Origin of the sequence: Pseudomonas sp. NY15374 (assembly GCF_048068255.1) — a bacterium.
Lineage (GTDB): Bacteria > Pseudomonadota > Gammaproteobacteria > Pseudomonadales > Pseudomonadaceae > Aquipseudomonas > Aquipseudomonas machongensis.
This window is the reverse complement of sequence record NZ_JBLUPZ010000005.1, coordinates 228,938-343,258: the sequence shown is the minus strand read 5'-3', so window position 1 is coordinate 343,258 and position 114,321 is coordinate 228,938. Positions and strand designations below refer to the sequence as shown.

97 protein-coding genes and 3 pseudogenes (1 of these 100 running past the window's edge) are annotated in these 114,321 nt (G+C 65.1%); 45 read left to right on the top strand and 55 right to left on the bottom strand.

Annotated features, from left to right (window positions below):
- Positions 1 to 353, top strand: the 3' portion of a protein-coding gene (locus ACNFHO_RS14055; protein WP_416766689.1) for a glycosyltransferase. Its footprint begins 310 nt before the window's first position; 353 of the gene's 663 nt are visible here — the last part of the coding sequence; its start codon lies beyond the left edge, outside the window; its stop codon occupies positions 351 to 353.
- 14 nt (positions 354 to 367) lie between these two features.
- Here ACNFHO_RS14055 and ACNFHO_RS14050 read toward each other — a convergent pair whose 3' ends face one another.
- The 10 genes from ACNFHO_RS14050 to ACNFHO_RS14005 all read right to left on the bottom strand — a co-directional run bounded on the left by ACNFHO_RS14050 (position 368) and on the right by ACNFHO_RS14005 (position 8,789).
- Entirely contained in the window at positions 368 to 1,204 is an 837-nt protein-coding gene (locus ACNFHO_RS14050) for a Ku protein (RefSeq protein WP_063544596.1), read from the bottom strand.
- Positions 1,205 to 1,213: 9 nt separating this feature from the next.
- A complete protein-coding gene (locus tag ACNFHO_RS14045; RefSeq protein ID WP_172964775.1) occupies positions 1,214 to 1,351 on the bottom strand; it encodes a PSPA7_2676 family Cys-rich small protein in 138 nt (45 codons plus the stop codon).
- A gap of 80 nt (positions 1,352 to 1,431) precedes the next feature.
- A complete protein-coding gene (locus ACNFHO_RS14040; protein ID WP_416766688.1) occupies positions 1,432 to 2,337 on the bottom strand; it encodes an SDR family oxidoreductase in 906 nt (301 codons plus the stop codon).
- Positions 2,338 to 2,422: 85 nt separating this feature from the next.
- Positions 2,423 to 3,547: a carboxylate-amine ligase gene (locus ACNFHO_RS14035; protein WP_112898053.1), complete on the bottom strand. Its 1,125-nt coding sequence runs from the start codon at positions 3,545 to 3,547 to the stop codon at positions 2,423 to 2,425.
- A gap of 5 nt (positions 3,548 to 3,552) precedes the next feature.
- On the bottom strand, positions 3,553 to 4,506 hold the full coding sequence (locus ACNFHO_RS14030) for a methyltransferase (protein WP_416766687.1): 954 nt from the start codon (positions 4,504 to 4,506) through the stop codon (positions 3,553 to 3,555).
- Positions 4,506 to 5,831, bottom strand: a complete 1,326-nt coding sequence (locus ACNFHO_RS14025) for an iron-containing redox enzyme family protein (protein WP_416766686.1) — start codon at positions 5,829 to 5,831, stop codon at positions 4,506 to 4,508. The genes ACNFHO_RS14030 and ACNFHO_RS14025 overlap by 1 nt, the downstream gene beginning before the upstream one ends.
- A gap of 14 nt (positions 5,832 to 5,845) precedes the next feature.
- A complete protein-coding gene (locus ACNFHO_RS14020; RefSeq protein WP_054894166.1) occupies positions 5,846 to 6,031 on the bottom strand; it encodes a hypothetical protein in 186 nt (61 codons plus the stop codon).
- 125 nt (positions 6,032 to 6,156) lie between these two features.
- Positions 6,157 to 6,666 carry a flavin reductase family protein gene (locus ACNFHO_RS14015; protein WP_416766685.1) on the bottom strand — a complete coding sequence of 170 codons (510 nt, stop codon included), beginning with the start codon at positions 6,664 to 6,666 and terminating at the stop codon, positions 6,157 to 6,159.
- Positions 6,667 to 6,744: 78 nt separating this feature from the next.
- Positions 6,745 to 7,776 carry a methionine synthase gene (locus ACNFHO_RS14010; RefSeq protein ID WP_112898049.1) on the bottom strand — a complete coding sequence of 344 codons (1,032 nt, stop codon included), beginning with the start codon at positions 7,774 to 7,776 and terminating at the stop codon, positions 6,745 to 6,747.
- 29 nt (positions 7,777 to 7,805) lie between these two features.
- On the bottom strand, positions 7,806 to 8,789 hold the full coding sequence (locus ACNFHO_RS14005; protein ID WP_416766684.1) for a DUF1852 domain-containing protein: 984 nt from the start codon (positions 8,787 to 8,789) through the stop codon (positions 7,806 to 7,808).
- A gap of 289 nt (positions 8,790 to 9,078) precedes the next feature.
- Here ACNFHO_RS14005 and ACNFHO_RS14000 point away from each other — a divergent pair, with 289 nt between their 5' ends.
- The gene (locus ACNFHO_RS14000) at positions 9,079 to 10,215 is read left to right on the top strand and encodes an MFS transporter (protein WP_054894162.1); all 1,137 of its coding nucleotides are present in this window, start codon (positions 9,079 to 9,081) and stop codon (positions 10,213 to 10,215) included.
- A 15-nt stretch (positions 10,216 to 10,230) separates the two neighbouring features.
- On the opposite strand, the gene ACNFHO_RS13995 is transcribed toward ACNFHO_RS14000, so the two are convergent.
- Together ACNFHO_RS13995 and ACNFHO_RS13990 are read right to left on the bottom strand one after the other, a co-directional pair.
- Positions 10,231 to 11,661, bottom strand: coding sequence for an aldehyde dehydrogenase (locus ACNFHO_RS13995; protein ID WP_416766694.1), 1,431 nt, complete (start codon positions 11,659 to 11,661; stop codon positions 10,231 to 10,233).
- A gap of 104 nt (positions 11,662 to 11,765) precedes the next feature.
- A complete protein-coding gene (locus tag ACNFHO_RS13990; protein WP_125930103.1) occupies positions 11,766 to 13,148 on the bottom strand; it encodes an aspartate aminotransferase family protein in 1,383 nt (460 codons plus the stop codon).
- Positions 13,149 to 13,512: 364 nt separating this feature from the next.
- On the opposite strand from ACNFHO_RS13990, the gene ACNFHO_RS13985 reads away from it, so the two are divergent.
- Positions 13,513 to 14,883: an APC family permease gene (locus tag ACNFHO_RS13985; protein WP_153773921.1), complete on the top strand. Its 1,371-nt coding sequence runs from the start codon at positions 13,513 to 13,515 to the stop codon at positions 14,881 to 14,883.
- Positions 14,884 to 14,941: 58 nt separating this feature from the next.
- On the opposite strand, the gene ACNFHO_RS13980 is transcribed toward ACNFHO_RS13985, so the two are convergent.
- The 11 genes from ACNFHO_RS13980 to ACNFHO_RS13930 form a co-directional block, all read right to left on the bottom strand.
- The gene (locus ACNFHO_RS13980; protein ID WP_112898045.1) at positions 14,942 to 15,745 is read right to left on the bottom strand and encodes a helix-turn-helix domain-containing protein; all 804 of its coding nucleotides are present in this window, start codon (positions 15,743 to 15,745) and stop codon (positions 14,942 to 14,944) included.
- A 153-nt stretch (positions 15,746 to 15,898) separates the two neighbouring features.
- Positions 15,899 to 16,519 (bottom strand): hypothetical protein, encoded by a 621-nt coding sequence (locus ACNFHO_RS13975; RefSeq protein WP_416766683.1) that lies wholly within the window; start codon positions 16,517 to 16,519, stop codon positions 15,899 to 15,901.
- Positions 16,519 to 17,217, bottom strand: a complete 699-nt coding sequence (locus ACNFHO_RS13970) for a hypothetical protein (RefSeq protein WP_153773923.1) — start codon at positions 17,215 to 17,217, stop codon at positions 16,519 to 16,521. Before ACNFHO_RS13970 ends, ACNFHO_RS13975 begins: the two co-directional genes overlap by 1 nt.
- Before the next feature lie 97 nt (positions 17,218 to 17,314).
- Positions 17,315 to 18,076: a phosphate ABC transporter ATP-binding protein PstB gene (gene pstB, locus ACNFHO_RS13965; RefSeq protein ID WP_054894178.1), complete on the bottom strand. Its 762-nt coding sequence runs from the start codon at positions 18,074 to 18,076 to the stop codon at positions 17,315 to 17,317.
- 74 nt (positions 18,077 to 18,150) lie between these two features.
- Entirely contained in the window at positions 18,151 to 19,044 is an 894-nt protein-coding gene (pstA, locus tag ACNFHO_RS13960; protein ID WP_054894155.1) for a phosphate ABC transporter permease PstA, read from the bottom strand.
- The gene (gene pstC, locus ACNFHO_RS13955) at positions 19,044 to 20,009 is read right to left on the bottom strand and encodes a phosphate ABC transporter permease subunit PstC (protein WP_054894154.1); all 966 of its coding nucleotides are present in this window, start codon (positions 20,007 to 20,009) and stop codon (positions 19,044 to 19,046) included. Before pstC ends, pstA begins: the two co-directional genes overlap by 1 nt.
- Before the next feature lie 71 nt (positions 20,010 to 20,080).
- Positions 20,081 to 21,109: a phosphate ABC transporter substrate-binding protein PstS gene (gene pstS, locus ACNFHO_RS13950; protein WP_065863516.1), complete on the bottom strand. Its 1,029-nt coding sequence runs from the start codon at positions 21,107 to 21,109 to the stop codon at positions 20,081 to 20,083.
- Positions 21,110 to 21,288: 179 nt separating this feature from the next.
- Complete coding sequence (locus ACNFHO_RS13945) at positions 21,289 to 21,996, bottom strand: anti-sigma factor domain-containing protein (protein ID WP_416766682.1); 708 nt, start codon at positions 21,994 to 21,996, stop codon at positions 21,289 to 21,291.
- Complete coding sequence (locus ACNFHO_RS13940) at positions 21,993 to 22,532, bottom strand: sigma-70 family RNA polymerase sigma factor (RefSeq protein ID WP_416766681.1); 540 nt, start codon at positions 22,530 to 22,532, stop codon at positions 21,993 to 21,995. Before ACNFHO_RS13940 ends, ACNFHO_RS13945 begins: the two co-directional genes overlap by 4 nt.
- A gap of 100 nt (positions 22,533 to 22,632) precedes the next feature.
- Positions 22,633 to 23,154, bottom strand: coding sequence for a DUF3455 domain-containing protein (locus tag ACNFHO_RS13935; protein ID WP_112898043.1), 522 nt, complete (start codon positions 23,152 to 23,154; stop codon positions 22,633 to 22,635).
- A 119-nt stretch (positions 23,155 to 23,273) separates the two neighbouring features.
- Entirely contained in the window at positions 23,274 to 25,127 is a 1,854-nt protein-coding gene (locus ACNFHO_RS13930) for an ABC transporter ATP-binding protein (protein ID WP_112898042.1), read from the bottom strand.
- A gap of 298 nt (positions 25,128 to 25,425) precedes the next feature.
- Between ACNFHO_RS13930 and mrdA the strand changes: the two genes are divergently transcribed.
- Positions 25,426 to 27,321 carry a penicillin-binding protein 2 gene (gene mrdA / locus ACNFHO_RS13925; RefSeq protein WP_416766680.1) on the top strand — a complete coding sequence of 632 codons (1,896 nt, stop codon included), beginning with the start codon at positions 25,426 to 25,428 and terminating at the stop codon, positions 27,319 to 27,321.
- Between the two features lie 39 nt (positions 27,322 to 27,360).
- Here the strand turns inward: mrdA and ACNFHO_RS13920 are convergent, their stop codons facing one another.
- The 5 genes from ACNFHO_RS13920 to ACNFHO_RS13900 are packed head-to-tail and all read right to left on the bottom strand — an operon-like array spanning position 27,361 to position 33,125.
- Positions 27,361 to 28,062 carry an NAD(P)H-dependent oxidoreductase gene (locus ACNFHO_RS13920; protein ID WP_063544558.1) on the bottom strand — a complete coding sequence of 234 codons (702 nt, stop codon included), beginning with the start codon at positions 28,060 to 28,062 and terminating at the stop codon, positions 27,361 to 27,363.
- The gene (locus tag ACNFHO_RS13915) at positions 28,059 to 29,702 is read right to left on the bottom strand and encodes an ABC transporter ATP-binding protein (protein ID WP_416766679.1); all 1,644 of its coding nucleotides are present in this window, start codon (positions 29,700 to 29,702) and stop codon (positions 28,059 to 28,061) included. Before ACNFHO_RS13915 ends, ACNFHO_RS13920 begins: the two co-directional genes overlap by 4 nt.
- A gap of 2 nt (positions 29,703 to 29,704) precedes the next feature.
- Entirely contained in the window at positions 29,705 to 30,532 is an 828-nt protein-coding gene (locus tag ACNFHO_RS13910; RefSeq protein WP_416766678.1) for an ABC transporter permease, read from the bottom strand.
- Positions 30,533 to 30,535: 3 nt separating this feature from the next.
- Positions 30,536 to 31,495 carry an ABC transporter permease gene (locus ACNFHO_RS13905; RefSeq protein WP_416766677.1) on the bottom strand — a complete coding sequence of 320 codons (960 nt, stop codon included), beginning with the start codon at positions 31,493 to 31,495 and terminating at the stop codon, positions 30,536 to 30,538.
- A 28-nt stretch (positions 31,496 to 31,523) separates the two neighbouring features.
- Positions 31,524 to 33,125 carry an ABC transporter substrate-binding protein gene (locus tag ACNFHO_RS13900; RefSeq protein WP_416766676.1) on the bottom strand — a complete coding sequence of 534 codons (1,602 nt, stop codon included), beginning with the start codon at positions 33,123 to 33,125 and terminating at the stop codon, positions 31,524 to 31,526.
- A 162-nt stretch (positions 33,126 to 33,287) separates the two neighbouring features.
- Between ACNFHO_RS13900 and ACNFHO_RS13895 the strand changes: the two genes are divergently transcribed.
- The gene (locus ACNFHO_RS13895; protein ID WP_063544552.1) at positions 33,288 to 33,728 is read left to right on the top strand and encodes an RrF2 family transcriptional regulator; all 441 of its coding nucleotides are present in this window, start codon (positions 33,288 to 33,290) and stop codon (positions 33,726 to 33,728) included.
- 117 nt (positions 33,729 to 33,845) lie between these two features.
- On the opposite strand, the gene ACNFHO_RS13890 is transcribed toward ACNFHO_RS13895, so the two are convergent.
- From ACNFHO_RS13890 to ACNFHO_RS13845, 10 genes are all read right to left on the bottom strand, one after another.
- A complete protein-coding gene (locus tag ACNFHO_RS13890; protein WP_416766675.1) occupies positions 33,846 to 35,039 on the bottom strand; it encodes a pyridoxal phosphate-dependent aminotransferase in 1,194 nt (397 codons plus the stop codon).
- Between the two features lie 12 nt (positions 35,040 to 35,051).
- On the bottom strand, positions 35,052 to 36,659 hold the full coding sequence (locus tag ACNFHO_RS13885; protein WP_416766674.1) for a 5-guanidino-2-oxopentanoate decarboxylase: 1,608 nt from the start codon (positions 36,657 to 36,659) through the stop codon (positions 35,052 to 35,054).
- 10 nt (positions 36,660 to 36,669) lie between these two features.
- Complete coding sequence (locus tag ACNFHO_RS13880; RefSeq protein ID WP_416766673.1) at positions 36,670 to 38,769, bottom strand: acetate--CoA ligase family protein; 2,100 nt, start codon at positions 38,767 to 38,769, stop codon at positions 36,670 to 36,672.
- A gap of 18 nt (positions 38,770 to 38,787) precedes the next feature.
- Positions 38,788 to 39,948 carry an acyl-CoA dehydrogenase family protein gene (locus ACNFHO_RS13875; RefSeq protein WP_416766672.1) on the bottom strand — a complete coding sequence of 387 codons (1,161 nt, stop codon included), beginning with the start codon at positions 39,946 to 39,948 and terminating at the stop codon, positions 38,788 to 38,790.
- 43 nt (positions 39,949 to 39,991) lie between these two features.
- On the bottom strand, positions 39,992 to 40,774 hold the full coding sequence (locus ACNFHO_RS13870; protein ID WP_065863504.1) for an enoyl-CoA hydratase/isomerase family protein: 783 nt from the start codon (positions 40,772 to 40,774) through the stop codon (positions 39,992 to 39,994).
- Positions 40,775 to 40,990: 216 nt separating this feature from the next.
- Positions 40,991 to 42,403 (bottom strand): amino acid permease, encoded by a 1,413-nt coding sequence (locus tag ACNFHO_RS13865; protein ID WP_416766671.1) that lies wholly within the window; start codon positions 42,401 to 42,403, stop codon positions 40,991 to 40,993.
- A 163-nt stretch (positions 42,404 to 42,566) separates the two neighbouring features.
- A complete protein-coding gene (locus ACNFHO_RS13860; protein ID WP_416766670.1) occupies positions 42,567 to 44,819 on the bottom strand; it encodes an ATP-binding protein in 2,253 nt (750 codons plus the stop codon).
- The gene (locus ACNFHO_RS13855) at positions 44,816 to 45,589 is read right to left on the bottom strand and encodes a substrate-binding periplasmic protein (RefSeq protein WP_112898032.1); all 774 of its coding nucleotides are present in this window, start codon (positions 45,587 to 45,589) and stop codon (positions 44,816 to 44,818) included. Before ACNFHO_RS13855 ends, ACNFHO_RS13860 begins: the two co-directional genes overlap by 4 nt.
- A 4-nt stretch (positions 45,590 to 45,593) precedes the next feature.
- A complete protein-coding gene (locus tag ACNFHO_RS13850) occupies positions 45,594 to 46,310 on the bottom strand; it encodes a response regulator (protein WP_416766669.1) in 717 nt (238 codons plus the stop codon).
- A gap of 70 nt (positions 46,311 to 46,380) precedes the next feature.
- Complete coding sequence (locus ACNFHO_RS13845) at positions 46,381 to 47,025, bottom strand: TetR family transcriptional regulator C-terminal domain-containing protein (protein WP_063544536.1); 645 nt, start codon at positions 47,023 to 47,025, stop codon at positions 46,381 to 46,383.
- A gap of 97 nt (positions 47,026 to 47,122) precedes the next feature.
- On the opposite strand from ACNFHO_RS13845, the gene ACNFHO_RS13840 reads away from it, so the two are divergent.
- From ACNFHO_RS13840 to ACNFHO_RS13825, 4 genes are all read left to right on the top strand, one after another.
- Entirely contained in the window at positions 47,123 to 47,869 is a 747-nt protein-coding gene (locus ACNFHO_RS13840) for an enoyl-CoA hydratase (RefSeq protein ID WP_416766668.1), read from the top strand.
- Positions 47,870 to 48,175: 306 nt separating this feature from the next.
- A complete protein-coding gene (locus ACNFHO_RS13835; protein WP_416766667.1) occupies positions 48,176 to 50,503 on the top strand; it encodes a putative bifunctional diguanylate cyclase/phosphodiesterase in 2,328 nt (775 codons plus the stop codon).
- Positions 50,491 to 51,363 carry a phosphate/phosphite/phosphonate ABC transporter substrate-binding protein gene (locus ACNFHO_RS13830; protein ID WP_416766666.1) on the top strand — a complete coding sequence of 291 codons (873 nt, stop codon included), beginning with the start codon at positions 50,491 to 50,493 and terminating at the stop codon, positions 51,361 to 51,363. Before ACNFHO_RS13835 ends, ACNFHO_RS13830 begins: the two co-directional genes overlap by 13 nt.
- A 66-nt stretch (positions 51,364 to 51,429) precedes the next feature.
- Positions 51,430 to 51,978, top strand: coding sequence for a lipocalin family protein (locus ACNFHO_RS13825; protein WP_054894128.1), 549 nt, complete (start codon positions 51,430 to 51,432; stop codon positions 51,976 to 51,978).
- A gap of 10 nt (positions 51,979 to 51,988) precedes the next feature.
- Here ACNFHO_RS13825 and ACNFHO_RS13820 read toward each other — a convergent pair.
- The 4 genes and pseudogenes from ACNFHO_RS13820 to ACNFHO_RS13805 form a co-directional block, all read right to left on the bottom strand.
- Positions 51,989 to 52,423, bottom strand: a pseudogene (locus ACNFHO_RS13820) (methyl-accepting chemotaxis protein); the annotation flags it as partial.
- 108 nt (positions 52,424 to 52,531) lie between these two features.
- Positions 52,532 to 53,224: pseudogene (locus ACNFHO_RS13815) on the bottom strand (PAS domain-containing protein); the annotation flags it as partial.
- Between the two features lie 695 nt (positions 53,225 to 53,919).
- Positions 53,920 to 55,059: a glycerate kinase gene (locus ACNFHO_RS13810; RefSeq protein WP_414155324.1), complete on the bottom strand. Its 1,140-nt coding sequence runs from the start codon at positions 55,057 to 55,059 to the stop codon at positions 53,920 to 53,922.
- 120 nt (positions 55,060 to 55,179) lie between these two features.
- Entirely contained in the window at positions 55,180 to 56,277 is a 1,098-nt protein-coding gene (locus tag ACNFHO_RS13805; RefSeq protein ID WP_065863493.1) for a sugar diacid recognition domain-containing protein, read from the bottom strand.
- 161 nt (positions 56,278 to 56,438) lie between these two features.
- Between ACNFHO_RS13805 and ACNFHO_RS13800 the strand changes: the two genes are divergently transcribed.
- Positions 56,439 to 57,767: an MFS transporter gene (locus ACNFHO_RS13800; RefSeq protein ID WP_054893963.1), complete on the top strand. Its 1,329-nt coding sequence runs from the start codon at positions 56,439 to 56,441 to the stop codon at positions 57,765 to 57,767.
- Between the two features lie 49 nt (positions 57,768 to 57,816).
- On the opposite strand, the gene ACNFHO_RS13795 is transcribed toward ACNFHO_RS13800, so the two are convergent.
- The gene (locus tag ACNFHO_RS13795; protein ID WP_416766665.1) at positions 57,817 to 59,517 is read right to left on the bottom strand and encodes a sulfatase-like hydrolase/transferase; all 1,701 of its coding nucleotides are present in this window, start codon (positions 59,515 to 59,517) and stop codon (positions 57,817 to 57,819) included.
- A 385-nt stretch (positions 59,518 to 59,902) separates the two neighbouring features.
- Between ACNFHO_RS13795 and ACNFHO_RS13790 the strand changes: the two genes are divergently transcribed.
- The 20 genes from ACNFHO_RS13790 (at position 59,903) to ACNFHO_RS13695 (ending at position 85,712) form a co-directional block, all read left to right on the top strand.
- A complete protein-coding gene (locus tag ACNFHO_RS13790) occupies positions 59,903 to 61,267 on the top strand; it encodes a UDP-glucose dehydrogenase family protein (protein WP_416766664.1) in 1,365 nt (454 codons plus the stop codon).
- Positions 61,264 to 62,328 (top strand): NAD-dependent epimerase, encoded by a 1,065-nt coding sequence (locus tag ACNFHO_RS13785; protein WP_112898025.1) that lies wholly within the window; start codon positions 61,264 to 61,266, stop codon positions 62,326 to 62,328. Before ACNFHO_RS13790 ends, ACNFHO_RS13785 begins: the two co-directional genes overlap by 4 nt.
- Positions 62,325 to 63,071 (top strand): sugar transferase, encoded by a 747-nt coding sequence (locus ACNFHO_RS13780; protein WP_054893959.1) that lies wholly within the window; start codon positions 62,325 to 62,327, stop codon positions 63,069 to 63,071. Before ACNFHO_RS13785 ends, ACNFHO_RS13780 begins: the two co-directional genes overlap by 4 nt.
- Before the next feature lies 1 nt (position 63,072).
- Entirely contained in the window at positions 63,073 to 63,720 is a 648-nt protein-coding gene (locus tag ACNFHO_RS13775) for a CpsD/CapB family tyrosine-protein kinase (protein WP_054893958.1), read from the top strand.
- Positions 63,721 to 63,742: 22 nt separating this feature from the next.
- Complete coding sequence (locus ACNFHO_RS13770) at positions 63,743 to 64,762, top strand: polysaccharide biosynthesis/export family protein (protein ID WP_054893969.1); 1,020 nt, start codon at positions 63,743 to 63,745, stop codon at positions 64,760 to 64,762.
- A gap of 14 nt (positions 64,763 to 64,776) precedes the next feature.
- Positions 64,777 to 66,351 (top strand): GumC family protein, encoded by a 1,575-nt coding sequence (locus tag ACNFHO_RS13765; protein ID WP_416766663.1) that lies wholly within the window; start codon positions 64,777 to 64,779, stop codon positions 66,349 to 66,351.
- A complete protein-coding gene (locus ACNFHO_RS13760) occupies positions 66,312 to 67,745 on the top strand; it encodes a glycosyltransferase family 4 protein (protein WP_416766662.1) in 1,434 nt (477 codons plus the stop codon). Before ACNFHO_RS13765 ends, ACNFHO_RS13760 begins: the two co-directional genes overlap by 40 nt.
- Positions 67,742 to 69,112, top strand: a complete 1,371-nt coding sequence (locus tag ACNFHO_RS13755; protein WP_063544512.1) for an O-antigen ligase family protein — start codon at positions 67,742 to 67,744, stop codon at positions 69,110 to 69,112. The genes ACNFHO_RS13760 and ACNFHO_RS13755 overlap by 4 nt, the downstream gene beginning before the upstream one ends.
- Positions 69,109 to 70,074 (top strand): glycosyltransferase, encoded by a 966-nt coding sequence (locus tag ACNFHO_RS13750; RefSeq protein ID WP_372821043.1) that lies wholly within the window; start codon positions 69,109 to 69,111, stop codon positions 70,072 to 70,074. Before ACNFHO_RS13755 ends, ACNFHO_RS13750 begins: the two co-directional genes overlap by 4 nt.
- Positions 70,067 to 71,203: a glycosyltransferase gene (locus tag ACNFHO_RS13745; protein WP_416766661.1), complete on the top strand. Its 1,137-nt coding sequence runs from the start codon at positions 70,067 to 70,069 to the stop codon at positions 71,201 to 71,203. Before ACNFHO_RS13750 ends, ACNFHO_RS13745 begins: the two co-directional genes overlap by 8 nt.
- A 9-nt stretch (positions 71,204 to 71,212) precedes the next feature.
- Positions 71,213 to 72,223 (top strand): polysaccharide deacetylase family protein, encoded by a 1,011-nt coding sequence (locus ACNFHO_RS13740; protein ID WP_416766660.1) that lies wholly within the window; start codon positions 71,213 to 71,215, stop codon positions 72,221 to 72,223.
- Positions 72,220 to 73,524 (top strand): lipopolysaccharide biosynthesis protein, encoded by a 1,305-nt coding sequence (locus ACNFHO_RS13735; protein WP_416766659.1) that lies wholly within the window; start codon positions 72,220 to 72,222, stop codon positions 73,522 to 73,524. The genes ACNFHO_RS13740 and ACNFHO_RS13735 overlap by 4 nt, the downstream gene beginning before the upstream one ends.
- Positions 73,521 to 75,431: a hypothetical protein gene (locus ACNFHO_RS13730; protein ID WP_416766658.1), complete on the top strand. Its 1,911-nt coding sequence runs from the start codon at positions 73,521 to 73,523 to the stop codon at positions 75,429 to 75,431. The genes ACNFHO_RS13735 and ACNFHO_RS13730 overlap by 4 nt, the downstream gene beginning before the upstream one ends.
- A 34-nt stretch (positions 75,432 to 75,465) precedes the next feature.
- Complete coding sequence (locus ACNFHO_RS13725; protein ID WP_054893951.1) at positions 75,466 to 76,155, top strand: GNAT family N-acetyltransferase; 690 nt, start codon at positions 75,466 to 75,468, stop codon at positions 76,153 to 76,155.
- 4 nt (positions 76,156 to 76,159) lie between these two features.
- Positions 76,160 to 77,320: a GNAT family N-acetyltransferase gene (locus tag ACNFHO_RS13720; RefSeq protein WP_416766657.1), complete on the top strand. Its 1,161-nt coding sequence runs from the start codon at positions 76,160 to 76,162 to the stop codon at positions 77,318 to 77,320.
- A complete protein-coding gene (locus ACNFHO_RS13715) occupies positions 77,292 to 78,059 on the top strand; it encodes a ChbG/HpnK family deacetylase (RefSeq protein ID WP_416766656.1) in 768 nt (255 codons plus the stop codon). Before ACNFHO_RS13720 ends, ACNFHO_RS13715 begins: the two co-directional genes overlap by 29 nt.
- Positions 78,060 to 78,209: 150 nt before the next feature.
- Complete coding sequence (locus ACNFHO_RS13710; protein WP_416766655.1) at positions 78,210 to 82,094, top strand: dermonecrotic toxin domain-containing protein; 3,885 nt, start codon at positions 78,210 to 78,212, stop codon at positions 82,092 to 82,094.
- Between the two features lie 151 nt (positions 82,095 to 82,245).
- On the top strand, positions 82,246 to 83,865 hold the full coding sequence (locus tag ACNFHO_RS13705) for an NADP-dependent glyceraldehyde-3-phosphate dehydrogenase (RefSeq protein ID WP_416766654.1): 1,620 nt from the start codon (positions 82,246 to 82,248) through the stop codon (positions 83,863 to 83,865).
- A gap of 100 nt (positions 83,866 to 83,965) precedes the next feature.
- Positions 83,966 to 84,433, top strand: a complete 468-nt coding sequence (locus tag ACNFHO_RS13700; protein ID WP_063544492.1) for a VOC family protein — start codon at positions 83,966 to 83,968, stop codon at positions 84,431 to 84,433.
- A 91-nt stretch (positions 84,434 to 84,524) separates the two neighbouring features.
- On the top strand, positions 84,525 to 85,712 hold the full coding sequence (locus ACNFHO_RS13695) for a hypothetical protein (protein WP_063544490.1): 1,188 nt from the start codon (positions 84,525 to 84,527) through the stop codon (positions 85,710 to 85,712).
- Positions 85,713 to 85,759: 47 nt separating this feature from the next.
- On the opposite strand, the gene yiaY is transcribed toward ACNFHO_RS13695, so the two are convergent.
- The 3 genes from yiaY to ACNFHO_RS13680 all read right to left on the bottom strand — a co-directional run bounded on the left by yiaY (position 85,760) and on the right by ACNFHO_RS13680 (position 89,236).
- Positions 85,760 to 86,908, bottom strand: coding sequence for an L-threonine dehydrogenase (gene yiaY / locus ACNFHO_RS13690; RefSeq protein ID WP_063544488.1), 1,149 nt, complete (start codon positions 86,906 to 86,908; stop codon positions 85,760 to 85,762).
- Between the two features lie 135 nt (positions 86,909 to 87,043).
- Positions 87,044 to 88,606, bottom strand: coding sequence for a threonine ammonia-lyase, biosynthetic (ilvA, locus tag ACNFHO_RS13685; RefSeq protein WP_416766653.1), 1,563 nt, complete (start codon positions 88,604 to 88,606; stop codon positions 87,044 to 87,046).
- 195 nt (positions 88,607 to 88,801) lie between these two features.
- Positions 88,802 to 89,236 (bottom strand): PACE efflux transporter, encoded by a 435-nt coding sequence (locus ACNFHO_RS13680; protein ID WP_054893942.1) that lies wholly within the window; start codon positions 89,234 to 89,236, stop codon positions 88,802 to 88,804.
- 150 nt (positions 89,237 to 89,386) lie between these two features.
- Between ACNFHO_RS13680 and ACNFHO_RS13675 the strand changes: the two genes are divergently transcribed.
- Positions 89,387 to 90,577, top strand: coding sequence for an MFS transporter (locus ACNFHO_RS13675; RefSeq protein WP_063544484.1), 1,191 nt, complete (start codon positions 89,387 to 89,389; stop codon positions 90,575 to 90,577).
- Here the strand turns inward: ACNFHO_RS13675 and ACNFHO_RS13670 are convergent.
- Positions 90,527 to 91,582 carry an alpha/beta hydrolase family protein gene (locus tag ACNFHO_RS13670; RefSeq protein ID WP_054893940.1) on the bottom strand — a complete coding sequence of 352 codons (1,056 nt, stop codon included), beginning with the start codon at positions 91,580 to 91,582 and terminating at the stop codon, positions 90,527 to 90,529. The genes ACNFHO_RS13675 and ACNFHO_RS13670 overlap by 51 nt on opposite strands.
- 130 nt (positions 91,583 to 91,712) lie before the next feature.
- A complete protein-coding gene (locus tag ACNFHO_RS13665) occupies positions 91,713 to 92,324 on the bottom strand; it encodes an FMN-dependent NADH-azoreductase (RefSeq protein ID WP_054893939.1) in 612 nt (203 codons plus the stop codon).
- A 133-nt stretch (positions 92,325 to 92,457) separates the two neighbouring features.
- Here ACNFHO_RS13665 and ACNFHO_RS13660 point away from each other — a divergent pair, with 133 nt between their 5' ends.
- Together ACNFHO_RS13660 and ACNFHO_RS13655 are read left to right on the top strand one after the other, a co-directional pair.
- Complete coding sequence (locus tag ACNFHO_RS13660) at positions 92,458 to 93,360, top strand: LysR substrate-binding domain-containing protein (protein ID WP_125930160.1); 903 nt, start codon at positions 92,458 to 92,460, stop codon at positions 93,358 to 93,360.
- Complete coding sequence (locus tag ACNFHO_RS13655) at positions 93,353 to 93,715, top strand: MmcQ/YjbR family DNA-binding protein (RefSeq protein WP_054893937.1); 363 nt, start codon at positions 93,353 to 93,355, stop codon at positions 93,713 to 93,715. Before ACNFHO_RS13660 ends, ACNFHO_RS13655 begins: the two co-directional genes overlap by 8 nt.
- Positions 93,716 to 93,733: 18 nt before the next feature.
- Here ACNFHO_RS13655 and ACNFHO_RS13650 read toward each other — a convergent pair whose 3' ends face one another.
- A complete protein-coding gene (locus ACNFHO_RS13650; protein WP_054893936.1) occupies positions 93,734 to 94,168 on the bottom strand; it encodes a DUF1294 domain-containing protein in 435 nt (144 codons plus the stop codon).
- Positions 94,168 to 94,998, bottom strand: a complete 831-nt coding sequence (locus ACNFHO_RS13645; protein WP_054893935.1) for an undecaprenyl-diphosphate phosphatase — start codon at positions 94,996 to 94,998, stop codon at positions 94,168 to 94,170. Before ACNFHO_RS13645 ends, ACNFHO_RS13650 begins: the two co-directional genes overlap by 1 nt.
- Positions 94,999 to 95,199: 201 nt before the next feature.
- Between ACNFHO_RS13645 and ACNFHO_RS13640 the strand changes: the two are divergent.
- The 11 genes and pseudogenes from ACNFHO_RS13640 to ACNFHO_RS13590 all read left to right on the top strand — a co-directional run.
- Positions 95,200 to 96,069 (top strand): annotated as a pseudogene (locus tag ACNFHO_RS13640) (cache domain-containing protein); the annotation flags it as partial.
- A gap of 138 nt (positions 96,070 to 96,207) precedes the next feature.
- The gene (locus ACNFHO_RS13635; protein WP_370671098.1) at positions 96,208 to 96,942 is read left to right on the top strand and encodes a methyl-accepting chemotaxis protein; all 735 of its coding nucleotides are present in this window, start codon (positions 96,208 to 96,210) and stop codon (positions 96,940 to 96,942) included.
- Positions 96,943 to 97,037: 95 nt separating this feature from the next.
- Positions 97,038 to 97,604, top strand: a complete 567-nt coding sequence (gene pnuC / locus ACNFHO_RS13630) for a nicotinamide riboside transporter PnuC (RefSeq protein ID WP_054893933.1) — start codon at positions 97,038 to 97,040, stop codon at positions 97,602 to 97,604.
- Positions 97,601 to 98,122 carry an AAA family ATPase gene (locus ACNFHO_RS13625; protein ID WP_416766652.1) on the top strand — a complete coding sequence of 174 codons (522 nt, stop codon included), beginning with the start codon at positions 97,601 to 97,603 and terminating at the stop codon, positions 98,120 to 98,122. The genes pnuC and ACNFHO_RS13625 overlap by 4 nt, the downstream gene beginning before the upstream one ends.
- A gap of 329 nt (positions 98,123 to 98,451) precedes the next feature.
- Positions 98,452 to 98,904, top strand: a complete 453-nt coding sequence (locus tag ACNFHO_RS13620; protein WP_054893931.1) for a hypothetical protein — start codon at positions 98,452 to 98,454, stop codon at positions 98,902 to 98,904.
- A 2-nt stretch (positions 98,905 to 98,906) separates the two neighbouring features.
- A complete protein-coding gene (locus tag ACNFHO_RS13615; RefSeq protein ID WP_054893966.1) occupies positions 98,907 to 99,488 on the top strand; it encodes a hypothetical protein in 582 nt (193 codons plus the stop codon).
- 51 nt (positions 99,489 to 99,539) lie between these two features.
- On the top strand, positions 99,540 to 100,505 hold the full coding sequence (locus ACNFHO_RS13610; protein ID WP_054893930.1) for a hypothetical protein: 966 nt from the start codon (positions 99,540 to 99,542) through the stop codon (positions 100,503 to 100,505).
- Between the two features lie 60 nt (positions 100,506 to 100,565).
- A complete protein-coding gene (locus ACNFHO_RS13605) occupies positions 100,566 to 101,246 on the top strand; it encodes a C39 family peptidase (RefSeq protein WP_416766651.1) in 681 nt (226 codons plus the stop codon).
- Positions 101,247 to 101,281: 35 nt separating this feature from the next.
- Positions 101,282 to 102,028 carry a hypothetical protein gene (locus ACNFHO_RS13600; RefSeq protein WP_416766650.1) on the top strand — a complete coding sequence of 249 codons (747 nt, stop codon included), beginning with the start codon at positions 101,282 to 101,284 and terminating at the stop codon, positions 102,026 to 102,028.
- A 46-nt stretch (positions 102,029 to 102,074) separates the two neighbouring features.
- Positions 102,075 to 103,355 carry a transporter gene (locus ACNFHO_RS13595; protein ID WP_112898008.1) on the top strand — a complete coding sequence of 427 codons (1,281 nt, stop codon included), beginning with the start codon at positions 102,075 to 102,077 and terminating at the stop codon, positions 103,353 to 103,355.
- Between the two features lie 145 nt (positions 103,356 to 103,500).
- Complete coding sequence (locus ACNFHO_RS13590) at positions 103,501 to 105,696, top strand: LTA synthase family protein (protein WP_416766693.1); 2,196 nt, start codon at positions 103,501 to 103,503, stop codon at positions 105,694 to 105,696.
- Positions 105,697 to 105,782: 86 nt separating this feature from the next.
- On the opposite strand, the gene ACNFHO_RS13585 is transcribed toward ACNFHO_RS13590, so the two are convergent.
- Positions 105,783 to 107,108 (bottom strand): sigma-54 dependent transcriptional regulator, encoded by a 1,326-nt coding sequence (locus tag ACNFHO_RS13585; RefSeq protein WP_054893925.1) that lies wholly within the window; start codon positions 107,106 to 107,108, stop codon positions 105,783 to 105,785.
- A 332-nt stretch (positions 107,109 to 107,440) separates the two neighbouring features.
- Between ACNFHO_RS13585 and ACNFHO_RS13580 the strand changes: the two genes are divergently transcribed.
- Positions 107,441 to 107,710: a hypothetical protein gene (locus ACNFHO_RS13580; RefSeq protein ID WP_054893924.1), complete on the top strand. Its 270-nt coding sequence runs from the start codon at positions 107,441 to 107,443 to the stop codon at positions 107,708 to 107,710.
- Positions 107,711 to 107,812: 102 nt separating this feature from the next.
- On the opposite strand, the gene ACNFHO_RS13575 is transcribed toward ACNFHO_RS13580, so the two are convergent.
- Genes ACNFHO_RS13575 through cobW form a run of 4 tightly spaced genes read right to left on the bottom strand, consistent with a single transcriptional unit; the run spans position 107,813 to position 114,301 of the window.
- On the bottom strand, positions 107,813 to 108,427 hold the full coding sequence (locus tag ACNFHO_RS13575) for a vWA domain-containing protein (RefSeq protein ID WP_054893923.1): 615 nt from the start codon (positions 108,425 to 108,427) through the stop codon (positions 107,813 to 107,815).
- 53 nt (positions 108,428 to 108,480) lie between these two features.
- The gene (locus tag ACNFHO_RS13570; protein ID WP_063544470.1) at positions 108,481 to 109,479 is read right to left on the bottom strand and encodes an ATP-binding protein; all 999 of its coding nucleotides are present in this window, start codon (positions 109,477 to 109,479) and stop codon (positions 108,481 to 108,483) included.
- A 1-nt stretch (position 109,480) separates the two neighbouring features.
- Positions 109,481 to 113,230, bottom strand: coding sequence for a cobaltochelatase subunit CobN (cobN, locus tag ACNFHO_RS13565; protein WP_416766649.1), 3,750 nt, complete (start codon positions 113,228 to 113,230; stop codon positions 109,481 to 109,483).
- Between the two features lie 3 nt (positions 113,231 to 113,233).
- Positions 113,234 to 114,301, bottom strand: coding sequence for a cobalamin biosynthesis protein CobW (gene cobW / locus ACNFHO_RS13560; RefSeq protein ID WP_054893920.1), 1,068 nt, complete (start codon positions 114,299 to 114,301; stop codon positions 113,234 to 113,236).
- Positions 114,302 to 114,321 lie beyond the last annotated feature (20 nt).

The following is a 114,321-nucleotide window of genomic DNA, read 5'->3' as shown; positions in this document are numbered from 1 at the left end:
AGTTGCAATGGCACGCCGACGCAGTCTGCGGCACCGTGCACATCGAGCGCTGGCAGCCTTGGCAGAACGCCGCGCTGCGCCAGCTATACCGCAGCCGTTACCAGGCTCGGGACGGGCACCGGCACATCCATGGCGCGAACCTCGGCGTGTGTGCCAAGGCCTATGAGCGCGCCGGTGGATTCCAACCATTGCCAGCCGATGAAGACGTGCAACTGGTGCTGGCCTTGGAAGCCAATGGCGCGCAGATCGTCTGGACCGCAGCGCACAGCGTGGCCACCAGCAGTCGGCGGGACAGCCGGGCTCGCCAAGGCTTCGGCGATTACCTGAGCGCTCTGGAGGGACTGGTGCGGTAGGGTGCGCTCCCGCCCTAGGACGCCTTGCGCGGTCGCTTGCTCGCCGGCTTCTTCGCCTTGGTCTTGCCGCCAAGACTGCGCTTGAGCAGCTCGGTGAGGTCGATGATGTCGGCGCCCTTCTCCGCCGTTGTCCCCTCACCTTTGTCCACCGTCGCGATCTTGCCTTTACTGGCCTTCTCTTCAACCAGGTCGAGGATGGTCTGGCGGAACGCGTCGTGGTACTCGTCTGGCTTCCATGGCCCACTCATGTCCTCCACCAGTTTCTTGGCCATGTCCAGTTCGCGCTTGTCGATCTTGGTGTCGGTCACGCTCTTGTCCAGCTCCAGCGACTCCAGGCCACGGACTTCCTCGGGCCAGCGCAGGGTAATCAGCACCAGCGCATCCTCCAGCGGGCGCAACAGCGCCAGGTGCTGGCGGGTGTGCAGCACCACGGTGGCCAAGGCCACCTTGCCGGTGCTGTGCAAGGTCTCGCGCAACAAGGCATAGACCTTGCCGCCGCGACGGTCGGGGCTCAGGTAGTAAGGCGTGTCGAACTGTTGCAGCGGGATCTCACCGGCGTCGACGAAGGAAAAAATATCGATGGTCTGGGTCGCCTCGGGCCGCGCCTTGCGAATCTCCTCTTCGCTGATCACCACATAGCGGCCCTTCTCGTACTCCACACCTTTGACGATGTGTTCCTTGTCGATCTCCTTGCCAGTCACCTTGTTCACCCGCTTGTAGCCCACCGGCTCCATGCTGCGCTTGTCGAGCCAGTCGAAATCCACGCGCTCGGTGCGCACAGCGGTATTGAGAGAAACAGGGATATGCACGAGGCCGAAGCTGATCGCGCCTTTCCAGATTGCCCGGGCCATGGTCGGTTCCTACGCATCGAATGGTTGGCCGGGCTGGCTGTAGCGCAGCGCGCCGCAGCGTTCGCAGCACTGGCAGTCAAGCCCGGCGATTTCACGGATCAACAGGCTGCGCCACTGGCAGCCACGCAGCAGGCAGACGAGTTTCATCAGCCACCTCCCTGGCCCGCATGAAGGGCCTCTTACAATGACTGACTGCGCGGGGCGGCCAAGGTTTACTCGACGTTGCCCTATGGCAGTGGATCGCCGCCGGTGACGCCGAACACCTCACCGGTGATATAGCTCGACTCCTGGCTGGCAAGCAGTACGTACAAAGGGGCGCACTCGGCGGGCTGGCCCGGGCGTTTCATCGGGGTATGCCCACCGAAGTCGGGGATCTTTTCCGGTGGTTGGCCGCCACTGGGCTGCAGCACGGTCCAGATCGGGCCTGGGGCCACCGCGTTGACGCGGATGCCGCGCTCGATCACCTGCTTGGCCAGCGCCTTGGTGAAGGCCACGATGGCCGCCTTGGTGGTGGCGTAGTCCAGCAGCGTCGCCGAGGGCTGGTAGGACTGGATCGAGGCGGTGTTGATGATGGTCGCTCCGGCCGGCATCAGCGGCACTGCCGCCTGGCACAGCCAGAACAAGGCGTAGACGTTGGTCTTGAGGGTGTGATCGAACTGCTCATGGGTGATCTGGCCGATGTCCTTGCGCGCCTCCTGCTTGCCGGCAACGTTGACCAGGATATCCAGGCCGCCGAGCTGTTCGTGGGCCTGGTCCACCAACTGGCTACAGAAGCGCGGGTCCTTGAGATCACCGGGAAGCGCCACGGCCTTGCGGCCTTCGCGCTCGATCAGCTGGACCACTTCACGGGCATCTCGCTCCTCCGTGGGCAGGTAGTTGAGTGCAATGTCGGCACCCTCGCGGGCGAAGGCGATGGCCACGGCGCGTCCGATACCCGAGTCGGCGCCAGTGATCAGGGCGCGACGTCCGGCCAGGCGCCCGAAACCTTTGTAAGTGGTTTCACCGTGGTCGGGCTTGGGCCGCATGTGCGCATCCAGGCCCGGGGCGGCTTGGCCCTGGGCCGGAAAAGGCGGATGGGGGTATTGGGTCAAGGGATTTTGCAGGGTGAACTGATCCTGGGGCTTGCTGGGCATGGGTTAGACTCCTTCTGGTTTGGCTGGGTGATGCCTGATCGCGAATCACACTGCGTTCGAGGCAAACGATCTGCGGATGGTTTACTCAACCCATCCCGGGCACCGACAACTGGTGCTCCATCACCTGTTTCACCACGTTGCGCATCGCCTGTCGGTCATTCAGGCCCTGCTCGCGGGCCAGCGCATAGGTGTCACGCTGGTGGTCGGCACTGGTCCCGTCGCGCAGGATGCGCCGGGCGTGCATGAAGGCGCGGTCAGCGTCGGCGGTGTCGGGCGGACATTGCATCTGCAGTTGCGTCAGCCAGCCTTCGGCGTTCACCGCCTGTTGGTCGTGAACGCCGATGAAAGTGCCCCGACGGCCCTCACGCAGGGCGCGCCAATAGTTTTCGTGGGTGATCCAGCGCATTTCACGGCTGGCGATAGCGTCGTTGCGCTGCACTGCATGCTCGACGAGATGGCGAAACAGCGCGGCGATGGCCAAGGCATCGTCCAGCCGGGGGCAGCCATCGCAGATGCGCAGTTCGACTGTCGGAAACCGCCGCGAGGGCCTGATCGCCCACCAGAAGTCACCATCCTCGGCCAGGCTGCCAGTGCGTTGCAGCAGCGCCCGGTAACGCTCGTAGGCGCGCCAGTCCGGTAGCGGTTCGGGCAGCCCCATGTGCGGCCACTCCCCGCACACCACCCGTCGGTAGCTCATGTAGCCGGTGTCCTGTCCGCCCCAGTACGCAGAGGAGGTGCTGAGTGTCAGCAGCAGGGGTAACCAGTACAGCACCCGGTTGATCACCTGCATGCGATCGACGCCCTGCGGCACGCCGACGTGCACGTGCAGGCCGTTCAACAGGCTGCGCCGGGCCACCAGCCGATAATCGTCGAACAGCTGGCGGTAGTGGGGGGTTTCCCGCGGGAGCTGGCGCAGCCATTGGGCACTGGGGTGGCTCCCCGCGCCGTAGAAGCCGACGCCCTCGCCCGCCAATGCCTGACTCAGGCGCTGGCGCTGCTCGGTGAAAAAATCACGGGCCTGGTGCAGCGTATCGAACACCGGCGAGGCGATCTCCACCTGGCTGCGAAACATCTCCTCGGCGAACCATGGCCCCAGCGCATCGCGGCAACAGCGGGCCACGGCCGCGGGCGGCGCAGCCATGACCCGCCCCGTGGCCAAATCAACCAACAGGTATTCCTCCTCGATGCCGAACGTGCAAGGCCGCGCCATGGGCATCAGCCTCGGCGGGTGACGGTCAGGGCCACTGCAGCGATGCGTTCGACCTGCTCGTATCCTGGCTCGAGCAACTGCTCGCCGAATACGTCGGGGTCCAGTTCCCGGTAGGACCAGCCGAACGCAGGCCCGGCCAGGCGCAGGCGAACGGCTTCAAGCAGCGCGTCGCGCCCCTCGACGATGGCGACACCGGTGTACAGCAGCAACGTGCCGCCGACCGACAGCCGCTCACGGGCCTGCTCGACAATCCGTAGCGACAGTTCGGCGCCCAGCGCGCCACCCCCGTGGCGGTAGGCGCGCTCGCCGACGTCGAGCATGTAGGGTGGATTGGCGACGATCAGGTCGAACGTCCCGGAGATGCCGTCGAGCAAATCGCTGAGCTCTACCGAGACATTGGCCACCCCGGCCAGCGCGGCATTGACAGCGGTATGACGCAAGGCCACAGGGTTGATGTCCACCGCAGTGACCTGCGCATGCTGCGCGGCTCGGGCGATCAGCAACGCGCCGACGCCACTGCCGCAACCGATGTCGACGGCATGCTGCACACGCAGGGGGCTGTGCTGCAGATGATCCTGGATCACTTGGGCGAACCGGTAGCTGTCCGGGCCGAAGAACACCGCGTCGCGGCTGTCGGTTGGCCAGGCGGAGTGCACCAGCAGCAGGTCGTCCAGGGTCGACCAGCGCACCCTGCTGCGCAACAGCGCACCCTGTGGCTCCAGCACGCCAGCGATACGCAGTTGTTCCAGTTCGTCGGCGCTGAGCAGAGACGCCTCGAACGGTCGACTCCAGCCAAACACATCGCGCAGGGTTCGGGCCTGGTGCGCTTCGCTGCGAGCATTGACCCTGGCCTGGGTCGCCGGGGTCACGCAGGTGAAACGATAGCCGTCAGCGCGCAGCCGACGTCCCAGCTGGAGCAATGCCTCGTCGGCATGCCTCTGGTCTTGGTCGAGCAGCATCAGTTCGGCCCTCCGCTCATCAACCCGGTAGCCTGGATGAATGCGCGGGTGGCGCGCAGGCCCTGGGGCGTGGAATGTCGATTGCCGGCCATCGCTTCGATCAGCACAGCCATGTCCGCCGCCTGCGCTTCGCCGGGCGCCTCTTCCTCAAGTTGCAACGCCTGCTCCCACTGCCCCGGCGGCACCCGACGCATCGCAGCACCCTGCCAGGTGCCGGCGATCCAGTCGTGCCAGAGCTGCTTTTCATAGGCATCGAACACACCGAACATGGCTGCCACCGGACCGTCGATCAGCGCCCAGAAGCGGCTTTCCCTGGGATCGCTGTCGCGCTTGATCCAACCCTGGGCTTGCAGTGCATCCAGAAAACCGGGCATCGCGCCGGGTTCGGCGAGCCACTGATTGATGGTGCGCCCTTGCAGGCGGCATCTGTCCGAATGCATGCACTGCCCGTAGACACGCTTGCGTTCCAACGAGCCGAGCAACTCGGCCTGCAGGTCGAACGAAGCGATCAGCGACGGTGTGTCGATACCCAGGTCATTGAGCCGATAGCCATGCCTGACACGCTCGTAGAACGCCGGCCCCTGGTCCTGGCCAAGTTCGGCGAAGCACTCCAGGGCGCGCCGCGCATGACCGCTCGCTGCATTGTCGATGGTCACATGCAACTGGAAGTAATGAGCGTCGATGCCCAGCTCGGCCAACTCATGGGTGGTGATCAGCAGGTGCAGCGGGGGCTGCTCGTACCCCAGGTTGTAACCGATCACTTCCGGCAGGAAGCGCTCGCAGTGCTGCCCCAGGGCCAGTTGCAGCGTGCCCTGCAGGTAACGTTCAGCGGCTAGCGGTGCGCTCTGCAGGCAGCCAAGACGGCTGAGCAGGCGCTGGTAGATCAGCACGTGGTTGCGGCGCAGGTCGCCATCACCCAGCTCTTCGAGGAAGGTGCGAATCAATCCATGAAACCGTGGGTCGCGCCAGTGCCACAGGGTGCCGTGCAGCCATGCGCCATCGACCGCCTTGGTCGGGGCGACCTGCTGCAGAAACCACAAGGCCTGCGCCCGGTTCTGGAAGTACCGGCGTGGGGCCCCTTGACGCCGTTGTTCAAGATAGGCCGCGTGTTCACTGGCGACCCGCTGCGCATGGGCAGCGGCCCAGTCCGGCAGGTGCCGAGGATCATCCGGCAAGTCGTCCGCCAAGGTGCGGACATGGCTCAGTTGCTCGCTAAGCCAGGCCTCGGTCGTCGGGTCACTGCCCTCGAGCAGTGCCCGATAGCGATGTTCAAGCCCATCGGTCGCCTTGCTGGTTGCCGCCCTACCCTTTGTCAGCTCCACCATGCCCGCTACCTCGCTCATTGATTTTGCGGTTTGGTCTCGGGGGACGGATTGGTCGTGGGTGTATCGGGCTGCTGCATCTGCAGCGAAGGTTTGCTTGGATCGGCGTCCTTGGCCGGGTGGTCGTTATCACGGTCGAAACAGCCACCGAGCAAGGTAAAGCAGGCAGTTAGCAGCGCTGTGGCCAGTAGATTGGTTTTCATGGGGTTCTCGCTTTTTTGTGAGGGCCTACATAAGCGAGTTCGACACACCCAGAAGGATTCGTTTTAATTGCGGCGCAACGGATGAGCGGTGCTACGGATGCCAGCTACCCTTTCGCCGCGCGGGCTCAAAACGCGCCCTCTGCGGCGAGATTGCAATATTGCCCCTTGAAATACAGCAAAGGCGTTGCAGCGGCTGCTTCCTGGAGGTTCACCGCTTTCACTTCACCGATCACGATCAGGTGATCGCCCGCAGGATGCTCGGCGTGAATTTCGCAGTCCAGCCAGTGCAGGCTGTCGCGGATGATCGGGTTTCCCAAGGGTGAAACCTGCCATTGCACGCCGTGCCACTTGTCCGTGCCCCGTCGAGCGAACTGGTTGGAGAGGTCATGCTGCCCACACGCCAGGATATTTACCGCAAAGCGGCCAGCCTGGCGGATCTTGGGGTAGCTGGCCGAATTGGACATGACGCTGAATGACACCAGCGGCGGGCTCATCGACACGCTATAGAACGATTGGCAAGTGAACCCAACCGGCTCGTCATCGAGCCGAGAGGTGATCACCGTGATGCCGGAGGCGTAGTGCCCGAGCGCGTGGCGAAAGCGCGATGGCTCGACAGCCGTACAGGGAAGTGACATGCGTAGATCCTGGATAAGGGGCCGTTCGCAACGGTCAGGGGAGGCCTGAAAGCGCCCGCCTTCGGCCTCCCGAATTCATCATGCGTTCAACAGTTCTCGCCGAACGATGTCTGCACCCGCCGTCAGTGCCCTCAACTTCCCACTGGCAACGTGACGTGGCAAAGGCGCCATGCCGCAGTTGGTGCAGGGGTAGAGTTTGTCGGCATCTACGAACTGCAGGGCTTTGCGCAGGGTGTCGGCGACTTCCTCAGGCGTTTCGATGGTCGAGGTGGCCACATCGATGGCCCCGACCATTACTTTCTTGCCGCGAATCAGCTCGATCAGGTCCATGGGCACACGCGAGTTGTGGCATTCCAGCGAAACGATATCGATGCTGGATTTCTGCAACTTGGGGAACGCTTCCTCGTATTGCCGCCACTCCGAACCCAAGGTCTTTTTCCAATCGGTGTTGGCCTTGATGCCGTAGCCGTAGCAAATGTGCACCGCGGTTTCACATTTCAGCCCTTCGATGGCCCTCTCCAGGGTGGCCACGCCCCAGTCGTTCACCTCATCGAAGAACACATTGAATGCCGGCTCGTCGAACTGAATGATATCGACGCCTGCAGCTTCCAGCTCCCGGGCTTCCTGGTTGAGAATCCTGGCGAATTCCCATGCCAGTTTTTCGCGGCTTTTGTAGTGGCTGTCATACAACGTGTCGATCATCGTCATGGGCCCCGGCAGCGCCCACTTGATCGGCTGCTGGGTTTGCTGGCGCAGGAACTTGGCGTCCTCGACAAACACAGGCTTCTGCCGAGCCACGGCACCCACGACCGTCGGCACGCTCGCGTCGTAGCGATCACGAATCCTGACCGTTTCCCGCTTCTCGAAATCCACACCGCTCAGGTGCTCGATAAAGGTCGTGACAAAGTGCTGACGGGTTTGCTCGCCATCGCTGACGATATCGATACCGGCCTGCTGCTGCTCTTGCAGCGACAAACGCAAGGCATCTTGCTTGCCCTCGATCAACTCCGCGTCCTGCAACTTCCAGGGGGACCAAAGGGTTTCAGGCTGGGCCAGCCACGAAGGCTTGGGCAAGCTGCCTGCGGTTGAAGTGGGTAACAGCTTTTTCATGACAGATAAACCTTATGCATTTTGTTCAATCAGAGCGCGCACTGGGACGACCACTGTTCAAGCACCGCCTGGTACGGCTTGATGAAGTGTTCTTCGGCGAACTTGCCCTGCTCGATCGCCAGCCGACTGCGCTCTTCACGGTCGTAGACGATGCGCGTCAGTGAGTAATCCTGATGTTCGAGGCTTGGCCGGTAGGCTTTGCCTGCCGAAGAGTTCGCGTTGTAGATCTCCGGCCGATAGATCTTCTGGAAGGTGTCCATCGTGCTGATGGTGCTGATCAGCTCGAGCGGGCTGTAGTCCTCCAGCAGGTCGCCGGCAAAGTAGAAAGCCAAGGGCGCGACGCTGTCAGGCGGCATGAAGTAGCGGACCGTCAGGCCCATTTTCTTGAAGTATTCATCGGTCAAGGAATAGGCGTCCTGCTGGTACTCGACGCCCAATACCGGGTGCTGGTTGTCCGTGCGGCGATAGGTCCTGCTGCTCGACACGCTCAGGCAGATCACCGGTGCCTTGGCAAAATGCGCTTTATAAGCACTGGAGTTCACGAACGCCTTGAACAACTTGCCGTGCAAATCGCCGAAGTGCTCGGGAATACTGAAGTCGGGCTGGCCTTTGTTATGCCCCAGCAACAGCACGCTGAAATCATAATCGCGCACGTAGGACGAGAAGTTGTTGCCAACAATGCCCTCGATACGCGCCTTGGTTTTCTGGTCGACGATCGTCGTTTTCAGCAACTCGATCAGCGGAAGGCTGTGATCGGCCTGCGGGCCCTCCATGGTCATCTCGACTGAAATGATTTCAAGTTCAAGCCTGTAGCGGTCGCCCTCGGGATTGTCCCAGTGCGCCAAGGCATTGAACCGGTTGTCGATCATGCTCAAGGTGTTGCGCAGGTTTTCCTGGCGATTGCGCCCACGGGCCAGGTTGGCAAAGTTTGTCGTGGTACGCGTGTTTTCCGCGGGGCAATAGTCTTCATCGAAACGCGTGCGTTTGATGGCAAAGGTAAATTCGTTGTTCATCGGTCTCTGACATCCTGTTGGGCGGTGATGGCCTGCATCACCTCACCGGGGCAGCGAACGGCTGCCTACCCTGGGAGAAAATTCGATGGGGGGATTGTCAGGATCATCGCACCTTGAGACAAACTCATTTTTTTCGAGATGATCTGCAATTTTATTCATGATCGTTCTGGGCGCTTGCTAAATACGAGGTCTGGACGGCGGCCAACCTCCCCGACGCCATGACACGGGTGTTACCGGCATGACCCTTGAAGTTATGCTGCGTACCCCCGCCCTTTGCCACGAGACTGTCATGTCGTCCGCTGCCGTACCGGCGCAAACCCTGCGCGCCGACCGAGATTCGCGCAACGCCGCCCAGGTACTCGGCCTGTGCCTGCCCAGTGACGTACTGCTCTATCTGCTACTGCCCATGTACGCTTCGGACTTCGGCGTGACCCTGGTCGAGGCGGGTGTATTGCTGGCGGCCAATCGCCTGGTACGGATCATCGGCTATGGCTGGGTGGTGCGGTTCTATGCACGCCATGGCGATCGCGCGGCGTGCAGCCTGGCGGCCTTTGCCGCAGCGGTGTGTGCACTGGGTAACGCCACCCTTGGCGGATTCGCCGCACTGCTGGTGCTGCGCCTGGTCTGGGGGCTGTGCTTTGCGACCTTCAACCTCAGTACCCAGACGCTCGCCACTGCCGAAGCACAAGGTGCAGCCCGCCGCGCCGGGCGCTCGCGGGCGACCCTGGCCATCGGCCCCATGCTGGCCTTGCCGCTGGGGGCGCTGATGGCCCAGGCCTACGGCCCGCGCGCTGTGTTCTACGTACTGTGCATCAGTGCCCTGTGCGGACTGTGGCGTGCCCGCGCCTTGCCTTGCGGCGGCCATGACATTGCCGCGCGCAGTGGTCGGCGTCTGCGCCTGCCAGACAGCATCGCCACCTGGTCCTTCATCGAAGGGGTGACGCTGGACGGCCTGTTCATATTCGGCCTCTCGCTGTATGCGCAAGTCCATATGGGCGAGTCGGGGGTACTGGTGGCCGGTGTATTGATGGCGGTGCGCTATCTGAGCGAGATGCTCTTCAGCCCCTTTGGCGGACGCCTGGCAGACCGCTTCGGCGCACTGCGCATGTTGGTGGTGCTGTCGCTGGCCACTTCACTGGCGCTGCTGGTATTCGCCAGCCATTGGCTGTTCATCGGCGCCTTCTTCGTGTTGGTGCTGCGCGCCTTGCAGTTGCCGCTGGTGATGACCCTCGTCGCGCTGCGCAATCCGCACGCGCGCATTCAGGCGCTGGCCAGCAATGCCGTGTGGCGCGACATCGGTGCCGGGCTCGGGCCGATGCTGGCCGGTGTGCTGCTGCCGCAGGTGCCAGCGATCTGGGCTTACGCCGGGGCGGCGCTGGCGGTCGCCGTGGCGGCACTGAACTGTGCCAGGCCGCCACGGCATTGAACGCTGCGCCCGAGATCAGCGCAGCTGGATCCAGGTGGTCTTCAACTGGGTGTACTTGTCGAACGCATGCAGTGACAGGTCACGCCCAAAGCCCGACTGCTTGTAGCCGCCGAACGGGGCGACCACATCGAGCGCATCGACGGTGTTGACCGAAACGCTGCCGGCCCTGAGCTGCCTGGCAACCCGATGCACGCGGTTCAGGTCGTCGCTCCAGACCGACGCGGCCAACCCATAGAGGCTGTCGTTAGCCAGGCGGATAGCCTCCTCTTCAGTGTCGAAGGCCGTCACTGCGAGTACCGGGCCGAAGACCTCGTCACGCGAAAGCGACGACTGCGGGTCGACATGGGTGAAAATCGTCGGTTCGATGAAGTTGCTGGAGCCGTTGTGGCTGAGTTGACGCCCACCGGCCACCAGAGACGCCCCCTCCTCGTGTGCACGGCCGATTGCGGCCATGATCTGCGAAGTCTGCTGCGCATCGACGATAGCGCCGGCGCGGCTGGCCGGATCGAGCGGATCACCGGGTTGCCACTCGCGCGCCTTGGCGATCAGACGCTCGATGAACGCGTCATGGATCGAGCGCTGCACGTAAAGTCGCGAGTTGGCCGAGCAGACCTCACCCTGGTTGAAGAAGATGCCGAATGCGGCTTTCTCTGCGGCCAGGTCCAGGTCCTTGCAGTCATCGAACACCAGGTTCGGGCTTTTTCCACCGCACTCCAACCACACCTGTTTCAGGTTCGACTGCGCCGAGTACTGCATGAAGTACTTGCCCACCTGGGTGGAGCCGGTGAATACCAGGCAATCGACGTCGGGGTGCAGGCCCAGTGCCTTGCCGGCGATCTCGCCCAGCCCCGGCACGACGTTCAACACCCCTGCGGGAATGCCCGCCTCCAGTGCAAGCTCGGCCAGGCGCAGCGCCGAAAGCGGCGACTGTTCGGCGGGCTTGAGCACGACGCTGTTGCCCGCTGCCAAGGCCGGGGCCAGTTTCCAGGCCGCCATGTCCAGCGGGAAGTTCCACGGCACCACGGCTGCGACCACACCGATCGGTTCGCGGGTGATGGTGACCACGGCATCGGCCGCAGTGGGCGCAACCTGGTCGTACAGTTTGTCGAGCGACTCGCCATACCAGGCGAAGACATGGGCGGCGCCCGGCACATCGATGTTGTAGGCGTCGAGCACCGGCTTGCCCATGTTCAGCGACTCGAGCAGCGCCAGTTCCTCGCGGTGAACCAGCATCAACTCGGCCAGGCGCAGCATCACACGCTTGCGCTGGGTCGGCGCCATCCGGGCCCACGGGCCTTGCTCGAACGCCTGCCGAGCACTGGCCACGGCACGGTCTACGTCCTCATCGGAACAGGCGGCGACCCGCGCCAGCAGCTGGTTGTTGGCAGGGTTGATCGCATCGAACGTTGCGCCACCTGTGGCGGCCACGAAGCGGCCGCCGATCATGGCTTGATCGCGAAAAGTCAGGTTGGCGGCTCGATGCCGCCAGTAGGTTGAATCGTGCACGTTGTGCTCCCGGAACCGTGGGTAGGAAAGGTAGCGCAGCCGCTTCAGAGCTTGCCCAGGGCCTGCGCGGTGCGGTCGACCGCTTTGCGGGTCTTCTCCACCAGCTCGTCCAGCTCGCTGTGGTTGGCCACCAGCGCAGGCGCCATGATCATCCGCCCCAAGGTCGAACGAATGATCACCCCCTCTTCGAAGCCAAAGGTCCGGCACTGCCAGGCCAGCTCGTTCTCATTGGCGTAGCGCTTGCGGCTGGCCTTGTCTTCGGCGAACTGCAGTGCCGCCACCAGCCCGGCGCCCTGTACCTGGCCAATCAGGGGATGGTTGGCGAACACCTCGCGCAGGATGCGCTGCAGGTAGGGCCCGGTGTCGTCTTTCACCTGGCGGACGATGCCTTCGTCACGCAGGGCCTTGAGGTTGGCAATCGCCACCGCAGCGGCCACCGGGTGCCCGGAATAGGTCAGGCCGTGAGCGAATACCCCGCCGCGCTCGACCAGTGCTTCGGCGATGCGCTTGCTCAGCACCAGCCCGCCCATCGGCACGTAGCCCGAGGTGAGGCCCTTGGCGATCGACAGGGTGTCGGGCTCGAAACCGAAGTACTCATGGGCGAACCATTCGCCGGTACGACCGAACCCGCCGATCACCTCGTCGGCGCACAGCAGCACGTCGTACTGGCGGCAGATGCGCTGGATCTCCGGCCAGTAGCTTTCTGGCGGGAAGATCATGCCGCCGGCGCCCTGGAACGGCTCGGCGATGAAGCCGGCGACATTCTCGGCCCCAAGCTCAAGGATTTTTTCTTCCAGCTGCAAGGCGCAGCGGCGACCGAACTCGGCCGGACTCAGCTCGCCACCGGCGGCATACCAGTAGGGCTCATCGATGTGCGCCACATCCGGAATCAGCCCGCCCATCTCGTGCATGAACTTCATTCCGCCCAGCGCCGTGGCCGCCAGGGTCGAGCCGTGGTAGCCGTTCCAGCGACCGATCATGACCTTCTTGTTCGGCTGGCCAAGCACCTGCCAGTAGCGGCGCACGGTACGGATCAGCACCTCGTTGGCCTCGGAGCCGGAGTTGGTGTAGATCGCGTGGCTGTAGTGCCCCGGCAGCAAGCTGAACAGCAGCTCGGACAACTCGATCACCGCCGGGTGAGTGGTGTGGAAGAACATGTTGTAGTAGGCCAGCTGGTCCATCTGCGCCGCCGCGGCCGCGGTCAGGTCCTTGCGCCCGTAGCCGAGCTGGGTGCACCACAGGCCCGACATACCGTCCAGGTAGCGCTTGCCGTCGCTGTCCCACAGATGCAGCCGCTCACCGCCGACGATTACCCGGGGGCCTTCGGCGTTGAGCGCCTTCTGGTCGAGGAAGGCATGGATATGGTGTGCAGCATCGGCGGCCTGGTAGTCACGGGTCTGGCGTTGGGGTACGAAAGGCGCGTTCATGGGCGGTTTTCCTTGTTGGTATGGAGACGCCACTGAAGCTTGCAGCAGCCAGCAACCGTGTGAAATCACCCGTTGGGGTGAGGTCTCCAGCCCCGTCACCGGCTCACCCCAACGGGTGATTTCGAAGGCGAATCGGCTATGGGAGCATGCGCCAAGGCCCCCAGATGCGGCCTTACCTTTCGTGCCAGGTCAATAAAGAGAACAACGCCATGAACGCACGCTTCATCACCTCACGTCGCACCCGCTCCCGCCCTCGAGATAGCCACAGCGCCTGAACGAAGGTCCGCCTTCAGCCCAATCGCCCTCTCCCTCGACAGTATCGAGCTCGCTCGCATACTGCGGCGTCCTGCACCCGGAGTCAGCCATGCATACAACAACCACAACCGCTGCGCATTCCACGGCACATACGAGCGCTGCCAGTACCCGCTTTCGCAAATCCATGGGCATGACCGCCCTGGTGCTCTTCGGCCTCGCCTACATGGTGCCGCTGGCAGTGTTCTCCGCCTACGGACTGGTTGCCCAGATCACCAAGGGCCACCTGCCAACCGCCTACCTGCTGACCCTGGGCGCCATGCTCTTCACCGCCTACAGCTACGGCCGCATGGTCCAGGCGCATCCCTACTCGGGCTCGGTCTATACCTACACGCGCAAAGCCTTCGGCGCCCACGCAGGGTTCATGGCGGGGTGGACGCTGCTGCTCGACTACATTTTCCTGCCACTGCTCAGCTACCTGCTGATCGGCATCTACATGTCGGAATACTTCCCGACGGTCCACGCCTGGGTGTGGGTACTGGGCGCCATCGGCGCGGTGACCTTCCTCAACCTGATCGGCATCGAGTCGGTGACCCGGGTCAACGGCATTCTGGTGGTCGCGCAACTGGTATTCATCGTGGTGTTCGTGGCCTTGTCCATCAACAGCCTGTCTACCCAAGTGCAGCCGATATCGCTGACCGCGCCCTTCTACCATGAAGGTTTCAGCGCCTCGGCGATCATGGCCGGCGCTGCCGTGCTGTGCCTGTCGTTCGTGGGCTTCGACGCAGTCTCGACCATGGCCGAGGAAACCAGCGACCCGACCCGGCGCATCCCGCGGGCAATCATGGCGGTGTCGCTGATCGGCGGCCTGCTGTTTCTGGTGGTGTCCTACTTCGCGCAACTGGTGCACCCGGACTGGAGCAGCTTCGCCAACCCGGACTCCGCCCCGGTAGAGGTGATGAACAGCGCAGGCGGGCGCCTGCTGGCCAGCGCCTTTACCGCCACCTATGTGGCAGGCTGCTTCGCCTCGGCAATGGCCTCCCAGGCCAGTGTGTCGCGGGTGCTGTTCGCCATGGGCCGTGACGGCGCCCTGCCCCGTGCCTTCGGCCAACTGGTGACGAAAAAACGCGTCCCGGCCTTCGCAATCCTGGTGGTTGGCCTGGTCTCGCTGAGTGCGCTGTTCATCAGCCTGGACACCGTCGCCAACATGATCAGCTTCGGCGCGCTGTTCGCCTTCTCGGCGGTCAACCTGGCGGTGGTCAAGCACTACCTGGCCGACCAGAAACTGCGCGGTACGGCAAACTGCATGCGTTACGGCCTGATCCCGGGGTTGGGTTTTCTCAGCACGCTGTGGCTGTGGACCAGCCTGTCGAGCATGTCCTTCACCATCGGCCTGTGCTGGATGGCGCTGGGCCTGGTGTTGCTGATCGGCCTTACTCGCGCGTTCCGGGTGAAGCTGCCTGAGTTGCAGATGGCCGATTGACCAGCGTCAGGCTGACCTTGAATGACAACGCCGACGATGACTCGTCGGCGTTTTCGCGTCAGCGCGGCTTGCTCATGTAGCTTTCCAGCGGATCACGCTCCAGCACCCCATGGGCATTGGCCAGCGCATCGATGAACAGGGAAAACAGCTCGGACTGCGTGCCAATGTCGAGCTTGGCGTAGACATGCTTGCGGTGGGACTTGATGGTGTCTTCGGAAACCTTGAGACGCTCGGCCAGCGACTTAGTCGAATGCCCGCGCAGGATGAGCTGGGCAATCCGGCACTCGCGCTCGGTCAGCAAGGACGAACCGAAATTGCTCAAGGCTGCATGTACACGCTGCTCCCAGACCTTCTCCTCGCGCCCGCCACGGCCCTGGTACCCCTCGAAATGCTTGGTCAGCACCGCCAGCACCCACGGGCTGATGCACTTGAAACGTGACTTTGCCGCCTCGTCGAGCTCGTCGGTGAAGGCCAACGACACCGCCAGGCTCAGGCTCTCGTCCAGCTGCAGGAGGTAGTTGATCTCGTCCTCCAGGTGCGAGTGCCGGTAGAACGCCAGGTAGTACTCGCTGAGCTTGAAGTGATCAGGTGCAACATCGGCCAGCGTATAGCAGCCTGAGTCGGACCTTTCCATGCACTGGTCGTAGAACGGATCGAGCAGGTAGAAACCGGACAGGTATCGCCGTACGTTGCCTTCCGGCCGCCATGGGCCGGGTCCATCGCATTCCGACCAGGCCGATGGCAAGCCCTCGCGCGGATAGAGGTAGACCGTGCTGGCCTTGACCGGGCCGACCAAGGCCAGCGCGTCGAACAGCGCCGTGGCGAAACCCTGGGCGCCGATGGCGGCGGTGACTTTCGCCATCGCCTCGAACCATGGGACTGATGAGAGCTGATCGATTTGCACGTCTGTGACCCCTGGAATTCCGCTGGTCGGATGGTGCCATGGGCTTGTGCGTCGGGGAATCACCCGTTGGGGTGAGCGGGTCGGGATCGCCGGCCAGACGCTGGCGCACTGTCAGGACAACAGTGCCTCGGAGGATGACTGGACTGGCACCTGGTGCCTGAGCGGCTGCTGCCAGGCCAGGGTTGCCTGGACTTCGACGGCAGCGTCCATGACCTTCTGCGCCCAGTTCTTGTCCTTGGGACAGACCACGACAACGCGAAAACCATGGTCGTCGCCTTCGATGCGCACGCCTTCGGAATCATCGACGTGCAGATCGATGTCGAATGCCGGCGGGAATTTCGAGGGAGGGTTTTCAAGACCGTTGACGTTCAGCACGTGCTGGTGCCGATCGCTGTTGACCACGCCATCGACGCGGATGCCGTAGAGCAACAGCCAACGACGGATGTAGGAAGGTGTACGGCCGGACGAGGTATAGATCCAGACGCTATAGCCATGGCGGCGCAGATCGCGAATCAGCGCGCGGGTGCCGATGCGCAGCGGCTCGCCCAGCCAACGGTGAACGAAGCCCGGCAGCTTGCTGTGCTCTTCGGGGCTGTGGTGCGGCAGGCAAGCCAGCGTGTCGTCGATGTCGAACGAGATACGCACCCGCGGGCGCCTGAAGGCCCGGGTAACGCCTTGCCAGGCCTGGCGGCTGCCGGCGCGCCATTGCTTGAGCATCGGGTAGCGACCCATCAGCGAACCTCCCGGCAGGCAGGCGTTGCGGCTTCGCCCAGGAAGAATTTTTCCGGATCGGGCGACTGCGCTTCCAGGAACGCCGCATACTTTTTCTTGATCTTGGGCAATTCGTACAAGGCCTTTACACCATGCTTGGCAGAGTTGCGTATGACCGAGGATGGGTTGAAATAGCCCTCGGCGTTGTCCAGCGTCAGCACGAACGGCGGTAGCCCTGCGCGCATCAGCAGATAACTGACGATGAGCGACCCCGTGCGGTTGTTGCCTTCAATGAACAGCTGCGGCTTGCTCAGGATGCGAACATACACGCCTGCTGCGCGTTTCCACACCGAATCGCTGCCATACGAGCAATACCAGTTGTACAGGTCCTTGATGCCGCCTTCGACGTTGTTGAAGAAGTGTTCTTCGGTGGCGATCAGGTGCTGGGCGAACTCCACTCGACGTTCAGGATCGCTACCACACAGCACCGTGGCGTTGATCTCCAGCATCAGGTTCAACTGCTGCAGGTCGAACAGGTCGATACCCCGCGCGACATAGTCGTCAATCAGGGCATAGCCTTCAAGCACATTTTGCAGCACCTCATCGGTGAACGGGTCACGCGGTTCGGTAAAGTGCTTGCTGAGCTCGGTGAAACGCCGCTGCACATCCCGCAGTGCACGTTCTACCGCTGACAGGTCAAGACGACGCGTCGCACGCATAAGTAATCTCTGGAAACACTAAAACAGTAAAAACGGTCGGACTGTCGCAGCGGCCATCCTGGCCTGCGACATCCAACCGCTTCGGTCGAGTGAACGATCAGCTGAACTTGCCGCTGATGTAGTCACTGGTCAGTTGTTCGCGCGGGTTCTGGAAGATCTGGGTGGTTGGACCCATCTCGACCAGGTAGCCGGTGCGCGAGCCTTGCGAGATGTCCACCGAGAAGAACGCGGTGGTGTCGGCAACACGGATCGCCTGCTGCATGTTGTGGGTCACCAAGGCGATGGTGTAGTCCTTCTTGAGCTCCACCATCAGCTCTTCGACGCGCCGGGTCGCGATCGGGTCGAGTGCCGAGCAGGGTTCGTCGAGCAGCAGCACTTCCGGCTCTGTGGCAATGGCACGGGCGATGCACAGGCGCTGCTGCTGCCCGCCGGACAGCGACAGGCCGCTGACCTTGAGCTTGTCCTTCACTTCGTCCCACAGCGCTGCACCTTGCAGGGCATGCTTGACGCGGTCGCCCAGGTCGCCCTTGTAGCGGTTCAGGCGCAGGCCGAACGCGACGTTGTCGAAGATGCTCATCGAGAACGGGTTCGGTTGCTGGAACACCATGCCGATGTAGCGGCGCACGACCACAGGGTCCACACCCTTGCCATAGACATCCTGGCCGAGGAAGTGCACGTGGCCTTCGAAACGGAACCCCTTCACCAGGTCGTTCATGCGGTTGAGGCTACGCAGCACGGTACTCTTGCCGCAGCCGGACGGGCCGATGAAACCGGTGATCTTGTTCTTTTCGATCGGTACATGGCTGTCGCGGACCGCCATGAAGTTGCCGTAGAAAATCTTGTCCAGTTTGCAGTCCATGACCACTGGTGCCTGGTTGACCAACGGAGCGGCTCTTTGCGCAGTCGATACGTTCAAGTTGGATGCTCCCGTTCTCAATACTTAGGCTTGCCGAAAACACGGCTGAGAATATTCACGACCAGCACGATCATCACCAGTACCAGCGAGGCCGCCCAGGCGAGCTCCAGCTGGTTGTCGAAAGGCATGCCGGAGAAGTTGTAGATCAGTACCGCCAGCGAGGCCGTGGGGTTCATCACCGCCAGGCTGCCATCGTGGTAGATCCAGTAGTTGCTGAACAATGCGGTGAACAGCAGCGGCGCGGTTTCGCCTGCGGCGCGGGCCACGGCGAGCATGACGCCCGTAAGGATGGCCGGCATGCCGGTCGGCAGGATGATCTTCCAGATCACCTGGGCGCGGGTACAGCCCATGCCGTAGGCGGCGTCCTTCATGATCTTGGGCACCATCTTCATCGCCTCTTCGGCGGTCAGCACGACGATCGGCAGCATCAGTACCGCCAGCGCCACACCACCGGCCGGTGCGGAATACGTGCCGGTGGTCATGACCACCAGGGCATAGGCGAACACGCCAGCCAGGATCGACGGCAGGCCGGTCAGCATCTTGGCGGCAAAGCGCGACGCATTGGCAAGCTTGCTGTCCGGACCGAGCTCGGCGAGGAAGATCGCCGCCAGGATGCCGACCGGCACCGCGATGGCAGCGGCGATACCGACCATGACGAAGGTACCGGCCATGGCGTTGCCGAAACCACCGCCCATCTCGAAGCCGGTGGGCGGCAGCTCGGTGAACACCTCCAGGCTCAGGCGTGCACCGCCGCGGGTGATCAGCATGTAGAGCACGGAAATCAGCGGCACGCTGGCCAGCAGGGCCACGCACCAGACCATCGTGGTCAGGGTCAGGCTGCGCAGGGCGCGGCCCTCGAACCGGCGCTGCAGGCTGGGCAATGCAGTTGCAGGGGTCGTGAGGTCGGTCATTATTTATTACCCCGCTGGGCGTAGAGCATGATCAGCGATCCGATGACGTTCACCAGCAGGGTGATGAACATCAGTACCAGCGCCGCGTACATCAGCACCTCGACCTCGTTCGGCCCGGCTTCAGGGAAGTTCAGGGCCAGCAAGGCCGCCAGCGTGTTGGCCGGGGCGAACAGGGAAAGCGTGATGGTGTTGGCGTTGCCCACCAGCATGGCCAGCGCCATGGTCTCGCCAAGGGCACGGCCCAGGCCGAGCACCAGGGAGCCGAAGATGCCAGTGGCGGCAGACGGCACCATCACCTTGAGGATGGCTTCCCAGTGGGTGGTGCCCATGCCGTAGGCTGCCTGCTTGGTCTTCATCGGCACGCTGGTCAGCGCATCCTGGGACACGGCGGCCACGGTGGGCAGAATCATGATGGCGAGCACCAGTGCTGCTGGCAGCAACCCGGGCCCACTCAAGGAGGAACCGAAGAACGGAATCCAGCCCAGTTCGCTGTTCAACCATGCGGTCAGCGGACGGATCGCCGGGATCACCACATAGATGCCCCACAGGCCGTAGACGACGCTGGGGATGGCGGCGAGCAGCTCGACGATGGTGCGGAACACCGCAGCGAGTTTTGCGGGCAGGAAATCCTGGGTGAGGAAAATCGCCATGCTGACACCGAAGAAACCGGCGATCAGCAATGCAATCAGGGCGCTGTAGAGCGTGCCCCAGATCGCCGGCAGAATGCCGTATTTGCCTTGGTTAACGTCCCACACGCTGCCGAAGAGCACATCGAATCCGTGCTTCTCCATACCCGGCAGCGCCTTGCGCCCTACTTCGTAGACCAGCGCAAAGACCAGTGCCAGCACCAGCACCACGCCGATACGTGCAAGTGCACGGAACGTACGGTCGACCAGGAAATCCTTGGTTGACGGCGGCTGGCATGCAGAGTCGGGGTTATCCGGAATGGCAAAAGGTGTGTTCATGGATTATTTCCGGGACAGGGGCAGAGGCGCCCGGCATGCCTGCAAGGCAGGCCGGGCGCAACCTGGCAGTCTTACTGGATGTTCTGGGCCGCTTTGCGCACCTGGTCGACAACCGACTGCGGCAGCGGGATGTAGCCCATCGAGTCGGCGATCTTCTGACCTTCGGTCAGGCTGTACTCGATCATGTCGCGCATGGCCTTGGCCTTGGCGGGGTTGCCGTTGTCCTTGCGGAAGATCATCCAGGTGTACGAGGTGATCGGGTAGGACTTGGCACCGTCCGGATCAGGCAGCCAGGCCACCAGGTTTTCCGGCATCTTCACTGCAGCCAGTGCTTCGGCACCGCTTTCGGCGTTTGGTACGACATACTGGCCGGCCTTGTTCTGCAGGGCAGCGAAGTCGACCTTGGCCAGCTTGGCGAAGCCGTATTCGATGTAGCCGATGGCGCCCGGGGTCTGGCGTACGGTGGCGGTCACGCCGTCGTTCTTCGGCGACTTGATGAACTTGTCGGTCGCCGGCCAGTTCACGGTGTTGCCCTCGCCCAGCGCTTCCTTGAAGCCAGGGTTGATGGCCGACAGGTGCTTGGTGAAGACGGCGGTGGTACCGCTGGAGTCTGCACGCACGACCACGGTGATCGGGGTGGCAGGCAGCTTCAGCTCAGGGTTGGCAGCGGCGATCTTCGGATCGTTCCACTGGGTGATCTTGCCCAGGAAGATGTCGGAGTAGACGTCGCGCGGCAGCTTCAGGCCCTTGGGGTTGCCCGGCAGGTTGTAGGCCAGGACGATCTCGCCCGCAGTCATCGGCAGCAACTGAACGCCCTCGCCGACCTTGGCAATTTCTTCGTCTTTCATGGCCGAGTCGCTGGCGGCGAAATCGACGGTCTTGTTCAGGAAGTCCTGGACACCGGCGCCACTGCCCTTGGACTGGTAATCGACGGTGACACCTTCGGTCTTCTTGCTGAAATCCTTGAACCAAGTCAGGTAGATCGGTGCAGGGAAGCTCGCACCGGAACCGGTCAGGCGGACGTTTTCTGCGGCGAAGGCCGAAGTGGCGCTAAGCGAAACGGCAACGGCGAGTGCAGCAGACTTCATCAGGCGTATCATGGAAAAGCGCTCCGTGTGATGGCCGGAACACTTTGCAGCAGCTGTATTACAACTTTGTGACCATTGGGTGGCAAACCACCTGCTCAGCCCCCATGAATCGGGCCGACAAGGCAATTTGATGCCATTTCGTAGTAACTAAATGTGACTAGTACCCAGCGGCAGTCACCAGCAACTGAAAATCAAATGACCTTCACCGAACGCCCGATGAACTTCACAGGGCCAGTCGGCCGGCCCGTGGGTGAGCCGCCCGCCTTCTCCAGCGTCAGTTCGAACAACTGATTGGGTTCAAGAGGCGGCAGGTCGCGCAGCGGAACGCGATACTGCTCGCCAGGCTTGACCAAGCCCAGGGAGACTGGCGCCTGCCATTGCTCACCCTTGGTCCAGAATTGCAGGGTCATCCCTTCGGGCACCTGATCCCGACCCAGCGGGACCAACGCGATGGTCTGCGCATCGCTGGCCTGCACGACCCAGCCGGGCACCTGATCGGTCGGCGCTACCAGCACCACCAGGTAATGGGTCGTCGCAGGACGGGTGGTCAGCAGGGCCAGGCTCAGCAGCACCGTCGCCGCCAGACCGGCGACGCTCACGCCTTGCCATAGGGCCAGACGACTCCACCATCGGTTTGTCGGACGCACCTGGCGGGCCTGCTCCGAAATACTGCGGTCGATCCGTCGCCACAGACGCGTGCTTGGCTTTTGCGGCTCGGCCAGCGTGGTCAACTCGAGCAGGCGCGCTTCCCAACGGTCGACAGCCGCCCGCAAGTCCGGCTCGCGGTCCAGTCGCGCAAGCACCGCAGCGCGCTGTTCGGCAGACAGCGTCCCCAACACATACTCCCCCGCCAGCACGTCGAGCAGTTGCGTAGGGTCATCGGTTGAACCCGGCGTCATGTCATGCACTCCCGCAGCGCCTCGAGGCTTCGCTTGATCCACGCCTTGACCGTCCCCAGCGGCGCCCCCATCAGGCTGGCGATTTCCGCGTGGCTGCAGCCGTCTACATAGGCATGCAGGACACACCGCTGCGGTGCAGGCTGCAGTTGCTCAAGGCAGCGATAGATCTTCGCGGAGCCTGACCAGATGGCGCCGTCGTCGAATTCCCCAACCAAGGTCGCGATGTCCGCGTCGTCCAACGCCGTCTCCTGTCGGCTGTCGCGCACGGCATTCAAGGCCAGGTGGCGGTTGATGCTGTAGATCCAGCCCCGGGCCGAACCTCGCGTCGCATCGAAGCTGCTCGCCCGCGTCCAGATGCGAATGAACGCATCGTGGACGATATCCTCGGCCATGGCACCATCGCGCACGATGCGCCGCACCACCCCGAGCAAACGCGAACCTTCATGGTCGTAGAGCGCCTGCAAGGCGCTGCGGTCACCCCGCGCGCAAGCGGCAAGGCAACCCTGGAAATCGAAAGGCGTAACGGATGAATTCACTCTCGGCACGGTCCTGTGTCGGCGCTGACACCCGGCCTTGCGGCCGGGGCTCGTAGAGCAGCGTAGATGATCCATTGCCAAGCGTCAGTTCAACCACGCGTCATTTTGCAGACCAGAAGATGTAGTCGGCCTGGTATTTGACGATCTGCTGCGCCCCCTTGTTCTGCGCTGTACAGGCCATTGCCGGCGCCACACCGCCCTGGGTGGCGAGGCGCTGGATGTAGCTGACCCCGTGCATTGCCCCTTTACCCTCGGCCGGATTCGCCTTGACCAGTTGATACGGCAGATCGCCTTTGCCCGCAGGGGCCACGGCAAGCTGGGTGCCGGTGACTTTCGAGCCGTCCTTGGCCTGCCAGGTGGCGGGCGGGCCAAAGTAGTCGCCGACAGCCTTGCCACTGCGGTCGCTGAGGGTCGCCTTGGGACCGACGAAGAACCACTCGGTCTCGCCCGGCGCATTGCTCTTGTCACGGCACTCGTAGGTGATTTCACCGACGCCGACGGTTTCGAGCATGACCGTATGGCCAGCGGGCACCTTGACGGCATCGGGCACCGCGGCATGGGCAGCCTGTTGCGCGAGCGTGAAGCTCGATACGAGCAGGATCGTGGCAAACGGGATTTTCATGGGATGGACTCCTGGTGGGCACTCGGTTGGACAGTCGATGACTGTTGTCTTCCTGTACCCGCCAGCAGCCGTTGTGGATGCAGGCGAGGCGTTCCTGGCGACGAACGGTCGCAGGACGCCTATTCGGTGGACTCCACCACGCCCTGATCCTCGCCCAGGAAGCCACCGCTCTGATGCTGCCACAACCGCGCATAGGTGCCGTTTCTGGCCAGCAGTTCAGCGTGGGTGCCCTGCTCGATGATGCGCCCTTCATCCATCACGATGAGCCTGTCCATGGCCGCGATGGTGGACAGCCGGTGAGCGATGGCGATCACCGTCTTGCCCTGCATCATGTCATCGAGGCTTTCCTGGATGGCGACCTCGACCTCCGAGTCCAACGCACTGGTGGCCTCGTCGAGCAGCAGGATCGGGGCATTCTTGAGCATCACCCGCGCAATCGCGATGCGCTGGCGCTGGCCACCGGACAGCTTGATGCCACGCTCGCCGACCAAGGTGTCGTAGCCGGTGTTACCTTGGCGGTCGCTCAACTGGCTGATGAAGCCATCGGCCTGGGCACTGGCGGCAGCACGACGGATCTGCGCCTCGCTCGCCTCGGGGCGACCGTAGGCGATGTTGTCGCGAATCGAACGGTGCAACAGCGAGGTGTCCTGGGTGACCATGCCGATGGCGCTGCGCAGGCTGTCCTGGGTGACCTGGGCGATGTTCTGCCCATCGATGCGGATCTCGCCACTGTCCACGTCATAGAAACGCAGCAGCAAGTTGATCAGCGTCGACTTGCCCGCACCGGAGCGGCCGACCAGGCCGATCTTCTCGCCGGGGCGAATCTCAAGGCTCAGGCCATCGAGCACCTGGCGCTCGCCGTTATAGTTGAAACGCACATTATCGAAGCTCACCGCCCCGCCGTGGGTCACCAGCTCTCCCGCGTTCGGCACATCCTGGACCTTGGGGCCGGTGGTCAGGGTCACCATCCCGTCCTGCACGGTGCCGATATTCTCGAACAGCGAGGTCATCTGCCACATGATCCAGTGCGACATACCATTGACGCGCAGTGCCATGGCAGTGATCGCCGCCACTGCGCCGGCGCCCACTTCGCCCTGGTGCCACAGCCACAAGGCGTAACCTCCCGCGCCCATGATCAGGCCGACCACCAGCGCCTGGTTGGCGATCTCGAACAGGCTGACCAGGCGCATCTGGCGAAAGCCGGTCTGCTTGAAATCCTCCATCGCCGCACGGGCAAAGTGCGCCTCGCGCCGGGAGTGGGAAAACAGTTTCACCGTGGTGATGTTGGTGTAGGCATCCGAAACCCGCCCTGTCATCGACGAGCGGGCATGGGCCTGTTCCTGGCCGACCTTTCCCAGGCGCGGGACGAAATACACCATGGTCAGGCCGAACAGCACCACCCAGGCAATGAACGGCAACATTAGCTTGAGCGCGAAACCGCCGGCCAGGGCAATGATCGCCACGAAGTACACGCCGATACCGGGCAGGATCTCGATCAGGGTGAACAGCACCTCACGCACCGCCAGCGCCGTCTGCATCACCTTGGTGGTGACCCGGCCAGAGAACTCGTCGGAGAAGAACGACAAGCTCTGGCGCAGCATCAGGCGATGGAAATCCCAACGCAGGCGCAGCGGCAGGTTGATCGCCAGCACCTGATGCTGCACCAGCGTGCGCCCCGCCACCAGGCCGATACTGACCAGCAGCACGGCCCCCGCGCCCCACAGCACCCTCGCTTCCTCGGCGGTCACCGCATCGCCCACTTTCCAGGTCGAAAGCAGGTCCACCACCTGGCCGAGGAAGGCGAACAGCCAGGCCTCGTAGATCGACACTGCAGCGCTGAGCAGCGCCAGCGCCACGATATAGCCCCGGGCGCCGCGCGTGCAGGCCCACATGAACCGTGCCAGGCCCATGGGCGGTGGTGGGGCTTCGTCGGGTGGGAAGGGGTCTAGCCAACGCTCGAATATGCGCAGCATGGGAGTCTCCGAATAAGCCAAACAAGGGATTGTGCCAGTTCATGACGCCAGGTGGCGGAAATTGACATCGACAGCGGTGCGCAGCCGGCGACCGGGCGCCAGCGGTCAGATGAAGGAATTTTCATCTTCCACGCCAGCGCGCTGCTACCGGGGTGGGCGGCACGTCACGCTGTTCGCTGGCCGTGACCGACCTTGAGCCGACCGCCGAGCTTGCGTAGCATCCCCGGCCCTTGGGGCCGCAGACGGCCCACTGCGGGCCAGCCCTCGCCTTCACTCGTCATCACTTCAGCGAGCCCCCATGCCACAGCCGATTCCCCTCAAGGACCACGAAAAGGAAAAGCACCTGGTCAACCGCCGGCTGCTGGTCTGCGCCGCGCTGACCCTGGGCCTGGTTGCCGTGCTGATCGGCAGGCTGTACGTCTTGCAGGTGCTGCAGCACGACCAGCAATCGGCGGTCTCGGAGAACAACCGCGTGCACGTGCTGCCCATCGCCCCCGAACGCGGGTTGATCTACGACCGTAACGGCGTGGTGCTGGCCGACAACAAGCCCAGCTTCAACCTCACCATGACCCGCGAGCGCACCAACGGCCAGACCCCCGCCGTGCTCGATGCCCTGGCCAAAGTCCTGAAGCTCTCCGACGACGACCGCGCCCAGTTCGACAAAGACCTGCGCCGTGGCCGCAAGCCGTTCGAACCAGTCACCCTGATGTTCGGCCTGAGCGAAGAGCAGATCGCGCTGATCGCGGTCAATCAGTTCCGCCTGCCCGGCCTGGACGTCGAGCCGCAGTTCATTCGCGAATACCCGCTGGCCGAACACTTCGCCCATTCGGTCGGCTACGTCGGACGGATCAACGAAAAGGAAGCCAAGACCCTCGACAGCACCGAGTACCGCGGCACCCAGTCGATCGGCAAGACCGGCGTCGAGCGCTTCTACGAAAACGAACTGCACGGCCATGTGGGGTATGAGGAAGTCGAGACCAACGCCCAGGGGCGGGTCATGCGCGTGCTGCGCCATCACGATCCGGTGCCGGGCAAGGATATCGTCCTGAGCCTGGACGCCAAACTGCAGCAAGCCGCCGAAAAGGCCCTGGGCGATCGCCGCGGCGCGGTGGTGGCGCTGGATCCAGCCACGGGCGACGTACTGGCGATGGTCAGCAACCCCAGCTTCGACCCTAACCTGTTCGTCAAGGGCATCAGCTTCAAGCAATACGCCGCCTTGCGCGACTCGATCGACCGTCCGCTGTTCAACCGCGTGCTGCGCGGGCTGTATGCGCCAGGCTCGACGGTCAAGCCGGAAGTGGCCATCGCCGGCCTGGACAGCGGCGTGATCAATCCGGGTAGCCGCGTGTTCGACCCCGGCTACTACGAGCTGCCCAACTACGACCACAAGTACCGCAACTGGAACCGCAGCGGCGATGGCTGGGTGGACATGTACACCGCCATCATGCGTTCCAACGACACCTACTTCTACGACCTGGCGCACAAGCTGGGCATCGACCGCCTGCACGACTACATGGCCGAGTTCGGCCTGGGCCAGAAGGTCTCGCTGGACATGTTCGAGGAAGCGCCCGGCCTGATGCCGTCTGCACAATGGAAACGCGCCACCCGCCGCCAGGCCTGGTTCCCCGGCGAAACCTTGATCCTCGGCATCGGCCAAGGGTACATGCAGGTCACCCCGCTGCAACTGGCGCAGGCTACCAGCCTGCTGGCCAGCAAGGGGGTGTGGCACCGTCCGCACCTGGCCATGACCGTGGGTGGCGAGCACCCGGTCGACCCGAACCCGATGCCCGACATCGTGCTGCATGACAAACGCGCCTGGGACCAGGTCAGCCAGGGCATGCAGATGGTCATGCACGACCCGCGTGGCATCGCCCGTGCGGCCGCCGCTGGCGCGCAGTACCGGATTGCCGGCAAGAGCGGCACCGCGCAGGTCGTGGCGATCCGCCAGGGCGAGCGCTACAACCGCGACAAGACCCTGGAGCGGCACCGCGACAACGCCCTGTTCGTGGGTTTCGCCCCCGCCGAGCATCCCTCCATCGTGGTGGCGGTGATGATCGAGAACGGCGAGGCTGGCGGCCGGGTGGCCGGGCCCGTGGTGCGCGAGATCATGGATGCCTGGTTGCTGGATGACCAGGGGCACCTGAAGGAACAGTACGCCGGGAGCGCGGGCAAGGGCGCGGTACCGCACGGCTGACGCCAGGCTGCCCGCCTCCTGTGGACGCGGGTTCACCCATCATCGCAACGGATACAGCGCCTCGTCGAACTGCTCCAGACGCGGGAACACCAGTGGCTGGTCATCCGAAAGCTGTTCCAGACGCTGACGATACTGCACCAGGAACTCACCCCGCGCCTCGTCGCTGATATAGGGCACGTGCCAGGCCACGAACGGCGCCAGCACCTCGAAACCGACATAGGCCAGGGTGCCGCGCAGGATCGGCCGCAGCATGTCCTCCAGCGGCCCGTGGATCGCCCCTTCGCCGAACATGTGCTCTCGCCCGCCCAGGGTCACGGTCACCAGCGCCTTCTTGCCCGCCAGGCCACCCTGGTCGTAGAAACGCTTGCCGCCATAGCACACCCCCGACACCAGCACCCGGTCGATCCAGCCCTTGAGCATGGCCGGGGCGGAGAACCAGAAGATCGGGAAGTTCAGCACCAGCAGATCGGCCCACAGCAGCTTGTCCAGCTCCTGCTGGATATCCGCGGCGATGGAGCCGCTCTTGACGCCCAGGCGCTGTTCCAGCGCATAGACCAGATACTCCGGGTTTTCACGGGTGCTGAAATCCTCGGCGCTGGCCACCGGGTTCCAGCCCATGGCGTACAGGTCGCTGACCTGCACCTGGTGTCCCTGGGCCTTGAAAGTCTCCACCGCCTGGTCGCGCAGGGCGGCGGTGAAGGAATGCGGTTCAGGGTGGGCGTGGACGATCAGTACGTTCATGGAAGCTGTCCTTCGGCAATTGGCTGGGTAGTGGCAGCGGCGCGACCGGCCAGCAGGCGGTCGAGCCAGTCCGGGTCCATCTGCGGTTCGGAAGAGAACAGCAGCCCGGTGTAATCCTGATAAGGCGGAGTGAAGATCGACTCGCGCCGCCCCTGGTCCACCACCCTGCCCCGCTGCATCACCATCACCTCGTCGGCGATGGCGCGCACGGTGGCCACATCGTGGGTGATGAACAGGTAGGCCACGCCCAGCTGGCGCTGGATGCGGTCAAGCAGCTTGAGCACGCCTTCGGCCACCAGCTGATCGAGGGCCGAGGTCACCTCGTCGCAGATGATCAGTTGCGGCTCGGCGGCCAGGGCCCGGGCGATGCATACCCGCTGCTTTTGCCCGCCGGACAGTTCGCGGGGCTGGCGCTCCATGAACCTGGCAGGTTCCAGCTCGATCATCTCCAGCAGCTCGGCGACCCGCTCGCGCAGGGCCCTGCCCTTGAGCCCCAGGTAGAACGCCAGTGGGCGACCGATGATGTCGACGATGCGCTGGCGTGGATTGAGCGCGGTGTCGGGGATCTGGTAGATCATCTGGATGCGTCGCAACTGTTCCTTGCTGCGCCGCCGGTAGTCGGCCGGCAAGGCTTCACCGTCGTACAGCACCTGGCCGCTGCTCGGTTGCAGGAGCCCGGTAATCAGCCGCGCAGTGGTGCTCTTGCCGCTGCCGGACTCGCCAATCACCGCCAGCGTCTGGCCGCGCTGCAGCTTGAGCGACACCTCATGCAGCACCGGCTGGGCGCCGTAGCTGGCCGAGGCATTGCGCACCTCGAGCAGTGGCCGGGCCTGCGCCTGGCTGGGCTTGGGTTCGGTATGGAAGCTGCGCACCGCCCACAGCGAACGGGTGTAGTCCTGGCTCGGGGCGCCGAGCATGGTGCGGGTGGCAGCCTCCTCGACCAGGCTGCCGTGGCGCAGCACCATGATACGGTCGGCGATCTGCGCCACCAGGGCCAGGTCGTGGCTGATGTACAACGCTGCGCTGCCGAAGCGCTTGACCGCATCGCGAATGGCGGCGATCACCTCGATCTGGGTGGTCACGTCGAGCGCAGTGGTCGGCTCGTCGAACACGATCAAGTCCGGGTGGCAGGCCATGGCCATGGCGGTCATCACCCGCTGCAGTTGGCCGCCAGACACCTGGTGCGGGTAGCGCCGGCCGATGTTCTCCGGGTCCGGCAGGCGCAGCACGCGGTACAGTTCGACCGCCTCGGCCTCGGCGGTGGCACGGTCGATTCCGCCGTTGATCACGGCGGTTTCCACATGCTGGTCGATCAACCGATGCGCCGGGTTGAACGACGCCGCAGCGCTCTGCGCCACGTAGGCCACCCGCAGGCCGCGCAGCTTGCGCAGTACTTCGGGGGCCGCGCCGACCAGTTCCTGGCCGTCGAAGCACACCGAGCCACGAGCGATGCGACAGCCGTCGCGCACGTAGCCCATCGCAGCGAGGCCAAGGGTCGACTTGCCCGCCCCCGACTCACCGATCAAGCCCAGTACCTCGCCGCGCTGCAGGGTCAGGTCGATGCCCTTGACCAGCGGGTGCCAGGTGTCGTCGGAGTGACCTTCGATATGCAGGTCGCGGATTTGCAGTAGCGGTTTCATGCTCAGCACTCCTTCAGGCCGCTGGACTTGTGCAGCACCCAGTCGACGACGAAATTCACGCTCACGGTGATCAACGCCACCGCCAGCGCCGGCAGCAGCGGGCTGACATCGCCGAAGGTGATCAGCACGGCGTTGTCGCGCACCATGCTGCCCCAGTCGGCGGTGGGCGGCTGGATGCCCAGGCCGAGGAACGACAGTGCACTGATGAACAGGAAGACAAAGCAGAAGCGCAGGCCGAACTCGGCGATCAGCGGCGCTGCGGCATTGGGCAGCACCTCGCGGGTGACCAGCCACCACAACCCTTCCCCGCGCAGCCGCGCCGCCTCGACGAAGTCCTGCACCACCACGCTCATCGCCACCGCCCGCGACAGGCGGAACACCCGGGTGGCATCGAGCAGCGCGATCACCAGCATCAGCGAGGTGGTGGTGGTGCCGACCACGCTGAGAATCAGCAAGGCGAAGATCAGTTGCGGGATGGCCATGAGGATGTCCACCACCCGCGACATGCCCTGGTCGATCCAGCCACCGCGAATCGCCGCCACCAGCCCGCAGAAGCCGCCCAGGGCGAAGGCCAGCACGGTGGTCAGAAAGGCGATGCCAAGAGTATTGCGTGCGCCGTAGACCAGGCGGCTGAACATGTCGCGGCCCAGGTTGTCGGTGCCGAGCAGGAACTGCCCGCCCCAGGGTGCGAAGCCCTCGCCGACCACTTCGGTTTCGCCGAACGGCGCCACCAGCGGCGCGAACAGCGCCACCAGCACATACAGCAGGATCACCAGCAGGCCAAACTTGGCGCTCAGCGGCGCACGGCGCAATTGCGTGTACAGGCTCATGGGCTACCCCTTCGGATGCATCAGGCGCGGGTTGCTGGCGATCGACAGCACATCGGCACTGGTGTTGAGCAGGATGTAGGTGGCGGCGAAGATCAGGCTGCAGGCCTGCACCACCGGGATGTCGCGCTTGGCCACCGAGTCGACCAGCAACTGGCCCAGGCCCGGATAGACGAACACCACCTCGACCACCACCACGCCAACCACCAGGTACGCCAGGTTCAGCGCCACCACGTTGACGATCGGCGCCAGGGCGTTGGGCAAGGCATGACGGAAGATGATCCGCGCCTGGCCGATACCCTTGAGCCGGGCCATCTCGATGTAGGGACTGGCGAGCAGGTTGATCAGCGAGGCGCGGGTCATGCGCATCATCTGCGCCACCACCACCAGGCTCAGGGTCAGCACCGGCAGCAGCGAGCGCTCCAGCACCTCGCCCAGGGCGGCATCCGGGGAGAGGTTGGAGATGCTTGGCAGCCAGGCCAGCTTCACCGCGAACACCAGGATCAGGATGTAGGCGACGAAGAATTCCGGGAACGACACCGCACTCAGGGCGCTGGTGTTGAGCAGCCGGTCGAACCAGCTGTTGCGGTACAGCGCCGCCAGCATGCCCAGCAGCAGCGCCAGTGGCACCGACACCAGGGCCGCCAGCAGCGCCAGGCTGAAGGTGTTGCCCAGGCGTGCGCCGATCAGCTCGGCGATCGGCCGCTGGTTGGCCAGCGACACGCCGAGATCGCCTTGCAGCAGTTGCCAGCCCCAGAGGAAGAAGCGCGTCAGCGCTGGTTGGTCCAGGCCCAGTTGGAGGCGCAGCGCAGCCACGGTTTCCGGGGTGGCGGCCTGGCCGAGCATGGCCTGGGCCACGTCGCCTGGGAGCATGCCCACCGCCAGGAAGATGATCATCGACACCGCCAGCAGCGACAGCAGGCCCAGGGCCAGGCGCTGGGCGAGCAGTTTGCAGAGACTATTCACCGTACGGTCCTCGCGACGAAAGGGGGATTCAGGCCTGCCACCAGCGCTCGATCAGGCGCAGGCCGTCCAGCTCGCCGTAAGGAGCGGTGACACCGCCGTGCATCACCCGCCGGGAGCGCGCCGCGACGGAGCTTGCGAACAGCGGCACGATGGCGCCGCCATCGTCGCGGCACAGCGCCTGCATTTCGTTGTACATCTCCTGGCGCAGCGGAGCGTTCATCTCGCCACGGGCAGCGTTGAGCAACTGGTTGAAGCGCGGGTTGTCCCAGTGCGTCTCGTTCCACGCCGCGCCCTTGGCATAGCCGATGCTGAACATGCGGTCGGCGGTCAGGCTCGAGTACCAGAACGAGGTGGTGAACGGCTGCTTCATCCACACGTTGGTGAAGAAGCCGTCGGCCGGCTCGCGCACCACGTCGATGTCGATACCGGCCTTGCGCGCCTGCTCCTTGAACAGCACCGAGGCGTCGACCGCGCCGGTGTAGGCGGCGTCGGAGGCCTGCAGGCGCACCTTGAGGCTGTCCATGCCGGCCTGCTTGAGGTAGAAGCGCGCCTTGTCGGCGTCATATACCCGCTGCTCCAGGGCCGTGTTGATGAAGCGGCTGCCAGGCTGGATCGGGTGGTCGTTGCCGATCTGGCCGTATCCGTACAGCACCGAGGTCAGCAGGGCCTGGCGGTCGATGGCGTGCTTGAGCGCCAGGCGCACGTTGTTGTCCTGGAACTGCGCGGTGTCGCAGAGCATGGGGAAGGTGTAGTGCTGGGCGCCTTTGGTTTCCTCGATCACCAGTTGCGGGTTGCGCTTGAGCAGCGCCACGGTCTTGAGGTCGACCTTGTTGATCACATCCACCTGGCCTGTGACCAGGGCATTGACCCGCGCCGCGCCGTCGGCGATCGACAGCAACTCGGCCGTGGCGAAATGCGCCCTGCCCGGCTTCCAGTAGTCGGGGCTGCGCACCAGGTCCATGCGCACGCCCGGCTCGAAGTGCTTGAGGCGATAGCCGCCCGTGCCGATACCGGCCTGCCAGTCGGCGGCGCCGTCCTTGGCGGGCATGATCACCAGGTGGTAGTCGGCGACCACATAGGGGAAGTCGGCGTTGCCCGAGTGCAGCTCGAACACCACGGTGGCGGCGTCCTGGGCACGCACCACGGCAACATCGCCGAGGACGGTCTTGGCCGCCGAGGTGGATTTCTCGCCCAGGTGATGCTGGATCGAGGCGACCACATCGCCGGCATCGAGGCTCTTGCCATCGTGGAAGGTCACGCCCTGGCGCAGGAAGAAGGTCCAGACCTTGGCATCCGGGCTGGACTCCCAGCGCTTGGCCAGCTCCGGAATGGCGGTGCCGTCGACGCTGATTTCGCTGAGGGTGTTGTAGACCGCCGAGAAGCCGACGAAGGTGAAGGTGTCGGCCCAGGTGCCGGGGTCACGCGAGTCAGTGGTGCTGCCCCCGGCCAGCCCCATGCGCAGGGTGCCGCCAGCCTTGGGGGTGACCTCCTCGGCCCAGCCCGGCAGGGGCAGGCCCAGGGAGAAGGCGCCGGCGAAGGTCGCCGCTGCCGCGCTGTACTTGAGGAACTCCCGACGTGGCAGGCCGCCGCCGGGCATCGCTTGAGTGATCTTGTTGTTCTTATCGCTCATGGCATTGCCCCTGTTGAACCGCTGAAAGAAGGATCGCAGGCATCGATGACCGAATATTTGTAATTGTCATCGTGACAAATACATTAGACTCATTGGCATGCCCCTGCCAAGATGGATTTTCACAGGGACACCGACTTTGCGATTCACCAGGGATTTTTACCGATGAGCCAATCGACCCGCCTGATCACCGCCTCGTACATCCTCTCGTTCGTGGCCGCCAACGCGCCGCAGAAACTGCGCACCGAGACCATCGCCAAGTGGGTCAAGGTGCACCCCACACGGGTGCGCAGCCTGGCTTCGCAGATGGTCAAGGCCAACATTCTCAAGTCCTGGCGCGGCGCCCAGGGCGGCCTCACCCTCGCCCGTCCGGCCAGCGAGATCACCCTGCGCGAGGTGTACGACGCAGTGCAGGAGAGCTCGCTGATCGCCGAGAAGATCGACAACCCGTTCTCGGGGATGGAGGATCATTGCAAGGTGTTCGAGGTGTTCACCCGGCTGTTCGCGATGCTGGAGGCGAACATGCGCCTGGACCTGGGGGCGATCACGGCGGACCAGTTGTTCGTTGCGTTCGATCGGCCGGTTGAGGGGGCTGTGGAAGGTTGATTGGCAGGGCCGGCCCTTTCGCGGGCAAGTCGCAGCGGCGAACCGCCGCTCCCACTGGCTCGCCACATTTCTTGATGACCTGTAGGAGCGGGCTTGCCCGCGAAAGGTCCCTGCGCCTCACCCCGTGACCACCCTGCCCTCCAGCACCCTCGAAGCACACTGGGCAATCCGCCGGCAAGCCTCGGTCAGGGCCTCGGCACCCAGCACCAGCCCCAGGCGAATATGCCCCGCCGCACTCGGCCCGAACGCCTCCCCCGCCAGTACCGATACGCCATGCTCCTCCAACAGCAGGCTGGAAAACGCCTGGGCGCTGAGGCCGGTCTGGCGGATATCGACCATCACGAACATCCCGCCATCAGGCTTGAGCGCCTTCACCCCCGGACAATCGGCCAAGCGTTCGCAGACCAGGTCGCGCCGCTGTCGATAGGCCTCGCGCATCGCTTCGAGCTCCGGCAGGCGCTGCTCCAGCGCCACCACGGCGGCATCCTGGATGAAGTCCGGCGAGCCATACAGCATGCACAGCGCCAGGTTCTCCAGGTGCGCGGCCAACGACGCCGAACCGACCACCCAGCCAACCCGCCAGCCCGTCATGGCGTGGGACTTGGACAGGCTGTTCAGGGTCGCGGTCCGGTCGGCCATGCCTGGCAGGCTGCCAGGGCTGATGTGCTCGCCTTCGTACAACAGCTCGCTGTACACCTCGTCGCTGATCAGCCACAGGTCATGGGCCACGCACAGTTCGGCCAGCGCCTCCCAGGTGCTGCGCGGCAGGCTGGCACCGGAGGGGTTGTGCGGGCTGTTCAGCGCCAGCGCGCGGGTACGCGGTGTGATGCGTGCGGCAACATCCTCGGCCTGCACGCGAAAGCCATGCTCGGGCTTGACCGGCACCGGTACCACCGTGGCGCCACAGGCGCCGAACACGGCCTCGTAGGTGACGTACATCGGCTCGGCGACGATCACCTCGTCACCCGGATCGAGCACGCACTGGGCCACGCAGAACAACGCGCACTGGGCACCGGCCAGCACCGTCACCTGGTCGGCATCGACGGCTTGGCCGCTGCGCTGCTGGTGGCGCCGGGCGATGGCCTGGCGCAGGGCGAGCTTGCCGCGTACATCGGAGTAATGGGTGTGGCCGTCCTGCAGGCTGTCGATGGCGGCCTGGACGATCGGCGCCGGGGTATCGAAATCCGGATCGCCCACCGACAGCAGCAGGATGTCGCGGCCCTGAGCCTGCAGCTCAAGGGCGCGGTAATGAATCTCCCAGGCCGCAGCGCCGTCACCGGCGATGCGCTGGGTCAGCTTGGAAAAACGCATGAAAAGCCTCCATCAATGGGCGCAGGCATGCCTGAGTTCGATCAGGGTGACGCCGTTGCGCGCGAATCCGTTCCTGAGTTCCTGCTCCAGTTCATCGAGGCTGCCGGGCTGCGCCACGGCGCAACCGAAGGCGCGGCCCAGGCCGATGAAGTCGGGGTTGCGCGGCAGCACGCCGATGGGCTCAATATCCAGGCCCAGCATATCGTCGCGGATCTGCCCGAGCGCATCGTTGTTCCACAGCAATACCACCAGCGGCCGGTCCAGCTCCTCGACCGCCGTGGCCAGTTCCTGCGCGGTGTACAGGAAGCCGCCGTCACCCACCAGCACCAGGCCCGGACGCTCGCCACCGGCGAACATGCCGCCGATGCCCGCCGGTAGACCATAACCCAGGGTTCCGTACCCCGTGGGATGCAGCCAACTGCGCGGCGCCTTGCTGGGGAAGGCGTAGTTGCCGGTATAGGCCAACTGCGTCATGTCGGTACTGATGAAGGCATTGTCCGGCAATGCCCGGCCCACACGGTCGAGAATGCCTTGGTGCAGCCGCTGCAACGGACCATGCCCTGCCCTCACCGCCTCGCGCAGGCCGGCAACCGCCTGGATGACCGCCGTGGCGTCGCGACGAACCTGGGGAAGATGCTCCAGCACCCCGACCAGGGTGAGGCGCGCATCACCCTGCAGTGCCAGCGCGCAAGGGTAGAAATCGTTGAACTTGCGCGGGTCGATGTCGATGCGGATCAGTTCGCCGTTGATCGGCAGGCGCTCGCGCCAGAAATCGGTGTCGGCCATCTCGGTCCCCACCGCCAGCACCACGTCAGCCTCGGCGATCATCTGCCAGCCAGGCTCCACACACAGGCTCGCGCCGGCACTGAGCGGCGCCTCAGGCGGCAGCAGCCCCTTGCCTGCCACGCTGGTGAACACCGGTGCCGCCAGGCGCTCGCTCAGCGCGGCCAGTTCAGCACCCGCCTGCAATGCCCCACCGCCAGCGATGATCATCGGGCGCTTGGCCGCCGCCAGCCTGGCCGCTGCCTGATCCAGCACCGTGCGATCCGGCACGCTGCGACCAGGACGGCGTACCACCTCGGCGCTCCAGTCACGCGCCACCGCTGCCGACAGCACATCCAGCGGCACCGAAATATGCACCGGCCGCGGTCGCTCGCTGTCGAACACCGCCCAGGCGCGGGCGATCAGCTCAGGCAGGTCTTCCGGGCTCAGGGCCAGCGCCGAGAAGGCGGTGATCGGCGCGGTCATCGCGCGTTGGTCCTGGGTCTCGTGCAGGCAACCCCAGCCCTTGCCCAGGCTGGCGCTGTGGTTGACGCTGGAAATCACCAGCAACGGAATCGAGTCGGCATGGGCCTGGCCGATGGCGGTGGCGGCATTGGTCACACCGGGGCCGGTGATGACGAAGCACACACCCGGCTTGCCACTGATGCGCGCATAGCCGTCGGCCATGAAGCCAGCGCCCTGTTCATGGCGGGTCAGCACATGGCGGATGCCACTGCCAGGCAGGCCGCGATACAGCTCCAACGTGTGCACGCCGGGGATGCCGAACACGGTGTCGACGCCATAGTTGGCCAGCAATCGGACCAGGGCCTGGCCGCCGGTCAAGGGTTTGTCATGCATGTTCATCTCCTCAGGCCTGGCCCAGGCGGATCAGCGCATCGACCGCCGTGGTGGCGTTGGCGCCGACCATCAATGGGTTGACGTCCAGTTCCAGCAACTGGCTGGCGTTTTCGCAGGCGTAGCCGGCCACCGCGCGTATCGCGGCCACCAAGGCATCCAGATCGGCCGCCGGACGCCCGCGGAAGCCCTGCAGCAATCCGGCGCTGCGCAGCCCGAGCAAGGCGGCGCGGATGGCGCCATCGGTGGTGGGCAGCAGCAGGCTGGTGCTGTCCTTGAGCAGCTCGACCAGCACCCCGCCAGCACCAATGACCAATGCCAGGGCAAAGCCGTTCTCGCGTTTGATGCCGACGATCAGCTCGGCCAACGCGGGCTCGGCCATCGGTTCGAGCAGTACTCGATCGAACGGCACCTGCGGCGCATGGGCGTGGATGCGTTCGCGCATCTGGTGCAGCGCCGCCTCGAGCGCGCGGCCATCACGCAGGTTCAGCGCCACCGCGCCGGCTTCGGTCTTGTGCGGCAACTGCGCGCTGACGGCCTTGAGCACCAGCGGAAAACCGACAGTGGCCGAATCGGCCAGCGCCGAACCAGGGGTGCTCAGCCGACCGTCCGGGACCGGCAAACCAAAGGGCCGCAGGGCCTGCTTGGACTGCCACTCGTCCAGCAAGCGCGCCTTGCCAGTCAGCGCCTGCGGGCACAATGGCACCAGTGCGGACTCGCCCAATGCCAGCAGGCGCTGTCGATTGGCCTGGTACGCCACGATCCGCCCCCAGGCCGCCAGGCCATCTTCCACGCCCTGTAACGCCGCAATGCCATGGGCATGCAGATGCTCACGGGCGCTGGCCGGCAGCAGCTCGGGGAAGGCCGAGGTGACGAAGCCAATCTTGCCGTGACGCGCCAGGGCCTGGCAGTACAGCGCCAGCAGCAGGTCGCACTCCTTGCGCTCGCCGGTGAACTCGGCCGGATAGTCGAGCACCAGCATCGCCGCATCGGCATCGCTGCGCAGGGCGCTGTCGAGCATACGCTGCAGCGCCTCGCCGTCGCCCCAGATGGCCGTGGTGAAGTCCAGCGGGTTGACCAGGTTGGCGTAGCTGGGCAGGACCTGGGCCAGTTCATCGACCTGGCCCTGCTCAAGTTTGGGCAGGCTCAGCTGATTGCGCTCGGCATAGTCGGCGATCAGCCCGGCATCACCGCCCGAGCAGGCCAGGGCAATCAGCCGCCCGCCTTGGGGCAACTGCCCGCAGGCGGCGGCCTTGAGGGTCTCGACGAAGCTTACCGGGCCGCTTACGCGGATCACGCCCAGGCGCTTGAACAAGGCGTCGTACAGCGCATCGGAGCCAGACAGCGAGCTGGTGTGGCTGAGCGCAAGTTCGGCACCGATCTGCGATACGCCAGTCTTCAGCGCGATGATCGGCGTGCCGCGCTCCAGCGCCTTGTGCGCGGCGCGGGCAAAGCCAGGCACATTCTTCAACCCTTCCAGGTGCAGGCCGATGGCGGTGACGCGCGGGTCGTCCAGCAGCACGTCCATCAACTCGGCCACGCCCAGTTGCGCCTGGTTGCCGACCGACGCCATGTAGGCCACCGGCAGCGAGCGGTCGCTCATCGACAGGTTGTAGGCGAAGTTGCCGCTCTGGGTGAGGATCGCCACGCCCTTCTCGACCGTCTTGCCGCCATGGGCGACCGGCCACAGCGCGGCGCTGTGCAGGTAGTCGAGCAGGCCGTAGCAGTTGGGCCCGAGCAGCGCCATGTTGCCGGCCGCCTGCAGCAGGCGCTGCTGCAAGGCCTCGCCCTCGGCGCCGCTTTCGGCAAAGCCCGAGGCGTAGCAGATAGCCCCACCGGCACCGAGCGCGGCGAGTTGCTCGACGCAGGCCAGGGTCAGCTCGCGGTTGGTGGCGATGAACACGGCATCCGGGCCGCACGGCAGCTCGGCGACGGTGGCCACGCACGGGATGCCATCGATGCTGGGGTGCTGCGGGTTGACCAGCCACATCGGGCCCTGGAACCCGCCTTCGGCGCAGCGCTTGAGGGCGCGGGCCATGCTGCGGCCACCGACGAAGGCCAGGTGCCGCGGCGCCAGCAGACGCTTGAGGTTGTCACGAATCGACTGCGACATGAGTATTCTCCAGCCCGATCAGCGCAGCAGAGGGCGCAGCAGTTCGCGGGAAATGATGTGCCGCTGGATCTCCGACGTGCCCTCCCAGATCCGCTCGATCCGCGCATTGCGCCAGATCCGCTCCACCGGTCCCTCGTCCATCAGGCCCGTGCCGCCAAAGATCTGTACCGCTTCATCGGCGACTTTGCCCAGCACTTCGCTGGCGAACAGCTTGGCCATGCCGGCCTCGCCATCGGTCATGCTGCCCTGGTCCATTTTCCAGGCGGTGTGCAGGGTCAGCAGCTCGGCCGCGCGAATCTGCGTAGCCATGTCGGCAAGCTTGAACGACACGCCCTGATAACTGCCGATCGGTTGGCCGAACTGCTTGCGATCCGCCGACCACTGCAGCGACAGGTCCAGTGCACGCTGGGCCTGGCCGACGCAGTTGGCGGCGACCATCACCCGCCCGGCGGTCAGCCAGGCGTTGGCCACTTCCCAGCCCTTGCCGACCTCGCCCAGCACCTTGCTGGCGGGCACCTTGCAGTCGTCGAAGAACAGCTCGTAGGTGTGATAGCCGCGATTGCTCACGCACTTGGGCCCACGGCGGACGGTCATGCCGGGTGTGCCGCGATCGACCAGGAAAGCGGTCACGGCATTGCGCTTGCGGCCGTTGTGTTCGTAGGTGTCGGTAACGGCGAAGACGATGGCGAAGTCGGCATGCCCGGCATGGCTGATGAAATGCTTGCTGCCGTTGATCACGAAGTTGTCGCCCTGGCGCACGGCGCGGGTCTTGATGGCGTTGGCATCGGAACCGGCGCCAGGCTCGGTGAGGGCGAAGCAATCGATCTTCTCGCCCTGTACGCTGGGCAGCAGGTAGTCGTTGATCTGCTCGTCCTTGCAGGCCATGAGAATTTTCGAAGGGCGTGCGACGAACACGTGCACGGCCCAAGACACCTTCGACAACTCACGCTCGATCAGCGCCTGGGACAGGTAATCAAGCCCGCCACCGCCGACCTCCTCGGGCATGTTGAAGGCATAGAAGCCTGCGGCGATGGCCTTGCCGCGGATCTGCGCCGCCAGCTCGGGCGACACCGCGTCGGCGCGGTCGACCTCTTCCTCGTGGGGCAGCAGCTCCTTGGCAACGAAACTGCGTACCGCTTCCACCAACATTTCTTGTTCTTGGGTCAGTTGGAAATTCATCTGGCATGGTCCTGGAGAAGGTACTGAGGGAGGTGCTGGAAGGTCATTTGCCGACGAAGCGCGCGGGCCTGCGCTCGACGGAGGCGCGCAGAGCCTCGGCACCGTCCTCGCTGCGGCCACACAGCAGCCCGGCGGCCAGTTCTGCAGACAATTGCTCGGCCAGGGTGCGCTGGGCACCGTCGCGGATCAGGCGCTTGGTCTGGGCGAAGGCGAAAGTCGGGCCCTGGGCCAGGCGTGAGGCGAGTTCGGCGGTGACGCTCAGCAGTTGATCGTCGGCACAGACTTCGCCCACCAGGCCTGCGGCGAGCGCCCGTTCGGCGCCCCACAGCTCGTCAAGAAACAACAGGCGCTTGGCCTGCTCGCTGCCGATCAACCGCGGCAGGTGCCAACTGGCGCCCGCGTCAGGGCTGTAGGCCATGCTGGTGTAGCCGGCCTTGAAGCGCGCCGAAGCGGCGGCGATGCGCAGGTCGCAGCACAGGGTCAGGTCCATGCCGGCGCCGACGGCGGTGCCGTTGATCGCGGCGAGGGTGGGTTTGTCGAGGGTGTGCAGGCGCTGCATCAAGGCATGGGCGGTTTCGGTCCAGCCGTAGCTTTCCAAGGCGCCGCGAGCCTCGGCCTCGGCCCATTCGGCAAGGTCGGCGCCGGCGCAGAAGCTGCGCCCACTGCCAGTCAGTACCACCACGCGCACGGCGGGGTCGGCGTTGAAGTCTTCGAGCAGGCTGTGCAGGTGCTTGAGGGTGGGGATGTCCAGGGCATTGCGCTGGTCGGGGCGGTTGAGCGTGATCCAGGCGACACCGGCTTCGAGGGTGGTCAACAGGCTGGTCATGGGAAGCCTCGAGTTGTTGTGGTTGGGGTGGGCTTGGAGAAGATACTAAACGAGTGTTCAACAAGGCGGCAATTGGCGCATATGGGGCTGTTACAACTTCGAACAATCGGGGTTTGGGGGTGTTGCGGAGGGCCTCATCGCGGGACAAGCCCGCTCCTACAGAGATCGCATCTGTAGGAGCGGGCCGGCGATAGGGCCAGTGGTTTCAGCGAAGATTCAAACCCCGGGCGCCGTCGGCACGAAGGTCTGCGAGCGCTTGCGGTTCATCACGAAGTACGCCAGGTAGCACAGGGCAATGAAGCCAAAGCCCCAGTACAGCGACGGCCTCTGCGTTTCATCCAGCGCCAGGAACACGAACAGCGAGCTGCACAGGGTGATGCACAGCAGCGGGATCAGCGGGTACAACGGCGCGCGGTACTTGATGTCCTCGAGCTTGCCGCCCTCGCGCAGGAACGCACGGCGGAAGCGGTACTGCGCCAGGGCGATGACGATCCAGGTCACGGTCCCGGACATTCCGCTCACCGCCATCAGCACCATGAACAAGGTGTCGGCGGCAATGAAACTGGTCATCAGCGACACCAGGGCAAAGCACAGGGTGATGCTCAGCGCCCGCAGCGGCACACCGCGCGAGCTCAGGGGCGACAGGCTTTTCGGGGCCATGCCGCTCTTGGACATGGCCCAGAGGATGCGCGTGGAGGCGTACAACCCCGAGTTGCCCACCGAGAGAATGGCGGTGAGAATCACGAAGTTCATCAGGTCGGCCGCGTACGGGATACCGACCATGTCGAACACCTGCACGAACGGGCTCTCCATCAGCCCCGCCTGCTGCCACGGCACGATGGCCGACAGCACCGCGATGGCCAGCACGTAGAAGATCAGTACGCGGAACACCACATTGCGCACCGCCCGCGGGATGCTCTTTTCCGGCTGGTCGGTCTCGCCCGCAGCCACCCCCATGATTTCGCAGCCCTGGAAGGCATAGACCACAGTCATCATCACTGCGAACACCGCAGGCAGCCCGTTGGGGAACAGCGAGTCGCCAACCAGATTGTCGAGCATCGGTGCCGGTGCGCCGCTGGTCAGCGGGATGGCGCCGAAGATGACCAGGATACCGACGATGATGAAGCCCAGGATCGCCGCGACCTTGACCCCCGAGAACCAGTACTCGGCCTCGCCGAAAGCCCGGGTCGCCAAGGCGTTGAGGCCGAACAGCACGGCAACGAACAGCGCCGACCAGTACCAGATCGGCACCTCGGGGAACCAGCGGGTCATCAGCATGCCGGCGGCGGTGAACTCCAGGCCCACGGTGGTGGCCCAGCTCATCCAGTACACCCAGCCAATCATGAAGCCCGTGGCCGGGCCGATGTATTTTGTCGCGTGGGCCTGGAACGAGCCCGATACCGGCATCTGCACCGACAGCTCACCCAGGCAGACCATCACCAGGTACATCAGGAAGCCTGCCACCAGGTAGGCCAGGATCGCCCCCATCGGGCCACCCTGGTTGATGGTCACCCCGGAGCCCATGAACAGGCCGGTGCCGATCACACCGCCCAGCGACAGCATGAAAATGTGCCGGCTCTTGAGCGCGCGAGTGAGGTGGATGCCTTTGCGTTCGGAGGGCTCAGACATAAAGCACCTCCAGCATGGTGTTGGGCTGAGCTTTGGGACCTTTCATTATTCTTATCTCCAATAAGCCTGACGGACCGCGAACCACACGGTTGTCAGGGATTATTGGAAAGCGATGTAAGCGGACGTTGAAGCTTGGGATCGAAGATGTAAAAAGTCGTAAGAATTATGTACGAGCGCTCTGGATCAACTGCTCCAGCAGGATGAGCGCGGCATCCAGGGCGGTTCGCGTACTGTCTGCCAGCGCTTGCAGCGCCTGGCTGTCCAGAGCCACTGCTGCTTGCTCGACCTGCCTCAACGCCGTCGCCAACCCGCTCAGCCCCAACGAATCGCTGCTGCCCGCCAGGCGATGGGCCAAGTCTGCGGCCTGGGTGCAGTCCCCCAGGTGCAGGGCGTCGAGCAAAGCCCCGCGCTGCGCCTCGAGGCTCTGGCGCAGGGTCGCCAGCAGCCCCTGCACCTTCTGCTCGCCGAGCAACTGGCGATGGGTTTGCAGCAGGGCCAGATCCAGGGCGGTGTGTGCATCGGGCTCGAGCACCAGCGGCTCGGCCTGGGCCAGTGCACGGCGCAGTCGATCCAGGCGCAACGGTTTGGCCAGCACCCCTTGCATCCCGGCTTCCAGGTAGCCGCGTACCACGGCCGGTTGCACGCCCGCCGTCAGGGCCAGGATTCGCGTCTGCCGATTCGGCCCGGCGCCCGCGCGCAGTTGCCGGCACAACTCGACACCGCTCATGCCTGGCAGGTGCACATCCAGCAGCAGCAGGTCGAAGCGTCGTTGTGCGCAGACCGCCAGCGCCTGCGCCGCATCCTCGGCGAAGCTGACCCGGTGACCGTCACACTCGAGCAAGCCGCCCGCCACCTCGCGGTTGAGCGCCACATCCTCGACCACCAGGATCTCGAGGGCAGGCGAAAGCCCCTGGCTGGCTGACAGGGCGGCGACGTCACGCCCCGCGGGCAGCTCCACCTCGAACCAGAAGCAACTGCCCTGCCCTTCGCGGCTATCCACGCCGATCCGACCGCCCAGGCGTTCGATCAGGTGCTTGCAGATTGCAAGCCCCAAGCCCGTGCCGCCGTAACGTCGAGCCACGGTTTCGCTGGCCTGGGTGAAGCGCTCGAAGATCCGCGCCTGCATTGCCGGGGCGATGCCGATGCCGTCATCGCTGACCTGCACCCGCAACCACTGCCCCTGCAGCACGCGCACCTCGAGGCTGACCCGGCCGCCTTCGGTGAACTTGATCGCATTGGCCAGCAGGTTGCTCAGCACCTGGCGCAGGTACTGCTCGGCGCCGAACTGATGGGGCGCCAGCCGGGCATCGATATGGCAGTCCAGCTCGGTGCCATTGGCGGTGGCGCGCGGCTCGAGCAGGGTCAGCACCTCGCTGCACAGCTGGCGCAGGGCAAAATTCACGGGCTCCGGGTGGCTTTCACCTTCTTCCAGACGGGCGAAGAACAGCACCTCGTTGAGGATGCTCGACAGCCCTTCGCCGGCCTTGTACAGCGCCTCCAGACGCTTGCGGCCCAACGGGTCGAAGCTGCTGGTACGCAGCAGTTCGGCCATGCCGAGAATGCCGTTGAGCGGCGTGCGCAACTCGTGGCTCATGGTCGCCAGGAAGCGCGACTTGGCCAGGTTCGCCGCCTCGGCTTCGTCCTTGGCCCGGGCCAGGCTTTCGGTGCGCCGCTCGACCATGGCCTGCAGTTCGTCACGCTTGTCCTGCAGGGCCAGGCGATCCTGCTCGCGGCGCTCGATATCGCTGAGGATCGCCTGGCGCATGTCGTCCAGGGCGTGGGCCACGGTGTCGATCTCATCGGCGCGTGGCGAACGCCGCTTGTCCAGGCGTAGCGGCTCCTGCCACTGGCCCGCCGCCACGCGCCGGGCAAACTCGGCCATCACCTGCAAGTGGCGGGTGACCAGGCGGTAGAACAGCCCGGACAGCGCCACCGCCAGCCCGCAGAGAAACACGCTCATCCATAGCAGGCTGGTCAGCCCGGTGGCGAACAGGCGCTGGTGCACCGCGCCCAAGTCGATGCTCACCTCGAGTTCCCCCAAGTGCCTCGGCGGCCCGGAGGGCGGCTGGAAATCCAGGGCGAACCGCTCGACGCGCAGTGGCCCGGCAGGTTCGGCCTGGCCTTGCAGCAACTGAAAGTCGCTGCTGTCCAGCCGCACCCGAGCCACATCGGAGAAGTCCACCAGCCCGCGCAACTGAACGTTGAGCTGCTCCTGGTCAAGGTCCCACAGGCTGCGCTCCAGGCTCGCCAGGTAACCGGCGCGGATCAGTTCCATGCGCGCGTCGATATCGCGCATTTCGCGGCGGTACTCGAAATACAGCTGCACCGCGCTGGCCAGCACGGTGAAGCACAGGCTGAACAGCAGGATGAACAGCAGCAGGCGGCGCAGCAGGCCGTCGGCGCGCAGACGAATCATCGCGCACCTGCCGGTTGCCCGATCATGTCGCGGTAGGTCACTTCGCTCTGATGCAGCCAGTTGTCGATTTCGCCGCGCTCGCTCATCTGCTGCAACTGCGCGTCGATCTCATCCATGCGCTGGCTCAAGGGGCTATGGCGTGAAACGGCTACACGCAGATAGTCGACACTCAGCGCCGCGGGCAGCGCCTGGATATCGCCTGCGCCGGGCAGGTGCTCGACGAACAGCTCGCCAGTGCGCCGCTCCTGGATCACGAAGTCGATGCGCCCGCGAATCAGCTTGCCGAAATTCTGCTGGCTGGACGACACCCATTCGATGTTCTGGTGGCGGGCAACGAAACGGTCGAAGGCCGGGCCGTAGCTTTCGCCGAACAGCAGCCCGCCGCGATAGCTGGCAAGATCGTCGAGCTGTTCGAAACGTACCGGTCGCTTGCGGTTGACGAATACCGCGACCTCCTCGCGCAGTACCGGCACTCGGGAGAAGCGCATGCCTTGATCACGTTGGTCGCTGCTGTAGGCCAGCACCACATCCACCCGTCCTTCGGCTGCATCCAGCAGGCAGCGCTTCCAGTTGCCCAGCACCACGATCTCGACCTCCAGCCCGAGCCGGGCGAACAACTCGCGCACCACGGTCGGCGCCAGGCCGCGCACCTGCTTGCCATCGCTCCACGACACCGGCGGGTACACCGGGTAGTCGCAGTAACGCACCGGCGCTGCCGCCAGCGCCTGCACGCTCAGCAGCAACAGCCAGGCGAGGCCCAGGCCGCGCATGGCCTCAGGCCGCCACGCTGGCGGTGAACAGGTAGCCGGTGCCGTGGATGGTGATGATCAGTTGCGGCTCGGCCGGGTCGTCGTGCAACTTGCGCCGCAGACGGCCAACCAGCACGTCGATGGAACGGTCGTTGGGCACCCACTCGCGGTTGCGGATCTGGTCCATCAACTGGTCGCGGCTGAGGGTGTGGCCGCTGTTGCGCAGGAACGCGCTGAGCAGCTGGAACTCGCCATGGGTCAGCAGGGTTTCACCGCCCTGCGGGTCGATCAACCGGCGTCGATCGCTGTCCAGCGCCCAGTCGGCGAACTGCTTGAGGCAAGGGCTGGCGATGGCGCCAGGGCGGGTTGTCTGGGCGTGGCGCACGCGACGGATCAGGTTCTTGGCCCGCGACACGAGTTCACGCGGGTTGAGGGGCTTGATCACATAGTCGTCGGCGCCGCATTCAAGGCCGACAATGCGGTCGATATCATCGTTGCGGCCAGTGATCAGGATGATGCCGACCTCCGAGCGCACCCGCAGCTCGCGGGTCAGGGTTAGGCCGTCCTTGCCCGGCAGGCGGATGTCGAGCATGACCAGGTCCACCGGCTGGCTGGCCAGGTAGCGCTCGGCCTCTTCGGCGGTGTCGGCGCAGCGTACGTCGTAGCCTTCTCGCGCGAGATAGGCCTGCAACAGGTCACGAATGAGCGGATCGTCGTCGACGACCAGTACCCGAGGTGTCATTGCGTGTGGTCTCTTCTTTGATGTTGTTCTGAAACCCGCGCCAGCAGCCTACCCGGTACTGAACGACCGATCAACAGCCTCCCGGCAGGCTGAAGCGCCGACGCCCGCCGGCCTGCAGGCCATCGACCCAGGCCTCGCAGATCTGCACGCCCTGTTCCGGGGTGAAGGTGTTGGGATTGAGCCCCGATTCGAGCCACAGGCCATCGAGCAAGGCGCTCAGGCTGATCGCGGCGAGGTCCGCGTCGAAGGCCTGCCAGCCCTCCTCGCCGGCCAACGCCGCCAGCAGTGCGGCCAGTTCGTTGCGGTATTCGGAGTAGGAGTGGTCGTGCGCCTGATTGATCGCCTCGGCGGTTTTCACCGCGCCCCAGAAGGCCAGCCAGGCGTCGAGCAACTGCGGGTCGAGCAACTCGGCGCAGAACGATCCGCGAAAGAACGCCGACAGGCGCTCGCGGGCATTGGGTGCGGCCTGCGCCATGGCCTCGCGCAGCAGGCCCATGACCCGCCCGGTCACAGCGCGGTAGGCCTCGGCGACCAGTTCGTCCTTACCCGAATAATGGTGACTGATCAGCCCTACCGACACCCCTGCCTCGGCGGAGATCTTGCGGATCGACGCGCCCTGGAAGCCATCGCGCTTGAGACAGGCCAGGGTCGCCTGGACCAGGATGGCCTTGCGCTCTTCGGGCGCCATGCGGTTGTAGCGGGCTTCCTGGGTCATGCAGATTCTCGTGGTGGCGGGTTGGACTGAACGACTGTACAACAAGGCGCAGCGCGTGATAAACCCTGTGCTCCGGCCAATAACAAGAATCCCAGCCATGTCCGACCTGATCACCTGCAGCCTCGACCAGGGTTTACTGACCCTGACCTTCAACCGCCCCGACAAGCTCAACGCGCTCAACAGCGAGATGTACAGCGAGCTGGACCGCCATCTGCAGGCGGCCAGCGAAGACCCGGCCGTCGAGGTGATCCTGCTGACCGGCGGCACGGCGTGCTTCAGCGCCGGCAATGACCTGCGCGACTTTCTCGACAACCCCCCACGTGATCTGGACAGCCCGGTGTTTCGCATGATGCGCACCGTGCTGGCACTGGACAAGCCGCTGCTCGCCGCCGTCAACGGCCCCGCCATCGGCATCGGCTGCACCCTGTTGCTGCACTGCGACCAGGTGCTGGTCAGTCGCTCGGCGAAACTGCGCATGCCCTTCGCGCCCTTGGGCGTGTGCCCGGAATTCGGCTCGAGCCTGCTGCTGCCACGCCTGCTCGGACATCAGCGGGCGGCGCGACTGCTGCTGGCCAACGAGTTGCTCAGCGGCGAACAGGCACTGGCCTGGGGCCTGGCCAATGAGTTGCATGACGACGGCGAACAGTGCCTGGCGGCCGCGGTAGCGCTTGCCCGACGCTTGCAGGCCATGCCGCAGCAGGCCCTGCGCATCAGCAAACGCCTGCTCAAGGATGGGCAGCGACGGGAGCTGGAAGAGACCGTGCGGCGCGAGGGCGAACTGTTTATTCAGTGCCTGGCCAGCGATGAGGCCCGGGCGGCGTTGCAGGCTTTGGTCAACCAGTAGCAGAGCACACCGATCTCGGTGTAGGAGCGGCCTTGTGCCGCGATCGGGCGCGAAGCGGCCGCAAACTCGGCAACCGAGGTTTTCCTGATAGATCTCGGCGCCTGGTTTTACGGCCGCTTCGCGCCCGATCGCGGCACAAGGCCGCTCCCACAGGGGTTGGACTGGCCTCTAGATTTTGAACAAGACGCTTGCTCCTGCACACAAAGGAGCAGGCTGCGGTGGATAGAAGCATTTCGCCACCAGTCATTCCTCTGTCATCTTGCTGTCTTATTTTTGCTGCACCACAGGGCCCGGGAACAACACAACGTGAACCGCCGCTCCCCCTCGCCTGCAGGCTTGTTGCCCCTGCTGCTGCTGATGCTGTGCACCGTCACCCTGGCCTTTCTCTGGGGGCTGCATTTCACGCAAAAGGCCGCCGCCCGTCATGATGCCCTGGCGGCCAAGGCCGCCGAGCACCTGAACCTGGCCAGCATCGTCGGCGAAAGCCTACGCCAACTGGTCGATCGGGCCCAGGCCGTAGGGCGTGTCACTCAGGATGACCTGCTCAACATGCGCCAGGGCAACCTCAGCTTGGCGCGGCTGCTGGCCGAAGACCCCGTGTTCAAGCGCATGAGCCTGTACGACCAGCAGGGTCGGCTGGTCTCCGCTAGCCATTTCGACGAAGCCCAGCAACTGCCGGAAGACTGGCTCAAGCAGCTCAAGCAACATGTCGCGCGCCATGGTTTCAAGCCCTTCATGCCCCAGATCGCCCCCGACAACGCCCCCAACGCCTTGCCAAAATGGCGCCTGCCCTTCCTGCTGCCGCTGACCGACCTGAGCGGCCGCGAGATCGACAACATTCTCGTGGTACAGCTGGACATCGGCTACCTGGCGGTGCTCTTCCAGCACATCGACCTGGGTCACAGCGGCCTGTTGCGCCTGCTCCAGGCGGACGGCCAGGAGCGCGTACGCATCGACAGTAGCGGCGTGGTGGTGGCCGCCGAGTCGCTGGAGCCGGAACTGCCCAGCGGCAACAGCGACGCGGGGCAGTTCACCCAGTACACCTACGCCAGCACCTACCAGAGCCTGTACCGCCGGGTCGCCGACCGCGGCTTCAGCGTGGTGGTCAGCCAGCGTCATGACGAGATTCTCGCGCCCACCACCCTCGCCTACGACCGCCAGTTCTGGCTGAACCTGTGCATGACCCTGCTGATCCTCGGCGGCCTGTTCTGGAGCCTGCGCCTGCTGCGCAAGCGTCAGGAAGCCTTCAGCGAGCTGGAGCAGACGCAACAGGTCAACCAGCAGTTGATCGGGCGCCTGGAGGATGAACACCGACGCAGCAGCCACGCCGCCGCCACCGACCACCTCAGCGGCCTGCACAACCGCCGCCAGTTCGTCGAAGTCGCCGCCCAGGCCCTCGCTCGCCAGCGCGCCCGGCGTCGCCTGACGGCGATCCTGTTCATCGACATGGATCGTTTCAAGTCGATCAACGATTCACTCGGCCACAAGATCGGCGACCTGTTGCTGCAAGCCGTCGCCGGGCGCATCCAGCGCATGCTCGAACCCGAAGACGAAGCCTCGCGCTTCGGCGGCGATGAATTCGTGGTGCTGTTGGCCGGCAACCGCAGCGAGGAACAGATCGACGCCTGGGTCCGCGCGCTGGTGGTCAAGCTTTCCGCGACCTACGCCCTGGACGGCAAGGAAGTCAACACCAGCCCCAGTGTCGGGGTGAGCATCGCCCCGCGCGATGACCAGGAAATCGACAGCCTGATCCGCTGTGCGGACGCGGCGATGTACTCGGCCAAGCAGGCAGGGCGTGCGCAGTACCGCTTCTTCGACCCTTCGCTGAACCTGCCCGACATCCAGGCCTTCACCCTCGAACAGGCCTTCGGCAGCGCCCTGGCCGAGCACCAGTTCGTGCTTCACTTCCAGCCGCAGATTCGTCTCGACACCCTGCAGGTACTGGGCTACGAGGCACTGGTGCGCTGGGAGCATCCCGAGTTCGGCCTGCTCTACCCGGACCGTTTCATCGGCATGGCCGAGCGCAGCGGCTTCATCGTCGAGCTGGGCTGGGAGGTGCTGCGCCTGGCCTGCGAGGCGTTGGCGAGCTGGCAGGCTCAGGGCCGTGATACGCGCCTGGCGGTGAATGTCTCGGCGCTGCAACTGCGCCAGGCCGACTTCAGCGAGCGCTTGCTGGAAAACCTGGCGCAGCATGCCATCGACGCACGGCACCTGGAGCTGGAGATCACCGAAACCACCGTGCTCGACCCCGAAGGCACAGCCCTTGAGCACCTGCACCGGCTGCGCGCGGCCGGTATCGGCATCAGCCTCGACGACTTCGGTCGTGGCTACGCGGGCTTCGCCCACCTGCAGGCGCTGCCGCTGTCGAAGCTGAAGATCGACCGCGCCCTGATCGCGCCGCTGTGCAACAGCCATGACGACAGCCCGATCGTCTCCTCGACCATCATCCTGGCCAAGCGCCTGGGCCTGGAGGTGGTGGCCGAGGGCGTGGAGACCCGCGAGCAGTTGGTGTGCCTGAAGCTCGCCGGTTGCGACATTGCCCAGGGCTATCACTTCAGCCGTCCGCTGTCGCCGGCACAACTGCGCGACTACCCGCCCTTCAATGCCCTTGAGGAGAAATCATGCGTGCATTGAAAGCACTGACACTGCTGGCCCTGATGCTGCCAGCGGTCGCCGCGCGGGCCGACTGTGCGCCCCGCAGCCTGCGCCTGGCGGTGATCCCGCTCAAGGGCGCCGAGGCGATGCTGCGCGAGAACCAGCCACTGTTGCAGCGCCTGAGCGAGGCCACGGGCGTGCCGGTGGAGCTGGTGGTCGCGCCCTCCTACGAGGGCGTGGTCGATGCCATCGTCTCCGGCGGCGCCGACATCGCCCGGCTGGGGCCGGCCTCCTATGTACTGGCGTACCGTCGCGACCCGCAGGTCGAGGCCTTCGCCACCTTCACCCTGAGCGCCGGGCCCTATACCCCGGCCGGCAACCACTACCAGGCATTACTGCTCACCCGCAGCCCGGGGCCTGCGGACCTGACGGCACTGCGCGGCAAGCGCGTGGCACTGAGCGACCCGGCCAGCACCTCCGGCAGCCTGGTACCGAGCGTCGAGTTCGCAGCGCAGGTGACCACGCCCTTGCAGCGCTACTTCGGTGCGCTGGTGTACGCCGGCACCCATGACAAGGCGCTGCAGGCCCTGCTGGAAGGGCGCGTCGATGCCGCCTTCGTCGCCAGCGAGCGCGCCGACGCCTACCTTGCCAGCCACGCCATCGACCCCGCCAGGCTCCAGGTGCTGTGGCGTTCGGCGCCGATCTACTACGACCCCTACGTGTTCCGCGCCAACCTGTGCCCGGCGCTCAAGACGCGCATTCGCCAGGCCATGCTCGACGACCCCGAAGCCCTCGCCGCCTTCGCCCACTCCCAGGACGCCAGCGGCCTGGTTGCGGTCAGCCATGCCGAGTATGCCGCGCTTGAGCGGATGATGGACGCCGCGCTGGAGCCACGCTGAAAGATTCAACTTTCGCCAGTGTCCGTCGTCCAAGCAATGACACCACAGTCATTGCGGAGGTTCTTCATGGCGATTCGCGCCACCTTGCTGGTTTCCTGCCTGGCCCTGGCGCTGGGCGGTTGCGTCGGCTCCTCGGCGGACAAGCCGCCACCCAAGACCATGCCGGTCAATCTCGAGCAGTACCAGGGCAAATGGTACGAACTGGCACGCCTGCCGATGTTCTTCCAACGTGACTGCGTGCAGTCCGAGGCTAATTACCAGTTGCGCGAAGATGGCCAGGTCGATGTCACCAACCGCTGCCGAGACGAAGACGGCGAGTGGCAGGAGGCGACCGGCATTGCCCAGCTGCAGCAACCCGGCCAGACCGACAAGCTGTGGGTGAGGTTCGACAACTGGTTCAGCAAACTGGCGCCGGACACCGCCAAGGGCGAATACTGGGTGCTGTACCACGATCCGGACTACCGCGTGGCCGTGGTTGGCCATCCGAACCGCGAGTACCTGTGGCTGCTGTCGCGCACCCCTACGGTGAGCGAACGCACGCGCAACCAGTTGCTCGAAGTGGCTCGCCAGCGCGGCTACGATACCCGCGAGCTGATCTGGCGCCAGCCCGACTGATATCTGCGGCTCAGCGCAGGTCCTGGGTCACCTGCCCGACCGCCTGCACCACGCGGCGTGCGCCTTCCTGGATATCGGTGATGGCGCTGCCCGCCTGGCCTGCCAGGGTCAGCCCGACCCCCGCCTGCTCGCGGCTGTGTTCGATCTCCACCACCGCTTGATCGGCCAATTGCTGGTTACGCGCCACCACCGCGACGATCTCTTCGGTCGCCGCGCTGGTGCGCGCTGCAAGCTGGCGCACCTCATCGGCGACCACGGCAAACCCGCGCCCCTGCTCGCCCGCACGGGCCGCTTCGATGGCAGCGTTGAGCGCCAGCAAGTTGGTCTGCGAGGCGATGCTGCCGATGGTCTGCACGATCGAGCTGATGACCAGCGACTGCTTGCCCAGGGCCTCGATGGTGGTCGATGCGCTGTGCATCTGATCGGCCACCGCCTGCATCGTCTGCACCGCTTCCTGCACCACGCTCGCCCCCTCGCGGGCACTGATGTCGGTGTTGCGCGACACCTCCAGGGCCATTTGCGCAGCGCGGCGGATATCGTCCTCCTTGCGCACCTGGTCGGTGATCACCGAGGCGAACTTGATCACCCGGCTGATCTTGCCCTCGGCGTCGTAGACCGGGTTATAGCTGGCCTCCAGCCAGACTTCCTGCCCCCGGCTGTCCAATCGGCGGAAGCGCCCGGCGACATAGCGCCCGCTGTTGAGGGTCTTCCAGAACTCCTGGTAGGCGGGACCTGCAGCCTCTTCCTTCGGACAAAACAGGCGATGGTGCTGGCCGACCAGTTGCGTGAGCGAATAGCCCATGGTGCCGAGGAACTGTTCGTTGGCCGTGAGGATATTGCCTGCCAGGTCGAACTGGATCACCGCAGTGGAACGCAAGAGCGCCTCGACGAATGCACCGTTCTCACGGCTCTTGTCGATCTGTGCCGTGACTTCGCTGCCGTAGCCCTGTACGTAATCCAGACGGCCATCGTCGCCGCGCACCGGTAGCCAGGTCAGGTGCAGCCAGATCAATCGGCCTTCGCGGGTGAGGAAGCGGTAATCGTCACGAATCGGCTCGAAGCGTGACAGCGCCTCGTTGAAGCGCCGATAGCACGGCAGAGCGGTCACGTACCCCGGCACCACATCAGCCAGGGCCTGGCCGATCAAGGCGCCATGCGGATGCCCCAGCGCAGCCGAACAGGCTTCGTTACAGGCGCTGATCCGGCGCTCGGCGTCCAGGCGCAGCGCCAGGTTGCCTCGTTCCATTGGGTCGAGCAGCGCGCGCAGGCGTTTGACCTCGGCTTCGCTTGCCGCGAGCCGAGCTTTGATTTTGCGATCGAACATGGGACACCTTGCAAACAGTTGTGTGGTAGAGCACGCACGCATCCTGCAAGCCAGCTTCCCTGGTGGCCGTCAGGCCCCGAGTTCCGGGGGCCCGTCACTTTCAAAGGAGAATGTGATGCAGCATCTCAGGAAAGACCGAGCGCCGCTATCAAAGTGCTATTAGCCGTTACAAAATAACGTTTTGATCCGATGAACGGTCGTGTGCTATTGGGTGGCTGGGGGGCTAGAGGAGGTTGGCTGGAAGGGGGGGATTGGGGCTGGAAGGTGCTCGCCGGGAGATTTTTAGTGGCCATGAGATCGAGCGCCGCCCGCGCGGCGCTTCGCGGGCAAGTCGGAGCGCCGAACCGCCGCTCCTACAGTTTGTTTCGGGCCAATGAATCCTGTGGCATTTTCGCGCGACCCCTTTGGCGCACGACGCGGTACCGAGTCGTACACACCAGGCGGTCGCGCGCCTGTGGCACAGGCATAACTGGCCGGAAACAAATGTGGGGGCGGCGGTTCGGCGCTCCGACTTGCCCGCGAAGCGCCGCGCGGGCGGCGCTCGATCTCATGGGCACTAAAAACCTTTCGGCGAGCACCTGCCAGCCCCCACACAAAACCCTCGAAAGAGATGACTCCTACACCCCGCGCGCCAACCGCCACAACCGTGCGATATCCCCCGCCCGCCCCTCGAGCAGCGCCCCGGCCTCGGCACAAGCGCGCTCGAGTGTCATCGGCCCGCTGGTCACGGCGAACGCGGCATCGATGCCATGGGCATACAACGCCTCGTAGCCCTCCCCCAAGGTCCCGGCAATCACCACCACCGGCACACCGTGACGCTTGGCCACGCGGGCCACGCCCATCGGGGTCTTGCCGCGCAGGGTCTGGGCATCGAAACGGCCTTCGCCGGTGATCACCAGGTCCGCGCCCTGCACCAGCCCGTCCAACCCGGCGAGCTCCGCCACCACTTCGACCCCAGGACGAAAACGCGCGCCCATGAAGGCCTTGGCCGCAAAGCCCATGCCGCCCGCCGCACCGCAACCGGGAGATTCACGCAGGTCTTCACCCAGCAACTGCGCGCAATGATCTGCGAAATGCCCCAGTGCCTGGTCCAGCTGCAACACCTGCTCGGGCGTTGCGCCCTTCTGCGGGCCGAAGATCGCCGAGGCACCATTGACCCCGCACAAGGGGTTGTCGACATCCGCCGCCACCTCGAACTGCACCTCGGCCAGACGCGGATCAAGGTCGCTGGCGTCGATGCGTGCCAGTTGCGCCAGGGCCAGGCCGCCCTCGGCCAGTGCCTGGCCTTCACGGTCCAGCAAGCGCAGGCCCAAGGCCCGCAGCATGCCGCTGCCAGCGTCGTTGGTGGCGCTGCCGCCGATGGCGAGCACGATGCGCTGCGCACCTGCCGCCAGGGCTGCGGCAATCAGCTCGCCGGTGCCCCAGGTACTGCTGCGACAGGCATCGCGCTGCGCGCTGGGCAGCAACTGGATGCCACTGGCCTGGGCCATCTCGATCACCGCGGTGCGGCTCTGCGCCAACCAGCCCCAGCTAGCCTCCACTGGCGCCCCCAGCGGCCCGCGCACCACCTGGCGGCGCTGCTCGCCCTCGGTGGCCGCGACGATCGCCTCCATGGTGCCCTCACCGCCATCGGCCATCGGGCACTCGATTCGCTCCGCCTCGGGCCAGACCTTGGCCAGCCCGGCACTGATCGCCCGGGCGACACCGGCGGCATCGAGGCTGTCCTTGAACGAATCGGGGGCGATGACGACTTTCATGGTGAATCTCCTGGTCCTGTTAGCCCGCATGCTGACAGCTGCGCGCCAGAGCGGCCTCGGTCGGATGCACAAAACACCTGGCCGGTTGTTTGGGCAAATGCCACTGCCCGGATCCGGGACTCACTCGGCGGGTAGCAGTTGCAAGCCCAGGTACAGGCTCAGCATCCCTTCCAGACGCAGCGGATCCACCTCGCCCAGTTCAGCGATTCGCTCCAGTCGATAACGCAGGCTGTTGCGATGGATCCCCAAGGCATCGGCGCATGCCTGGCTTTGTCCGTCATGGGCGCACCAGGCACGCAAGGTGGCGAGCAATTGGCCGCTGGCATCCTTGGCGCGGATGCGTTGCAGCGGTTCGAGCAACTCGTCCAGGGCATCATCGTTGCGGTGGCGCCAGAGCAACGCCGGCAAGCGATAGCGCGACAAACTCAACACGCGCTCGCCGGGCACTACCTCGCGGCCATACGCCAACAGGTCGCGGACCCGACGGTAACCTCGTCGCAGTTGTTCCAGGCTCTGCGCCACACTGCCCAGGGCCAGGCGCTGGACCTGCCAGCCATGGCGCTGCAAGCGTTCGATCAGACGCACCTCATCCAGTGCCACGCTTGCCGGACGGCACCAGAGCAACGATTGACGCGCCGGGCTTACGCACCAGCTGTCCGGGTAGCGGCTGGTCAGCCAGGCCGACAGCGCTTCGCCCGGTGGCCCAGCCTCCAGTTCGAACAGGCAAGGCACCCTAGGCAGTTGCGGCTTGAGCCCCAGTTGCCGGGCTTCGTCCACCAGCCGGGGGGACTCGCCACTGCCACCGAGCAGCAGCGCCAGCAGATCGTCGCAGCGCTGCCGGCGCCACTGTTGCTCGACCTGCAGGTGACGCTGGGCCAGGAGCATCTCGGCGGTCATGCGCACCAACTCGCCGTAGGTGCGCAGTTGCTGCGGATCGCCGGTAAGGCCGAGCACGCCGATCAATCGGTCGTCGAGCATCAACGGCAGGTTCACCCCTGGCTGCACGCCCTTGAGACATTTGGCCGCCTCGCTGTCGAGTTCGACGATGCGCCCATTGGCCAGGACCAGTTGCGCGCCCTCATGGCGGGTATTGATGCGCTCTGGCTCGCCGCTGCCCAGGATCAGGCCCTGGCTGTCCATGACGTTGACGTTGCACGGCAGGATCGCCATCGCCCGGTCGACGATATCCTGGGCCAGGTCGTGGTCAAGCTCGAACATGTGGGTTCCTTGCAGTGGCAGACTTTGTTCCGCAGCACAGCCGTGCGTGCCCTACGCTGTGCAAAAGCACAAAGACAGCGGCGCCCTGCTCGCCGAGACTCGTTTCAGGCGAGCGCCGGAACAGGCGCCGCGTGACAACCATAACAACAGAGAATTTCATCATGGCACACAGCCCTGCCCCTGACCAAGGCCAAGACCCCAGCCGCAATGCGCTGTACCGGCGCATCACCCTGCGGTTGATCCCGTTCATTTTCATCTGCTACCTGTTCAACTACCTGGACCGCGTCAACGTCGGCTTCGCCAAGTTGCAGATGCTCGACGCGCTGAAGTTCAGCGAGACTATCTACGGCCTGGGCGCCGGGATCTTCTTCATCGGCTACGTGCTCTGCGGCCTGCCCAGCAACCTGGCGCTCAACCGCTTTGGCCCACGGCGCTGGATCGCGGTGATGATGATCGCCTGGGGCACGCTCTCGACCTGCCTGCTGTTCGTCACCACGCCGATGGAGTTCTACGTGCTGCGCCTGTTCACCGGCGCCGCCGAAGCCGGCTTCTTCCCCGGCGTGGTCCTGTATCTCTCGCGCTGGTTCCCGGCTGACCGCCGCGGCCGCATCATGGCCCTGTTCATGTCGGCGATCCCGGTCTCGGGTCTGCTCGGCGGGCCGTTCTCCGGCTGGATTCTCGACCACTTCGCCGCCGGCCAGCACGGTCTGGCGGGCTGGCAGTGGATGTTCCTGATCCAGGGCTTGCCGACCGTGGTGCTGGGCATCCTCGCGGTGTTCCTGCTCAGCGATGGCTACCAGAAGGCCGCCTGGTTGTCGGACAGCGAGCGCCAACTGATCGCCAGGGACCTCGCCGCCGATGCCGCGAGCAAGCCGAGCACCACCGGCGACAGCGTGTGGGCCGTGCTGACCAACCCGCTGATCTGGACCTTCGGCTTCGTCTATTTCTGCATCCAGAGCGGCGTCTATGCGATCAACTTCTGGCTGCCATCGATCATCAAGAACCTGGGCTTCGACAGCCCGCTGCTGATCGGCTGGCTGAGTGCGATCCCCTACCTGCTGGCCGGTGTGTTCATGATCATCGTCGGTCGCTCGGCGGACCTGCGCAACGAACGCCGCTGGCACTTGGTAGTGCCGATGCTGATGGGCGCCATCGGCCTGCTGATCGCGGTCAACTTCGCTAGCAACCCAACCGTGGCCATCCTCGGCCTGTCCATCGCCACCATGGGTGCCCTGACCGGCCTGCCGATGTTCTGGCCGATGCCGACCGCGCTGCTCAGCGCCAGTGCGGCCGTCGCGGGCCTGGCGATCATCAACTCGGTGGGCCAGATGGCTGGCTTCCTGAGCCCTTACCTGGTTGGTTTCATCAAGGACCAGACCGGCTCGACCGACGCTGCGCTGTACTCGCTGGCCGGAGTGATCGTGCTGGGCAGCCTGGTGGCCCTGCGCGTGTCGCGCGCCGGGGCACTGAACGCCGCACGAGCCAACTGACGCCTGGAGGCGCGGGCTTGCCCCGCGCCTGCCGCAACGGCATGTGCGCTCAGGGCGCCGCAGTCACCGCAACACCCTTGGCCTGTTCAGGGGTCACCACCTGGCTGAGGTCGATGTGACGAAAGTCCGGCTTGGCGCCCAGCCGTGCGTTGAAGCGCACGTTGAAGGTGAACGGGTCGTCGGTCGGCACATCCAGCGCCTGGCCGTAGATACGAGTGACGGCTGCGGCGTCATAGCCCAGCAGCTTGAGCAGCGTCGGATAGATGTTGTAGTGGCTGGAGGCGTTGCGGTTCTGTGGCAGGTGAGCCTGCCAGTCCAGGGCCTTCACGCCCGCGCCCTGGATCACCACCAGCGGTACCAGCCCCTCCTCCATCACCGGGTCGCTGTCGCAGTGGGTGTTCAGGCCCGGATTGCCGCGCTCATGCAGGTCCTGGCCATGGTCGGAGGTGTAGATCAGCACCGCCTGGCTCAGGTCGGCCTCGGCGAACAGGCGGCGAAAGAACTCACCCACGTTCCAGCCCAGCGTATTGCGGTACGCGTTGCGATACAGCACCCAGTCTTCGGGGCGGCCATCGAAGCCGTCGCGGGTGGCGGTGTCGGCCACATCGGTGAAATGCCCACGCGGCAATGCCGGCTGGTAGGTCAGGAAGGCGTCGGGGTACTTGTCGTGCACCGGGAAATGCGCGCCAACCTTGTTGATCACGATCAGTTGCGCCTGGCCATCCTTGAGCAGGCTGACCAGTTGCTCCAGCGCCGCCATGTCGCGCTGCATCACGGGGGTGTCGTCGAACTGGACGAAGCGGTCGATGTCGCGCTTCTCGGTTTCGTCCATCAGGTTCTGCAGATTGCCGCCGGTGCGCTGGGCATCGATGTACACCGTGCCCAGCCCTGCTCGCTTGGCGTATTGCCAGATCGACGGCTGGGTCGAATTGATGCGCAGGTAATCGCTGCGGGTGCCGCCGTAACGCAAGGTGACGTTGGTGTCGGCGCTGCAGTTGGCCACCGAGGCCGCGTAGCCGTAGTTGACGATACTCACCCCTGGGTGCGGCTGCAGCAGGTGAGTCGCCACGCCGGCAGGGGTGTTGAGGTCCAGGTAGTTGCCCGAAATGCTCTCGTCGATGATCAGCACGATATCGCGCGCCATCGGCTTGCCGGACTGCGCCAGGCTCACCGGCTCGCGTGGGCCGACACGGTCATGCAGCGCCTCGTAGCCGAACAGGCTCACATAAGCCAAGGGTGTGTACATCACCGGAAGGCCGCGGGCACCCTCGCCAGCGCGGATGAACAGCACGCCGATCAGCAACGCCAGCGCCAGAAATGGCGCGACAACGGGCACCAGGCGCGGCAGGCGCAGCACAGCGCCCGGGCGCAAGCCCACACCCAACAGCACCAGCAGCGCGTTGAACGCCGCCAAGGTGATCGCATAGTGGTACTGCTGTAGCGCTTCCTGGATGAAGCCACCGGCATACACCATGGACACGAACGCACTGTAGGTGAGGTAGGAATGGGTGATTCGCATATAAGCATCGAAGAACAGCGCACTCACCGCAAAAGCCAACGCCAGCACCCAGCGCAGCCAACCTGGGCGAATCCACGCCGCCAGCAGCAACCCCACCACCAGCACCCCCGCCACGCCCAGGTACAGCAGCAAAGGCAGGCCAACACCCAACGCTTCTATCCGCTCCCGGTAATAGCCATGGAAGCTCGCCAGGTAGAGGAACAACAGGGCCAGCTTGATCCATCCGCGCATGATTCGACCACTCCGGTCATGGGTTTTCATTCAAACCGTAGCAGTCTTGAAACAAATCACAAGCCGGAAAAGTCAATTTTCCGACGGTATCTCAACGCCATATTCTGGCGCAAAAAACGTATCGCGGTTGAGACGCTCTATCGTCACGACCCCGCATTATTCGTGGCCTGCAACCGTTCATCGGTTCATCGAACGGCCAAATGCCAGTAGCTTTCAACGCTAAACCCCGGATTGGCAAAGGGTTGGTGGCCAATGGCCGTTTTGTTTAGCGTCTGTAAATGCGACGAAACATGCCATTGGTTTGACGCATTTCCCGCGAGCTGAGCTATACAGAAATCACACCACTGTTTCATACCCCTTACTCATCCATACGAGGCACGCCGACATGGACGTGAGCGTTTTTGGCACTGGCTACGTAGGACTGGTACAAGCGGCGGCACTTGCCGACGTCGGCCACCGGGTCCTGTGCGTGGACGTGGATGCCCACAAGATCAACCAACTGCGTCAGGGCGTCCCACCGATCAGCGAGCCGGGCCTGTCGGGCCTGCTGGAAGACAACATCAAGGAAGGTCGCCTGCTGTTCAGCACCCAGGCCAGCGATGCGGTCAGCCATGCCGAGCTGATCTTCATCGCCGTCGGCACCCCACCTGACGAGGACGGCTCGGCCGACCTGAGCCATGTGCTCAACGTCACCCGGCAGATTGCCGAGCTGATGGAGGCCGACCGCACCCTGATCGTCAAATCCACGGTACCGGTCGGCACCGCCGACCAGGTCGTGACCCTGGCCCGCGATGAACTGCAGCGCCTGGGCAAGGACCATTTGCAGGTGCGTGTGGTGTCCAACCCCGAATTTCTCAAGGAAGGTAGCGCCCTGGCCGACTGCATGCGCCCCGACCGGATCATCGTCGGCACCCATGACGAGGTCGCCCATGACCAGCTTGCCGAGCTTTACGCGCCCTTCTGCCGCAACCACGAAAAGCTGATGTTCATGGACAACCGCAGTGCCGAGCTGACCAAGTACGCCGCCAACGCCATGCTCGCCACGCGCATCAGTTTCATGAACGAACTGGCCAACCTCAGCGAACACCTGGGGGCCGACATCGAAGCGGTGCGCCGCGGCATCGGGTCGGACCCACGCATCGGCTACCACTTCATCTACCCCGGCTGCGGTTTCGGTGGTTCGTGCTTCCCCAAGGACATCAAGGCGCTGCTGCACACCGCCGAGCACAGCGGCATGCCCCTGCGCCTGTTGCAGAGCGTCAACGAAGTCAACGACCAGCAGCGGCGCATCCTGTTCGCCAAGCTCAAGCAGCGCCTGGGCGGACTGCGCGGCAAGTCCATCGCCCTGTGGGGCCTGGCCTTCAAGCCCAATACCGACGACATGCGCGAAGCACCGAGCCGCTACCTGATGGAAGCGCTGTGGGACGAAGGCGCCACGGTGCGAGCCTATGATCCCGAAGCGATGGACGAATGCCGACGCCTGTACGGCTACCGCGACGACCTGCAACTGTGCGCCACCCGCGACGACACCTTGCAGGACGCCGACGCCCTGGTGATCTGCACCGAATGGAAGAACTTTCGCGTGGTGGATTTCTCGCTGCTGGCCAGCAAGCTGCGCGCACGGGTGATCATCGATGGCCGCAACCTGTACAACCCCGAGCAGGTCGCCGCCCACGGCCTGCACTACAGCGGCATCGGCCTGCGCCAGGTCGCGCCCGACCAGAGCGCCCCGCAGGTCGGCGCGCCATGAAAGTGCTGGTCACCGGCGCGGCCGGTTTCATCGGTGCCCACACCTGCCTGCGCCTGCTGCGCGACGGTCATGAGGTGCTGGGCCTGGACAACTTCAACGACTATTACGATCCGTCGCTCAAACATGCTCGCGTGCACTGGGTGCGTCAGAACGTCGGTGACTTCCCCCTGCACTGCTTGGACCTTGCCGACCGCGACGCCATGGCCCGGCTGTTCGCCGAGGAGCGCCCCGAGGTGGTGGTGCACCTGGCTGCGCAAGCCGGTGTGCGCTACTCGCTGCAGAATCCCCAGGCTTACCTGGACAGCAACCTGGCGGGCTTCCTGAACATTCTCGAAGGCTGCCGGCGCCACCCGGTGCAGCACCTGCTGTACGCCTCGTCCAGCTCGGTGTATGGCGCCAACCAGCGCACGCCATACCGGGTGCAGGATGCAGTCGATCATCCGCTGTCGCTGTACGCCGCCACCAAGAAAGCCAACGAGGCCATGGCGCACAGCTACAGCCATCTGTTCGGCATCCCTTGCAGCGGCCTGCGCTTCTTTACCGTCTATGGGCCCTGGGGCCGCCCGGACATGTCGCCGATGCAGTTCGCCCGTGCCATCAGCGAAGGCCGGCCGATCCAGCTGTTCAACCATGGTCGGCACCAGCGCGACTTCACCTACATCGACGACATCGTCGAAAGCCTGGCGCGGCTGCTGCCCTACCCGCCCCGCGCCGATGCGCAGTGGGATGCCTTCAGTCCCGACGCGGCCAGCAGCGCAGCACCCTGGCGCCTGTTCAACATCGGCGGCCAACGCCCGGTGGAACTGCTCGACTACCTGGCCCTGCTGGAAAAACACCTGGGGCGCGATGCGGTGATCGAGTTGCTGCCGCTGCAACCGGGCGATGTGCTGGCCACCTGTGCCGATGCCAGCGCCCTGGCCCGGGTCACCGGCTTTACCCCAACGATTTCCCTTGATGAAGGGCTCGGGCGATTCGTCGCCTGGTTCAAGCACTACTACTCGCACGGTGCCACAGATGGCGAACCTGCAGGCGAGCAGCCGAAACAACGGAGGGTGATATGACAGGACAACCGAAAAGCGCCCAGCTGCAGGCGCTGTACCAGGATAAACGCATGGATCCGGCGCACCGCCAGCGCATCGATGCCGCCATCCACATGCAAGGCCGTGGCTGGATGACCGGGCGGGTCGGCGGGCGCCCTTGGACGCTGTCGCGGACCAACCGCGTGCTGTCATGCCTGGCGGCGCTGAACCTGCTGCTGTTGCTGTCGCCGGTATTCCTGGCATTGGCGGTGATGATCAAGAAGTCCAGCCCGGGCCCGGTGTTCTTCGTGCAGAAACGCACCGGCTACCGCGGCCGCCTGTTCGGCATGTTCAAGTTCCGCACCATGGTCGCCAACGCCGAGGCGCTGAAAGACTCGGTACGCCACCTGAACAAGCACGGCGCCGACTCCATCGATTTCAAGATCGACAAGGACCCGCGCATCACCTCGGTGGGCAGTTGGCTGCGGCGCAGCAGCCTGGACGAGCTGCCCAACCTGATCAACGTGGTCACCGGCGACATGCGCCTGGTCGGCCCGCGCCCTACCTCGTTCAACGCCTACCGCTACAAGGATAACCACCTGGCACGGTTGTCGATCTACCCCGGCATGACCGGCCTCTGGCAGATCTCCGGACGCAGCAACATCGATTTCGACCAACGCGTAGAGCTTGACCTCAGCTACATCAACGAACAGAGCCTGCTGCTGGATCTGAAAATCCTGCTCAAGACCCCGTTCAAGGTTTTCACTGGCCACGGAGCAAGTTGAGATGGACGGTTCCACTTCTAGAAGCCTGAGTATCGCCAACCCGAGCGAGACCAACCTGACCGCCACTGTCCTCGACCTCGACCAGCGCACCCTGCTGCTGACCGCGGCCAACACCGGAACCGGCACCAGCACCAGCGCCCTGGCCTTCGCCAGCCAGCTGGCGCTGATGAGCGCGGGTGCGGTGCTGCTGATCGACGGCAGTTCCAGCAGCAATGGCCTGAGCCAGCAACTGGGGCTGAACAAGCTGCGCGGCTACACCGATCTGTTGTTCGACGAGGACACTCCACCCTTGGCGCAGGACTGCGTGGTGCACCTGTCCGACCAACCATTCGACGTGCTCCCGGCGGGCACCTGGAAGCGCGGACGCGACCGCCTCGACCCCGAACGCCTGCGCATCCTGTTGCGCCAGTTCGCCGCCCACTACCGCTTCGTGGTGATCGACGGCGAGGCCATCTATGCCAGCGCCGACAGCCTGGTGATCGGCACCCTGGTCGATGGCGTGATCCTGGTGGTGTGCGCCGAGGAAACCCGCTGGGAAGTGGCCCAGGCTGCCGCCCAACGGCTGACGCAAGCTGGCGCGCGGCTGATCGGCAGCGTGTTCAACAAGCGCAAGTACTACATGCCCAAGTGGCTGTACGACAACCTGTGAGAGGACGCACGCCATGATCGCCATGAGATACCCCTCGATTGCCCTGTGCGTGCTCGCCCTGGCCGGTTGCGCCAGCCAGGAAAGCCGCGAAATGCCGGTACAGATCCTCACCGCACCAGCGGCCGAGAGCCAGGCCACCGAAGTCGCCCGCCGCGAACAGGTGCTGCGGCCACAGGACGTGCTGGAAGTGATCTTCCACGTCAGCAACCGCTCTGCCGGGGTGTACCGCATCCAGTCCGGTGACACCCTGGACCTCAACTTCATGGCCGCCAGCGGCCTGAACGGCCAGCAGCTGGTGCAGCCCGACGGCAGCATCACCCTGCCATCCACCAACGCGTCGGTGCGCGTCGAGGGCCTGACCCCGAGCGAAGCGGAGAGCGCCATTCGTCAGGCCTACAACGACAAGCGCGTGTTCAAGCCCAACCGCGACCAGGTAACGGTGCGCGTGCTCAGCCCCATGACCGACGAGGTCAACCTGAAGAACGCCCTGAGCCACCCCGGCACCGGCATGAGCCGCGACATCACCGTGGGCAACGACGGCCGCGCGACCTTCCCGGAAATCGGCTCGGTGCCGCTGCAGGGCATGACCGTCAACCAGTTGCGTGACTACCTCAACGAGCGCTACGCCAGCCTGCCCGGGCGCATGAGCGTGGATGTGCTGCTCAAGTCCACTGCCGCCAACGAGATCTACGTGCTCGGCGAAGTCGGCCAGCCGGGCGCCTTCCAGATCCGTCGTCCGGTGTCGGTGCTCGAGGCCCTGACCCTGGCCCGCGGCCCGACCCTGAAGGCCAAGCTCGGCTCGGTGGTGATCATGCGCCGCGAAGGCAACACCGTGCATGCGGTCAACTACGACGTCGACCAGGCCCTCTCCGGCGGTAGCCAGAAGCTCGCCTACCTGCAGCCCGAAGACATGCTCTATGTACCCAAGACCAAGCTTGCCAGCGCTGCCGAGCTGTCCCGGCAACTAGCTGACGTGGTGCTGTTCCAGGGCTTTGGCTTCAGCTTCAGCTACCGCGTCGACAACAAAGAAAGCAACGACTGACCAGGGGACGGACCATGACCACGCAACCGAAAGAAAACTATGTGCATGAGTTCTTCCGCGTCTTCTTCGCCAACCGCCAATTGGTGAAACGGGTGTTCCTGATCTTCGCGGTGATCGCGGTGATTCTGCCGCTGGTGCTCAAGCAGAGCTTCGACATCACCGCCGAAGTCATCGTGCAATCGAAGAAGCTCTCGCAAAGCGATACCAGCTCCTCGCTGGCGCAGCAGGCGGACCAGTTCATCCCGCCGTCGCTGGCCGACATGGAGACCGAGAGCAACATCCTGCGCTCGCCCACGCTGATCCGCCAGACCATCAGCCAACTGCGCCAGGAAGGCCAGTACCAGGCCGATCCCGGCTTGCTGCGACGCACCGTGATCGACCCGCTGCGCCATGGCATCGTCGATCCGCTGCATCGCCTGCTGGGCAAGTCGGTGGCCGACGAGCGCGATACCCAACTCGACGAGCTCACCGATCAGGCGGTCAAGGACCTCAAGATCGAGACCCTGCCCGGCTCCAACGTGATCTCGGTCACCTACAGCGCCGATGACGCCCGCCTCGGCACCCTGTTCGTCGCCCGCCTGCTGGACAACTTCCTGAAGAACCGCCAGGACCTGCAGTCCAACGAGCTGCCCGAGACCTTCTACGAGCAGAAGAAACTGCACTACCAGGCGCGCCTGGGCGACCTCGAGGGCCAACGCCTGGCCCTGCTGACGGCGATCGGCTCGTCCGATCCGAAAGAAGAGATCACCTTCCGCCTCAATGCGATCAACACCGAGGAACAGGCACTCAACCTGCAGCGCGACCGCAAGCTGGAGAACCAGCAGTGGCTCGACTACCTGCAGAGCAGCCTGGCCGCGGCAAGCAAGGCGAAGATGGCCGACTATGCCTTCCCCTACACCTTCACCACCACGGTCGACAACGTCGCCTTCGAAGACCGCGAGATCAAGCAACTGGGCGAGCAGCTGACCACCCTGTTGGCCCGCTACAACGGCGATGCCACGGTGTTCCAGCCCGGGGCCGAGCAGATGGTCCTGGCACGCCAGCAGATCGCCCAGCTGCGCGGCCAGTTCCTCAAGATCGTCGAGAACCGTATCCGCGAACGCCAGCAGGACCTGGCCGTGACCCAGCAGGTGATCGACCAGAAGACCCAACGCATCGGTGAATACAAGAACCGCATCACCGAGCTGCGCGAGACCCAGAGCAAGACCCGCCAGCTCGACACCGAGATCGATGCCCTGCACAAGGCCTTCTCCACCTATGCCCAGCGCTATGAGGAAAGCCGCGGCCAGGGCCTGCTCGATGGCAGCCAGTCCAACGCGCGGATCCTCAGCGCACCCTATGAGCCGGCCACCGCGTCGTTCCCAAAACCTGGCCTGATCATCCCGTTCGGTCTGGTCACCGGCCTGCTGCTGGCCATCGCGCTGGTCTACGTCAAGGAGTTCTTCGACCACCGCTTCAAGCACCCTGCACAAATCAGCCATGAGCTGGGCCTGCCGGTGCTGCTGGTGATCAACGACCAGACCCCGGCGCTGCCCAACCCGCACAAGTCGTGGTCGCTGCCTCGCCTGATGCACTGGGTGCGCAATTGAACGCTGCCGTGCCCGCTACCGGCCAGTTGATCCTGCATCTGCTCAGCAGCGGCGGATTCTACGGCGCCGAGCGCATGCTCCTGGACCACTGCCAGGCAACCCCTGGCAGGCACCGGGTGCTGTTCCTCGACGCGCCGCAGGATCTGGTGATGCGCTTTCGCGAAGCCGGCATCGACTGCCAGAGCTGCCATGGCCTGGGCGCACTGCTCAGGCAAGTGGCGGTCGTGCGTGGGGAGCGGCCGTTGATCAACACCCACAACTTCAAGGGTATGGTCTTCGGCTGGCTGGCCGCGACCCTGTGGCGCCTGCCACTGGTGACCACCCAGCACGGCTTCACGCCGCGCAGCACCAAGCAGCGCTTCTACACCTGGCTGAGCCTGCAACTGTGCCGCACACCCACGGTGGCGACCGTGGTGTGCGTGGCCGAGAGCATTGCCCGCATCCACCGCCAGGCGGGTGTTCCAGCCAGCAAGTTGCAGGTGATACCCAACGGCCTGCCGGAGCCTGTGGCATCTGTGCAATCTGCCCCTGTGGGAGCGGGCTTGTCCCATGATGGCAGCACCGCAGTGCAGGGCACCGGCTGCGCCGGTGATCGCGGCACAAGGCCGCTCCCACAGGGTTCGCTGCAGGCCGCAACACCTCCTGTGGGAGCGGGCTCGTCCCGCGATGGCAGCACCGCGGTGCAGGGCACCGGCTGCGCCGGTGATCGCGGTACAAGGCCGCTCCCACAGGGTTCGCTGGAGGCCTCGACACCTGTGCATTGCGCAACCCCCACGGCCCCTGTGGGAGCGGGCTCGTCCCGCGATGGCAACACCGCGGTACAGAGCCAGGGATCGCGCCAAGCCCCCTGGCTGGCAGGCTATGTCGGGCGGCTGTCCAGCGAAAAAGGCCCCGACCTGTTCCTCGACACCCTGATCCCGCTGTGCCAACGCCACCCGCACCTGCACGCGGTGATGCTCGGCGACGGCCCCGAACGCGCCACGCTGCAGGCGCGCATCGATGCCGCTGGGTTGGCCGAGCGCATCACGCTGCCGGGTTTCCAGCGCGACATGCAAGCCTGGATGACCCGACTGGATGCCCTGGTGATCAGCTCGCGCACCGAAGGCACGCCAATGATCCTGCTCGAAGCCATGCAGGACGGCGTCCCGGTGGTGGCCTTCGGTGTCGGCGGCATTCCCGATGTGATCGAACACGGCCGCAGCGGGTTGCTTGCCGCACCGCTGGCGGTCGATGAACTCGCTGCCCACCTGCAGGCGCTGCTGGGCGATCCGCAACAGGCTGAAGAACTGGTGGCCCGCGCCCGCCAGACCCAGCGCGAACGCTACCACCTGCCGACCCTGGCACAACGCTGGGCCCTGGTGTACCAGGGCACGGCCATGGAGGTTGTCGCATGATCATCCCCCTATCGCTGGTGGGCCTGGTGGCCCTGCTGTCGCTGGGGCTGCTGGCCAGCCCCTACCCTTACCTGGCCCCTGGCGCCGTGGTCGGCCTGGCCGGTGCCTTGGTGCTGTACCGCAAGCCAGCCTGGGGCCTGCTGGCGATCGCCGCGCTGGTGCCGCTCGAAGGGCTGCTCAAGGACAGCATGGTCTCCGGCGCCAAGCTGATCGGCCTGGGCCTGGTGCTGATCCTCACCCTGCAACTGGCCGTGCGTCAGTTGCCGGCCGAGCGCCTGCGCAGCAACCAGTGGCGGTTGCTGATCCCGTTCATGGCCCTGTACCTGCTGAGCCTGTGGACCAGCGACAGCGTCGAGCTGTCGGTGCTGCACCTGCGTGAACTGCTGGTGGGGCTGGTGGTGTTCGTCATCACCCTGCTGGTGGGGCGCGACCTCAATCTGCCGATGCTGGCGCGGCTGATCACCGTCAGTGTCTGCGTGACCTGCCTGTTCGCCATCTTCTCCACCAAGTACCAGGAGCAGGGTCGCGCCTCGGCCATGCTCGACCCCAACGCTTTCGCCCTGCTGATCACCATCGCCATGCCGCTGGGGTTGTGGCTGGCGATCAAGACCCGGCAGATTCCACTCAAGCTGTTCTGGGCCGGCTGCTGCCTGTTGCTGCTGGTGGGCATGACCAAGACCGAGTCGCGCTCAGGCCTGGTGGTGCTGCTGATCAGCCTGGGCATCGTGCTGTACAACTACCGCGAGCAACTGACACGGATCCGCCCGCGTCACCTGGGCTTCGCCATGCTCGGCCTGGCCATTGTCCTGCCGCTGGGCGCGGCCCTGATGCCGGCCGGCTACGCCGATCGCATCCAGTCGCTGATGCTGCTCAAGTCCGGGGTCAATGCGCACCAGGACGAATCCCTGGGCCGACGCGCCTCGTACCTGGTGGTGGGCAAGGAGATGATCAGCCACAGCCCGATGCTCGGCACCGGCCCCGGCACGTTCCCGCTGCACTATGCCGACACCGGTTTCTCCAAGGCCTTCGCCCCGGTCAACAGCAAGACCACCGATCTCTATCGTCGCGCCCACAACACCTACCTCGAGCTGTTCAGCGAGACCGGAGTGCCGGCGGGGCTGGCCTTCGTCGGCATGATCGCCCTGGCCCTGCGCAACTTCTGGCAGGCCCGTGCGGCCTGGCGTGCCACCGGCGAGCACGATAACGCCGACCTGATGACCCACCTGACCATGAGCATGCTGGCCATCGGGCTGTTCCTGATGTTCCTCAGTGCCCCCAGCCACAAGTACCTGTGGCTGATGCTGGCGCTGTCCAGCGTGCTGCTGCGCCAGGCCACCGCGTCGCGAGACGTGGAGGCGCGTCGATGAACCAGGTAAGCATCGTCATCCCGATGTTCAACGAAGCCCGGCATATCGGCCGCACCCTCGATGCCGCGCGCAAAGCCGCCCACTGCGCGGGGCTCGGCTGTGAGCTGATCGTGGTCGACAACGGCTCCAGCGACAACGGCCCTGCCATTGCCCGACAGCACGGTGCCCAGGTGCTGAGCCTGCCTGGCGTGGCCATCGGCGCCCTGCGCAACCAGGGCGCGCAGGTCAGCCACGGTGAATGGCTGGCGTTTCTGGATGCCGACATCGAGGTGCCGGACAACTGGCTCGACCTGCTGCTGGGCCTGCAGCGCCGCGGTGAAGGCGACGTCTTCGCCCTCGACTGTGACACCCCGCGCCAGGCGCCATGGTTCGCCCACGCCTGGCAACGCCGCACCCTGCGCGCCGGGCAGACGGTACAGGACTGCACCTGGCTGCCCACCCCCAACCTGCTGATGCGCCGCACCTGGTTCGACCAGGTTGGCGGCTTCGATGAGCGCCTGCGCACCGGCGAAGACAAGGACTTCACCCTGCGCCTGCACGAAGCCGGCGCCCGTTTGCGCGTGCTGCGCCAGCCGGTGGTCCTGCACTGGGGCTTCGAGGGCAGTTGGGGTGAGTGGCTGGGCAAGGAGATGTGGCGCCAGGGCAGCCACTTGCAACTGCTGCGCAGCCATGGCGTGAGCCTGCGCCTGCTGCGTTTCCCGCTGCTGTCCGTGGGCGCCTGGGTACTCGACGCCATGGCGCTGTCGACGCTGCTCGAAGGTTTCCCCCATGTGGCCCTGGTACTGCTGCTGATCAGCGCCCTGCCTGCCCTGGCGCTGAGCCTGCGCCAGAGCCTCAGGCACCACGACACGTTGCTGACCCTGCAGCTCTGGGGCCTGCACTGGCTGCGCCTGCACCTGGCCGGCGCTGCGTTCATCCTCAGCCTGTTCAACCGCACCGCAAGGAGGCCCGCCCGTGGCTGAGATCATCTTCTGGTTGTGCCTGCTGTTGCCGCTGTACGCCTGGGTCGGCTATCCCGTGCTGCTGACCCTGGCTGCACCGTTCTTTCCTGTGCGCACACCCGGTCCGCTAGCGCCGCAGCGGGTCAGCGTGGTGATCGCCGCGCACAACGAGGAGCGGCATATCGAAGCCAAGCTCGCCAGCGTGCTGGCCCAGGACTACCAGGCCGCCGAACTGCAGGTGGTGGTGGCCAGCGACGGCTCCAGCGACCGCACCGTGGCGCTGGCCCGCGCCGTGAACGATCCACGGGTACAGGTGCTGGACCTGCCGCGCCTGGGCAAGACCGGCGCGCTGAACACTGCGGTGAGCGTCTGCCGCGGCGATATCCTGGTGTTCACCGACGCTGACAACCAGTGGGCCGGCAACACCCTCGGCCTGCTGCTGGCGCCCTTCGCCGACGCAGATGTCGGCGGGACTGCCGGGCACATGATCATCCCCGCCCCAGGCAAGGGCCTGAGCCTGGGCGACAGCCTGTATCGCCATTACGAAGCCTGGGTGCGCAAGGTCGAAAACCGCACCGGCTGCATGGTCTCGGCCGACGGCGCCCTGCTCGCCCTGCGCCGCCCGCTGTACCAGGCGATTCCCAAACAGGTCAACGATGACTTCTACATCAGCACCTGCGCCCCGGCCGCCGGCCAGCGCATCGTCTACGTGCCCGAGGCGGTCGTCCTCGACCAGGGCGTGGACGAGGCCGACAAGCAGTTCCGCCGTCGCCAACGCGTCACCGTCGGTGGCCTGCAGAGCCTGGCCGCGCGCAGCGAACTGCTCAACCCGATGCGTCACGGCCTGTACGCCATCGCCCTGATCAGCCACAAGCTGATCCGCCGCCTGGCGCCGGTACTGTTGCTGCCGCTGCTTTTGGCCAACCTGTGGCTGGTGGGTGAATCGCACTTCTACCACCTGACCCTGACCGCGCAACTGCTCGGCTATGCGGCCGCAATCGCCGGCCTGCTCGATGCTGGCCACCGCCTGCCCAGGCCATTCCGCCTGGCCGCCTTCGTGCTGGTGACGCTGGCGGGCATGAGTGTCGGCCTGTGGCAATTCCTGCGCGGGCACAGCTACAGCCAATGGAATCCCGACCAGAATCGATGAGCGATGGACATGCCGATCAAGACGACGATCAAACAGGCCAGTGGCTGGCTGTATTTCAAGTCGCCCAAGGGCCGCGCCGAATTGCGCGGCGCCGGGGTGATCCTCATGCTGCATCGGGTACTGGCCGATGATGCCAGCGCCGCCTTGCCGCACCGCAACGAGCTGTGCGTCGGGCCACGCGCCTTCGAAGGGCTGCTGCGCTGGCTACCGCGGCACTTCGACTGCGTCAGCCTCATGGACCTGCTCAAGGACCATGCCCCCCCCCGCAGCAGCCAGCGCCCCAAGGTTGCCCTGACCTTCGACGACGGCTGGCGCGACAACGCCAGCAACGCCTTCCCGCTGCTGCGCAAGCACCAGGTGCCGGCAAGCATTTTCCTGTCCACCGACTACATCGGCAGCCGCCAGCGCTTCTGGTGGGAAAGCGTCGGCGAGACCCTGTGGGGCAGCCACGGCGAACCTGCGCGGCACAACCTCATCGAGTACCTGCGCAAGCTCGGCCGACCGCTGCCGGCCGCCTACTTCATGAACGACCGCTCGCAAGCGCGCAGCCAGGTGCTGGCGCACTATCTGCAAAGCCTCAAGAGCCTCAGCCCGCAGGCCCTGCAGCAACTGACCGACGCCTGCCCGGCCGAATCGCTGCCCCAGGCCATGGACTGGCAGCAAGTGCGCGAGCTCGAGGATTCGGGCCTGGTGCGCTTCGGCCCGCACGGCGCCAGCCACGCCTTGTTGCCCTATCTCGACGACCGGCGCCTGGACGAAGAGCTGCAACGCAGCCACGCCGCCCTGGAGCACGGTTGCCAACACCCCCTGCCGGTGTACTGCTACCCCAATGGCGATCATGACGATCGCGTGCGCGCACGCGTGGCGGCGCACCGCTACCCCTTCGCCCTGAGCACGCGCGCCGGCATCTGCCAGGGGCATGACGATCCGCTGGCCCTGCCACGCATCGGCGTCAGCCAGCGCAATGCCAGCCGCCCATCGCTGCTGGCCTGGCGCATCAGCCGCGGGGGCCGCTCATGAGCCGCAACCATTACCTGCGCCATCTGGCGCTGAGCATGGGCACCAAGCTGGCGATGATCGGCCTGCGCCTGCTGCGCAACGTGCTGCTGGCGCGCATCCTCGGCCCCAGCGAGCGGGGCCTGTTCGCCCTGCTCAGCACCCTGCCCGACCTGATCAGCGCCGCCACCAGCGGCGGACTGAACAGCGCCGTTGGCTACCAGGCGGCCAAGCAGCGTGACATGGGCCTGCTGCTGACCCAGGTGCTGGTCTACGGTTGCCTGCTGGCGGGGCTGTTGACGCTGGTCTGCGTGCTGCTGGTGCGCGAGTTCGGTGCCGAGCTGGACATCACCCTGCAGTTGGGCCTGCTGGCCTGGCTGTTGCTGCTGGCGGTGCCGATGACCGTGCTCAAGAGCGGCCTGCTGACGCTGCACAACGCCAGCGGTGGCGTCGGCGCGTTCAACGTGCTGCGCCTGACCGAATCGGCCGCACCGCTGCTGCTGTTTCTTGCGTTGTTCTGGATGTGGCGTGAAGAGGCGCTGGAGGCGGCGCTGATCAGCTGGCTGGTGGGCATCGCCCTGGTGCTGGTGCTGGGCCTGTGGTGGCTGCGCCGCCAGCATCCGCTGGCCCTGCGCTGGGACCGCGGCGGCCAGCGCGAGCTGCTCAGCTACAGCGCCAAGAGCCACCCCGACCTGTTGTTCCAGCAAGTCATCCTGCGCTCGGACTACCTGTTCATCGGCGCCATGCTCGGCAGTACTGCACTGGGCCACTACGCCATGGCCAGTGCCGCCGCCGAACTGCTGCTGATCGTCCCGGAAGCGGTGACCACACCGCTGATGAAGCGCCTGCTGCAGCAGGACGCCGGCATGGAAAAACTCACCCCCCTGGCACTGCGCCTGACCGCCACGGTGATGCTCGGCGCCTGCCTGTGCATGGCGGTGATCGGCGACTGGCTGATCGTCACCCTGTTCGGCATGGCCTACCAACCGGCCTACCCGGCCCTGCTGGCCTTGCTCCCAGGGCTGCTGGGGCTGTGCTACGCCAGCATCCTGCGCCTGGACCTGCTGGGCAAGAACCGCCCCGGCACGGTATCGCTGATGATGGGTGCAGGCGCCACGCTGAACCTGGTGCTCAATGTGCTGCTGATTCCAACCTGGGGCATCGTCGGCGCCGCCGCGGCGTCATCGATCGCCTACCTGGCGGTGACCGTGGCCATGCTGGTGCTGTACTGCCGCCTGAGTGGCGTGCCGGTACTGCACACTCTGATCATCCTGCCCAGCGACCTCGCGCCGCTGCGCCAGATGTTGCAGCGCAGGCCAGCATGAAACGCTGGCTGCTGCTCTGTGCCCTGTGGGTGCCGCTGGCACCTGCGGCCCCCCTGCAATGGGGCGATATCCGCGATGGCAGCCTGTACCTGCAACCAGGACGCAACGATGAACTGCGCCTGCGCTGGCACCCGGCATGGCAGGCCGACGCCAATGCCGAGCGCATCTTCCTGCTCGACGGCCGTGGCCAGCTGCGCGGCGAGCGGGCGATCAAGGCCGAGGAACTGCGCGGCGAGCAGCGCTGGCCACTGAGCGTCGACGCCGGTCCCTATCGCCTGGAGGTCCCTGGCTACAGCTTCCGTGGTTACCAGATCGAGCACAGCGACACCACGCGCGCCCTGTTCGCCCCCGCCAAGGTGCACTTCAGCGCCGAGGTCGGACCACGGGTCGAGCTGTATTTCCGGGTCAAGGCCGGTGAGCAGGCGACGCTGGCCGGCAAGTTCCACGGCGGCGTGCGCGGGCTTTCGGCGCAACGCCTGAGCGACGGCCAGCAGGTCGAGGTGGCGCTCAAGCCCTACCCGGCCTACTGGCGCTTCGACCAGCAGGCGCTGCCAGTCAGCCCCCGCGACGAAACCTGGCGCCTGCGCCTGCAAGGGCGCGGCAAGGCGGCATTCTGGCTCGACGGCAGCGCCAACCTGTTCGCCCAGCGCGCCGATCATCTGGGCGATGTCGCCAACCTTGCCGGGCAGGTGCGGCTCAAGCTCCAGGCCAAGGTGCTCGGCCCCACGCCGCTGCTGGGGGTCAACCTGCCCTACGTACTACCGCCACCGTCGAGTTTCGCCGCCCTCGACGCCCTGCGCCCGCAGGCGGCCGGCTACTACAGCTTCATGGACGTGCTCGCCCGCCAACCCGGCTATGAAGACGCCTGGCGACGCCTGTACCAGCAGCGCTTCGGCATCACCCAGGACATCACCCTGCTCGCCGGCACCGGTAGGCGCGCCGACCTGGCCGCCGATCGCACCAGCCACGATGGCCTCGATGCCTGGCTGGCCGGCACCGCACGCCTGGGCGGCAAGGGCCTGCACTACCTGGCCTTCGCCGACGAGCCGAACCTCAATTACCGCGACTATGAAAGCTACCGCAACTTCTTCACCGGCATGGCCCAGCGCGTAAGCGCCTGGCCGGGCGCTCGGGAGGCAGGCGTGCGGATCGCCATGCCCGCCTCATCACGCCTGCTCGGCGGCCCCTTCACCCAGGGCAGCAAGGACCTGCGCGGCATCGACTGGGCCCGGCGCCTGCTCCAGGAGCACGGCGCGCAGATCGATGCCCTGGCCTGGCACGAATGGATGGTCCGCGACCTGCTCGCCACCCGCAGCTACCGCGACAGCGTGCGCCAGGCCGCGGCCTTGGTCGGCCTCGACAACCAGGGCCGCCCGCGCAAGGCGCTGCTGCTCGACCAGACCAACCTGTCCAGCGGCTCCAGCCTCAGCCCCTATGACCAGAACACCCACTACGCTGGCCTGTGGTGGGCATCGGTGGTGATCAACGCCTCCGCCGACGGCCTGCTGGACATGCTCAACTGGTTCCATGTCGCCGACGAGCCCGAATGGCCGAAGGGCATGATCCGCGTGCTGGGCGATGAGCGTTTCGAGCTCAAGCCGGTGGGCCTTGCCCAGCAGTTCATCCAGCGCCACTGGCTGCGCCAGGTACTGGCCCTGGACAACGACGCCTTCGAGGTCGACGTCCTGGCAATGGCCGACGGCCGTCAGCGCAGCCTGCTGGGGGTCAACAAGGCCGAGCGCGTGCAGCAGGTCGAGCTGGCACTCGGCGACTGCCCGGCCGCCCGGCTCGAGCTGTTCGGCCCCGATAATCAGCCGCGCCCTGCCCGCGTCAGCTGCCAGCAGGGACAGATCCGTTTTCAACTGCCAGGGCAGACCTTGTTTGCCCTGACCTGGAGTGCGTCATGAAACGCACCTCGATCTGCCATGAACAGGAGGCACCATGCGTGCATTGAGCAAGATCCAGGATCGCATCAAGCGCAAGGGACTGCGCAACACCTTGAGCAGCGCCTGGCGACACTACGTCTTCTATCATTGGGAGCTGGTGTGGATGGAACGCGATCTGGAAACCCCGGTGCCCCCGCACCGCCTCAAACCCTATGCGCGACTGCGCCTCGAGAACATCACCGTGAACAACGTCAAGGCCTTCACTCGGCATTTCGGCGACCGCGTCGAGACCATGCGCGAGCTGGCCGCCGAGGGCTACACAGGCTTGATGTTCGTAGATGACGAAGGCGACACCGTGGCCTTCATCTGGGGCAGCGCGCGCAACTACCACGACCGCCACTACTATGGGTGCTGGTTTCCGGTAGGCCCGGGCGAGTTCTTCGAATTCGGCGGCGAGTTGATCCGCAAGTACTGGGGCAGCGAGCTGTCGGTGGACTTGCAAGTGGCGTTGTGGAAGGCCATGGCCGCGCAGGGTTGCACCAAGGTGGTGGACGTCTGCGAACAACACAACATCCCGGCGCTCAAGCTGCACCTGCGCATGGGCTACCAGGAGCAAGGGCGCATCATGAATGTCTACTGCCTGTTCGGGCGCTGGAAGTTCTTCCGCGAGAGCCGCTACAGCGAGTCGCGCCTGGAAACCTTGCGTAAACCGGCGTCCGAAAGCGCCACGGCCACGGCGTCCTGACCCCATGGCCCTGCAACTGAGCTGGTGCGCCTCGCTGCGCACCCCCAGCTTCCCTGCCGCCGGCTATGAGGCGCTGCGCCAGCGCGTGGCCGGCAGCACCCCGTTCAATCACCTGGGCTGGCTGTGCGCCGCCGAGGCCGCACTGCAACCAGGCCAGCAACTGCAGATCCTGCTCGGCCACCTCGATGGCCGCCTGTGCCTGTGCCTGCCGCTGGTGCGCGAGCGCCAGGCGGTCGGGCCACTGAATGTCCCGGTGGTGCGTCACCTGGGCCACCCGCTGAGCGACCGCATCGCGTTGTTGCTCGACCTGCCAGCACACCACGCCACACAAGTGCTCCAAGCCATCCGCAAGCACCTGCCCCATGCGCTGCTGCAATTGAGTGAAGTGGTGCACGGTGGCGATGAGGATTGGCTGCGCCAATGGGCTGCGGCCTGTTCGACCTTCGAGCGCCGCCTGACCTGCCGTGTACCGGTGCACCGCATCAGTGAAGCCGACCGCCAGGAGGTCAGTGGCGACCCACGCTACAAGCTGCGCCGTGCACGCAAGCGCATTGCAGCCTGCGGCGCGCAGGTGCGCCGGGTGGTCGCCGACCGCCACAACATCACCGCCCTGCTCGATGCGGTCAGCGCCGTGGAAGCGGCGAGCTGGAAAGGCGACGACGACGTCGGCATCTTCTCGGGCAGCCAGCGCCGCGAGTGGATGTACCAGGCCTTCACTGAACTGGCTGGCGAAGGGTTGGTGTGCCTGGTGTTGCTGGAGCTGGACGGGCGCTGCATCAGCTACCGCCTGGGCCTGCTTGAACACGGTCGCATCTACGACTACAACCTGGCGTTCGTGCCCGAACAGCGCGAGCTGGGCAGTGGCCGGGTGCTGCTCGAAGAGTGGATCCACTGGGGCCTCGACGAGGGCTGGAGCTGGGTCGACGCCTCGCGGGTAAGCCTTGAAAACTCCAGCCACCAGTTGCATGAACGCCAGACCGGCCAGGTCGAACAATGGCGCCTGAGCGGCTACAGCTGGCGCCCCGACGGCATCGCCCTGGGCCTGGCCCTGCGTTGCTGGCGCTGGCTCAAGCCGCGCCTGCGCAAGGCCGACGGCCCAGCCAACGTCACCCCGAACCCCACACAGGAGCGAACGGATGCCATCCCAGGTCATAGTCAACGCTGACGATTTCGGCCTCAGTGCCCCCATCAACGCGGTGATCCTGCACGCGTTCCAGGCCGGGCTGATCAGCTCGGCAACACTGATGGCCAACATGCCGGCGTTCCAGGCCGCGTGCGTACTGGCCCAGCAGCCGGCGTTGAAGGGCCGCATCGGCCTGCATTTCAACCTGACCTACGGCCGCCCCCTGAGCCAGGCGATCCTCGCCGAACCGCGCTTCTGCACCGCCCAGGGCGAGTTCGACCTCGGGCTGCGCCAGCGCACCCTGCGCCTGTCACGCAGCGAGCGCGAAGCGGTGCGCGAGGAGCTCGAGGCTCAATGGCAACGCTGTGTGGCCCATGGTGTCATACCCAGCCACCTGGACTCGCACCAGCACGTGCACAACATCTGGCCGGTCGGCGAGGTAGTCGCACGGTTTGCCCGCGAACACACCATACCGGTGCGTCTGGCGCGCAATGTCGGGGCCAATATCGGGCCACTGAAGCGGGTCTTCAAGACCCTGCTCAACCGCCGCCTGAAACAGCTCTGCGGCGTGACCGCCGACTACGTCTGCACCCCGCTGGATCTCAAGGCCGGACTGGCGCCGGCGCATGGCGTACTGGAGGTGGTGGCCCATCCCAGCGCCCTGGGCGGCCACGACTTCGGTGATGCCTACCTGGCAACCGGGGAATCCCTCAAGAGCCTGGTCGACCGCCAGTTGCAGGGGGTGGAACGGGTGGGTTATACCGAGTTGAACATGTCCTGACGCCTGCGCACTGGCATGCCCGGTGCGCGTGTGCGTGGTGTGCTTTCGCAGGTAATCCAAAGAAAAGAGCACCACGGTCTGCATCTATCTACCACCCGAATCAGCCATCGATGGCGCCTGCTGTTGCGTTCCACAACAGGAGCGACAGCCATGCCTTCAACTCTCCCCTCCACCCACCAGAACCTCATCATCCAGCGCTTGCCTTCATGGGCGTCAAGACTCAGTGAAGAACAATGGCAAACCCTGCGCGCCAGCGCGCTGCCTCTGCAGGGCCTGCCAGGGCAACACGCCGACGACTTCGAAAACGCCTTGCCCGAACTGCGCGAGGCTGTGCTGGCCAGCCAGGCGCAGTTGGCCACGGCGCAGCAGCGCCTGGCCCGGACGCTCAAGGGCCTCCAGCAGATCGACGAATTCGCCGAGCCACTGCTCGCCGCGCAATTGAAAGCCGAGCACGGGTTCCAGGCCCCGCTGCGCACAGCGGAGCTGATCCACGTGCATGACCGTTACACCCATGAGGTCTACGTGAGCACCTACGAGCGTCGCCCGTTGCTCGAGGCTGCCCTGCACAACTTTGCCGATGGCATCAGTTTCAACATCAAGAGCGCACTGGCCCTGAAGGGTGATACCGAGATCACCGACATCACGGTGACCGGCACCACCACCCTCGGTGACAGCGAAACCCGAGTGCCCTACCCCCTGGCCTCCAAAGCCTTCAGCATCAAAGCATTGCCGCTTTCACCCGAAGCCTTCGCCAGCACCTGCCGCAATCTCGACCTGGGCCAGCGCTACCAGGAACACCTGCAAGCCAGGTTCAGCCAGACCTGTGTCCGCCCTGCCGCGATCAGGCTCTACCAGAGCAACTTACAACTGGCGGCAGACCTGGCGCGGCTGCAGCATCGGATCGGCGGCGACGCACGGGATTGCATCCAGCAGCTGCTCGATGACGGATCGGCCCTGCCTTGCCAACGGTTGCAACTGTTCGGCGTGACGCTGCACGAGGCCCTGCTGATCGACGCCGGTGACGTCGGTCGACTGCTGTATCTCCCAGGTCAGGAAGCCGCCGTCCGTGTCTTCAGCAGTGACCAGGCGCTGGTGGTGCAATTGCAGACCGACCTTTGCGACCCCGCCTTTCGCAAACACTGCCTGGCGCTGATCGCCAGCGAAGAACGCCTGCAGTTCGTCGATCGTGCGCGGCAGAACCTCAGCAGCGATGCGCACGCGGGCTATGATCAGGCCTGGACACTGCCTGATGGCGCCGATCTGCACCTGGAGCGGCACGATATCGAAGGGCCGCTGTTCGACTTCCTGTACACCGACCATCTCGCCTGGCTCAAGGCCGAGGCAATGCTGTTCGCCGTGCCCACGGCCCAAGCCGACGAACAGGCGCGCAAGAAGCGCCTGCAGATGTGGGAGAGCCTGGGCTTGAATGCCCTGATGACCATCGGCATGTTCATCCCCGCAGTGGGTGTACTGATGGTCGCGGTAACGGCCTGCCAACTGCTGCATGAGGTCTACGAAGGCTACGAGGCCTGGGAGGTCGGTGATCGCGACGAGGCGTTCCAGCACCTGAAAGTGGTAGGCCTCAACCTGGCAGTGATCGCCGGGCTGTATGTCGGCGGACAGGTGGTACGCACGCTTACCCGCACACCGTTGCTCGAGAGCCTCGATCCGATCACCCGCGCCGATGGCAGCCAACGCCTCTGGCGCGGCGACCTGACGCCCTACCGTGTCAAGGCCTCCGAGATCACGCCGGAGTCCTTGCACATGGACGGCCACAGATATCTGCGGCGTTTCGACGCACAGCTGCAGCGCTGGCGGCTCGTTCATCCTGATGAACCTGAGGCCTACCAACCGCTGCTGGAGCACAATGACGAAGGCGCCTGGCGCGCCGAGCACGAACAACCACGCGACTGGTCACTGGCGACACTGGTGAGGCGCCTGGACAGCCGCCTTGAAACCCTCACCCCGGCGCAACTGGAGCAGGCAGCACGCATCAGCGGCATGGACGAAGCACAACTGCGCCAGGTACACCTGACCCACGCCAAGACCCCACCGCTGCTGGCCGACACCTTGGCACGCCTGCGCGTGCAACGTCAGATCGCGCAAAACTATCCGACAGCGAGCGCCGCCGAGCGTGACAGGCTGTTCGCCGAAAGCTACGAGGCCAGTGTGCCGGCCCATGTCGACGAAGCGCGGATGCTGCAGGACTACCCCAGACTCGGTGCGCCATTGTGCAGGCGCCTGCTCGGCTCGATGACCACGACCGAACAAGCGGCCTGGAGCACAGGTCAGGTCCTCCCCGCACGCCTGGCCAGACTTGCGCAGGGCCTCGAGGCGCAGTTGCCGGTTGTCCGCGGCCTCGAAGGCCTGTACCTGCCCGGGCTGGCCAGCGCGCACAGCGAACGCCTTGCGCTCAAAGCCATGACCGCGCTGAAAGGCTGGCCACAGGATGTGCGTATCGAGCTGCGCGCAGACAGCCCCCATGGGCCTACCCTTGCCGTAGCTGGCAGCCGCTACGCTACGCGCTTGCGGGTCATCATCCAGTCTGCTCAGGGGTACGAGCCCTATCTGGGCGAGCGCCCCGCCCCCACACCCGCCACTGCCGATCTGTGCCAGGCTGCGGTGAAAATACTGTCAGCCAATGAGCGTGCGGCGCTGGCGCTTGAGGCCAGCACCGGTGACAGCCTGCGAGCGCGCCTGACAGCCCTGGTCGACGCCGACCGCCAGGCCTGGGCCCGGCAACTGCGCCCATTCGGCGACTTCGCCTGGTTAAGGCAACAGGGGCTTCGTGGAGGAACGCCGATGGATCCGAACCCTGCACCCGGGATCGAGCCTGAGCCGGCAGTCGTCCCTGCGCCACCTCCCGAACCGATCGACCGGGCGCTTTACCGCCAGGTGCAGCAGATCTACCCCGCCATGAACGACGAAGGCGTCGAAGCCTTCTTTGCCGCGAGTCGCGAGCAAGGAGTGAGCCCGGATCAGGCTGTGGCGTCCCTGAACGCGCAGTATCAAGTAGTGACGGCCAACTTCGCTGCCTGGGCCGAGGGCTCACCTGCCCGAACCCAGGCCATGACGCGACTGCTGAACAGCTGGCGCGGCATGAGTCGACAAGCGCTGGGCGAACAGTGGCTGTTTTCACTGGAGCTGGCCGACCTCGATCTCACCGACGCCGACCTCGCCAGCCTGGAACTACCCCACCACTTCCCGCATGTCCAGCTTCTTGACCTGGCCCGCAACCCGCAAATCAGCACCCTTCCCGCTTCGTTGCTCGAACGCCTGCCCAATCTGCACACGCTGAGCCTGGAAGCGTGCTCGCTGCAACACTTTCCGCAACTGCGCAACCCGCAAACGCTACGCCTGCTGGATCTGGAGGAAAACAACCTGATCTGGAACGAACAGGCACAACAAAGGCTGAACCAGATGGTCAACCTCAGGACCCTGGACCTCACCAACAATCCGCTGCAGACAAGCCCTGCTCTGGAAGCCCTGCCCAACCTGGAATCGCTGCTGCTCGGCAATTGCGAATTGAGCGAAATGCCCGCTGGCCTGGCGAACATGCGCAACCCGCACATCGTCAATCTGGGCGAAAACCGTTTCACCGAACTGCCACAGCCGCAACCTCTGCCGCGTCCGCTCGCTATGGTCATGCGGCTGGAAAGCCAACACATGGACGACGGCATGATTGCGCAGATCAATGCCTACTACGTGCGTTTCGGCGTAGACCTGATGGTCGCCGAGCATGAATACGAAGCCCTGCTGTCCACGGCCAGCGACGAAGACTTCAGCGTCTGGAATCGCCTGCCCCTCCAGTACCGCAGGGACCTGAGGACGTTGATCGAGGATGATCAGTTCAATGCGGCCCCCGAGGCGAACCTCACGGAAATCTGGCGACGCCTTCACCTGATGGATCAAGACGCGGTATTGGGCGAGCAAGCGATTGCCGCGGGGGCCGAGCATTTGCTGGAACTGCCTTTCCCACCGGCGCCCGAAGCCGAGCTCGCCGAGTCGCCTGAGCCGCCGTCACCGGAAGAGTAGACACCGTGGCCACCCGTCGGCGCCTGTCGGGCGCCAACGGCTTGGCGATGGCGAATCATCGCACTTCAACCAGACTGGAATATTTCCGACAGCAGGTGCATGCTCGGCTGAAGCGTTTCACCTGATCAGCTAAAAGTGAGGTGCAGTACCCATGGACCGTCTGCTCGATTCGCTGTTTCCCACCCCAGAAGACATCCCCGAGGCCTGGCGCCTGGGCGAGCCGCTGGAGCAACGCGACTATCTGGTGGCAGGGCAGCTCAGGCGCTGGGACGGGCCGCTGGCCACGGTGCGCAGCCCGGTGTGGCTCAAGGAGGGCGATCAGGAACGCCAGGTCATCCTCGGCAGCGCGCCGCTGCTCGACGCCGACACCGCCCTCACCGCCCTCGATGCCGCGGTGCAAGCCTACGACAAGGGCCGCGGCGTGTGGCCGAACATGCGTGTGGCCGAACGTATCCAGCATGTCGAAGCCTTCCTGGCGCGCATGCGCGAACAACGCGGCGCCGTGGTCAAGCTGCTGATGTGGGAGATCGGCAAGAACCTCAAGGACTCGGAAAAGGAGTTCGACCGCACCTGCGACTACATCGTCGATACCATCAACGCCCTCAAGGACCTGGACCGCCGCTCCAGCCGCTTCGAGCTGGAACAGGGCACACTCGGCCAGATCCGCCGCGCACCACTGGGCGTGGCGCTGTGCATGGGGCCGTACAACTATCCGCTCAACGAGACCTTCACCACGCTGATCCCCGCGCTGATCATGGGCAACACCGTGGTGTTCAAGCCGGCCAAGTTCGGTGTGCTGCTGATCCGTCCGCTGCTCGAAGCCTTCCGCGACAGCTTCCCGCCAGGGGTGATCAACGTCATCTATGGTCGCGGCCGCGAGACGGTCAGCGCGCTGATGGCCAGCGGCAAGGTCGATGTGTTCGCCTTCATCGGCACGCACAAGGCCGCCAGCGACCTGAAAAAGCTCCATCCGCGCCCCCATCGACTGCGGGCGGCGCTGGGCCTGGATGCCAAGAATCCGGGGATCGTGCTGCCCGAGGTGGACCTGGACAACGCCGTCGATGAAGCCTTGACCGGCGCCCTGTCGTTCAACGGCCAGCGCTGCACGGCACTGAAGATCCTGTTCGTGCACGAGGATGTGGTCGAGCCGTTCCTCGAGAAATTCCAGCGCAAGCTTGCGGCACTCAAGCCAGGCATGCCCTGGGAGCCCGGCGTTGCACTGACGCCGCTGCCGGAGCCGGGCAAGGTCGACTACCTCGATGGCCTGGTCGCCGACGCGCAGGCGCACGGCGCGAAGATCCTCAACCCGGGGGGCGGCCAGAGCCGGGGGTCGTTCTTCTACCCCGCCCTGCTGTACCCGGTGGCGCCGTCGATGCGCGTCTATCACGAAGAGCAGTTCGGCCCGCTGGTGCCGGTGGTGCCCTACCGCGACCTGCAGACGGTGATCGACTATGTGCTCGACTCCGACTACGGCCAGCAACTGAGCCTGTTCGGCAACGACCCGCAGACCGTCGGTGCGTTGGTCGACACCTTCGCCAACCAGGTCGGGCGCATCAACCTCAACGCCCAGTGCCAGCGCGGCCCGGACACCTATCCGTTCAACGGCCGCAAGAACAGCGCCGAAGGGACCTTGTCGGTGCATGACGCGCTGCGGGTATTCTCGATCCGTACCCTGGTGGCCACCAAGTTCCAAGAGTCCAACAAGACGCTGATCAGCGAGATCATCCGCAATCGCCAGTCCAGCTTCCTGACCACCGACTACATCTTCTAGCCAGCGGCCGCTTAATCGGAAAACGGCATTTGCGCATTCGTCGAAACTGTACAAATATACAGTTTCGACGAATGACCACCCTCCACAGGAGGTATGCGCAATGCCAGCCAAACCCATCCCCGAAGGCCAGCACAGCATCACGCCCTACCTGGGTATCAAGGATGCCGCCAAGGCCATCGCCTTCTACAAGCAAGCCTTCGGCGCCGTCGAGATGTTTCGCCTCGACGGCCCCGACGGTCGCGTCGGTCATGCCGAGCTGAAAATCGGCGACTCCTCGCTGATGCTCGCCGACCCCTGCGACATGGACGGTGGCCTCACCGCCAGCCAGTCGTTGCCAGGGGCTGCCATCGGCTTGCACCTGTATGTCGAGGACTGCGACAAGGTCTATGCACAGGCCGTCGCTGCCGGCGCCACGCCACTGCGAGAGGTGCAGGACCAGTTCTACGGTGATCGCAGCGGTACCTTGAAAGACCCCTTCGGCAACCTCTGGTTCGTGTCCACCCACAAGGAAGACCTGAGCCCCGAAGAGATCCACGCCCGCGCAGCCAAGCTGTTCGGCGGCAACTGAACGGGCGACGAGTCGCAAGCCGCACGCTTGAAGTTGAAAGCGCCGCGGCTTTGCTTGAAGCTTGAGGCTTGTAGCTCGGAGCTGCTATTGAATGCGAATCATCGAAAAGAACGGCGCGCAGGTGCGCACCCTCACCCCGGCCGAAGAAGAACTGCTGGCCGGGTTTGCCAGTGCCACGCTGGTTGGCCCGCGCCTGCTGCAAGCCAACCAGTGGCTGATGAAGGTGCGCAGCGCCAACCAATGGCTGGCCTGCGATTGCCGCAAGGATGCCCTGCCGGTGCTCAATGTCAGCCTCAACGGCAACACTGGCACCTTGTTCCTGCGCAATAACCCCGACACCCCGGAGCATGCTCCCGGCTGCCCTTTCACCAAGGACGAGCGCGAAGCCATGGAGCGCAGCGAGGACGTACCGCCGCCCGCCGCCTGGCTGCCACCAGACACGCCGCTGCGTCTGCTCGGCGACTTCCACCGCGCCACCACGGGTAACGGAATCGGCGGTGAGGCCGGGGAGCGCCGCGAGCAACAGCGCCTGCTGTCGCTGCTGCTGACCTGGATCGAGGCCAGCGGCCTGAACGTCTACGCCACGCACCTGAAAAAGGACCTGACCGCGCAGTTCGCCGAACTGCGCGGGGTCGCTGGCCGCTATCCGCTGCTCGAGCGGGTCCCGGCGAGCAACTACCTGGAAACGCGCCTGGACATGAAGCACATGATGATGCTCAAGGCGCGCCTGCGTGAATCCAGCGTATTCGGCAACCACCGCCGCCACGGTCTGTTGCTGGACTGCGTCGAGCAGATCAAGGGGCGCAAGCTGCTCAATGCCCGTAGCGAAGACGGTTTCGACTTCCAGGGCCATCACTTGCTCTGGGGTGGCAGCAAGACCGGCGGCCCGCTGCTGGCCTTGGCGCTGTACTCGCCCGCCACTGCCGGCAGCCACTACTACGAACTGATCCATGTCGCCAGCGTACCGGTGCTCTCACGTGCGCACTTGTTCCCGGTATACCGTGACGAGGAGCGCGAACCGCTGAAAGCCTTGGTCTCGCTGATCGACTGGATGGCGGGCAAGGGGGTCAAAGTGCTGATGCGCCGCCCGGTGATCGGCGGCGAGGTGATGGACGAGCTGGTACTGACTTCCGACCAGGACCGCGTGCTGTCGGTGTCGCTGCTGGAAAAGCCGCTCGGCCCGGAGCCCGACACGGAAAACTTCAAGCGCTACGCAGACTTCAAGAGCCCGGAAACCTTCCGCAAGTACGTGGCGGGGTTCTTCATGCGTGAGCGCTGAAGCACGGCCTTGTGCTGCTTGCCAAGGCCGTCTGTTCCTTGAGTCAACTAGAACGCCGCCTCGAAAATCGCTTCGATCTCCCCCTGGCTGGCAGTGCGCGGATTGGTCAGCCCACAGGCATCCTTCAACGCATTGGCCGCCAACACCGGCACATCTTCGCGCTTGGCCCCCAGCTCTGCCAGGCCGGAAGGGATCCCTACCGCCACGGCCAGATGCTCGATCGCCGAAATGGCCGCCCCCGCGCCCTGCTCTGCCGTCAGCCCACACACCTTCACGCCCATGGCCTTGGCCACATCGCGCAGACGCGCGGCGCTGACCTGGGCATTGAAGCGCTGCACATGCGGCAGCAACACCGCGTTGCAGACCCCATGCGGCAGGTCGTAGTAGCCACCGAGCTGATGCGCCATGGCATGTACATAACCCAGCGAAGCATTGTTGAAGGCCATGCCGGCGAGGAACTGGGCGTACGCCATGTTCTCCCGGGCTTGCAAGTCCTGGCCGTCGGCAACCGCCTGGCGCAGGTTGTCGTTGATCAACGTGATGGCCTTGAGTGCACAGGCGTCGGTGATCGGGTTGGCGGCCGTGGAGACATACGCCTCGATAGCGTGGGTCAGCGCATCCATGCCGGTGGCGGCGGTCAGGCCCTTGGGCATGCCGACCATCAGTGCCGGGTCGTTGACCGACAGGATCGGCGTGACATTGCGGTCGACGATGGCCATTTTCACGTGGCGCGATTCGTCGGTGATGATGCAGAAACGGGTCATCTCGCTGGCCGTACCGGCCGTGGTGTTGATGGCGATCAGTGGCAATTGCGGCTTGGCCGAACGGTCCACGCCTTCGTAGTCGCGAATATGCCCGCCGTTGGTTGCGCACAGGGCGATGCCCTTGGCGCAGTCATGGGGCGAGCCGCCACCGAGCGAGATCACACAATCGCAGCGTTCGCGCTGCAACAGTGCCAGGCCCGCCTCGACGTTGGCGATGCTCGGGTTGGGCTTGGCGCCGTCGAAGATCGCCGAGTCGATGTCGCGCTCGGCCAGTAGCCCGGCGATACGCTTGGCGACCCCGGCCCTGGACAGGCCTTCGTCAGTCACGATCAACGCCTTGCGCAAGCCGTAGCCGGCAATCGCCGCCATGGCTTCGTCCAGGCAATCGAGGCCCATGATGTTGACGGGTGGAATGAAGAAGGTGCTGCTCATGGCCGAGATCCTCTCAGGTTGTTGTCTGTCTACCTTCGAGGATCTGCCCTAACTGCCACACGAATGTTGATCCAGGACAAGCCGCCGTGACTGAACGGTCGACATCGCAGGCAGTCCGCGATGAGCGGCACTCGTTTACCCCAGAAACAACCGATACGCCGGATTGTCCGTCTCATCCCAGTAGCGATAGCCCATGGCCTGCAGCGCGTGGGGCATGAGGGCCTGTTCGTCGGCTGGCACCTCCAGCGCAGCGAATACCCGTGCCTCGGCAGCGCCATGGTTACGGTAGTGGAACAGGCTGATGTTCCAGTTCTGGCCCAGGCGCTCGAGAAAGCCCAGCAACGCACCTGGGCGTTCGGGGAACTCGAAGCGCAGCACCCGCTCGTCGGCGCTCGGCGCAGCATGGCCGCCGACAGTGTGGCGCACATGCAGCTTGGCCAGTTCGTTGTCGGTCAGGTCGAGTACCTCATAGCCCTGCGCCCGCAAGCTGTCCAGCAGGCCCTCGCGCGGGTCGTGCTGCGGATGGGTTTGCACGCCGACGAACAGCCGGGCTTCCTTGCCAGGGTGGTAGCGGTAGTTGAACTCGGTCACCTGGCGCTTGCCCAGGGCCTGGCAGAAAGCGCGAAAGCTCCCCGGCCGCTCAGGGATGGTGACCGCGATCACCGCCTCACGCTGCTCGCCGAGCTCGGCACGCTCGGCCACATGGCGCAAGCGGTCGAAATTGATGTTGGCCCCAGAGTCGATGGCGACCAGGGTCTGCCCACGGACGGCATCTCGCGCCACGTACTTCTTGATACCGGCCACGGCCAGCGCGCCGGAAGGCTCGGTGATCGATCGGGTATCGTCGTAGATGTCCTTGATCGCCGCGCACAGCTCATCGCTGCTGACGGTGATCACTTCATCGACGAAATGCCGGCACAACTCGAAGCAATGGGCACCGACCTGGGCCACCGCCACGCCGTCGGCAAAGGTGCCGACCTGCGCCAGTACCACTCGCTCGCCAGCGGCCAGCGCGGCCTGCAGGCAGTTGGAGTCCTCGGGCTCGACACCGATCACCTTGACCTGCGGACGCAAGTACTTCACGTAGGCGGCGATCCCCGCGATCAAACCTCCGCCACCGACCGGGACGAAGATCGCATCCAGGGCGCCCGGGTGCTGGCGCAGGATCTCCATGGCCACGGTGCCCTGCCCGGCGATCACGTCGGGATCGTCGAACGGCGGCACGAACGTCGCTCCCTGGCGGTCGGCCAGTTGCAGCGCATGGGCCAAGGCATGGGGGAAGCTTTCGCCATGCAGCACCACGTTGCCGCCGCGCGAGCGCACACCGGCGATCTTCAGTTCAGGGGTGGTGGTGGGCATGACGATGGTCGCCGTCATGCCCAGGTGCGCTGCGGCCAGCGCCACGCCCTGGGCATGGTTGCCGGCGGAAGCGGTGATCACGCCACGCTCGCGCTGGACCTGGGACAGGCGCGACAGCCGGGTATAGGCACCGCGGATCTTGAACGAGAAGGTCGGTTGCAGGTCTTCGCGCTTGAGCAACACCTGGTTGCCGAGGCTGGTGGACAGCGCCGGGGCCGCCTGCAGCGGGGTTTCGATGGCCAGGTCGTACACGGGCGCTGCAAGAATGCGCCGCACCTGCTCCGACAGCAGCTGCTGGGGCGTGACGGGGGAACGGGGGCTGACGCTCAGATTGCTCATCGATGACTCCTGGGGTTTGCAGATGCCCAGGAGTCGAGAAGAAAAAACCCGCCTCCAGGGCGGGTTTCGGTGCCAGTGCGCGCTAGCCCGCCAATCCGATAATGGCGGTAATAATAATCAGGCCGAAGGTGCGCACAGGCGAGTAGGTATTCATGGTGTAGGAACTTATCCCGCCAAACCGTAGGAAGTCAACTTTCAGCAGCGCGCCTGTTGCTGTGCCGACAGCGGCACGTCGAAGACCTTGTCAAAGCCCCACTGGAAGACGAAGGCATAGACGAAGAAGAACACGAACAGGGCCAGGTTGGTGAGCAACGCGCTCCACAGGCTGATATCCAGCCAGAACGCCACCAGCGGCAGCAGGATCAGCACCAGCCCACCCTCGAAGCCCAGCGCATGCAGCAAGCGGCGGAACCAGGTACGGGTACGCTGCGCCTGGCGTGCTTCCCAGCGCTCGAAGGCCCAGTTGTAGCCCATGTTCCAGCTCATGGCGATGCCCGACATCAGGATCGAGAGTATCGTCGAATGAGCCATGCCGGCGTCGAACATCAGCGACAGCGCAGGCGCCACGCACGCCACGGCGATGACTTCGTAGAGAATGGCCTGGACGACCTTGCGGGCCTTGCCTTGCATGGAGCACTCCTTGGCGGAAACGGAAGGAGACGGTACGCCGGTTCAGGCACCGGTTCAAGCACAGGAATCGTGTGGGAAAATCGTTAGGCTGCTTTCTTTTATCCCTCCAGCCAGCCATGATTGCTGCACCGCCCGCCCGCGAACACCGCCATGACCGCCCCAGCCCCAACGCCTGTCAGCACCACCGCCCTGACCCTGCAGATCCTTTCGATCGTCTTCTACACCTTCGTCGCCTTCCTGTGCATCGGCCTGCCCATCGCGGTGCTGCCCGGCCATGTACACGACCAGTTGGGCATGGGTGCGGTGATCGCCGGCCTGACCATCGGCTTGCAATACCTCGCCACCTTGCTCAGCAGGCCCTTCGCCGGTCGCGTGGCCGATAGCCTGGGCGGCAAGCAGGCGATTCGCTACGGGCTGTATGGCATTGCCGGTTGCGGCGTGCTGACCCTGCTGTCGGCCTGGTCCCTCGCCCTGCCCTCGCTGAGCCTGGCGTTGCTGCTGGCCGGGCGTGTGCTGCTGGGGGTCGCCCAAGGCCTGATCGGCGTCGCCACGCTGAGCTGGGGCATCGGCCAGGTCGGTGCCGAACACACCGCGCGGGTGATCTCCTGGAATGGCATCGCCTCCTACGGCGCCATCGCCATCGGCGCGCCCGCCGGGGTGGTGATGGTCGGCCAACTGAGCTTCGTTGCCCTCGGCCCGGCCTTGCTGGTGATGGCGCTGCTGGCCCTGTGGGTGCTGCGCGGCCGCCCGGACGTAGTAGTGGTGCGCGGTGAGCGCCTGCCCTTCTGGTCCGCCTTTGGCCGCGTTGCACCCTGCGGCATGGGGCTGACACTGGCGTCGATCGGCTACGGCACCCTGACCACCTTTGTCACCCTCTACTACCTGGAGCAAGGCTGGGTTGGCGCGGCCTGGTGCCTGAGCGCCTTCGGCCTGTGCTTCATCGTCTCGCGGCTGTTGTTCGTCAACGCGGTCAACCGCTTCGGCGGCTATAACGTGGCGATCGCGTGCATGGCCACCGAAGTGCTGGGGCTGACCCTGCTGTGGCTGGCGCCTGCACCGGGATGGGCTTTGGTTGGGGCGGGGCTCACCGGCTTTGGCTTGTCGCTGGTGTATCCGGCGCTGGGCGTGGAGGCGATCAGGCAGGTGCCCAGCGCCAGCCGGGGCGCGGGGCTCGGGGCCTACGCGGTGTTCTTCGACCTGGCATTGGGCCTGGCCGGCCCGGTAATGGGCGCGGTAGCCGTGCACCTGGGGTACGCGTCGATCTTCTGCGTGGCAGCGCTGCTGGCACTGTCAGGGGTGGGCCTGGTCCTGCTGCTGGCTCGCCGCGCCGACCGCCGCTGAACGCTCGGCGGGCTCCGGGGCTCCCAGCGCCTGGCTGAAGAACGCCGCAGCCTCGCTCTGCAGGCCCCGGTGCACCTGGCGACGGTCGATGCCGTCGGCATCCTTGCACAACACCGCCATGCGCTGGCGCTGTTCGTCGTCGCAGGGTGCCATGAACACGAAATGTCCAGCGCCAGACAACAGACGGTAGTCGGGCGTGACCGGCAACTTGCGCGCCAGGGCGCTGGCGTTGCGGTCGACTGCAAGCAACTGGTCCTGGTCGCCGCTGTAGATCAGTGCGGGCACATGCACGCCGGCCAGGGCATGGCGGCCAAACATCAGGCTCAATGGCGCCATCAGCATCACCGCACCGACACGCGGGTCGGACTGCGGGGTCAACTCGCTGCGGTCGGCGATCAACACGCCATGGGTCTTGCAGGCATCGGCATCCATCGGACGTTCCAGGCAATAGTTGCGCAGTCGCTCAAGGTCTGGCTGGGCGCCCGACAGGATCAATGCAGTCTCCCCGCCTGCCGAGTAGCCGATCACGCCAACCTTGCCCTGGCTGAGGTAAGGGCTGAGCAGGTGATCCGCACGCGCCGCGGTGATCGCGGCGCTGACCTGCAAGGGGCGGCCGTAGAGGTTGCTGAGCTTGCCCAGCCGACTGTGGTCGCGAAGGTTGTCGCCCGGGTGGGTGACGGCCACCACCACGAAGCCCTGGCGGGCCAGCGAGGTCGCCAGGTCGTGCAACGCCACCGGGGTGCCGGTATTGCCATGGGAGACCACCAGCAGCGGGAACTGGCCCATGGCGACCGGCGCCTCTTCGGCCACCCGCAGGGTGTAGCCTTCGATGCGCGTAGGCCGCGCCGGGCTGCTGCTGGGATAGAACACCAGGGCCTGCATGGGCTGGGCATCCACCGGGTCGGCAAGCGTGAGGCGATGCAGGCCGGCCACCCAAGGTGAAGCCTCGGCACGGGCCAGCAGGCCGCCGAGCAGGAGCAACGTCAACAGGGCACGGGTTTTCATCGCGAGCGTCTCTCCCCTCGAGGCGGACGAGTAGCATAAGCATAGAAGCTACGCGATGGACGACAGATGAAACATCCATGAAAAAGCCGGCTGTCGCACAAGGCGACAGCCGGCTTTTTCGGGGTTCGGATCAGGCTGCGGCGAACAACTCGTTGGCAATCTGCGCCTGGGCAGCGTCGATGGCCTTGCTGCGATGCTCAGGGCCATACGCCAGGCCGTGGGCGCGGACGATTTCCAGGTCGGTGATGCCGATGAAGCCCAGGAACACCTTGAGGAAGTCTTCATGGCCGACACCGCTTGGCTGGCCCTGGTGCAGGCCACCGGCAGTGGACACCAGCACGACTTTCTTGTCGCCGCACAGGCCTTCCGGGCCCGCTTCGGTGTAGCGGAAGGTCTGACCGGCGACGGCCACGCGATCGATCCAGGCCTTGAGCTGGGTCGGCACGGTGAAGTTGTACATCGGAGCACCGATCACCACGGCGTCGGCGGCGAGGAACTCGGCCAGGGTTTCGGCACTCAGGCGGGCTTCGTGGGCCAGGGCGGCGTCACGGGCTTCTTCGGGGGTGCCGGCGGCGACCAGGGTCGCGGCCGAGAAGTGGCTGATGGCATCGGCAGCGAGGTCGCGGTAGATGACTTCGACGCTAGGATCGGCGGCCTTCCAGGCATCGACCACTTCGCGGCTCAACTGGCGGGAGGCGGAATTGTCGCCCAGGATGCTCGAATCGATGTGCAACAGTTTCATGGGACTCTCCTGTGAATGAAGACCGCGGCGGTGGGCGATCACGATGGAGAGAATCCTACACAGGCGACGAATAGCTGATTAGTCGGCAAAAATGCGTTAGTTTGTTCCACTGATGGAACAGTGAGATATCCATATGCAAGACCTCAACGACCTCTTCTACTTCGCCCGGGTGGTCGAGGCCGGTGGCTTCGCCGCCGCCGGGCGCCAGTTGGGCATCCCCAAGTCGCGCCTGTCGCGGCGTATCGCGGAACTCGAGGAGCGCCTGGGCACGCGCCTGCTGCAGCGCACGACCCGGCAACTGAAGCTGACCGCCGTCGGTGAACGTTACCTGCACCACTGCCAGGCCATGCTGCTGGAGGCCGAGATGGCCGACGAAGCCGTCGCCAGCATGACCAGCGAGCCGCGTGGACGCCTGCGGGTATCTAGCCCGGTAGCCCTGGCACATGCCTTTTTACCAGACATCATCAGCCGCTTTCTCGCCCAGTACCCGCTGGTCCAACTGGAGATGGTGCTGCTCAATCGCCGTGTCGACCTGATCGCCGAAGGTATCGATGTGGCGCTGCGGGTGCGCGACCTGGGGGACGAGGACCCGGCCCTGGCCACCCGCCGCCTGCGCCAGGCGCAGATGTACCTGGTGGCAGCACCTGGATTCGCCGACGGGCTCGAGCACCCGTCGCAATTGGCGGGGCTGCCGGTGCTGGGAGCGGCGGATGCCGATCGCCTGGTGCACTTTCGCCTCATCGGGCCGGGCGGTGAGGAGCAGGAGATCGCCCTGGAACCGCGCCTGACCATCGATGACTTCGTTGTGCGCAAGGCCTCGGCCCGCGCAGGCCTGGGCTTTACCGCCCTGCCAAGCAACTATTGCGAAGAAGAACTGGAACGCGGTGAACTGGTGCACCTGCTGCCGGAGTGGTCACTGCCAGGGGGTTACCTGCAGGCAGTGTATCCGCACCGACGGGGTGTGTTGCCTGCAGTGCGGGTATGGATCGATCACCTGGCGGCCTCGTTCGAGGCCTGTGGAGAGCGTTATGTCTGAACGACGCATGAGCCCCGAGCAGGTGGCAGCGTTCTGCCTGAGCCTGCCCGGCGCGCGGGAGGATTACAAATGGGGCGGAATCCGGGTGTTCTCGGTGGCCGGTAACAAGATGTTCGCCGTGCTTGACCTGCCGGGAGCAGGCTTGATGTTCAAGGTCGCCGACGAGCTGTTTCTCGGTTATTGCGACCGTCCCGGCGTACGGCCGGCGCCTTATCTGGCGAGGGCGCGCTGGATCAGCATGCTGCCTCCCTACCCCATGGGCCGGGAGGAGTTGACCGATCTGCTGCAGCGTTCGCACCAGCTGGTGGTGCGACGCTTGCCCAAGCGCTTGCAGGTGGGCTTGTTGGCGGATTGAGGATTGCTCGGCGCTCGCTCAGCCCATCAACCCCAGCCAGCGCCCACCCAGCACCAGGCGATCCAGCCAGAACACCTGGTGCAACGCGACGATTGCCCAGAACACCATCTGGTACGACAGCTTGCGGGTCTTGTGCCGGAACAGTTGCTGCGCCAGCAAGGCCCCCGGCCAACCACCGAGCAGCTCGCTGGCGTGGAGGATTTTCTCGGGCGTGCGCCAGGCCTGGGTGCGGGCCTGTCGCTTGTCCTGCCAGTACAACAACAGGCAGATCAGGCTGGCCGCCGGATACAGCGCCAGGGGCAGCCAGGACTGGCCGCTCCAGGCCATCTGCGCCACCCCCACGCCCGGTAGCAGGCACAAGACCAGCAGCACCAGCAACTTCAGGCGCAGGTTGCGCACGCCCTCGCCTGCCTGGCCAGCGTCGCGCCGCCCGGCACTTTGCCCGCGTGCCATCAGCCGTGCGCCGTGGCCCAGTCAACCCAGCCGAACTGCCAGGTCGCCAGGATCAGCAGGCCGAAGGCAATGCGGTACCAGGCAAAGACCGCGTAGCTGTGGTTGGCGATGAACTTGAGCAACGCACGCACCGCGATCATGGCGAAGATGAACGACACCACGAAGCCGATGGCGAACACCGGCAGGTCGGCCGGCTGGAACAGGTCGCGGTACTTGTAGCCCGAATACACCGCGGCACCGACCATGGTCGGCATCGCCAGGAAGAACGAGAACTCGGTCGCGGCCTTGCGCGACAGGCCGAACAGCAGGCCGCCGATGATGGTCGAGCCCGAACGCGAGGTCCCCGGGATCATCGCCAGGCACTGCACCAGGCCAACCTTCAGGGCATGGGACCAGCGCATGTCATCGACATGGTCGACCTCGATACGGTGATCGCGGCGCTCGGCCCAGAGCATGATGAAGCCACCCACCACCAACGCCACCGCCACGGTGATCGGGTTGAACAGGTACTCGTGGATCAGGTCGGCGAACAGTACGCCAAGCACTACCGCCGGCAGGAAGGCGATCAGCAGGTTGGCCGTGAAGCGCCGCGCCCTGGGCTGGCTCGACAGGCCGAATACCACTTCGAAAATCTTGCTGCGAAACTCCCACACCACCGCCAGGATCGCGCCCAGCTGAATGATGATGTTGAACGCCATCGCGCGCTCACCGCCAAAATCGATCAGGTCGGCCACGATGATCTGGTGGCCGGTACTGGAAATCGGCAGGAACTCGGTCAAGCCCTCGACGATACCCAGGATGATTGCCTGGAAGGCACTCCAAAAATCCATCAACTCCCCCAATGGACACTGCTCCTGGCAGCACCCTAGTTCTTTTCGATTACAAATATTCACCGCACGCGCGGCGACGCGTGTTTTACAGCCTTCGTTAGTCACAACACCAGCAAAAAAGTGCGCCGCGGCTAAAGGTTTCATCTTGCGCGGCCGAAATCCTATCAGAGGCCCCGCACGAAGGCTTGCGCGGGATGCAACATGGATTGTCGAGCGCGGCACTTAGCCGTTGGTCGACTGGGTTGCCGGCATCCGGTCATGGTTGGATGCTGCTCATATAAAAAGAACAAGACATGGAGTGACCTTTTGATGAAGACCTTGAGATCGATGTCGATCAGCCGTCGTCTGTGGCTGATCCTGCTCGTGGCCGTCGCCATGCTGTTGGTCCTGGGGCTGCTGATGCTGCGCCAGATCCATGGCGACCTGTACCAGGCCAAGGCGCAGAAGACCCAGCACGTGGTCGAGACTGCCGTGGGCGTGCTCGCCTACTACCAGGGGCTGGAGGCCGCCGGCAGCCTCGATCGGCAAAGCGCCCAGCAGCAGGCGCTGCAGGTGGTGCGAAGCCTGCGCTACGACAAGGATGACTATTTCTGGATCAACGACCTGCAACCGAAGATGGTCATGCATCCGGTCAACGCCAAGCTCGATGGCCAGGACCTGTCGGCGATCCGCGATCCTGACGGCTTTGCCGTGTTCAACGAGATGGTGACCCTGGCCAAGGCCCAGGGCGCAGGTCCGGTCAACTACCGCTGGCCCAAGCCCGGCGCCAGCGAGCCGGTGGCCAAGACCTCCTATATAGAACTGTTCAAACCCTGGGGCTGGATCATCGGCTCGGGGGTCTACGTCGACGACGTCCAGGACGAATTCGCCCGCCAGGTCCGCGAGGCCTCGCTGGTCGGGCTGGTCATTGCCCTGGTGATGGGGCTGGTGGTGTGGCTGATCGCCCGCAGCATCGCCCGTCCGCTGCACGAGGCGGTGCAGGCCATGGGCAACATCGCCAGTGGCGAGAGCGACCTGACCCGCCGGCTGGACACCCACGGACGCGACGAAATCACCCACCTGGGCGAGTACTTCAACCGCTTCAACGGCAAGCTGCAGGGCGTGGTCGGCCAGTTGCAGGGCACAGCCCATGCCCTGGCCCAGTCTGCCGGGCACGTCGGCGACAACGCCGGCAGCGCCCAGCAGCGCAGTGCCCAGCAATCCTTGCAGATGGACCAGGTGGCCACGGCGGTCAACGAGGTCACCTACGCGGTGCAGGATGTAGCGAAGAATGCCGAGCAGGCGGCCGTGGAAATGCGCGCCGCGCAGCAGCAGGTCGGTCAGGGCCAGCAGGCGATCCATGGCAGCCTGCAGCAGATCGACCGGTTGTCGGCGACCATCGATCAGGCCCAGGGGGTGATCCGCGACCTGGCCGGGCACAGCACCAAGATTGGTGGCGTACTGGAAGTGATCCGCTCGATCGCCGAGCAGACCAACCTGCTGGCCCTCAACGCCGCCATCGAGGCCGCCCGCGCTGGCGAGCAGGGCCGCGGCTTTGCCGTAGTCGCCGACGAGGTACGCCTGCTGGCCCAGCGCACGGCGCAGTCCACTGCCGAGATCCAGACCATGATCGAGCATCTGCAGGGCCAGTCGGATGCCGCCGTCCGGGCCATCGACACCAGTAGCGAAGCATCGCGCCAGACCGTCGAACAGGCCCGCGAAGCCGGTACCAGCCTTGCAGCCATCGAACAGGCACTGCATACCCTGGCAGCGCTGAACACCTCGATCGCCAGCGCCACCCTGCAGCAGTCCCATGTGGTCGAGGAAATCAACCGCAACGTGCTCGACACCGCGGGCCTTTCGCAACAGACCGCCGAGGCGGCGCGCCAATCCAGCGATGCCGGTGTTGCCCTGGCCCGCCTGAGCGAGGAGCTCGAGCAGTTGTTGCGACAATTCAGGGTCTGACCTCCAGGGGGCGCTACGGCGCCCCTTGTTGCAGAGATTCACCTTCCCCTGCCCTCAAGCTACAATCGCGCCCTTTCCCCTCCGAAGGATCGCCGATGTCCGGCCTCGAACTCTTCGCCGCCGCGCTCGGCGTCATCGCCGTCTGGCTCACGGTCAGGCAGAACATCTGGTGCTGGCCGATCGGCCTGGTGATGGTGCTGCTCTACAGCTGGATCTTCTACGACGTGAAGCTGTATTCGGACATGCTCCTGCAAGTGGTCTATGCCGTGCTCAACCTCTATGGCTGGTGGCAATGGACGCGGCCGGACCGCGTCGAGGACGCGCGCCGGGTATCACGCCTGGACACCGCTACGGTGCTGCGCGGACTGGGCTTGGGCCTGCTGGCGAGCGCCGCCCTGGGGGCCGCCATGGCCCACTGGACCGACGCCGCCCAACCCTGGCTGGATGCAGCGCTGACCGGGTTCAGTCTGGTCGCGCAGGTGTGGATGGCACAAAAACGCCTGCAATGCTGGGCGTTGTGGTTCGTGGTCGATGTGATTTTCGTCGGACTGTTCCTGTACAAGGGCTTGTACCTGACCGCCGCGTTGTACGCCCTGTTCACCCTGATCGCCGTGCGCGGTTGGCTGGAGTGGCGGCGCGATCCGGCGCTGGCCGGCGCATGAAGGTCCTGGTCCTGTGCGGCCCTGAATCCAGTGGCAAGAGCTGGCTCAGTGGCGAGATCCAGCACCGTTTCGGTGGCATCACCGTCGGCGAATACGTACGCCATTTCATCGACACCGAGCAGCGCGATACCTGTTACGCCGACATCCCGGCCATCGCCCGCGGGCAACTGGCCTGGGAGGACGAGGCGCGGGCAGCCTCGCCTTCGCTGCTGATCCTCGATACCCACCTGCTGAGCAACCTGTTGTGGAGTCGCGTGTTGTTCGGCGACTGCCCTGCATGGCTGGAACAAGCGCTGCTGGCCAGGCACTACGACCTGCACCTGCTGCTCAGTCCGGAGGGTGTGGAATGGATTGGCGATGGCCAGCGCTGCCAGCCGCGGCTTGAGGAGCGCCAGGCGTTCTTCGATGACAGCCTGCACTGGCTACAACAGCATCGCCAGCCACTGCGGGTCATTGAGGGGGGCTGGCAGCAGCGCCGGGATGACGCGCTGGCGGCGGTGGCCGAACTCCTGGGGTGAGCCCAGCGGCCCCTCAGCAAGGCGGGACTGTTAACTCACTGATACACCCAATCGCCATCAAACCCCTATTGCCGGGGCCTTCCCCACACTTTCGAGTGAACTGTCACAGCGCTGATACACCCCCTCCGCACCCCGCCAGATCGCCCGTGCTTCGGCCCTTGACGGGCGACGACCCGGCACCTTGTATCAACGCTGATACAGCAGAAAACCGGCACTGCCACCCCACTCGCACAACCCACTGATAAATCGGCAAAAAGCAAAACCGGCACGGCTTTCGCTCTCTGTTCTGGCAACGCTCAAGGGCCAGCGCACAGAAAGGGAGCACCGCCGTGGGGAACCAGCACAACACACTGCCTGCACTGCTCGTTCTGGCTTGCCTTGCCGCCACATCGATTGCACCGCCGGCCCTCGCTGGCGGCAACGGGGTGATCGTCCTCAATCGCGATGTCCAGCCGCGTCAGGCTGATCGCCGAACCGGCACGCCAGACCCCTACCCGACCACCGCCAACACCAACGAGTCGGCACGCATCCAGGCCCAGACCAACAACGAACTGACCGACGGCGACTTCGCCAGCGTCGCCAGCGGTTCGACCGTCAGCCGCATCTTCCAGCCCGACAACTCCGGCAATCTGCGCGGCATGGGCACCGCCCAGTCGCAATTGCCCGGCATGCCAGGCGGCTCCGGTGCCGGGGCGTCCGGCGCCAACAGCATCTCCAACACGGTCAACCAGAACGTTCAGCGCGGCATGGCGCCGCTGCAGATCCTGACCCGGGGCCAATGATCATGCAGACCCTCAACCTCTCCCTGCTGTGCCTGGCCCTGGGCTGCAGCGCCAGCGCCTTCGCCGGCTCCCCTGTGGTCGACAACGCCACCCTCGACGCCAGTGGCCGCGCCTACCAGGGCAACCTCAACATCAACCAGGCCGCGGGTGACGCCCTGCAACAGGCCAACGTGAAAGCCATCGCCATCGGCACCGAAGGCCAGGCCAGCACGCAGATCCGCCAACGCAGCGACTTTCGCGCCAACAGTGCGCTCGACGCCCACGCCAGCATCAATGGCAATGCCTTCAGCAACGGCAACGGCATGCTGGGCATCAACCAATCGGCGGGCGCCGCCACGCAGCAGGCCAACGCGGTGCGCATCAGCATCAGCGCAATTGCACAGAGCATCGACGACAGCATTCTCAGCCAGCAGAACGTCTCGCTGGCCAACAGCTCCGACGCAACTGATCACACACCCGGCAGTCGCCAGGTCACGACCAGTGACCAGGCCTTCACCGGCAGCCGTGGCGTGATCCAGTTGAATCAGAGCGCCGGGGTGGGCAACCGAATGGCCAACACCCTGAGCGTCCGGGTCGCGGATTGACCCGATCAGCAACACAACACTTAACAACGAAAATATAAGCGGAGAAACACCATGAAACCAAAAATGGCACTCAAGCCTCTGGTATTCGCCCTCGCTGCGGTCATGGCAGTTGCTGCACAAGCCGGCGGCCGTGGCAACGACAACCACGGCGGCCACAACAACGGCCATAACAACAACGAAAGCCTGCTGCTGTCCCTGCTGGTGAACGCCGGTTCTGCCGCCACCGTTCTGGACACCCAGAACAACTCCGGCAACCGTGTGCTGAACCAAGGCACCCGCAACGATGCCCGCATGGACAACTCGGCCAACGGTTCCCAAGGCAACCTGGGCGCCAACGTCGCAGCCGGCGACGGCAACCAGCAGGACAACGTTGCCGCGATCGCCACCGCCGATGAGAACTTCATCTTCGGCAGTGCCGTGGCCATGGCTCAAGCCACTCAGACCAACAGTGGCAACACCGTCAAGAACTACTCCACCTCCAACAACGCCAACCTCACCGGTTCGGCCAACGGCAGCTCCGGCAACATCGGTATCAACGTGACCGCCGGGGACTTCAACCAACAGAAAAACAACATGGCCATCGCCGTGTCCGGCGGCCGTGTCGCTGCCGCCACCGGTGCAGCCAACCAGAACGTCGGCGGCCTGAACGTCACCAACAAGGCCGACCGTACCTACAGCAAGGAAACCCTCACCTCCACCTTCGCTGCCTACGGCCACTACCAAGGCAATGGCTACGGCTACGTCGAAGACGAAAGCAGCCGCGATCGCCATGGCAACACCCATGTCGACAAGGACCCGCTGAAGTTCCACGAAGAAGGCACCTTCGGCCTGGCCGGCGTTGCCTCCTATCAGGTCCTGACCCCCACCGGCTGGCGCAACCCTGTGACCAACAACGCCAACCTGAGCAACTCGCTCAATGGCGTGTCGGGCAACGTTGGCGCCAACGTCTCGGCCGGCAGCGGCAACCAGCAGACCAACTCGCTGTCCATCGCCGCAGGTTGCAAAGCCTGCATGTAACAGCAGCCGATCGGGGCCCTTCGGGGCCCCTTTCCCTGTCTCTACCCGGTGGAGAATGTCATGCGCATTGTCCTGCTTGCCACACTCATGTTCCTGGCCGGTCTCGTAGAAGCGGCACAGATGCCGATTGCCGCCTTGCCAGGCGGCACCCTCGTCTACAAGCCGATGCAGAGCCTGCGTGAGCGGCGCTTCGCCGACCTTGTGCAACAGAAGACCGATTTCAGCTGCGGCGCCGCCGCCCTGGCCACCGTCCTCAAGCAGGCCTACTGGCTCGACGTGGACGAACACCAGGTCATCGAAGGCATGCTCGCCCATTCCGACCAGGACACCGTCAAGGTGCAGGGTTTCTCCATGCTCGACATGAAGCGCTACGTCGAAAGCATCGGCATGCGCGCCCGGGGCTATCGGGTCGAACCCGACACCCTGGAAAAGGTGAGCATTCCGGTGATCGTGCTGATGGACATCCGTGGCTACAAGCACTTCGTGGTGCTGCAGCGCATCGACAAGGGCTGGGCCTATATCGGCGACCCTGTCCTGGGCCACAAACGCTACAAATTCGATGATTTCCTCAAAGGCTGGAACGGCATCATCTTCGCCGTCATCGGCCCCGGCTACGACAAGGCCAACGCCCTGCTCGACCCGCCGGCACCTCTGACCGCGAAGAACCGCGTCAACGGTTTCTATCCGGTAGAAGACGCGCAACTGATGGAGTTCGGTTTCATCCAGAGCGATTTCTTCTGACGATTACAAGGGGCACGAAGTCCCGGGGAGCAGCGATGAAGACTACCACCTGGCTGGTCGCAGCATGCCTGGCTGCCAGCCTCCCCGCCCACGCACAGGTGTTCAAGCCCATTGAGGTCAAGGACCAGGAGCTTGCCCAACTGCGTGGGAAGTACGTGATGCCGGGAAGGATCATCAGTTTCGGTGTCGTCATGAGCAGCACCTGGCAGAACGCCGCCGGTGATCGCATCGGCGCCACGACGACCCTGCAGGTCCAGCAGAACGTGATCAAACCACAGTTCTACGTGTCGATGACCGGCGAGAACGGCTCGGGCAACGCCCCTGGCCGCGGCAATGGCCTGGTCAACGGCGGCGCAGGCCTGGTCAACACTACCCAGGGCGTGACCCAGTCGGTGCGTGCGGCCGGCGACAACAACAGCGCCTATAACGATGTCTCCATCAATGTTCGCGAGGCCAGCCAGGTCGCTGATGCCGGCGTACCGCAAGGCCAGGTCCTGGCCGCAGGCACCACCCTCAGCACCAGCAACAACGCCGGCACGCTCAGCGTTTCGAACAGTGGCAGCGGGATCCAGATGGCCATCCAGGCCAACAACAATCAAGGGCAAAGCCTGCAACGCCTGGCCGATGGTGGGCTGCTCCAGGCCACCACCTTGCTGGGCGGCAGCAACGCGGTCAGCAACCTGACACAGCTCAATGTGGTGCTGCGCGACAACCTGCCTTCGGCAGGTGCGCTGAACTGCAATCTTGATCAACTCAAGGGCCTTCGTGTTTCAGGATATTGATCTACGCTTCGTCTCAATCATCGCAGTTGGAAGGGACGGCTAACTTATGCATCGATCGTTGTCGTTGGGGGCAGTTGTCTGCCTGGGGACCTTGGTACCTTCGTCACTGCTCTACGCAGCCAGTGACCCTCAGGTAGACGCGCTGAAAGCCGAACTGGCTGCGCTCAAGCAGCGCTACGAAGCGCAGCAACAGGCGCTGATGGTGCTCGAACAGCGCGTTCGCCAGGTCGAAGAGCAACCCGCCGCCCCACCCCCCAAGCGCCTGACCCGCTCGCCGGCCTCCGAGCCGCGCAACAACCAGGCGATCGCCGCATCCGGCGGCAGCGGTTCATCCTATGGCGAGTCGCTCAGGGATGATTCGGAGCCGGCGCAGAGTGTGTCCAACCTCTACGACGAAGCCAGTGGCTTCTTCGGTGGCGGCAAGTTCAGCGTCGAGACCGGCATTACCTATGCCCGCTACGACACCCGCCAACTGATCCTCAACGGCTTCCTGGCGCTGGACTCGATCTTCCTGGGCAATATCAACCTGGACCGGATCAAGGCCGACAACTGGACGCTCGACCTCACCGCGCGCTACAACCTCGACAACCGCTGGCAGTTCGACGTAAACGTGCCGATCGTCTACCGCGAGTCGACCTACCAGTCCGGGGGTGTCGGCGGTAACGCCCAGGGTATTTCCGAACGCACCATCACCCGCGACCCAACCCTTGGCGACGTCAACTTCGGCGTGGCCTACAAGTTCCTCGACGAGTCGGAGAACAGCCCGGATGCGGTGTTCAGCGTGCGGGTCAAGGCACCGACCGGCAAGGATCCGTTCGGTATCAAGCTGCTGCGCGACACCGAGAACGACAGCCTCAGCTACCCAGAAGACCTGCCCACCGGCAACGGTGTCTGGTCGATCACCCCAGGTATCTCGCTGGTCAAGACCTTCGACCCGGCAGTGCTGTTCGGCAGCCTGTCGTACACCCACACCTTCGAGGATTCGTTCAGCGACGTCAGCTCGACGATCAACCAGAAAGTACCGGGCAAGGTGAAGATCGGCGACAGCTTCCAGATCGGTGCAGGCGTGGCCTTCGCCCTCAACGAGAAGATGTCGATGTCGTTCTCGGTCTCGGACCTGATCGCCCGGCGTTCGCGGATCAAGTCCGCGGAAACCGGCGACAGCTGGGCCGACGTCAAGAGCAGCGATGCCAATGCCGCCTACTTCAACGTCGGCATGACCCTCGCGGCCACCGACAACCTGACCATCGTGCCAAACCTGTCGATCGGCCTGACCGACGATGCACCGGACTTCACCTTCAGCCTGAAATTCCCCTACTACTTCTGATCCATCCAGCCCGGGGGCGCCTCGCGCCCCTGCACTTCAATTGGTAACCAACCTTGTCGCGTCCGGCCTTCCCGTGAGGGGGCTGTTATGATGCATCACATTTTTGTGACTGTTTCATGGCAAGGAAGGACGTTTCGTGAAAAACATGCTTGGCCATCCCCGCGCTCGGCTCGCCACCCTGGCAGTGCTGGTCGTGGTGATCCCCCTGGCTGCCCGCGCACTGCTGGGTTGGTCCGATCCGCTGGGGTACCTGTCGGACCTGGCGATCGGCATCCTGCTGGTACTGCTGTTGCAGCGCAGCCCCTGGTGGCTGGCGCTGCCGGTGCTGCTGGCCTGGGGTGGGCTGCTGGTGGCTTCGGCCGAGCTGGTCAGTGCGGTCGGGCGCCTGCCGAACAGCAGCGATCTGGGCTATCTGTTCGACCCACAGTTCATGGAAAACTCCACCGGCGGAGCCCTTGCTCACCCCTGGCTGCCCTGGACACTCGGTGCCGCCCTTTTCGTCTGGCTGCTGACCCGCTGGCTGCAGCGCGGCCAATCCGCCCCGGCGTTGCCACGTGCGGCCTGGGCCGCCCCTGCAGTACTGCTCGCCGCGCACTGGGGCAGCGAGCACCTGATACCTTCCGATGCCGACCAGTGGCGTCAGTACAATCTCTCCCATCAACTGCTCTCGGCAGGCACCAGCGACCTGCAACTCAAGGCACAGGTCTGGCTGGGCCACGACCTGACGGTCACACCGCTGCCCAGCGCCGGCCTGACCCAGGCCGACCTCGACGGCCGCAGGCTGTTCGAAGCCCCCGGCAGCGCACGCAACCTGCTGGTCATTACCCTCGAAGGGATCCCCGGCGCCTATGTGCGCGCCAACCGGCAAGCCCTGCACAGCCGTTTCGATGACGACCTGATGCCCAACCTCAGCCGCTGGGCCGAACGCGGCATGAACACCCCCGATTATGTCCTGCACACCCATCAGACCATTCGTGGCCTGTACGCCATGCTCTGCGGCGATTACGACAAGCTCGCCAACGGCACGCCCAAGGGTGTCGAGCTGCTGACCCAGGACCTGCGCAACCAGGCCTGCCTGCCCGCACAACTGCGCCAGGCCGGCTTCAGCACCCACTACCTGCAGGGCGCCGGCCTGCGCTTCATGGCCAAGGACCGAATCATGCCGCACATCGGCTTCGACTCGGTGCACGGCCTTGAGTGGTTCCGCAACGACAACTACCTCGAGTTCCCCTGGGGCAAGGACGACAAGGCCTTCTTCGAGGGCGCGCTGGGCTATGTCGGTGAGCTGCGCAAACAGCGCCAGCCGTGGATGCTGACCCTGCTCACGGTCGGCACCCACCAGCCCTACTCCGCACCAGACGATTACCTGCAACGCTACGACAGCGCCAAACAGGCGGCGGTCGCCTACCTGGACGACGCCCTGGGCGCGTTCCTCGACGCCCTCGAACGCCCGGGCGTGCTCAAGGACACCCTGGTGGTCATCACTTCGGACGAGTCCCACGGCATCGACGGTGTGCGCCTGGCCTCGTCCTGGGGCTTCAACCTCACCCTCGCACCCGAACAGGCACAGTTGCCGAAGATCAAGCCCGGCACCTACGGCCATGTCGACCTGGCCACTTCGCTACTCGACTACTTCGCGCTGCCGATTCCCGCCGCCCTGGCCGGTCGCTCGCTTTACCGCGACTACGACAGCGGCCGGGAAATGATCTCTTTCACCAACGGCATGCTGCGTTACCACGATGGCCGCGGCACCTTCAGCGAATGCGACTTCCAGCAACGCTGCCGACGCTACGCAAGCGAGGGATTCATCGCCGACCAGGCGCAGTTCCTCGGCCGCGGCGAAGCCCCACTGGGGCGCCAGATCACAGCGCTGGCCGGCGTGCTGGACGGGTCGTTGCTGCAAACCCCGTTGAACCTGCGCTACCAGTTCGGCGGGCCGTCGGCCATTCCTCTGCACAAGCGCATTCGTGACGACTGGGCCGACAATCTGATCGGCGCGCAGTACCTGGAAATGCCCCAAGGCTCGCACACCCGCGTGCGGGTCAAGGTGCGCTCGCTCGACCCTGCCCACCGGGCGCACATCCAGCTCAAGGCCAAGCAGCAGGAACAGGACGTACCGCTGGGGTTGCCCGAGGAGATCCTGGTCACGGCCGACCAGCCGATGGAGCTGGAGTTCGGCTTCGACAACCCCATCGAGCGCAAGGCGTTCTCCTTCCACCTGCTCGGCTATGGCGGGGGTGAAGTGGAAGTCAGCGATTTCAGCGTGATCACCGCCCTGCCGGGAGAAGAGGACGTGATCGAGGAAATACAGGACGACGGCCACATCGCGCAGTCGAGTTGAATCAAAAGCGGGCTTGATCCGTGCCAGGCATCGCGGTGTCTTTTTCGCGGGCAAGTCGGAGCGCCGAACCGCCGCTCCTGCAGGATTCAGCGGATCTGATGCTTGTGCAGCAAGCGGTAAAAGGTCGGTCGGGAAACCCCCAGCACCTTCGCCGCGATGCTCATGTTGTCACTGTGGCGGTTGAGCACATCGCACAGCGCCTGGCGTTCAGCCCGGTGCTTGTAGTCCTCCAGCGTCCCTAGCGGCGCCTCGGCTTCCTCCAGCACCTGCAACCCCAGATCCTGCGCCTCGATCTGCCGTCCCTCGGCCAGCACCAGTCCGCGACGTACACGGTTGGCCAGTTCGCGTACGTTGCCCGGCCACTCGTGGCGCCCCATGGCCGCCAGGGCATTGTCGCTGAACGAGCGCGGCCGTCGCCCGGTTTCCAGGCTGTAGAAATGCGAGAAATGGCTGGCCAGCATCGACAGGTCACCGTGGCGGTCGCGCAGAGGCGCAGTCACCACTTGCAGAACATTGAGCCGGTAGTACAGGTCTTCACGAAACCTGCCACGCTCGATCGCCTGCTCCAGGTCCACGTGGGTCGCCGCCAGCACCCGCGCATCCACCGGAATCGGCTGGCTGCCGCCGACGCGCTCGATGTGCTTTTCCTGCAGAAAACGCAGCAGATTGGCCTGCAACTCCAGAGGCAGGTCGCCAATCTCGTCGAGGAACAGCGTACCGCCGTGCGCCGCCTCGATACGCCCGACCTTGCGTTGATGCGCGCCGGTAAAAGCGCCTTTCTCGTGGCCAAACAGCTCGGACTGGATCAGATGTTCGGGGATGGCCCCGCAATTGATCGCAATGAAGGGCTTGTCATGCCGCTGCGACTGACGATGCAGCGTACGCGCCACCAGCTCCTTGCCGGTGCCGCTCTCGCCACGGATCAGTACGGGCGACTCGGTCGGCGCCAGCTTGCCGAGCAGCTTGCGTAACTCGCGGATGGGTCGGCTCTCGCCGAGCAGTTCGTGCTCGGGCTCATCGACCCGCACTGCCCCCTTGCCACGCAGGCGCGCCATGCCGAACGCCCGCCCGAGGGTGACCTGCACCCGGGAAACATCGAATGGCAGGGTATGGAAGTCAAAAAACCACTCACAGACGAAATCGCCGACGTTCTGCATGCGCAACTCTTCGGCGCTGAGCACGGCGATCCATTCGGTATTGCTGCGCTTGATCAGATCCTTGACGGCATCCTGGTGACGCAGGTGCGAGGCCTGCAATCGCAACAGGCCGACGTCACAAGGATGTTCGAGCGCAGCACCCAGGGTGCAACTGCGCACATCCCAACCGGCGCCCCGCAGGCCCGGCAGTAGACGGTGGCAATCGTCGCAGGGGTCGACAATCAGCAGACGGCGTTGGGATGCAGGTTCAAGCATGACCTATCCTTGGCGCCAATTTTCAGTTTTTTAATTAGAAACAGTAAGTTGCGGCGCCCGAATTAACAGTAGCAACGAACCTGACGGTGCCCACTACCGTTTGTCTGCCAAATGCCGTCACACAAAGCGAACCTGGAATTTTTGCCAATAACCGGCGTCACAGGCGGCACATACAACGGATAACTTTTACCGTTATAAAAAAATTTTCGACTGCCATGTGACTTCACCCACGACCCGGAGCATCAGTACCAATAACCCCGCGCTGCAATCGTTCATTTCTTTACCCGCGCGGACACACATTTGCTGTTTGGGACTACAAGAGAGACCGAACCATGAATGCCCCGCTCCGTGTCAACGAAGCACTGCTGATCGCCGACCACGCCTTCGAACCCTTCCAGTGCGTTGCCTGGGATGCACCCAACGGTACTGGTGAACTGAGCCTGGCAGTGATCGACCGGACCAGCACCCGCATCGGCAGCAAGCAGGTATCCTCGCGCATCTATTCGGACCCTGCACAATGGGCCAGCCTGATCGAGGAAGTCCGCGCCGAGCTGTTCGAAAAAGGCTACGACCTGCAACCCTGGTCCATGCCCAAGGCATAACTTGCCGACGCACAGGTGCGCGTCTTGTCGCGCACTTGTGCAACTTTCCCCCTGCCGCTTCGGCAACTTTCAGTTTGTGCGACTTATTGTCGCGCGCCCACTTTATTCAACAACGTTGAACTGCTCGACATGCTGGTAATCCGCCTGCAGTTGCGCAGCGAGTTGCCGTGCCCGCCCCAGGCGCACCGGCGCCGTCTCGATATCGACCAGCACGCAGGCACAGGGCATCGGCTGCACAGGCTTCCAGCGTTGCAGGCGCCCGTCGGTCAGCACCAGGCAGCGCTGGACCTCCCCGGGGTGCGCTTTGCCACGGCGCAGCAACCACTGGCGCGCCTCTTCCAGGGCCGCGAGCAACGGCGTGCCGCCTCCTGCCCCGAGCGCACGCAGCCAGGGCTGAAGCGCAGCCGACGCCTTCAGGCCATGACGCTGCCACTGTGGTGTGCTGCCGCTGGCGGTCAGCAACGCCAGGCGCGCACGCTGGCGGTAGGCCTGGTCGAAGAAGGTCTCCAGCAGCCCCTTGGCTTGCGCAAGGGATTGGTGGCGGCGGGTTGACGCCGACGCATCGACGATCACCAACCACAGTTCCGGCGCTTGCCCACGGCGTTGCTGCCAGCACAGGTCCTCGACACGGCGAGGCCGCCCCTTGAGCAGGGTCGGCAGCCAGGCGACCCGACCATCAGCGGCTGCACGGGCGCGTCCACGGCTGGCACCTGTCAGTTTTCCGGCACGGGGCCTGGCATCCGCCGCTGAACCACTTCGTGCGCGGATGCTCAGGGCTTTTTTGCCCAGTTCGGCACCTCACGCCGGGCACCTGCGCTCACCGGTTGTGCCTCCATTGCCCCCCAGTCACCTTGTCCACTCGGGTCTTGCGACTGCTGGCCGCCCTGAGGTGGGGTGTTCGAGCCAGTGGGCGGCTCTGCGCTACGGCGGCGATGGCGCAAGGCAAATTCGGCCACAGCCTCTACATCTTCCTCGCCGATGGCCGCAGCACCGCGCCACGCGGCATGGGCGCGAGCCGCCCGCAACCAGACCAGGTCGGCACGCAGGCCATCGACACCCGCAGCGAAACAACGCTCGGTGATCCAGGCCAGCGCCTGGTCGTCCAGGGCAATGGCCGGCAGGCGCTCACGTGCGTGCTGGCAGCGGTCGCGCAACTGCGCCTGGGCCGTTGCCCACTGCGCGCAGAAGGCCTCGGGGTCGCTGTCGAATGCCAGGCGGCGGCGGATGATCTGCTGACGGTCGTTCGGCTCAGGCGTGCCTTCAAGGGCGATGTTCAAGCCGAAACGGTCGAGCAACTGCGGACGCAGCTCGCCCTCTTCCGGATTCATGGTGCCGATCAGCACGAAACGCGCGGCGTGACGGTGCGAGATACCGTCGCGCTCGACACGGTTGGTGCCGCTGGCCGCCACATCCAGCAGCAGGTCCACCAGCGGGTCGGGCAGCAGGTTGACCTCATCCACATAGAGCACCCCACCGTCCGCCTGGGCCAGCACGCCCGCCGAGAAGCGTGCCTTGCCCTGCCCCAGCGCAGCATCAAGATCCAGAGTACCGACCAGCCGTTCTTCGGTCGCGCCCAGCGGCAGGGTCACGAAGGGGCCTGCGCCGAGCAGATCGGCCAGGCCCCGGGCCAAGGTGCTCTTGGCCATGCCACGCGGACCTTCGATCAGCACACCGCCGATCTTCGGGTCGATGGCGGTCAGGCACAGCGCCAGCTTGAGGTCTTCGGCACCGACCACGGCGGCCAGGGGGAACTGCAGGGGTTCGGTCATTTCAGGCCTCTTCCTCGCCGTCGAGCAACTGCTGCTCGAGGGCCTCGCGGTAATCGCCCGGGGCCTGCCACAGACCGCGCTGCTGGGCTTCCAACAACCGTTCGGTCAGATCGTGCAAGGCGTGCGGGTTATGCTCGCGCATGAATGCTCGGGTCGCCGGATCGAGCACGTAGGCATCGGCCAGCGACTGGTAATGGTGATCGTCGATCAGGTGAGTGGTGGCATCGAAGGCGAACAGGTTGTCGACCGTCGCCGCCAGTTCGAAGGCACCTTTATAGCCGTGACGCTTGACCCCGTCGATCCATTTCGGGTTCAGCGCACGCGCGCGGATCACCCGGTTCAGCTCCTCCTTGAGGGTGCGGATACGCGGGCGATCGACCTGGCTGTGGTCGCCGTGGTAGCTGGCGACCGTGGCGCCGGCCAGGGTTTCGGCAGCTGCGAGCATGCCGCCCTGGAACTGGTAGTAGTCGTTGGAGTCGAGCAGGTCGTGCTCGTGGTTGTCCTGGTTCTGCAACACCGCCTGGACCTGCCCCAGGCGCTGGGCGAACTGGGCCCGTGCCGGCGTGCCTTCATCGGCAGCACCATAGGCATAGCCGCCATGGTTGAGGTAGACCTCGGCCAAGTCGGCGCGCCCCTGCCAGAGGCGTCCGTCGATGGCGTTCTGCACACCCGCGCCATAGGCACCCGGCTTGGCGCCGAACACCCGCCAACCCGCCTGGCGCGAGGCCTGCTCGGCATCGACACCCTGCGCCAGCAGCGCCGCGCGCTCGGCACGCACACGGGCAGCCAGCGGATTGAGGTCGTCCGGCTCATCCAGCGCCGCCACGGCCTGTACCGCCGCGTCGAACAGGCGGATCAGGTTGCCGAAGGCATCGCGGAAGAACCCCGACACGCGCAAGGTTACATCGACCCGCGGGCGATCAAGCAGGCTCAGGGGCAGGATTTCGAAGTCATCGACCCGCTGGCTGCCGGTGGCCCATACCGGCCTCACCCCCATCAGCGCCATGGCCTGGGCGATGTCGTCACCGCCGGTGCGCATGGTCGCCGTACCCCAGACCGACAGCCCGAGCTGACGCAGGTGATCACCATGCTCCTGCAGGTGACGCTCGAGGATCAGGCTGGCCGAGGCAAAGCCCAGGCGCCAGGCGGTGGTGGTGGGCAGGTTGCGCACGTCCACGGTATAGAAGTTGCGTCCGGTGGGCAGCACGTCCAGACGCCCGCGACTGGGTGCGCCGCTGGGGCCTGCCGGCACAAAACGCCCGGCCAGGGCCGCGAGCAGGCCGTCGATCTCGGCGGCGCCACAGGCATCCAGGTTCGGCGCGACTTCGTCGGCGAGTGCCTGCAGCACGGCATGCACCGCCTGCCATTGCGCGGTATCGGGTGCTGCCAGGCGCCCTTCGATCAGGGCCAGGGCGAGCATCTCCAGACGTTCACGGGTATCACCCTGGGTGCGCCACAGCGCAGCATCCAGCGCCTGCAGCAGCTCGGGACGCGGCCCTTGCCAAGCCTGGCCAAGGTCGCAGTCCAGCGGGTCGAACGCCAGTTCCAGAGCACGTGCCAGTGCGCGCAGCAGGCTGGCATTGCCACCGCGGCCGTCACCACGATCGACCCGCAGCAGCGCCAGCAGCGTATCGCTGCGCAGGCGCCCCTGCGGCGACTGACCAAAGACATGCAAGCCATCGCGAATCTGCGACTCTTTCAAGTCGCATAAATAAGTGTCCAGGCGCGGCAGCCAGACAGCCGCGTCGTCCAGTTGCCCTTCGAGCTGCAGGTCACGGTCGATATGGTTGGCCTTGACCAGTTCGAGAATGTCGCGCTGCAGCTCGCGGGCGCGGCGCGGGTCGAGCAGTTGCGCCTCGTAATATTCGTCGGCCAGCTGCTCCAGATGCCGCAGCGGCCCGTAGGTTTCGGCGCGGGTCAGCGGCGGCATCAGGTGATCGATGATCACCGCCTGGGTGCGGCGCTTGGCCTGGGCACCTTCACCGGGATCGTTGACGATGAACGGGTAGATGTTCGGCAGTGGGCCGAGCAGCGCATCCGGCCAGCACTCGGCGGACAGTCCGACACCCTTGCCGGGTAGCCACTCCAGGTTGCCGTGCTTGCCGACATGGATCAGCGCATCGGCGGCAAAGCCGTTGCGCAACCAGAAATGGAACGCCAGGTAGCCGTGCGGCGGCACCAGGTCCGGGTCGTGATACACCGCGCTCGGGTCTACCTGGTAGCCCCGGGCCGGCTGGATGCCGACGAAGGTCAGGCCGTAGCGCAGACCGGCGATCATCATCCGGCCGTTGCGGAACATCGGGTCTTGCTCGGGCGAGCCCCAGCGTTCGCGCACTGCCTGCTGGTTGGCCTCGGGCAGGCAGGCGAAAGCCGCCAGGTAGTCGTCCAGGGACAGGCTCTGGGCACAGGGACGCTGGTCGAGGTGGTCCAGGTCGTTGGTCACGCCGCCGAGCAGTTCGTGGATCAGCGCCGTGCCCGTCTGCGGCAGGCCCGCAACCGGGTAGCCCTCAGCCTGCAGGGCATGCAGGATGTTGAGCGCGGCGCCCGGTGTGTCGAGCCCCACGCCATTGCCGATACGCCCGTCGCGGGTCGGATAGTTGGCCAGAACCAGCGCCACACGCTTCTGGGCATTGGGCAGTCGCGCCAACTCGACCCAGCGCCGCGCCAGTTCGGCGACGAAATCCATGCGCCCGGGATGGGCCTTGTAGCAGACCACATCGGACTGGCTGCGCTCGCTGCGCCAGGCCAGGTCCTTGAAGCTGACCGGCCGGGTGATGATGCGCCCGTCCAGCTCCGGCAAGGCGATGTGCATCGCCAGGTCACGCGCGCCCAGGCCCTGCTCGCTGGCTTCCCAGCCGGGCTGGTTGTCCTGGGCGCAGATCGCCTGCAACACCGGCACGTCGCGGCGCAGCGGGCGCAGGTTGGGCCGCTCCGGGCTGGACAAGGCGAAGCCTGTGGTGTTGATCACCACCTCGGCGCCGACCTCGTCGAGCCAGGCCTCGACCTGTTCCAGACAGGCCGACTCCTTGAGGCTGGCGACTGCGATCGGCAATGGGTTCAGCCCTGCCGCCTGCAAGCGCTGGCAGAACACATCGATGAACGCGGTGTTGGCGGCCTGCAGGTGCGAGCGGTAGAACAGGATCGGCGCCACCGGATGCTCCGGGTGCCACTCGGGGAACCAGTCTTCAAGCCCTGCACTGGGCTTGCCAGGGTGGTAGACCGTGGTGCGCGGCAGCGGCTGGGGTTCGTCCCAGGCATAGTCGCGCCCCAGCCACTGGCTGGCCAGGCAATTGAACAGGTTGACCGCATTGGCCTTGCCGCCCTGGCGCAGGTAGTGCCAGAGCCGCTCGGCCTGCTCGGTCGGCACCGTGCCCAACTGCGTCAGCTCAGGGTCGGGGCGGTCATCGCCGGGCACCAGGATCAACTGCACGCCACGCGCCGCGAGTTCGACCAACTGTTCTACGCCATAGCGCCAGTAGCCGACACCGCCGTGCAGCGACACCAGGATCACCTTGGCGTGACGCAACACCTCGTCGATGTACAAGTCGACGGAGGCGTGGTTCTGCACCTGCATGGGGTTGGCCAGGCGCAGGCTGGGGAAGTCGTCCGGCAGCTGCTCGGCGGTTTCGGCGAGCAGTGCCAGGTGAGAGTCGCCGCTGCAGAGAATCACCAGCTCGGCGGGCGTCTGGCCAAGGTCGGCAATGCTGTCGTCCGGCACGAAGCCGCCGGGTTGGGTCCGCAGCAGGTGCATGGATCAGGCGCCCAGGGCCTGGCGCAGGCGCGCTTCCAACTGTGCCGCGTCGAGGTCCTGACCGATCAGCACCAGACGGGTGATGCGCGGCTCGTCGCTGCGCCAGGCGCGGTCGAAGTGCTTGTCGAAGCGCGTGCCCACACCTTGGATCAACAGGCGCATCGGCTTGCCGGGGATCGCGGCAAAACCTTTGGCACGCAGGATGCCGAACTCGGTGACCAGTTGCGTCAGGGCATCGAGCAGCAGGCTTTCGTCCGCTTCAGGCAGGTCGATGGAGATGGAGTCGAAGGCGTCATGATCATGATCGTCATGATCGTCGCCGTCGTGGTGCGAATCGTGGTGGGTGCGACGGCCATCGATATGCACTTCGGACTCGGCCCCTACGCCCAGCAACACATCCAGCGGCAGGCGACCGCTGCTGGCCTCGATCACCTTGACGGCCGGCGGCAGTTCTTCGGCGACTTCGGCGCGGACCTTGGCCAGGCCCTCGGCGTCGATCAGGTCAGCCTTGTTCAGCACCACCAGATCGGCACTGGCCAGCTGGTCGGCGAACAGCTCGTGCAGCGGGGATTCGTGGTCCAGGTTGGGGTCCAGCTTGCGCTGGGCGTCGACCTGGTCCGGGTAGGCGGCGAAGGTGCCGGCGGCCACGGCCGGGCTGTCGACCACGGTGATCACCGCATCGACGGTGCAGGCATTGCGGATTTCCGGCCACTGGAAGGCTTGCACCAGCGGTTTGGGCAGGGCCAGGCCACTGGTCTCGATGAGAATGTGGTCCAGGTCACCGCGACGGGCGACCAGCTCACGCATCACCGGGAAGAACTCTTCCTGCACGGTGCAGCACAGGCAGCCGTTGGCCAGCTCATAGACGCGGCCGTTGGCCTCTTCCTCGGTGCAGCCGATGCTGCACTGCTTGAGGATCTCGCCGTCGATACCCAACTCGCCAAACTCGTTGACGATGACCGCGATGCGTCGCCCCTGGGCGTTGTCGAGCATGTGGCGAAGCAAGGTGGTCTTGCCCGAGCCGAGGAAGCCGGTGACGATGGTGACGGGAAGTTTGGCCAGTGTTTTCATGTGGCGATGCCCTTGGCAGC

Coding starts and splice junctions, on each gene's coding strand:
- ACNFHO_RS13875 (WP_416766672.1), bottom strand. CDS start 39,948: ATGAATTTCCAACTGACCCAAGAACAAGAAATGTTGGTGGAAGCGGTA.
- pstS (WP_065863516.1), bottom strand. CDS start 21,109: ATGATACGCCTGATGAAGTCTGCTGCACTCGCCGTTGCCGTTTCGCTT.
- ACNFHO_RS13975 (WP_416766683.1), bottom strand. CDS start 16,519: ATGGGTCGCTACCCGATGCTCAAGCAATGGCGCGCCGGCAGCCGCCAG.
- ACNFHO_RS14050 (WP_063544596.1), bottom strand. CDS start 1,204: ATGGCCCGGGCAATCTGGAAAGGCGCGATCAGCTTCGGCCTCGTGCAT.
- ACNFHO_RS13800 (WP_054893963.1), top strand. CDS start 56,439: ATGGCACACAGCCCTGCCCCTGACCAAGGCCAAGACCCCAGCCGCAAT.
- ACNFHO_RS13895 (WP_063544552.1), top strand. CDS start 33,288: ATGAGCCAATCGACCCGCCTGATCACCGCCTCGTACATCCTCTCGTTC.
- pstB (WP_054894178.1), bottom strand. CDS start 18,076: ATGGACTGCAAACTGGACAAGATTTTCTACGGCAACTTCATGGCGGTC.
- ACNFHO_RS13715 (WP_416766656.1), top strand. CDS start 77,292: ATGCCATCCCAGGTCATAGTCAACGCTGACGATTTCGGCCTCAGTGCC.
- cobW (WP_054893920.1), bottom strand. CDS start 114,301: ATGAAAACACTGGCCAAACTTCCCGTCACCATCGTCACCGGCTTCCTC.
- ACNFHO_RS13730 (WP_416766658.1), top strand. CDS start 73,521: ATGAAACGCTGGCTGCTGCTCTGTGCCCTGTGGGTGCCGCTGGCACCT.
- mrdA (WP_416766680.1), top strand. CDS start 25,426: ATGCCACAGCCGATTCCCCTCAAGGACCACGAAAAGGAAAAGCACCTG.
- ACNFHO_RS13795 (WP_416766665.1), bottom strand. CDS start 59,517: ATGCGCGGATGGATCAAGCTGGCCCTGTTGTTCCTCTACCTGGCGAGC.
- ACNFHO_RS13915 (WP_416766679.1), bottom strand. CDS start 29,702: ATGAAACCGCTACTGCAAATCCGCGACCTGCATATCGAAGGTCACTCC.
- ACNFHO_RS13670 (WP_054893940.1), bottom strand. CDS start 91,582: ATGAAAACCCGTGCCCTGTTGACGTTGCTCCTGCTCGGCGGCCTGCTG.
- ACNFHO_RS13770 (WP_054893969.1), top strand. CDS start 63,743: ATGAGATACCCCTCGATTGCCCTGTGCGTGCTCGCCCTGGCCGGTTGC.
- ACNFHO_RS13740 (WP_416766660.1), top strand. CDS start 71,213: ATGCCGATCAAGACGACGATCAAACAGGCCAGTGGCTGGCTGTATTTC.
- ACNFHO_RS13700 (WP_063544492.1), top strand. CDS start 83,966: ATGCCAGCCAAACCCATCCCCGAAGGCCAGCACAGCATCACGCCCTAC.
- ACNFHO_RS13785 (WP_112898025.1), top strand. CDS start 61,264: ATGAAAGTGCTGGTCACCGGCGCGGCCGGTTTCATCGGTGCCCACACC.
- ACNFHO_RS13850 (WP_416766669.1), bottom strand. CDS start 46,310: ATGACACCTCGGGTACTGGTCGTCGACGACGATCCGCTCATTCGTGAC.
- ACNFHO_RS13650 (WP_054893936.1), bottom strand. CDS start 94,168: ATGGCACGCGGGCAAAGTGCCGGGCGGCGCGACGCTGGCCAGGCAGGC.
- cobN (WP_416766649.1), bottom strand. CDS start 113,230: ATGCACCTGCTGCGGACCCAACCCGGCGGCTTCGTGCCGGACGACAGC.
- ACNFHO_RS13865 (WP_416766671.1), bottom strand. CDS start 42,403: ATGTCTGAGCCCTCCGAACGCAAAGGCATCCACCTCACTCGCGCGCTC.
- ACNFHO_RS13755 (WP_063544512.1), top strand. CDS start 67,742: ATGATCATCCCCCTATCGCTGGTGGGCCTGGTGGCCCTGCTGTCGCTG.
- ACNFHO_RS13625 (WP_416766652.1), top strand. CDS start 97,601: ATGAAGGTCCTGGTCCTGTGCGGCCCTGAATCCAGTGGCAAGAGCTGG.
- ACNFHO_RS13705 (WP_416766654.1), top strand. CDS start 82,246: ATGGACCGTCTGCTCGATTCGCTGTTTCCCACCCCAGAAGACATCCCC.
- ACNFHO_RS14015 (WP_416766685.1), bottom strand. CDS start 6,666: ATGTCACTTCCCTGTACGGCTGTCGAGCCATCGCGCTTTCGCCACGCG.
- pstA (WP_054894155.1), bottom strand. CDS start 19,044: ATGACCGACCTCACGACCCCTGCAACTGCATTGCCCAGCCTGCAGCGC.
- ACNFHO_RS13805 (WP_065863493.1), bottom strand. CDS start 56,277: ATGTTCGAGCTTGACCACGACCTGGCCCAGGATATCGTCGACCGGGCG.
- ACNFHO_RS13880 (WP_416766673.1), bottom strand. CDS start 38,769: ATGTCGCAGTCGATTCGTGACAACCTCAAGCGTCTGCTGGCGCCGCGG.
- ACNFHO_RS13615 (WP_054893966.1), top strand. CDS start 98,907: ATGCAGACCCTCAACCTCTCCCTGCTGTGCCTGGCCCTGGGCTGCAGC.
- ACNFHO_RS13930 (WP_112898042.1), bottom strand. CDS start 25,127: ATGCTGCGCATATTCGAGCGTTGGCTAGACCCCTTCCCACCCGACGAA.
- ACNFHO_RS13980 (WP_112898045.1), bottom strand. CDS start 15,745: ATGGCGAAAGTCACCGCCGCCATCGGCGCCCAGGGTTTCGCCACGGCG.
- ACNFHO_RS13750 (WP_372821043.1), top strand. CDS start 69,109: ATGAACCAGGTAAGCATCGTCATCCCGATGTTCAACGAAGCCCGGCAT.
- ACNFHO_RS13830 (WP_416766666.1), top strand. CDS start 50,491: ATGCGTGCATTGAAAGCACTGACACTGCTGGCCCTGATGCTGCCAGCG.
- ACNFHO_RS13645 (WP_054893935.1), bottom strand. CDS start 94,998: ATGGATTTTTGGAGTGCCTTCCAGGCAATCATCCTGGGTATCGTCGAG.
- ACNFHO_RS13910 (WP_416766678.1), bottom strand. CDS start 30,532: ATGAGCCTGTACACGCAATTGCGCCGTGCGCCGCTGAGCGCCAAGTTT.
- ACNFHO_RS13970 (WP_153773923.1), bottom strand. CDS start 17,217: ATGCGTGCGACGCGTCGTCTTGACCTGTCAGCGGTAGAACGTGCACTG.
- ACNFHO_RS13985 (WP_153773921.1), top strand. CDS start 13,513: ATGCATACAACAACCACAACCGCTGCGCATTCCACGGCACATACGAGC.
- ACNFHO_RS13890 (WP_416766675.1), bottom strand. CDS start 35,039: ATGCGTTTTTCCAAGCTGACCCAGCGCATCGCCGGTGACGGCGCTGCG.
- ACNFHO_RS13825 (WP_054894128.1), top strand. CDS start 51,430: ATGGCGATTCGCGCCACCTTGCTGGTTTCCTGCCTGGCCCTGGCGCTG.
- ACNFHO_RS14025 (WP_416766686.1), bottom strand. CDS start 5,831: ATGGTGGAGCTGACAAAGGGTAGGGCGGCAACCAGCAAGGCGACCGAT.
- ACNFHO_RS14010 (WP_112898049.1), bottom strand. CDS start 7,776: ATGAAAAAGCTGTTACCCACTTCAACCGCAGGCAGCTTGCCCAAGCCT.
- ACNFHO_RS13840 (WP_416766668.1), top strand. CDS start 47,123: ATGTCCGACCTGATCACCTGCAGCCTCGACCAGGGTTTACTGACCCTG.
- ACNFHO_RS13935 (WP_112898043.1), bottom strand. CDS start 23,154: ATGAAAATCCCGTTTGCCACGATCCTGCTCGTATCGAGCTTCACGCTC.
- ACNFHO_RS13720 (WP_416766657.1), top strand. CDS start 76,160: ATGGCCCTGCAACTGAGCTGGTGCGCCTCGCTGCGCACCCCCAGCTTC.
- ACNFHO_RS13780 (WP_054893959.1), top strand. CDS start 62,325: ATGACAGGACAACCGAAAAGCGCCCAGCTGCAGGCGCTGTACCAGGAT.
- ACNFHO_RS13900 (WP_416766676.1), bottom strand. CDS start 33,125: ATGAGCGATAAGAACAACAAGATCACTCAAGCGATGCCCGGCGGCGGC.
- ACNFHO_RS13590 (WP_416766693.1), top strand. CDS start 103,501: ATGCTTGGCCATCCCCGCGCTCGGCTCGCCACCCTGGCAGTGCTGGTC.
- ACNFHO_RS13765 (WP_416766663.1), top strand. CDS start 64,777: ATGACCACGCAACCGAAAGAAAACTATGTGCATGAGTTCTTCCGCGTC.
- ACNFHO_RS13845 (WP_063544536.1), bottom strand. CDS start 47,025: ATGACCCAGGAAGCCCGCTACAACCGCATGGCGCCCGAAGAGCGCAAG.
- ACNFHO_RS14005 (WP_416766684.1), bottom strand. CDS start 8,789: ATGAACAACGAATTTACCTTTGCCATCAAACGCACGCGTTTCGATGAA.
- ACNFHO_RS13570 (WP_063544470.1), bottom strand. CDS start 109,479: ATGACCGAACCCCTGCAGTTCCCCCTGGCCGCCGTGGTCGGTGCCGAA.
- ACNFHO_RS13790 (WP_416766664.1), top strand. CDS start 59,903: ATGGACGTGAGCGTTTTTGGCACTGGCTACGTAGGACTGGTACAAGCG.
- pstC (WP_054894154.1), bottom strand. CDS start 20,009: ATGAACACACCTTTTGCCATTCCGGATAACCCCGACTCTGCATGCCAG.
- ACNFHO_RS14020 (WP_054894166.1), bottom strand. CDS start 6,031: ATGAAAACCAATCTACTGGCCACAGCGCTGCTAACTGCCTGCTTTACC.
- ACNFHO_RS13885 (WP_416766674.1), bottom strand. CDS start 36,659: ATGCATGACAAACCCTTGACCGGCGGCCAGGCCCTGGTCCGATTGCTG.
- ACNFHO_RS14000 (WP_054894162.1), top strand. CDS start 9,079: ATGTCGTCCGCTGCCGTACCGGCGCAAACCCTGCGCGCCGACCGAGAT.
- ACNFHO_RS13990 (WP_125930103.1), bottom strand. CDS start 13,148: ATGAACGCGCCTTTCGTACCCCAACGCCAGACCCGTGACTACCAGGCC.
- ACNFHO_RS13870 (WP_065863504.1), bottom strand. CDS start 40,774: ATGACCAGCCTGTTGACCACCCTCGAAGCCGGTGTCGCCTGGATCACG.
- ACNFHO_RS13580 (WP_054893924.1), top strand. CDS start 107,441: ATGAATGCCCCGCTCCGTGTCAACGAAGCACTGCTGATCGCCGACCAC.
- ACNFHO_RS14030 (WP_416766687.1), bottom strand. CDS start 4,506: ATGCTGCTCGACCAAGACCAGAGGCATGCCGACGAGGCATTGCTCCAG.
- ACNFHO_RS13920 (WP_063544558.1), bottom strand. CDS start 28,062: ATGAACGTACTGATCGTCCACGCCCACCCTGAACCGCATTCCTTCACC.
- pnuC (WP_054893933.1), top strand. CDS start 97,038: ATGTCCGGCCTCGAACTCTTCGCCGCCGCGCTCGGCGTCATCGCCGTC.
- yiaY (WP_063544488.1), bottom strand. CDS start 86,908: ATGAGCAGCACCTTCTTCATTCCACCCGTCAACATCATGGGCCTCGAT.
- ACNFHO_RS13810 (WP_414155324.1), bottom strand. CDS start 55,059: ATGAAAGTCGTCATCGCCCCCGATTCGTTCAAGGACAGCCTCGATGCC.
- ACNFHO_RS13775 (WP_054893958.1), top strand. CDS start 63,073: ATGGACGGTTCCACTTCTAGAAGCCTGAGTATCGCCAACCCGAGCGAG.
- ACNFHO_RS13585 (WP_054893925.1), bottom strand. CDS start 107,108: ATGCTTGAACCTGCATCCCAACGCCGTCTGCTGATTGTCGACCCCTGC.
- ACNFHO_RS13660 (WP_125930160.1), top strand. CDS start 92,458: ATGCAAGACCTCAACGACCTCTTCTACTTCGCCCGGGTGGTCGAGGCC.
- ACNFHO_RS13735 (WP_416766659.1), top strand. CDS start 72,220: ATGAGCCGCAACCATTACCTGCGCCATCTGGCGCTGAGCATGGGCACC.
- ACNFHO_RS13665 (WP_054893939.1), bottom strand. CDS start 92,324: ATGAAACTGTTGCACATCGATTCGAGCATCCTGGGCGACAATTCCGCC.
- ACNFHO_RS14035 (WP_112898053.1), bottom strand. CDS start 3,547: ATGGCGCGGCCTTGCACGTTCGGCATCGAGGAGGAATACCTGTTGGTT.
- ACNFHO_RS13710 (WP_416766655.1), top strand. CDS start 78,210: ATGCCTTCAACTCTCCCCTCCACCCACCAGAACCTCATCATCCAGCGC.
- ACNFHO_RS13680 (WP_054893942.1), bottom strand. CDS start 89,236: ATGCAAGGCAAGGCCCGCAAGGTCGTCCAGGCCATTCTCTACGAAGTC.
- ACNFHO_RS13610 (WP_054893930.1), top strand. CDS start 99,540: ATGAAACCAAAAATGGCACTCAAGCCTCTGGTATTCGCCCTCGCTGCG.
- ACNFHO_RS13635 (WP_370671098.1), top strand. CDS start 96,208: ATGGACCAGGTGGCCACGGCGGTCAACGAGGTCACCTACGCGGTGCAG.
- ACNFHO_RS14045 (WP_172964775.1), bottom strand. CDS start 1,351: ATGAAACTCGTCTGCCTGCTGCGTGGCTGCCAGTGGCGCAGCCTGTTG.
- ACNFHO_RS13605 (WP_416766651.1), top strand. CDS start 100,566: ATGCGCATTGTCCTGCTTGCCACACTCATGTTCCTGGCCGGTCTCGTA.
- ilvA (WP_416766653.1), bottom strand. CDS start 88,606: ATGAGCAATCTGAGCGTCAGCCCCCGTTCCCCCGTCACGCCCCAGCAG.
- ACNFHO_RS14040 (WP_416766688.1), bottom strand. CDS start 2,337: ATGCCCAGCAAGCCCCAGGATCAGTTCACCCTGCAAAATCCCTTGACC.
- ACNFHO_RS13695 (WP_063544490.1), top strand. CDS start 84,525: ATGCGAATCATCGAAAAGAACGGCGCGCAGGTGCGCACCCTCACCCCG.
- ACNFHO_RS13995 (WP_416766694.1), bottom strand. CDS start 11,661: ATGATCGGCGGCCGCTTCGTGGCCGCCACAGGTGGCGCAACGTTCGAT.
- ACNFHO_RS13595 (WP_112898008.1), top strand. CDS start 102,075: ATGCATCGATCGTTGTCGTTGGGGGCAGTTGTCTGCCTGGGGACCTTG.
- ACNFHO_RS13945 (WP_416766682.1), bottom strand. CDS start 21,996: ATGACGCCGGGTTCAACCGATGACCCTACGCAACTGCTCGACGTGCTG.
- ACNFHO_RS13655 (WP_054893937.1), top strand. CDS start 93,353: ATGTCTGAACGACGCATGAGCCCCGAGCAGGTGGCAGCGTTCTGCCTG.
- ACNFHO_RS13600 (WP_416766650.1), top strand. CDS start 101,282: ATGAAGACTACCACCTGGCTGGTCGCAGCATGCCTGGCTGCCAGCCTC.
- ACNFHO_RS13855 (WP_112898032.1), bottom strand. CDS start 45,589: ATGCGCGGCCTGGGCCTCGCCTGGCTGTTGCTGCTGAGCGTGCAGGCG.
- ACNFHO_RS13725 (WP_054893951.1), top strand. CDS start 75,466: ATGCGTGCATTGAGCAAGATCCAGGATCGCATCAAGCGCAAGGGACTG.
- ACNFHO_RS13675 (WP_063544484.1), top strand. CDS start 89,387: ATGACCGCCCCAGCCCCAACGCCTGTCAGCACCACCGCCCTGACCCTG.
- ACNFHO_RS13860 (WP_416766670.1), bottom strand. CDS start 44,819: ATGATTCGTCTGCGCGCCGACGGCCTGCTGCGCCGCCTGCTGCTGTTC.